Genomic DNA, 94,380 nt, shown 5'->3' with positions numbered 1-94,380 from the left:
CCCCCCCCCCCCCCCCCCCCCCCCCCCCCCCCCCCCCCCCCCCCCCCCCCCCCCCCCCCCCCCCCCCCCCCCCCCCCCCCCCCCCCCCCCCCCGCAACCACGTTCGCCAGGCCACCGGGTTCCCGGAAAGGCGTCATCGGGTGCAAGCCGAAATGATCAGTAGGCGCTGTGGACCCGAACCAGCAGTTCTCGTGTACGGGGTCCGTCGTACTCGGCCAACATGACCGCCTGCCACCGGCCCAGGTACAACTCGCCCGCGGTGATCGGGATGCTCAGCTCGGGATGGGTGGCGACTATGGCGCGGGCGTGGGAGTGGCCGTTGTCGCGTTCGCCGTGGAGAGCCCGCTCGGCGGGGGTGCGGTGCTTGTCATGGGCGTAGTAGTGATCGCTGCTGTGCGGGGCGATGCGTCGCAGCACGGCCTTCATGTCGGTGTCCAGGCCGCTGTCGTTCTCGTTGATGAGCAGGCCGCAGGTGGTGTGACCGCAGTACACGTGCAGGGTGCCCTCGACGACTTCCGATCCGGCGACGAGCCGCTCGAGTTCGCCGGACAGGTCGATGACGGCTTCGGGAGCGTCGATGATGACCGAGAGCCGGGCCGACACTGCGATCGAACTCCCCGGCGGCAGAACATCGTGCGAGACGACTGTGATCCGAGTGTCCGCGTTGGTCGCCATAGCGCCTCCATATCGGCGTGGCCCCGGTCCGGGAGGGCTCCCGGACCTGCCATGTACCGTGACAGCGGCCCCAAGGCGACGCAACGGCTGGACTCGGCCACCTGACGAGCCGGCCCGCCGATCTGGTTCCGATCGGGAATAATCAACCCGTTGAATATTCCCATCCGGTGCTAAATTGACGGCCATGGCTCTGCGCAATGCGGTGATGGCCGCGCTCCTGGAGGGTGAGGCGTCCGGGTACGACCTGGCGAAGGGGTTCGGGGCCTCGGTCGCCAACTTCTGGATGGCCACACCGCAGCAGATCTACCGGGAGTTGGAGCGGATGGAGAGCGAGGGCCTCGTGGCCGCCCGCTTCGTCCAGCAGGAGCGCAGGCCCAACAAGCGGCTCTACTCGCTCACCGAGGCCGGGTACGAAGCCGTACGCGCATACACCGCCGAACCACCCGCCAAGCCGACCGCGATCAGGGACGAACTGCTGGTCAAGGTCCAGTGTGTCGACGTCGGCGATCTCGAGGCGGTACGGAGGTCGATCGCCCAGCGCATGGAACTGGCCGCTGCCAAGGCGGTCCGGTTCGAGCGTGCGCGGGAACGTCTGCTGGCCGGCCGCACCGAGGACGAGTACTTCAGCACGGCCGAACGCATCGGCCCCTACCTCACCCTGCTGCGGGGCCTCGCGCTGGAGCAGGAGAACCTCCGGTGGGGCGAGGTCGCGCTGAAGAGGCTCGACCAGCGCGCCGCGGCACTCGCCGCTCGCACTGACGGATCCTGAGGCTCCGTCAGGGCACCGGCCGCGTCACACACCCGCCGCCACCGCCACTCCCAGTGCGAGCAGGACGACGCCGGCGACCACTCCCAGCCCCCGGTTGACCGCCGGAGGTCGTCGCCTCCTGGAGCGGTTCGCCCACGCTGCCCCCGCAGGTCTCCAGGCACCGGCTGCTGCGCGACCCCATGGTGGTCGTCCTCCCCGACGACCATCCACTGGCCGCCGGGTCGCCCGACACCCCGATGCGCCTGGAGCAGTTGCGCGACGAGTCCTGGGTCGCGATCGTGGCGGGCCACCCGGCGCGCGAACAGCTCGACCGGGCCGCCGGCGAAGCAGGTTTCACGCCCAGGGGCCGCTTCGAGACGGAGTCCTACGACGTCGCCCAGGCCTTCGTCGGCGCGGGCAGCGGCGTGGCCCTGGTCTCGCGCCTCGCACTCACCGGCACCCCGGGCACCACCCACCGCGAGCTGACCCGCCCCCGCCTCCACCGCGAGATCCACGCACTGACCCAGACCGATACGACCCTGACCCCGCTGGTGGAGGTCTTCCTGGGCTTGCTGCGCGACGTCGCCCGCGAACGGAGCGCCACGTGGCATGAGCCCAAGGCGAGGGGCGCCCGCCGGGAGCTGCCGGGGGCCGACGGCCGCTTCTAGCGCCGTGTTCGGAGAGCAGGAGAGGTGTCCGCGTGGTCCAGGTCGGCCAGCAGTGGTTCCACGTCGGTCTTGAGTGAGCCGTAGACGTGCCACGCACCCGGCTTGGTGAGGGCGCGAGAAGTGGAAGGATTGCGGGGCGCAGTAGAGGTGGTTCACCCAGGGCTTGTTGATCCCACGGACGAGGTCGACCGCGGGGGTGTTCTCCTCGCAGGAGTCGCTCGACGATGCCCGAGGGCGGGCTGCAACAGCTGCGACACCACGATGCTGTCCTGCTCGGCGCTGTCGGCCACCCTGGCGCGCCCGACCACGTCTCGCTGTGGAGCCTGCTCATCCCATACGCCGCGGCTTCCAGCAGTACGTCAACCTGCGCCCCATCCGCGTCTTCGATGGCGTACCCAGCCCGCTGCGGGACGCCCGCCCCGGCGAAGTCGACGTCGTGGCCGTCCGCGAGAACGTCGAGGGCGAGTACGGAGAGATCGGCGGCCGCCCTGGGCGTGGATTCCCAGAGGAGGTGGCCGGGCACAGCATGCCCTTCCGGGACGAACTCGTTGCCGAGCGCGCGCTTCGACGTCGTGGTCGTCTCAAACCTCCGCGGCGACATCCTCAGCGATCTCGCGGCGGCGGTCGTCGGCAGCATCGGGATCGCACCCGCGGCCGACCTGAACCCCGGAGCGGGAACATCCCTCCATGTGCGAGCCGGTCCACGGCTCGGCCCCCGACATCGCCGGACGCGGCATCGCCAGCCCGCTCGGGGCGATCTGGCCGGCGGCCATGTTGCTCGACCTTGTCGGCCGCTCCGAGGCTGCGACCCGGGTCACGGAGGCGATCGCGGCCGTCCTGGCCAGGACGGAAGTCCGCACTCCGGGTCAGCGGGTGCCGATCAGCAGTAGAGGTTGCCGCCGGCGGGCGTACCCAGGATCTGCACGAACCGCTGGTAGGCGTCCACACGGCTCTGCACCTGTGCGGGGTTCTTGCCGTCGCACTCCAGGGAGCCGTTGATGCTGCGGATGGTCTGGCCGAAGCCGGCGCTGTTGACCATCGCGTTGTGGGGCGTCATCGTGCCGGGTCCGGTCTGCGTGTTCCAGTACCAGAGCCCTGTCTTCCAGGCGACGGAGGCGTCGGTCTGGACGAGGTTGGGATTGTTGAGCAGATCGATGCCGAGCGCGTCGCCCGCCGCCTTGTAGTTGAAGTTCCAGCTGAGCTGGATGGGACCGCGTCCGTAGTAGGCGGCCTGGCCGGCCGGGCAGCCGTAGGGCTGGCTCCAGTCGCAGTAGTGCGGGTAGTTGGCGGTGTTCTGTTCCACCACGTAGACTAGCCCGCCGGTCTCGTGGCTGACGTTGGCGAGGAAGGCCGCGGCCTCCTGCTTCTTCACGGTGTCGCTGCCGGTGTTCGCGAAGCCGGGGTAGGCGCTGAGCGCCGCCGACAGCCCGCTGTACGTGTAGAAGGGATTCCGGTTCGGGAACATCTGGTTGAACTGCGCTTCGCTCACGACGAAGCTGCCCGAGGGGTTGGTGGAGCCGCTGTCGCAGCCGTAGGGCTCCCAGTACCACGTGCTGATGGTGGGGTCGTAGCCCGGGTTGTCGTGCTCTGCGATGTAGGCCTTGCCGTCGGTGTAGCGCACGATGTCGCCGGTGACGTAGGACTTGCCGGCCGTCCAAGTCGGGTAGCTCGAGCAGGCCGCGGCGGAAGCACCTGCGGCCGGCAGCAGCACGGGTGCAGCCGTTCCGATCACGGTCGCGGCCAAGAGTGCGGAGAGGCGGCGCTTTGACACGGAGTCAACTCCTTTGCGGAGCAGGCCTGCACCGGATGGGGTTGGCTACGGCATCCGGGGCGGCCGCGGTGGGGGGGGTGTGGAGCCACACTTAACCGACTTTGGTATGTACCAGTCAAGGGTTTAGACCAGTCGGATTGACAACGATGCCAAAGGAGGGCGGCCTTGCAGGGTTGATCCAGGTGTCGGTGACCATGAGTGCGCTCTCGGCGGCGGCGTCATCCTGCGCGAGGGCGGGGGCGTGCGGGGCCTCAACGCCGCGGCCACGCTGTGGTGTTCGGCCGCGGTCGGCGTGCTCGCCGCCTCCGGCCGGCTGGTGTTGTGCCTCCTCGGAACAGCCCCTCAGGGTGCGGCGCGACGACAGGGGCACCACCAGCCTGCGGGCTGCCGTCTCCCTCAACGGTGACCCCGCCCGCGCCCTGGAACAGCTCATCGCCCGCCTGTCCCTGGAACCGGGCGTGCGCGACCTGTACTGGCACCTGGACGACGCGCCCCCGTGTCGGCCATCACCCCTCCCGGCAGCAGGGTGGAGCTCGTTGCTGCGTGCCTGCTCCTCCTCTTCCGCCGGCCCCCGGTCCCCACAGTGATTTACTAGGACGTCCAACTATATAGTTGCAACCTACAATCGAGATCATGCGTGTCAGCGCGGCGCGCAGGCTGACGGAGGCGTTCGGATGACCGGCACGGAGGAACCCGTCCTGCTGCACACCGCTGGACGGGCTGCCTACATCACCCTCAACCGGCCGAAGGCTCTCAACGCTCTCAACCATGTGATGGTGCGGCGCATCGACGAGGCGCTCACCGTCTGGGAAAGGGACCCGGCCGTGGAGACCGTGGTCGTCTCCGGGGCGGGGGAGCGCGGCCTGTGTGCGGGCGGTGACATCCGTGCCGTTCACGACGACGCCCGCGACGGTGACGGCACCGCTTCGGCCGCATTCTGGCGGGACGAGTACCGCCTCAACGCCCGCATCGCCCGCTACCCCAAGCCGTACGTCGCCCTCATGGACGGCATCGTCATGGGCGGCGGTGTCGGCATCTCCGCACACGGCAGCGTCCGGGTCGTCACGGAGCGGTCGAGGATAGCCATGCCGGAGACCGGTATCGGCTTCGTCCCGGACGTCGGCGGCACCTATCTGCTCGGCATCGCCCCGGGCGAACTGGGCACCCATCTCGCCCTGACGGGTGCGCAGATCGGTGCCGCAGACGCCCTGCTCTGCGGCCTCGCCGACCACTACATGCCGTCCGCCTCGCTCCGGCACTTCGCCGACGACCTCGCCGGCCTGCCCGTGAGCGAGGCACTCGCCCGGTACGTGCAACCGGCGCCCCCAGGGGAGCCGGCCGACCGCCGGGAGTGGATCGACGCCTGCTACGCCGCCGACACGGTCGAGGAGATCCTCGACCGCCTCCTCGGCCACGGCGACCCGGCCGCCAAGGAAACGGCGGAGATCCTGGTCACCCGATCACCCACCGCGCTCAAGGTCACCCTGGCCGCCCTGCGCCGCGCCCGTCGGCTCGGTTCGCTGGAGCGGGTCCTGGAGCAGGAGTATCGCGTCTCGTGTGCCTTCTTGGCCGTCCCCGACTTCGTGGAGGGCGTCCGCGCCCAGATCATCGACAAGGACCGCACCCCACGCTGGTCCCCGGCCACCCTGGCCGAGGTCACCGGCGCCGACGTCGAACGCTGCTTCACCCCGCTCGGCGACCGCGAACTCGGGCTCGCCTGACCCGACTCCGGAGCGGCAGGGAGCCATTTCCCTGTTCCACGGAACGGACGTGCACGAGCGGGTGCACGGCGCCCGCCACCCGCTCGGCTTCCCCTGCCACTGAGCCGAGGGACGCCGCACCCGTCCGCTGCCGCACCCGAAGCCCCCGACCGCCGCGTCCGGACGGGCAGTTTCCGCCCCGGACCGAGCGGCGCCACCGGGGCGAGACCCCCTGAGCCGTCGTCGTGCCGACCGATGTCAGTCGATGGCGCCCGACCGGTCGAGGTCCTGTCCGATGCGCAGGTTCCAGCGCCCGGACCGGCCGGTGACGTCCGTTGCCGTGAGCGGGCGGACGTCGACGCGCCAGAACGCGGCCTCGGGCGCGCCCAGCACGTGCACGACGACGGCCCGCACCACCTCCGGCTCCACCACGGCGACCGTCCTGCCGTCCGCCGGACCACTCGCGTCCAGCCACCGCGCGACCCGCGCACACAACTCCCGTACCGACTCCCCGCCGTGCGGGGCGGCCCCCGGATCGGCCAGCCAGTGGGCCACCGCTTCCGGCTCGGCGGCGCCGACCTCGTCCAGTGTCCGCCCCCGCCAGCGGCCCACGTCCAGGCCCGCGAGTTCCGGGACCGCCGAGGCGGTGAGGCCGAGTGCGGAGGCCGTCTCCCGGCAGCGCACGCCGGGGGAGGTGAGGGCCCGGTCGGCGGCGCGCAGGGACCCGGCCGCCGACCGGGCCCGGGCCGCCGCGCCGTCCTCGATCGAGTCGCCGGCGTCGAAGCGGGCCCGCCGCAGCGCGGGGGTGGTCGCGGGTGCGATGAAGGTGACGCGGCTGGTCACGCGGTTGCTCCTCCTGCCTCCGCCACGGGGCGGGGGTGTCCTGGACGGGTGCGTACGACGGTACGGGCAGGCCGGAAGCGCTGCGCGCCCGCCCCGGTCATCACGGCCGGGGCGGGCGTGCACGGAGCGCCCGCTACAGCTCCGTGCGCACCGCCCGTGCCGCGGCGACCAGGTTCTCCAGGGAGGCCCTCACCTCGGGCCAGCCGCGCGTCTTGAGCCCGCAGTCGGGGTTGACCCACAGGCGTTCGGCGGGGATGGCCTTGAGGCCGAGGCGCAGGAGTTCGGCCGTCTCGTCGGCGCCGGGCACGCGCGGTGAGTGGATGTCGTACACACCCGGTCCCGCCTCGCGCGGGTAGCCGTAGGCGGCGAGTTCGCGGGCGACCTGCATGTGGGAGCGGGCCGCCTCCAGGCTGATGACGTCCGCGTCGAGGTCGTCGATGGCCTGGACGATGTCGCCGAACTCGGCGTAGCACATGTGGGTGTGGATCTGGGTGTCCGGGCGGACCCCGCTGGTGGTGAGCCGGAAGGCTGTCGTGGCCCACTCCAGGTAGGCGGGTCGGTCGGCGGCTCGCAGTGGCAGCGTCTCGCGCAGCGCGGGTTCGTCCACCTGGATCACCGAGGTGCCCGCCGCCTCCAGGTCGTCGACCTCGTCGCGCAGGGCGAGGGCCACCTGGCGCGCGGTGTCGGCGAGCGGCTGGTCGTCACGGACGAACGACCAGGCGAGCATGGTGACCGGGCCGGTGAGCATGCCCTTGACCGGGCGGTCGGTGCGGGACTGGGCGTACGTCGTCCAGCGCACCGTCATCGGTTCGGGGCGGGAGATGTCGCCGGCGAGGATCGGCGGGCGCACGTGACGGGTGCCGTAGGACTGGACCCAGCCGTGCTGGGTGGCGAGGTAGCCGGTGAGCTGTTCGGCGAAGTACTGGACCATGTCGTTGCGTTCGGCCTCGCCGTGCACCAGGACGTCCAGGCCGGCCTGCTCCTGGAAGGCGATCACCTCCTGGATCTCCGCCCTGACACGCTCCTCGTATCCGGCCGTGTCGATCCGCCCGGCCCTCAAGTCGGCGCGCGCGGTGCGCAGTTCGCCGGTCTGCGGGAAGGAGCCGATGGTCGTCGTGGGCAGCAGCGGCAGCCGCAGGTGGGCGCGCTGGGCCGCGGACCGCTCGGGGTACGGCTGGGAGCGGCGGGCGTCCGCGTCGGTGACGGCGGCGGTGCGGGCCCGGACGGCCGGGTCGCGCGTGATGGGGGAGGCTGCCCGGGAGGCGAGGTCGGCGCGGTTGGCGGACAGTTCGGCGGCGATGGAGTCCGGGCCGCGGGTGAGTCCGTGGGCCAGGGTGACGATCTCGCTCGTCTTCTGCCGGGCGAACGCGAGCCAGCGTCGGATCTGCGGCTCGATGTCCCGCTCCGCCGAGGCGTCGAGCGGGACGTGCAGCAGGGAGCAGGAGGCCGAGACGTCGACCCGGTCGGCCAGGCCGAGCAGGGTGCCGAGCATGGCGAGGGACTTTTGAAGGTCGTTGACCCAGATGTTGCGGCCGTTGACGACACCGGCGACCAGGCGCTTGCCGGGCAGCCCGCCGGCGGCCGCGAGTGCGTCCAGGTTGGCGGCGGCCGCCTCGGTGAAGTCCAGCGCGAGTCCGTCCACCGGCGCCTTGGCCAACACCGGCAGGGCCTGGCCGAGCCGGCCGAAGTAGGAGGCGACCAGCAGCCTGGGCCGGTCGGTGCCGGCGCCGAGATCGCGGTAGGCGCGGGCCGCGGCGTTCACCTCGGCCGGGGTGCGGTCCTGGACGAGGGCGGGTTCGTCCAGCTGGACCCACTCCGCGCCTGCCGCGTGCAGGTCGGCGAGGACCTCGGCGTACACCGGAAGCAGCCGGTCGAGGAGGGTGAGCGGGTCGAAGTCGGCGGCCACGCCCGGCGCGGGCTTGGCGAGCAGGAGGTAGGTGACCGGGCCCACGAGGACGGGTCGGGCCGTGACTCCCAGGGCCAGGGCTTCCCTGAGTTCTGCGACCTGCTTCGAGGCGTCGGCTGTGAACACCGTGTCCGGGCCCAGCTCCGGAACCAGGTAGTGGTAGTTGGTGTCGAACCACTTGGTCATCTCCAGCGGCGCCGCGTCCTGCGTGCCGCGGGCCATCGCGAAGTATCCGGCCAGTGGGTCGGCGGCGACGGCGTTCCGGTGGCGTGCGGGGATCGCGCCGATCATGACGGTGGTGTCGAGCACGTGGTCGTAGTACGAGAAGTCGCCGGTCGGCACTTCGTCGATGCCGGCGTCCGCCAGCTGCCGCCAGTGGGTGCGGCGCAGCTCGGCGGCGGTGACGCGCAGGGCGTCGGCGGTGACGCGGCCCTTCCAGTAGCCCTCGATCGCCTTCTTCAGTTCCCGGTGCTGTCCCTGACGGGGGTAGCCGTACACGGTGGCCCGTGCTGCCGCGGCTGCGGACTTGGTGGTCACGGAGATCTCCTTCGCGAGATGAATCCCTGAGATCCCGGGGACGGGACGAGAGCGCGAAGGGGTGACGGACCGGACGGCAACGGCCGGAGCCGTCCGTTCGGTGTGCACGCCGACCCGCCCTAGAGGTCACCGGGATGTCCGCGCACGAGTGCTTCGCACGCGGGCAGTTGGCAGGTCTTCGGACTCGCGGGCACGTCCTCTTTCGAGGAGGACACCTACTGGCCGTCGCTTCCCAGGCCCCGTACGTCGGGCCCAGTGCGTATGACGGCGGTCGTTCCTGCTCACCGCTGCGGGGCAGTCCCGGATTCCCACCGGGTTCCCTCTTGCGACGCATCCCGCCTGGCGGACGGGGCGAACCAGCTGCACCGGCAAGCCTAAAGGGTGTCGTGCGCAGCCGGGGCGTCACTCCACGATTCGGACGGGGCGAACAACCAGTGCACCCTCAAGGTGATCGACGCCGACACCTGCAAGCCGGTGAAGAACGCCGCCGTCGACGTCTGGCACGGCGCCCGCCGTGCCGAGGCCCTGCTTGCCCCCAGCCTGCCCCAACCCCGCAGCGAGCGGCGCGTCTGCGCGGAGCCGGTCGCTGCGCCCGACGGCACCGAGGTGTTCTCCTCTTCCACCGCACCGCGCTGGGCTTGCCCCGAGCCCGACGGACGAACCCGGCACCCGCGCCCAGCACGTGGCCTTCGCCGTGGACGACATCGTCGCGGCGGTGCGCAGCTGCCGAAGCGGCAGGCGCCAACCTGCTGCGGGTTCCGGCCAATTACTACGACGACCGGCGGGCGCGGTACGAACTCCGGGAGGACGAGGCGGAGACGTGTACCGCGCACTCGGCATCCTCTACGACCGGGACGAGCACGGCCGCGAGTTCCGGCACTGCCACACGGAGACGGTAGGCCACGTCTTCTTCGAACTCGCGCAGCGCACCGGCGGCTACCGCGGATACGGCGCCGCCAACGCTCCCATCCGACCGGCCGCCCAGCGGAGGTGATCCGCCGGACGGCCTGCCGCTCGTCAGCCCTCGGACGCGCCGGCAGCCAGGGGAACCGAGGCCGGGGCGGCGCTCCGGCCGGTCCGCCGGGCAAGCGGTACGAGGGCGATGGCGAGCGCGCCCACCAGGCCGGCCAGGGCGAAGGTGGTGAAGCCCCAGCTCTCGTTGCCGCTGTCGGCCAGCGCGCCGATCAGCCAGGGGCCCACGACGGCGCCGGTCCGGCCGACACCGGTGACCCAGCCCAGACCCGCCGCACGCTCGCCGTCGCGGTAGACGGTGCTGGTGGCGGCGTAGACCATGACCTGCGCGCTGAACAGCCACACACCGGTGACCGCGACGACGGCGTACGTGACGCCCAGCGGGAGGCGAGTCTCGAGCAGCAGCGCCCCGGCGGCGGTCAGCACGAACCAGATCGCCGACACCCGGACCGCTCCGAACCTGTCGGCGGCGCGGCCCGCGATCAGCAGGCCGACGATGCCGCCCGCGTTGATGACGAGCAGAAAGCTGACGGAGGAGTTCAGCCCGTAGCCGGAGGCGCGCATCATCTGCGGCAGCCAGGTGCTCACGCCGTACACGAGGAGCAGTCCGCAGAACGAGGCCAGCCACAACAGCGGGGTCGCCCACCGCGCCTCGGGGTGGAACAGCGCGCGTACGGCGGCCAGGCGGCCCCTGGCCCCGGCGGCCGGCGCGGCGACGGCGGTGGGCCGGGGCAGACCGTACCGGTCGGCGACGCCCTCTGCCTGCTCCCGGTCGCCGCGCGCGAGCAGCACGCCGGGCGACTCGGGCAGCAGGGCGAGCAGCAGCGGCACGGCGACCACGGCGGGCAGGACGCCCGCCCCGAACACCCAGCGCCAGCCCGCCGTCGGGGCCAGGGTCAGGCCCAGGCCGGTGGCGGCCATGCCGCCCACGTGGTACGAGGTCATCAGCAGCCCGGTGGTCAGGGCGGCCCGGCGTGGCGGTGCGAACTCCATGACCAGGGCCAGGCACAGCGGCATCAGCCCGCCGAGGCCGAGGCCGGCGACGAACCGGCCGGCCCCGAACAGGCCCACGCCCGGGGCCAGGGCGCAGATCGCCGAGCCGACGGAGAAGAGCGACACGCTGGCGACGAGCAACAGCCGGCGGCCGAGCCAGTCGGTGAGGTTTCCGGCGGTGAGGGCGCCGATCAGCATGCCGAACGTGGTCCAGCTGCCGATGGTGCCCGCGTCGGCCGGGGTCAGGCCGAGACCGGAGTCGTCGAGCATGTGCGGCATGACGGCGCCGTAAATGGTGACGTCCATGCCGTCGAAGAACACGGCCAGCCAGCACAGGGCGATGACCGGGACCACGGTGCGGAACGTGTGCGGGGGACGGGGTGCGGGGGACGTGAGGGAGGAGTTCATCTGCGTCCTCGGAGACGGGGTCGAATCGGAGACGGGGGGAGCGGGACAGGAGCGGCCTGTGGCTGTTCGCCAGGTGAAATATGGTTCACTTTGCTGGCCGTGAGTCTCGGATCGGGACAGTCGAGTGTCAATAGGCGTGCACCAGGCGCGGATCCCCTGAGGAGTCATCAATGAGCACGCGCACGAGCGGGTTTCCAGAGGTTGTGACGACGGGCGGTGCGGTTCGCGGTCGGCGGGAGGACGAAGTCTCGGTCTTCCGGGGCATCCCGTACGCGCAGGCTCCGCCGGACGCAAACTGCCCGAGGCGGGGACCGCGCTGAGCCCCCCGGATGCGCGAACACGCCCACCGCTGGGGCAAGGTCGCCCTCAGTCCGACGCCCTTCTCACCCGTCGTCGTCCGACTGGCTGTTCCGGATGCCGTCGGTGTATCTGGCCGAGGCCCGCACGGCCGGCGGCGGCCGGGCCCACCTGTACGAACTCACCTGGTCCGCACCCGCCGACGGCGACGCTCTCGGCGCCTGCCACGGGCTGGACGTGCCGCCGACCTTCGGCGCCTTCGCTCCGCTGGGGTTGACGGCGGGATGAGAGGTTCGTCCTCCGGCTACTGGACCGCGACGACGTAACCGCTTAGCCTTTCTGTCTAGAGTTGGAAAAGTAGTCGAGAATGGGTGGGCGGGGGCGGGAGGGCCAGGTCATGCGTACCGTTGAGGCCGAGGCGGACGAGCATCTCATCCGTGAGACGGAGAAGATCGCCGTTGCCCTGGGCCGGATGTTCCCGGGCCTGTGCGAGGTGGTGCTGCACGACCTGCGCGACCCGCAGCACGCGATCCGGGCGATCGAGAACAACCTCTCCGGCCGCCAAGTCGGGGATTCCGCAACGGAGTTGGGCCTGGCCCGCATCGCCGACCCGGAGTACCCCAGCGTCATCCAGAACTACCCCAACCAGTTCCCCGACGGCCGCCCGGCCAAGAGCACGTCGATCGGCATCAAGAACGGCGCCGGCGAGTACATCGCGGCCCTGTGCCTGAACCTCGACGTCTCCGTGCTGTCACCGGTCACGCTCGCCCTGTCCAACCTCGTCGCCACCGACACCGAGCACCGCGACCGGCCGCTGGAGGCACTGCGTGACCGCAACGCCCGCGAACTGCGTCAGGCGGTCGAGGCGCTCGCCGCGGAACGCGGGGGAACCCCGAGGTCACTGGGCCGGGAGGCCAAGAAGGCGCTCGTGCGGCAGCTGCACGGGGACGGCTACTTCGATTCACGTGACGCCGCACAGGCCATCGCGGACCTGCTCGGCGTGTCCCGCGCGACCGTCTACAACTACACCAAGTGAAGGGCCACTCATGAGCCGCCCGCTGCCGCACATCGCGACGCTGGCCGACCCCGGCACCCCGTTCGCCGTCGTGGACGTGCACAAGACCCGGCGCAACATCCAACGGCTCGCCCAGCGGGCGGACCGCCTCGGGGTCACGCTGCGCCCGCACGTCAAGACGGCCAAGAGCCTCGACGTCGCCGCCCTCCTGCACGGCGGCGCGCCCTGCCCGGTCACCGTCTCCACCCTCGCCGAAGCGGAGGCGTTCGCCGACGGCGGCTACACCGACATCACCTACGCCGTCGGTATCGACCCCCACAAGCTGCCCCGCGTGATCACCCTGCTGCGCTGCGGCGTCACCCTGCGCATTCTGCTCGACAGCACCGAACAGGCGACGGCCGTCGCCGACGCGGCACGCGCAGCGGGCATCGCCGTCCCCGCCCAGATCGAGATCGACTGCGACGGCCACCGCGGCGGCCTCAGGCCCGACGCGCCCGGGCTCGTCGGCATCGGCCGCATCCTGCACGAGGCAGGCTGCCTCGACGGCGTCCTGACCCACGCGGGCGAGTCCTACTTCGCCCACACCGCCGAGGAACAGCGCCTGGCGGCGAAGAACGAACGCGACACCGCCGTCACCGCGGCCGACCGGCTGCGGGCCGCCGGCCTGCCCGTGAACATCGTCAGCGTGGGCTCCACCCCCACCGCCCACGCGGCCGAGGACCTCACGGGCGTCACCGAACTGCGCGCCGGCAACTACGTCTTCTTCGACCTGGTCATGGCCGGCCTGGGCGTCTGCGACCTCGACGACCTGGCCCTGTCGGTGGTCGTCACCGTCATCGGTCACCGCCCCGAGTACGGGTGGATCATCACCGACGGCGGCTGGATGGCCATGTCCCGCGACCGCGGCACCTCCGCCCAGCCCCAGGACCAGGGCTACGGCCTGGTGACCGATCTGACCGGCCGGCTGATCCCCGGGCTCGTCATGAGCGCCGCGAGCCAGGAGCACGGCACCCTCACCGCACGTGACGGAGCCCTCCTGCCCGACCTGCCCGTCGGCACCCGCCTGCGCATCCTGCCCAACCACGCCTGCGCCACGGCGGCGCAACACCACGGTTACCACGTCATCGACGGTGCACAGCCCGATGGCCCCGCGCCCGCGATCCAAGGGGTCTGGAACCGCGTCAGCGGCTGGTGACCCGCCCAGCGAGGCTCCTGACCACCTCCCTCCTCCTACCGCAAGGACACGCCATGGCCGTCGCACCACCCGTGACGTTCGACGACGTCCGTGAGGCCGCCGCACGCCTCAAGGGCATCGCCCACCGCACCCCCGTCCTGACCTCCCGCACGCTCGACGCCCTAGTCGGCGCCGAGGTGTTCATCAAGTGCGAGAACTTCCAGCGGATCGGCGCCTTCAAGATCCGCGGCGCCTACAACGCGGCCGCCCAGCTCTCTCCCGAGCAGCTGGCCAAGGGCGTCGCCGCCTACTCCTCGGGCAACCACGCCCAGGCCACCGCCCTGGCCGCCCGCGAACTGGGCACCAGCGCGGTCATCCTGATGCCCGAGGACGCGCCCCGCTCCAAGATGGAGGCCACCGCAGGCTACGGCGCAGAGATCGTGACGTACGACCGCTACACCCAGGACCGCACCGCCCTCGGCGAGGCCCTGGCCGAAGAGCGAGGCCTTGCCCTCATCCCGCCCTACGACCACCCCCACGTCATCGCCGGCCAGGGCACCGCCGCCCTCGAACTCCTCGAGGACACCGGAGAACTCGACGCGCTCGTCGTGCCCGTCGGAGGCGGCGGCCTGATCGCCGGCAGCGCCACCACCGCCAAGGCGCTGTACCCCGGCATCCGCATGATCGGCGTGGAGCCCGAAGCAGGCGATGACACCAAGCGCTCCCTGGAGATCGGCGAGCGGGTCACCATTCCCGTGCCCCGCACCATCGCCGACGGCCAGGCGCTCTCCACCCCCGGCGAGATCACCTTCGCCCTCAACCAGCGCCTGGTCGACGCCGTCACCCTGGTCAGCGACGAAGAGATCATCCAGGCCATGAGGTTCGCCTTCGAGCGCCTGAAGATCGTCCTCGAACCCAGCGGCGCCACGGGCCTGGCAGCCCTCCTCGCCGGACGCGTCGAGAACCTCCCGCGGCGGATCGGCGTCATCGCCTCGGGCGGCAACATCAACACCGAGCGGTTCACCGAACTCATCGGAGGCTGACCGGCAGGTCAGCTGCTGTGACTTCGCCCACCTGCTCTTGCCCTGGCGGGAAAGGCTTACCTACGTTCGGTCGTATGTCCTCCTTTGACCCCATCCTCCCCGGCGAGCCGGACGAGCCTGTCGCAGCGGGCCAGTCCGAGCCGGTCGACTTCGTCGTCGACCTGACCGCCCACGAGATGCTCCGGCGCACGCATGCCCTCGCCGCCCTGGGGCCCGACTGGGACCCGGTCGAGGCGCTGCGCGGCGAGGAGGAGGCGTACGACCTGCTGTATTCCGGTCTAGACGCGGAGCAGCAGCGCATCTACGACGAGCTGGTCGCGGCCGGGGTGCTCCCGAAGCGCGGGGGCGGCGATGCTGCCGCTTGACCCGCAGGCCGACATCGGGCGCCGGGCCTGGGTGGACTGCCCGAACTGCGACGACCGCCGCCGGTGCGCCACCTGCGCGCAGGGGCGTGCGTGCCACGACCACTGGCGCTACCTGCTCTCCACCACCGGCAGCCTGCTCCACCTGCAGTGCCCGTCCTGCACCCACGTCTGGACCCACGAGACGTATTTCGGCGCCACCCGATCCCAGGGGTGAGACGGCTCAGGGCGCGGTGAACAGCGTCGGGAAGCGTGGGGCCAGCCAGGGCTTGGGACCCCAGGCGAGAACCCGGCCTCGGGCGATGGCACGCCAGGGGTTGAGCCGGCCCAGCGCGATGAGCAGGTAGGCGGTGGGCTCGATGAGGATGGTGCAGTCCGTGCCGTTCGGCGGCGGCCCCGGAGTCACCTGCAGGGCGCCGTCGGTCAGGGACACGCCGAACGCCTCGCCCCCGCGCAGCCGGATCGTGTAGCGGGCCGTGAGACCGGCGGTGGCCGCGGTGTTCGCCACGCGCGGCATGACCGAGAGCATGAACGGCATGCAGAGGCTCACCCGCGGCCGGTCGACCATGTGCGGGCGGTCCAGAGCGCGCGCGAGATCGTATCCGTGGCCCAGCATGTGCGTGAGCAGGTACGACGCGAGAACGGCCCCGTCCATGGGGCCGAGCGGTGTGGTCGGTGTACGGCCTTCGGCGGCGGGCCGCGCCATGGCGTCCAGGAACACCTCGGCCTGCTCCGTGATCATCGTCGCCAGCGGCTCCCCCCGGCGCTCCCCGAAGACGGCGAGGGACTCGGCGTTGGCCGCGGCCAGGCTCTCGAGTGTGCCGTCCCCGTAGGGGCGCTCCCGCCCGGACGCGAGATCGGCCATCAGCTCGCCTGCCAGGGCCAGATGAGCGGCCGCCTCGCCGACGGTCCACTCCGATCCCGGTACGGGGACCGCCGTGTCGGACACACCCCGCAACAGCGTGGCGATGTCCTCGGCGGTCCCTCGTATCGCCTGCCCGATGTCCTCGGTCAACGGCCCCTTGAAGTCCTGCTGTTCCGTCGCGTGCACGCCGCCCGGCCCTCCCGCCTGCCACGCCCCGTGCGCATGGGGCGCCGGTACCCAACCAGACTGGGGAGCACAGGGCAAGCCCGCGGGCGGCATGGGCTCAGCGGCTGCCCGTCCAGTTGTGGGCCACGTCGATCACCACACGGTCGGACAGCTGGATCACCCGGAACGGCAGCCGGGCGCGGACACCGAGACCGATCTGTGTCTCCCCCTCGAAACTGCCGGCGAACCGGGTGTCCCTGAAGGTGCGGTATCCGCTGAGGTTCACGCCCGGGAGGGTGTGGCCCACCCGTCCCGGGTATGTGGGTGCGCCGGTCTCCGGGTCGTAACTCGGCGCGCCGACATGGACGTCGAGCACGGCGCCGCCGCCGACCGGGATGTAGCGACCGCTGGCGATCTGGTGGAGCCGGTGGACGTACCTGACGTAGTAGCCGACGTGACGGCCACCGCCGGGCACCTCGATGACCATCCGGTCGAAGCAGGTGTGCCGTCCGGTCCTGATGTTCTCCAGCGGCACGGCTCCGGCGGTCGGACCGCCCTTGGCGCCGCTGCCCCAGCCGGTCGGACAGGCCGTAGTCTGTGCCGTGGCTGCCGGTGTGGCGCCCGCCGCGGTCGACGCCGCTCCCAGCCCGGCGCCCGCCAGGACGAGCGCAGCTATCACTGCCCCGGTTCTTCGCATGATGTCCCCCTTGGTCGAGTCATGCTGTTATGTGATGAGACACGCAGGTGTGGCGAATGGTTGCACGCCGAGGCGGCGAGAGTTTCGGGAACCCGTGGTGCGGTAACCCCCGGTAACTGTGCAACTTGACGATGTATCGGACGCTGCGTGATATACACATTCTCCACATCTTCTGCACCGCCTGTCGGCATGCTCCTGGGGGGAGTTCCGTGAGCAGTACTGGCGCGGGCGGGCCGGTTCAGCCTGCCCACCCCGGGGACCCCTCCCGTATCGGCCCGTACCGGATCATCGGCCGTCTCGGCTCCGGCGGCATGGGCACGGTACACGCCGGCCTCACCACCGACGGGCTCAGGGTCGCGGTCAAGGTGATCCACCCCGCGCAGGCCCAAGACCCGGAGTTCCGGGCCCGGTTCCGGCGCGAAGTCCAGCTGTCCGCCCGTGTCCAGGGCCCCTGCCTCGTACCCCTGCTTGCCGCCGACCCCGAGGCCGCCGCCCCCTGGCTGGCGACTGCCTACGCCCCCGGCCCCACCCTCAGCCGGCACCTGTCCCAGCACGGCCCCCTCGCCGGCGGCACCCTCTACGCCTTCGCGACCGGTACGGCCCAGGCGCTGGCGGCCATTCACGAGGCCGGTGTGGTCCACCGCGACGTCAAGCCGCAGAACGTCATCCTCACGCCCGCCGGGCCCCGCGTACTTGACTTCGGCATCGCCCACGCCGCCGACGGCACCAGCGTGACCCGGACCGGCGTCCTCACCGGCACCCCCGGCTGGATCAGCCCCGAATACTACCGCGAGGGCACGGCCGGACCCGAGGGCGACATGTTCGCGTGGGGCGCGCTGGTGGCCCACGCCGCGACCGGCCGTCTCCCGTTCGGCGCCGGAGCGCCGGACGCGGTCGCGTTCCGTGTCATGTCGGGCGAGCCCGATCTGGACGGAGTTCCCCCGGAGTTGCGGGAGATCGTGGAGACGGCCCTCGCGAAGGAGCCTGCTGACCGGATACCCGCCGCCGCAGCGGCGGAGAAGTGCGCACGGCTGCTCGCCGCACAGGCCACGCAGGTCGTCGGCGGCGAAGCGGGCCTCGGGCCCACGCGCGCCGGTGAGGCGGTCCTGGCCCAGTGGGACATGCCCACCCTGGACGACCCCCGCTGGCACGCCCCGGCACCACCGTCGTCCCGCAAGCGGACCATCACGACCGTCCTCGTCGCCGCAGCCGTGGCGGGCGGCCTCGCAGGCGCCGCCGTCGCCTTCTCTCGCGGCGACGACAGTGCCGCAGAGAACAAGGGCCCCACGGCCACCGCAGCGTCCCCGGCCGCACATGAGGACAGCACCGCACAGCGCACCGAGTCCGCCTCACCCGAGCGGACGACGGAGCCGGTGGTCGATCCGCGCAGGGAACCCGTCCCGACCGACCCGCTCGCCGGGGTGCCGGGCCCCGCCTACACCCGTGCCGGCGACGAGACCCAGCCCGGCGACGACGAGTGGAGAGCCGGCGCCGGCGCGAGCACCGCGGACGAGAAGGACGTGGCGACGGCGGTCCGGGACGCCATGAGGAGCATGCTCGCCACCAAGGACATGGCCTTCATGGAGCCCACGGTCACGTTCAACAAGACCGCACAGACGCTGATGGTGACCGGCGGCCCGATCTCCCAGCTTCCCGAGGAACAGCAGGAAGTGTTCCGCAGGAGCGGGGAGATGGCGGCCTGCACCACCCTCGCCCGTCGGCTCCAGGCCGACCCCACCGGCTGGCCCTACGGCCGCTACTCGGTCTTCTGGAAGGACTCCGACACCGATCCCGAGGCGAACATCCTCGGCTTCGGCGAGGCCACCGACGGGTGCTACACGCTGGTCGCCGGGCAGTGGCAGGGCGACGAGTCCGGCATGGCGACCGCGCAGATACCGAGCAGCGACCGCGCGGAGATCCGCGTCGCCGACGCCACCGACAAGGCCATCACGGCGGCCTGGAAGGTCAGGGTCGCCGAGGGGAACGGGGTGGATCCCACGGCCGCGGACAACGCGATCGACCTCGGCTTCGATCCCGTCGAGAAGGCCGCGTACGTCTGGATCTACGACTCCGACTCCACGCTGATCGGCCGCGCCCAGCGGGCCGACTTCCAGGACGTCGTCACCAGGACCGCCTGCCGGAAGCTGGTCTCCGAGTACAGCAGCAACAAGGCGTGGCAGTACACCCGTTGGTCCGTCGCCGTGTTCGAGGGCAACAGCGGCTACCCCGAGTTCACGGGCTCGGGCGACTGCGTGAAGTGAGGGCACGAGCCTCGATCACGGTCGGGCCCCGGCCGGACTGGACACCTGCACCCTGCCGTCCAGCGCGGCGAGTCGCGTTTCGATACGGCGCGGCTCGGCCTCGTGCGCGGCGATCGCATCGGCGCGCGTCGCGGCCGGCTACGGCGCAGATCGAGTCCCGCAACCAAGTCAGTGCGGGGTGACTCACCTCACATCAATTGCCTGCGTGGCGCAGTGAAAATGTGGGCTATTCTGCTTCGCGACGCAATTGTTGCGTGGCGCAGATAATCAATGACTGCGCATCCCGCATTCTCAAACTCCCCCTAAGGAGCCCCATGCTCACCATCGCCGTCACCGGCGCGACCGGCGCCCAGGGCGGTGCCACCGCCCGCGCCCTGCTGGCCGCAGGCCACCGGGTCCGGGCCCTCACCCGCACCCCCGCAGCGCCGCCGGCCCAGGCTCTGCGCCGGCTCGGCGCGGACGTCCGGTACGCCGACTTCGACGACCGCTCCTCCCTGGACACCGCGCTCGCGGGCGCCGACTCCCTCTTCGCGGTGACGACCCCGTTCGGCACCGACACCGCCACCGAGGTCCGCCAGGGCAAGGCCCTGCTGGATGCGGCGGCGGCCGCCCGGGTCGGCCACATCGTCCTCACCTCCGCGGCACACGCCGACCGCGACACCGGCATCCCGCACTACGACAGCAAGGCGGAGATCGAGCGACACCTCCGGGCGACGGGCGTCCCCTGGACGGTCATCGCCCCGGCGGCCTTCATGGACAACTTCGCCTCCGGCTGGACCCTCGAAGGCCTGCGCGAGAACACCTTCGCCTGGCCCATGCCGGCCGACCGCCCCCTGACACTCATCCCCGCCGACGACATCGGCGCGTTCGCGGCCCTGGCCCTGCAGCGCCGGGCCGCCTTCACCGGTCGCCGTATCGACATCGCCTCCGACGAACTCACCGCAGCCCAGATCGCCGCGGCTCTGTCGGCCGCCACCGGCCGCTCCGTCACCCACCGCGAGGTGCCCCTGTCCTACGTCCGCACCCACTCGGAGGACCTCGCGGCGATGTTCGCCTACTTCACGACCACCGGCTTGGACGTCGACGTCACCGGCCTGCGTCGCGCCCACCCCGAGGTGGGCTGGCACACCTTCGCCGACTGGGCCGCCGCCCAGGACTGGCCTGCCCTGCTCGCCCCGAACACAAAGGAACCCGCCCTGTCATGAAGCCCATCGGCTACTGGCTCAACCGCACCGGCCAGGCCCTGACCCGTCACCTGGACACCATGCCGGCCGGCTCGGGCCTCACCCGTCTGACCTGGCAGGTCCTCAACGTCGTCCGTTCCGCGCCCAGAACCGCCGACTCCGAGGTCCACACCGCCCGGGCCGCCGACGCCGACACCATCGCCCTGACGACAGCCGTCCGTACCGTCCTCACCGACGGCTGGGCGACGCGCCCCGCCCCGGGCCTGCTCGCCCTCAACCTCGAAGCGACGCCGGTCGCGACCACGGCCGGCTGACGGGCCGCTCACTGCTCGTGGGACGGCATCCAGTGGTGCTCGACGAACCAGCGGCCGAACAGTGCACCCCCGTACACGACGAACCCGACACCGATCAGCCACGACTCCACCACCAGCACGGTGCCGACCGCGCCGTAGCTCAGCGCGTTGGTGACGATGAGCGGGGTGAAGACGAGGTTCGAGAAGGCCCTGAGGCCGGCCAGGCCGGCGACCGTGGCGATCGCGCCCGGCAGGAGGGTGCGCCAGTGCACCTGGCCCCCGAGCAGGAAGTCCTGGCCCCACCAGAAGAACAGCACCGCGCTCGCCGCGGACAGGGCGGCTCGCTGCGTCCCGTGCAGCGCCGTGCGGGTCTGTACCTCCTGGTAGAGGTACGCGGTCAGCATCACCAGCCAGGTCGCCTGCCGCCAGACCCGGTGCCAGGGGCCGGAGGCCAGGCCCCAGACCCGCTCATAGCCGTTCTGTACGCTGCCCGCGAACGACACACCGAAGACGCAGAGCAGGATCAGGCTCAGTACACCGGTGGTGCCGATGACCTCGCGCGGCGGGCTGATGACGCGGGTGAGTGCATCGGCGGACGGTCCGGTGAGCCCCATCCCGTCGGCGAGCCACGAGGCGAAGCCGCCCCGTACCAGCGGATCGGCCGCGGCGACCACGATCAGCAGTGGAGCCAGTGTCACCAGGGCCAGCGTGGCGAACCCCATGGCCCGGTGCATCAGTTCCAGATCGCGGCCGCGTCGGAACAGGGCGCCCACACCGAGCCATTCCCAAGCGCGGTGGAGGCCGCGCCGCCACTGCCTCACGGGTTCCTCCCGCGCCTACCGCACCAGGGGTCGTCGCCGACGGTCGTGGGCCGCGGGCATCGCGCGGGCGACCCTCGATGAGTCTCTGCAGACATGATCGGACGAAAGGCCCCGGGGCGCCCGGTCGGACATGCCCGACGTGGGTCACCCGGGGTCCTGCGCATGACCGGACTCAGGGGCCCGGCTTGATGGTCTTCATGGTCAGGTGGGAGTCGATGCGCAGGACGCAGGGCAGACCGGCGAGCTTCCCGGTGAGGAAGGCCTCGTAGGCGGCGTGGTCGGCGACGGCGACACGGACGAAGTAGTCGGGGCGGCCGTACATGCGCCGGAACTCGATCACCTCGTCGTACGCCGCCACGGTGTCCTCGAACTCCAGGAAGGTCGTACGGTCGTTGGCGCTGACCTCGACGTCGATGAGGACCTCCAGCCCGCGGCCCAGGGCCTCGGGATCGATGACGGCCCGGTATCCGGCGATGACACCCGCCTCCTCCAGGCGCTTGACCCGGCGCAGGCAGGGCGGCGGGGTCAGCCCCACCCGCTGGGCCAGCTCCACGTTGGTCAGCCGCCCGTCCTGACGCAGGTGAAACAGAATGTCGCGATCGATGGCATCGAGTTTCACTTCATTGCGCATGCCGCCATTGTACGGACATTACTGACAACCATATGACCTGACACATTTTCTAACATGTCTCCATGCGAACATCCCCTGTCGTTGCCGACACCCTGGAGCGGCCCGAGCCCACCGCTCTGACCCGGACGCCCTCCGCGGCGCGAGCCGCCTTCAGGGACTCCGCCTCCGTGGGTCTCGGGTTCGTCTCCAGCTCTTCATGCACGGGTACTGGGCCGGCGGTGCCATCGCAGGAGCCCTGATCGGCTCCCTCGTCCCCGACGGCATCACCGGGCTGGACTTCGCGCTGACCGCTCTGTTCACGGTGCTGGCGCTGGACGCCGTCCGCGACCGGCGGGGGCGACCTGCCCACCCCCGTGCTCGCCCTGCTCAGTGCCCTCGTCGCCCGGCTGCTGGCCCCGAGCCGGCTGCTGCCGGTCGCCTTTGCCCTGTTCACCGCCGGACTCCTCGCCCGGCACCTCACCACCCGCAGGAAGCCGAGCCATGCCTGACCCGACCTACCTCGTCGCCGCGGTCCTCGTCTCCGCCGCCGTGACCTGGGCCCTGCGCGCCCTGCCCTTCGCCGCCCTCGCCCCGCTGCGTGCGAGCGGCACCGTCCAGTACCTCAGTACGCGCATGCCCGCCGGGATCATGGTGATCCTGGTCGTCTGTCCACGTCGCACTGGCGAGCACGTTGTTCGCCCACTGAGGACCGCGAGAACTGCGCCCGCACGGACGTCCCGGAGAAAGCAGGACGCCCGGTGAGACAGCCGGTCAGGAGAGGACCGACCGGCGTCATCACCGGGGCGTTGTCATCACCCGCTACCCGCGGGTCAGCGTCGGTCAGACGGTGCCGCTCGCGGCGATCGTGACCTTCGCGCTGGTCTTGCCACTCTGGCTGCCGAGCTTCTCGATCTGGTCGACGATGTCCTTGCCCTCGACGACCTCACCGAAGACGACGTGCTTGCCGTCGAGCCAGTTGGTGACGATCGTCGTGATGAAGAACTGCGAACCGTTGGTGTTCGGGCCCGCGTTCGCCATGCTCAGCAGGTACGGACGGTCGTGCTTGAGGTTGAAGTTCTCGTCGGCGAACTTCTCGCCGTAGATGCTCTTGCCGCCGGTGCCGTTGCCCGCGGTGAAGTCGCCGCCCTGCAGCATGAACTGGGGGATGACCCGGTGGAACGAGGAACCGGCGTAGCCGAAGCCGTGCTGGCCGGTGCACAGCTCGCGGAAGTTCTTGGCGGTCTTGGGAACCACGTCGTCGAAGAGCCTGAACACGATCCGGCCGGCCGGCTCGTCGTTGATGGTGATGTCGAAGTACACGTTGTCACTCATGGCGATCAACTTACCGCCGAGGAGTCCCGTGACGTGCAGAAGGGTCTCCTTTGGGCGCTCGGTGTCGTCCCGTACCCGCCGAGAATATCGCTCCCCGTGACCCTCTGAGGCGCAGAATCCTCCGGTGCACGACGACTGGGTGTGGACCTTCCACTGGATGGACCGCAACCTGGTTGCCGGCATCGTGCGCGGCATGCTGCGGCCCGGCGGGGCGCTGGTGCACGTCGCGGACCTGAAGGGCGAGCGGCTCGGCGTCGAGGGTCTGTCCTGTCCCGGTGTGCCGTACGGGGCCATCGGCGAGCTGGTCAAGGAGTACCTGGGGCCGGTCCGACGTGCCGGGCGCGGAGTGCTGCCCCACGGGACACGCGGCGGCGAACGGGAGATCATCGCCCGGGCCGCGTTCCTGGGGCCCGAGCGGCACGTCGTCCCCGGCGGGCAGGTGCTGGAACGCGGCGAGGACGACGTCGTCGCCTGGACCTTCTCCCGGTCGTCCTCGGCTGCTGGCCTGTTCGGCCCGCGCCGTGCCGCCGTGCGGCCTTCGAGGCTGACCTGCGGCGGCTGCTGTGCCGACATCAGGAACGCGAAGTGCACGCGGTTCGTACGCGATGTGTGCGCTTGGAGCTAGGGTTGCGACGCAGGAGGTGTTCCTTGTCCGAGTTGTTCGACGCCGTCGACGCGCTGGTCGCGTCCCGCTCCCCGCTTCCGCCGCCGGCCGAGCGCAAGCGGCTGCGGCAGGCCCACGGCTTGACCGTGGCCGAGGTGGCCGCAGCGCTGAAGGTCCGCCGGGCGACCGTGAGCGGCTGGGAGTCGGGCAAGACGGAACCGCGGCCGCCGGAGCGCGACGCGTATGCGCGCCTGCTCAAGCAACTCGCCGCGCTCTATCCGGCCGCCGAAAGCGTCGACACCTCAACGGTCGAGCCCGTGCCGGACACGGCCGCAGTGCCGGAGAGCCGCCCGGAGCCGGCGCCGTCGGCCGAGCGGACACGGGAGGCCGCTCGGAAGGCCGCGGCTCCGGCCCCGCGCGCCGAGAAGCCCACCGCTGCGGCTCCAGCCACCCGGACACATGAGGCCACCGCTACGGCTCCAGCCCCCCGGGCGCAGGAGGCCACCCCCACGGCCCCAGTCACTGAGGCTTCGCTCCCGAGCGCCCCGCAAAAGACCGCCCCCGCCTCGCGCCCGGCCGCCCCTCACCAGTCCCCGCCTTCCTCGTGGCGCCCGCCCGCCGCGCAGACGCGGCCGCGCGCCGCCCGGGGCAAGGCGGCTCCGGGGAAGGGCACCGCCACGGCCGCCGCCGACGACCGGTTCGCCAACGGTCCGCTCGCCGTCGTCGACGCGGGCCCGGATCGTACGGTCACGGCGTACTGCGTCGACGGTCTCGTCCTGGACGTGCCCGCCAAGTCCCTGCCCGCGCTGGTGGAATGGACGCTTGCAGAGGCTCGGCTCGGGGCTCCGCGGCTGCACGGTTCCGGCAGGGACGCCGACCCGCTGCTCGTGCTCACCGAGGCCGCCTGCGAACGCTACGGGCTTCCGGCGACGCTGTCGCAGGAGGAGCTGCTCGCCGGGCGCCTCCCCGAGGGGCACAAGGTCCTCAAGCAACTGGACCGTGCCGACTGGCAGTTGACCAAGCGGGGGTTCGGGCCGTGGGCCTGGATCTACCGGCCCGCCCAGGGCAGCCGACGGCACTGCGTGCAACTGTGCCTGCCGTCCTGGGGCGCGCTCGACGCCCGTTCCTGGGGCCACGCCGCTGCGCTCGAACCGGCGGAACTCGCCCGCGTGCTGGGCACCTACGCGCGCCGGGTGATGACACCGCGCGGCACCACCGCCGTGACCGGCCAGGAGCTGATGACCGCCCTCAACCCGCCCACCCGGGCGAGCGAGCCCGACGCGGACGGCAGGCGGCACAAGGAGCACCGGCCCGGCTCGCTCGGCGAGGCGCCCCTGGACTGCGCCCCGTGCGAGGCACCCGACGGGCACCCGCTGCTCGCCGGCCTGCCCCGCTTCCACCAGCGCGGCCCCGCCGAGATGCTGTTCGAGGAGGCGTACGACTGGGCCCGGGAGCTGACCGACGACGAGTGCATGCGACGCCACCTGGTCGGCATCGACGTCAACCTCGCCTTCGGCGCGGCCGCCAACGGCGCGGTCGTGGGACTCGCGACACCTCCCGTGCACGTCACCGACCCGGCGTTCGACCCAGCGCTGCCCGGCTCGTGGCTGGTCGACCTCTCCCATGTCGATCTCTCCCGCGTCCTCGTGGGCAAGCAGTGGCGGCAGCTCGACGGGGAGTCGCTGCCCAGCCCGTTCACGCCGACCGGCGAGCGCCCGACCGGGCCGGCCTGGTACGCCACGCCGACCGTGGCGTACGCGGTGGAGCTGGGCTACGAGGTGGCCCCGCTGGAAGCCTGGGTGCGCCAGGACAAGGGCAGGTTCCTGGACGGCTGGTACAAGCGGCTCCGCGACGCGTACGTCGACACGATGGCGGATCTGGGCGTCGGCGAGAAACTGACCCCGCAGCAGTTCCTGGCCGCGATGGACGGCTACAAGCGGCGGGACCCCGAGCTGGCCATCGTCCTGGACGCCGTCAAGTCGACCACGAAGGGCGGCATCGGCAAGCTGCGCGAGCGGGCGCGCGGCGCGGGCTGGCGGCCCGGGCAGGCGTGGCCGGCCCTGGCACGCCCGACGTGGCGGCCCGACATCCGCGCCGCCGTCATCTCCCGGGCCCGCGTCAACATGCACCGCAAGATGCTCGCCCTGGCCGCGGCGACCGGCCGGTACCCGGTGGCCGTCCTGTCGGACTGCGCCGTGTACGCCGCCGACGGACCCTCGCCCCTGGACGTCCTGCCCTACGATGCCGACGGCAGGACGGTCCCCGGCAGCTTCCGGATCGGGGTGTCGCCGGGAATGGTCAAGCACGAGGGCACCCAGACCACCCTGTGGGCCGAGGCAGTGCGCGAGAAGCACGGCCGGGTCCTCAACCTCGCCCGCTACATCAAGACGGGCGAGGTCACCGCCCAGGACACCGGAGAGTAGGGGACGGGGACCGATGGACACCGTCGGAGAAGGCCTCGACAAGGCGGTGCAGGGCGCGTTCACCCGCCCCGTCCCCAAGTCCGCGGGCGCGCAGATGCGCTACCTGGTCAGACAGCACAAGGGCAGCACCAGGAAGGTCGCCGAACTGCTCGGCATCACCCAGCGCACCGTCGAGCGGTATGTGAAGGACCAGATCAAAAGGCCCCGGCCAGAGCTGGCACAGCGCATGGAGCGCGAGGTCCGCAAGCGGTGGCAGCCGCAGATCCGGGCCCGGGCCAGGCAGACCGCGGCCACCACCGCAGGCATCGTCATCGACACGCGCGCCCGGTTCGGCTTCACCGCCGCCCCCGGCACCACCGACGACGCCCGCCTGCGCCACCTCACCCTGGCCCTGCCCCCGCAGCACGCCGCCCGCCTCTTCGAGGCACAGGAGGCCGGAGCCACCGAAGAGCAGCTGCGGCACATCACGGCGGAGGCGCTGGGCGAGGTCTACTTCCGCGACAGCGGCCGCCGGGCCCACGGCCTGGAGGTGGAGTTCACCGACCTCGAATATGTGGAGTTCGACCTCTAGAGCGCCTTGGTCGGGCAGGGCACGGCGCAGGGCTGCGGCGAGTTCGGCGAGCTGCCGCTGACACGTCCGCGGACTGCCGGGCCACTGGTGGGACCTGGCCCACCGGGACGGCGGCCGCGCCCGGCCGGCTTCCGCGACACAGGGATGTCGGGAGTAGCGAGCCGGTAGCCTTCGGCCATGGGTGATCACGTGATGCTGAACGCGGAGAGCCGCGGCCCAGCCAGGGGAACCGCCGGGTATGCAAAGTCGGCGGATGCGCTGGCCGTTCAGTACGAGGGAGTCACCTTTGAGGAAGTTCACAGCGCCGTACTGCAGTTGGTTCCTGCCGGGCCCGGCCGCATCCTTGATGTGGGCGCGGGAACCGGGCGCGATGCCGCCGCGCTGGCGGCCCGCGGGCATCACGTCGTCGCCGTTGAGCCGACTGCGCAGATGCGTGAGCACGGACAGCGGATTCATTCAGACAGCACCATCGACTGGGTCGACGACGCTCTTCCGGACCTGATGGTGAGCGAGGGCCGGTTCGACGCGGTCTTCGCCACGGCGGTGTGGATGCACCTGGACGCCGAGGAACGCCGACGAGCGATGGCCAGGATCGCCGCCCTCCTGGTGCCCGGTGGCCGCTTCTTCGTCAATCTCCGTCACGGCCCCGTGCCGGACGGACGCCACATGTTCGACGTCTCCGCTCCTGAAACAGTCGAGTTGGGCAGTGCCCACGGGCTGCAGACGGTCCACCTCAGCGAGCGCCCCGACCTTCACGGGCGTGACAGCGTCCGGTGGAGCTGTCTGGTGCTGCAGTCGAAGAGCGCCGAAAGCTCCCCCACGCAAAGGCCCGTACCACGGACGGCGATACTTTGACGGTCACAGTCCCCGCCTTCTTGGCCGCTACCTCCGAAGTTCCCGACGACGGCGACCTGGAGGCACACCTCGTCGTCACCGACGGAGCCCGGACGCGGGAGCCGGATGGCCTGGCGACACTGGCCACCGCATCCGCAGGCGATCAACAACGCACGCGACCAAGACAAGTGACCGCTCGAAGAACGCCGCTGCGCTGCGCAGCTCGTGATCACGTGGTCTTGCGAGCCACCCCTCCGTAGAAGCCGATCTCGTGGGACCTCGGCGGTGGCGTGGTGTCCGGGCGCCAGAACGGCACCTGGACCAGGCCGGGTTCCACCGGTTCGAAGCCGTCGAAGAACCGCTCGACGTCGGCGCGGGACCGCAGGTTCAGCGTGGCGGTGGCCTTGTTGTAGACAGCCTGGGCCGCGCTGCGCTCGGCGAAGTCGCCGGTGGCGTGCGAGAGCACCAGGAAGCTGCCGGCCGGGAGCGCGTCGCGCAGGACGGCGACCGCCTGCTCGGGCTTCTCGGCGTCGGTGAGGAAGTGGAGGACGGCGACGAGGAGCAGTGCGACCGGCTGCTCGAAGTCGATGGCCCGGCGGACATCCGGGTGGTTCAGGACGGCCTGTGGGTCGCGTACGTCGCCGAGGACGACGCTGGTCGAGCCGGAGCTGCTGAGCAGCGCGCTCGCGTGCGCGGCCACGATGGGGTCGTTGTCGACGTACGCCACCCGCACGTCCGGTGCCAGCGCGTGCGCGATTTCGTGCACATTCGGGGAGGTGGGCAGGCCGGTGCCGATGTCGAGGATCTGGCGGATGCCGTTGCCGACGACGTAGCGGACGGCGCGTTGCAGGAAGGCGCGATTGGCCTGCAGGCCGATGCGCACCTCGGGCGCGGCGGCGGCGAGTTCGTCGCCGGCCCGCTGGTCCACCTCGTAGTGGTCCTTGCCGCCCAGCAGGTAGTCGTAGATGCGCGCAGGATGCGGCCTGCTGGTGTCGATCTCCGCGACGCTGAAGCCGCCGTCCTGACTCACCCTGCGCTCCTCTCGACGACCGATACGGCCCCACCCGTGAACGGTTCACGACAGCTTCGCACATCAACTTTCCTGTCCGCGCAGGCGGTTGTGCGCTGTGCGCAGAAGGAGGACGGTGACGTCGTCGGTGCACTGCCCGGTGGGCCAGGCGTGGTGGACGAGGCGGTCGGCGACGCGCTCGAGGTGCTGGTCGTCGGTGGTGCCTTCGAGGTGTTTGAGCAGGTCGGAGGTGGCCTGTGTGGCGTCTTGTCCGGGCCTCTCCACCAGTCCGTCGGTGTAGAGGGCCAGGACGGCTCCGTCGAGCAGCGGGGTCGCGGTGACGGGGTAGTGCAGGTCCACGCCGATGCCCAGAAGCGGGCCGGGCTCGATGTCCAGAATCCGTCCGCTGTGGTCGGGCTCGCACAGGAGCGGGGGCACGTGTCCGGCGCTGGCGAGGGCCAGTCGGCCGTGGGCCAGGTCCACATGCGCGTAGAGGCAGGTGACGAGCAGGTCGGATGCCAGGTCCGCCAGCAGCTGATTGGTACGGGACAGGACCTGGTCAGGAGCCGCCCCGGCGGCCGCGTGGGCGTGAATGGCGGTCCGGACCTGTCCCATGAGCGTGGCCGCGGCGACGCTGTGGCCTTCCACGTCGCCGATGACCGCCGCGACCGTGGTGTCGTCCAGGCGCAGCAGGTCGTAGAAGTCTCCGCTGACGTCGAGCCCGCGCCCGGCCGGCAGATAGCGGGCGGCGACCTCCAGATCACCGCCAAGGCGGGACCTCGAAATCGGCGTCCGGGCCCCGTAGCCGCTGCTGGGGGCCAAGATCAGATCGCCTGGTGGCGTCCGGACGGTGAACAACGGGGCTAACAGGGGTGTGCGGCACAGCGGCATGGAGGGGGCGTGCGTACCCGGGACGGGTGGCAGGATGCCGCAATGGATTCGATCTTGCGTGCCGCCGGGGACCTGCTGGGCACCGACCTGTACGACCCCGTCGACCTGGGCGGCAGTCGGCGCAGTACCGTCGTGCGTTGCCGGACGGTGGACGGCGGCAGCGTGATCGTGAAGTCGTTCACCAGCGAGCCGGATGCGCTGCGCTCCTTCACCTCCGAGGCCGCCGGGCTCGCCCTCCAGGTGGCCGGTCCGGCCCTGCTGGGTGTGGACACCGATGTGCCGCTGCTGGTCCTGGAGGATCTGGGAACAGCACCCACATTGGCCGACGTGCTGCTGGGAGACGACCCGAAGGCCGCCTCCACGGGCCTGACGGCCTGGGCGACAGGGCTCGGCCGACTCGCTGCCGCCTCGGTCCACCGGCGAGCCGAGTTCACCGGGCTGTCGGCCCGCTACAACAAGGGATTCAGGGCCTGGGGCGACGAGCCGTGGATCGAGCGGAACGCCGCCGACCTGCTCCCCCTGCTCGCCGGCGCCGGAATCACCGTGCCACCGGGACTGGCCGACGAGTTGGCCCGGATCGGGACCGCCGGCGGCGCCGAGTACCCGGCGTTCACGCCGGGGGACACCTGTCCCGACAACAACCTGCTCACTCCGGACGGCCTGCGCCTGATCGACTTCGAGGCGGCCTGCTACCAGTCGGTCTTCATGACGGCCGCGTACTGCCGTATGCCCTTCTCCAGCTGCTGGTGCGTCTTCCGGCTTCCGGCGGAGTCGGCGGAGGAGGTCGAGCGGGCCTATCGCGCCGAGGCCGTGACCGCCTACCCCGCGCTTGCCGAGGACGCGGTGGGGCAGGCCGGGATGCGGCAGGCGATCGCGGTCTGGACGGTCGACGTGACCGTGCGTCTGCTGCCCCGCACCGCGGAGGAGGACCGGCCGCTGCACCGCACCCGGCGTCCCGTTCCGACGATGCGCCAGGTACTGCGCCACCGCTGGGAGATGGCGAGCGGGATCGAGGAGCTCCCGGCGTTCGCGGAGACGATGAAATTGCTGCTGCGGGACGTCGCCGGAGGGTGGCAGGTGGCGGCACCTCTGCCGGGGTACCCCGCCTTCGCGGGTACGGCCGCGGACTGAAGAGGGTGCCGGCACTTACGGTCGTGGCAGCTGCTACGGCTGTCCGGGCGCCGCGTACCGAGGGCCGCCGTCCCGCGGAGTTCGGCGTTGCGAACGCACACCGTGCCGTATGGCCAGTGCCTAAGGTGGACTGTGATCAGCAGTGAGACAGAGCCGAAGCGGAGGGATCGAGGGCAGCCGGGGTACAAGGCCGCAGCGGGTGTGTTCGCGGTCGGGATGATGGGCACGACCCTGCCCACGCCGTTGTACGGGTTGTACCGGCAGCAGATCGGGTTCTCCGAGCTGATCGTGACGGTCGTGTTCGCGGTCTACGCGGTCGGCGTCATCGTCGCCCTGCTGGTCGCCGGCGGCTTCTCCGACGTGCTGGGGCGGCGACCGCTCCTGCTGGCCGCCCTCGGCCTGGCCGCACTCAGCGCGGTCTGCTTCCTGACCGAGGTCGGGCTGCCCCTGCTCTGCACGGGCCGCGTGCTGTCGGGCTTCTCGGCCGGCCTGCTGAGCGGCACGGGCACCGCGGCCGTCCTCGAACTGGCCCCGCCCAGCCGACGAGCCCGAGCCGGACTGGCGGCGACCGCGGCCAACATGGGCGGCCTGGGGCTCGGCCCCCTCCTCTCCGGCCTCCTCGCCGAGTACGCGCCTTGGCCGCTCAAGCTCCCGTTCGCCGTCCATCTGGTGCTCCTGGCGGTTGCCGTTGTGGTCGTCTGCCTGCTGCCCGAGACCGTCCACCGCTCCGTTCCGCGACCGTCGCTGCGCCCCCAGGGCATGAAGGTTCCGCCGGAGGTCCGTGGGGTGTTCGCACCATGTGCCCTCGCCGCCTTCGCGGGCTTCTCGATGCTCGGGCTGTTCACGGCAGTGGCCCCCGCCTTCCTCACCCAGACGCTGGACGAGCACAACCTTGCGATCGCCGGCGCCGTCGTCTTCTGCGTGTTCTGCGCCTCGACCTGCGGACAGCTGCTCATGGGACGGATCGGCGCGCGCCGAGCCCTGCCCCGGGGCTGCACGGTGCTCGTCGCCGGACTCCTCCTCATCGGGGCCTCGCTGTTCCTGGAGTCCTTCCCGGTGCTGCTGGCCGGAGCGTTGACCGGTGGCCTCGGCCAGGGGATGGCCTTCCGGGCCGGACTGACCGAGGTGAGCACCGCAGCCCCCGAGGAGCACCGAGGCGCCACCATCTCGGCGTTCTTCGTGGTCGCGTACGTGGGGATCTCGTTGCCGGTCGTCGGGGTGGGCGCGCTGACCGTTGCGCTCGGACTGCGCGGTGCCGGACTGGTGTTCACGGCATGCGCGGTCGTGCTGGTGACGGCCGTGGGCATCCGCGTGAGACGGAACCTGCCCCCGGCCGCGGCCCCTTCCTGAGTCGTGAGCCGCACGCCGGCTCCGACAGACGTCCCGCCGGCTCCGACAGGGGCTTCGGTGGTGCTCCGTCGCATCGCTGTGGAGAGGGCAGGATTCGAACGTCCGGCTTCCGCTTTCTCGTCCCGTTCATATGCACAAGAGTGGCAGGAGGCGCTGACGAGGGACTGATGCGCCGCTGACACGACCGTCCCTGCAGGGTTCGAGTGGGGGATCTCCCCGATGCGCGGGCGGGAGTTGAGCCTGCACGATGGTCGGCATGACGAAGGCACAGCCGACCAAGCGCCCAGTGCAGCGGTATCACGGCCTGCGGGCCGTGGCCGTCTGCGCGGTTCTGGTCATCAGCTCCCTGATCGCGGTCTTTCCGGCTCAGGCCGCGCCGGAGAGAGTGCCGTCCGCGCATCCGGCCCGGCTGCGGCTGCCCGTGCCCACGGGCAGGTTCCCGGTCGGCGAAGTGACCCTGCATCTCGCCGACACCTCCCGCCACGACCCCTGGCAAGCGGGCAAGGACGCCCGCGAGCTGATGGTCAGCGTGTACTACCCCGCGACGCAGACAGCCGGCCGTCCGGCGGCGCCCTACATGCTGCCCAGGGCGGCAGCCCACTTCGACGCGGTGACCGCCGACGACTACCTGGGGATGGGCCTGCCGACTGGACAGGCCGACTGGACCGCCACGGTCACGCACGTCTCACAGACCGCTTCCGTCGCCGACGGCGGCAGAAAGCGGCCGGTGCTGATCTACTCTCCGGGCCTGGGCGAACCCCGGACCTGGGGCACCACCCTGGTGACGGACCTGGCCAGCCGAGGGTACGTCGTGCTGACGATCGACAACACCTTCGAGTCCCCGGAAGTGGAGTTCCCCGACGGCTCGTTGGCCACCATGGTGATCCCGTCCGATCCCGATGCCTTCATCAGAAAGGCCCTCACCGTCCGGAACGCCGACACCGGCTTCGTGCTGGACCAACTGGGCGTGCTGAACGCCGGGCGGAATCCCGACGTGGACGGCAGGCCCCTGCCCTGCGGTCTCGCCGGCGCCCTCGACCTGTCCAGGGTCGGCATGTTCGGCCACTCGCTGGGCGGCACCGCGACGGCCACGGCCATGGACGCAGACCCACGGATCACCGCCGGCATCGACATGGACGGCAACCTGACCACCTTCGACGGCAGGCCGATGCCCGTCGCCGAGCACGGGCTCGCCCGGCCGTTCCTGCTCATAGGCAAAGACGGCCCCACGGACACAGGCCCCGGCTGGTCGGCGTTCCGGGCCCACACACCCGGCTGGAACCGACAGCTCAGACTGCGCGGATCCCAGCACGCCTCCTTCACGGACGCGGAAGTCCTGCTCCCGCAGCTGGATCTGCCACCGGCCACACGGACGAACGACATCGGCACGATCGCTCCGACCACGGCCGTCCGGACCGACGAGGTCTATGTCGCGGCGTTCTTCGACCACTGGTTGCGCGGCAGGCCCGGCCACTTGCTGGACAGGCCCTCTCCCCAGTATCCGGCCATGGAGTTCGTGGACTGACCCACATCACCCACATCACCCACATGACCCACCGCGTGGCGTACGTGAAGCAGTCGAGGACGCGCCCTCACGGCGCATACCGCGGCAGGCCGTCCCGCTCGGCGCGTGTCTGTGCCGGCAGCGGCAGCGTCCATGTGTAGGCGTCCGGGGAGAAGGCATGCAGACGCTTGACGAGCCTGGCGGTTGACCAGGGCCAGCAGAAGGTGTTCACACCCGGGAGGCCGAAGTAGTAGCCGGTACCGCCGGTGGAGTTGTAGACGGTGGTGCGCAACGCCTCGTGCAGGGCCCGCTGGTGGGCTTCCTCGGCGTCGGGCTTGACGTCCAGCGCGACGGACCCGCTGGTGCGCAGGTGGGTGAGGGCGGCGGTGATGTAGCGGAGTTGGGCTTCGAGGACGGTCGGGACGGCGGTCGTGCCGCTGAGCAGGTTAGGACCGATGAGCAGAAAGAGGTTGGGGTATCCGTTGACGCTGGTGCCCAGGTAGGCACGGCGGTTGTCGGCCCAGGTCCTGGCCAGCGTGATGCCCTGGGTGCCGTGCAGGCGGTCGGCCAGGGGGATGTCGCCGATGTGGTAGCCGGTGGCGAGGACGATGACGTCGGCGTGGACCCGGGTGCCGTCGGCGCCGATGACCTCGGAACCCTCCACGGCCGTCGCACGGGTGGGATGCAGCCGCACATGGGGCCGGGCGAGGGCGGGGTAGTAGGTGCTGGAGGTGATCAGGCGGCGGCCGCCGAAGCGGTAGTCGGGAGTGAGCGCCTGGCGCAGGGCGCGGTCCGGGACGGAGGTGCGCAGATGGAGGCGGGCCAGGGCCTCCAGGGGGCGCAGCAGGCGGGGGTGGCGCAGGGGTAAGCCGATGGTTTCCTGGGTCCAGTGGTGCAGGCTGCGCAGAGCACGGCGTGCTGCCGGGTGGTGTCCGAGGAAGCGCCGGAGGCCCGGTGAGAGAGGGTAGTCCGGTTTCGGCAGTACCCACTGGGGTGTGCTCTGGAAGACGTCGACATGAGCCGCCTTCGGCTGGATCTCGGGCAGGAACTGCACGGTGGACGCGCCGGTGCCCACCACTGCGACACGTCGTCCGGTCAGGTCGGCGTCGTGGTCCCAGCGGGCGGAGTGGAAGGACGGGCCGGGGAAGGCGTCCAGGCCGGGGATGTCGGGGTAGCGGGGCCGATGCCAGGGACCCGTGGCTACGATCACGGCCCGGGCGGTGTACGTGCCCGAGGTGGTCTGCAGGTCCCAGCGGTGCGCGTCCGGATCCCAGCGGCTGCTCAGCACCTCGGTGTCGTAGCGGATCGCCTTGTCCGCGCCGTGTGTTGCCGCGGTGGTCTCGAGGTAGTCGAGGATCTCGGACCGGTCGGCGAAGCACCGGCTCCAGGCGTGCGGGGCGAAGGAGTACTCGTACAGCACCGACGGCACGTCGCAGCCGCATCCGGGATAGGTGTTGTCGCGCCAAGTCCCGCCGAGGCGACCGGACTTCTCCAGCACCACGACGTCCTCGATGCCGGCCCGACGCAGTGCGATCACGGCGGCCACGCCGGAGAGGCCGGCCCCGATGACGACCACCTCCACGTCCTGACGGCCGCTGTCGGTACCTTTCCCAGCCACGGGCGCCCCCAACTCTGTACTCAGAGCGACCGACCGTACCGTGATCCGTAACCGGTCACGGCGGTATGACCAGCGGATACCTCATATGAGTGATCTTGCTGGATGGATGATTTTCCGCTCCTTTTCCTGTGCTTGGCTGACAGGCATGACAATGAGGGACGAACTGGCCGGGTCTCGTGGTCCGCGCTCCGCAGTCGACGAGCCGACGCGACAACTGCCCTACCCCAGTGGCTGGTTCTTCCTCGCACGCTCCCGTGAACTCGCCACCGGCAGTGTCGTGACCCGCCGCTTCATGGACGAGGACGTCGTCCTCTACCGCACCCCCGACGGCCGGCCCCGCGCGGTGCGTCCGTACTGTCCCCACCTCGGCGCCCATCTCGGCGCGGGTGGCATGGTGCAGGGCGAGAACCTGGTGTGCCCCTTTCACCACTTCGCCTTCGCTCCCGACGGCACCTGCGTGGGCACGCCCGACGGCCCGCCACCGCGCGCCCATCTGGAGCACCACACCATCAGCGAGCGCAACGGCTTCGTCTTCGTCTGGCACGAGCCGGAGGGCGCCCCGCCCAGCTGGGAAATCCCCGGCACCGCACAGGAGGGAGTCGTCCCGACGGCCGCCTGGAGCACGGAGGTGCACACCCACGCCCAGGAGCTCATCGAGAACGCCCTCGACTACCGGCATCTGCCCGTCCTGCACCACGTGGCCGTGCAAGAGCTCGACCCACCCACGGCCCAGGGCCCCCTCCTGCGCATGCGGCTGCGCCTCGGACCGGACCGGCCGCCCGTCCTCAGGCAGAGGTTCCAGGCCGACCATGCCTTCCTCATGGCAGGACTGGGGTACCTCCGGGTCGAGCTCCCGCTGCCCTCCCTCGGTCTCGTCAGCTACCTGTGGGCCATCCACACACCGACCGGGCCCCGCCGTACCCGCCTGCTGCTCGCGACGGCCTGCGCGGACCTCCGCGCCCCGGACGCCGCCGGAGCCTCCTTCCCCCGGCGCGGCCTGCACCGGGCCCTGGCCCGCGCGGTGCTCAGGACCGCGGTCGGCAAGGTCCGCCAGGACCTGGCGATCTGGAACGCCAAGCGCTACGAGCCGCGGCCCCGCCTCGCCGTACGCGACGAGGCCATCGGCCTCTTCCGCCACTGGGCCCGCCAGTTCTATCCGGCAGACTGACGCAACGCCAGGGCGGCGTACGGTCAGGGCAAGGTCCGGCACAGCAGGGCATCGGGCCCCGGACGGCTGCCGAACCGGGTGGTGAAGGCGATCCCGGCGGCGTACTCGCTCTCCGCGCACTGTCCCTTGTAGTCGCCGTAGGCGAAGTCGCCGCCCGCCGCACCGGCGGGACGGTTGTCGGACCGGTCGAACCACACGGTGTGTCCCGTTCCCGACAGCGGGATGCGACCCGGCGCGCACAAGGCCGCCGACACACGTTCCCCCCGCAGGCTGTACCCGATCAGGAAACTGCCCGGCGGGCACTGCAGTTTGGTGTACCCCGACGCCCAGTCGCCGCCCGGGGGAACGTAGCGCTCGTCAACGACGACCGTCTGTCCCGCGTCGAGGGCCCGCAGCTCTCCCGCACCGCTGTCGGTGCACAGACCGCGACCGGCGGTGTGGCTCAGGCCGATCAGCCGCAACCCGTCCGGGCAGGCGGCCTTGTACGCCCCCGGATCCCAGTCTCCCGCGGCCCGCACCCGCAGGGACTCCACCGCGTCCCCGTGGTCGGTGCTGAGCATGCGCCAGACCGGGACGGCCACCACGGGACCGCCCGTGCTCGGCGCCGACATCAGGTGCTGCCAGGCCGCACTGCGCCAGTCGCCGGAGTCGAGGATGCCGGAGCGCTGCCCTGCGGTGTCGTAGCGCAGCAGCGCCCAGTCGTCGTGTCCCGCGAAGCCGACCAGCGGCCAGTACGCGAAGTCGGCGTCGTGGCCGACGAAGTAGTCGGTGACGTTGCGGAACCAGGTGCGGGCCGCCGTGTTCGTCTCGCCGCTGCCGATGCCGAACTCGCTGACCCAGACAGGTGCGGTGTAGTGCCGACCGGTCTCCTCGACGAAGAACGCCTCGTCATCGAGAGCCGCGTTCAGCTGCTCGCGGGTCAGGTCCTGGTACCGGGGATCGTGGGTCTCGCCCATGCCGGTGGCGCCGCTGTGATGGGGGCCGGTGTAGCCGTAGAAGTGGGCGGAGTAGACCAGCTTGTGTGCATCGACCAGGGTGTGCGAGAGGGTGCGGACTGGGGTGAGCACCGGCCGGCCGTGCGGGAGCCCGTCGACGGGTATGCCGGTCCAGTTGATGCCCTCGATGACGATGAGCAGACGGGGGTTGGCCTCGGTGAGAATCCGGTCGGCGGCGAGCTGGGCGGCGGCATACCAGTCATGGCCGTCGCCCAGGCCCCAGTTGGGGTCGTCCAGGACGTCACGTCGGACCTCGTTGTACAGGTCGGCGCCGACCACGCGGGGGACGGCGGCGTAACGGCGGGCCATGAACACCCAGTCGTCCGCCCACTGCTGTGTGGACTGCCCGCTGTTCCACCGCTCGTTGCCGTCGATCCCGCAGCACCACCGGGACGTGTTGGTGTGGTTGTTGAGGATGACGGCGAATCCGCTCCGGCTGAGCGCACTGACGACGGCGTCGTAGATCTGCAGGGCCGTCCTGCCCCGCAGCTGCGGGTTGGCACCGACAGCGGCGTCGGGGACCGGCGTCGTACCGTGGATCATCTCGTTGGAGAACGGCAGCCGGATGGTGTTGATCCCCAGCTCATGGAAGTCGGCGAGGAGACCGTCCAGCGGAACGCGGTCGAGGCCGAGCGGAATGCCGGAGGAGTTCTGGCCGGCGTGATGGTTGGCGGGGTCGGTGATGCTTCCGCTGCCCGTCCAGGACCCTTGTGCACCGTCCCAGTTGGCCGCCTTCAGCCGGAACCGGTTGCCCTGGCTGTCGACTATGTAGCGGCCTTGGGTCGACAGGGGTGCCGACCAGGTGGCGGACGCCGTCATCGCGGCGGCCGAGCGGGGCGCGGGGGCGGCGGACGCTGGTGCCGACTGCGCGGTGACGAGCAGGAGTCCCGCGGCTGATGCGGCCAGACGAGGGACAGCTGGTGCGATCGACATGTGGACGGCCCTCGGTCGTTGGGGGAGCAGTGTTAGGAGCAGTGTTATCCGACGCTGTACGGTGCCCGGTGGGACCGAAAAGGTCCAGACGGCCGGCAGAGGAACAGGGCCGACATCAGCTCGCTCGATCTTGGATATCCGCCTTCCTTTCGCCGGCGAAATAGCTGAGAGTCCCCGCAATCAATTCCCTCTTTGTCCGAGCGGCGCTCCTGGAGGATGATGGAAGGTGAGCGAGCAAAGGGGCCCATCATGAAAACCGGAGCCTCGGATTACGACGACTATCTGTACTCGCGTACTCCCTCCCAGGCCGAGGGCGAGCGCGACGAGCCGGCCGAGCGGGGTGTGGAGCAACACCCGGACGTCCCCAGGACCGAACCGTCCCAGGCGGAGGGCGAGCGGCCGCAGGACGCCCCAGGTGCATGACCGAGGCGTCTGCCGTTTGGCCCCCGCCGGGCGTTCGTCGTGGCGGTCTCGTGCGCGATCACTCCTGACAGGGACTCAGCAGGCGTGCGGTGGGGCTGTGAAGATCCGGTCCAGGTGGTGGTCCAGGACCTTCGTGGCCGCCTCCGGGCTGCGCTGGCCGACCAGGATGCTGGTGCCCAGCCCTGCGGACATGGCGAGCAGGCCGACGGCTTCCAGCTGTGCATCGAGGCCGGGCCGGACGAGGCCGCTCTCCTGGGCCTGCCGGAGGAGGGCGGTCAGCGCGCTCTGGGCGGCATCGGGGTTGTTGATGAAGGGCTGAGCGGCGAGCGCCTGGTCGGTGACGGAGAGAACGGCGTACGAGGTGTAGACGAGGTGGAAGGTACGGCTCTCCTCGTCGGTCGGAAGCGCCGCCATCAGCATGGCCTCGATCACCGCCCGCGGCCCCGGATCGTCGCCGGCGGCCCGCACGCGCGCCGTGACCCGCTCCCCGAATCCCTCGGCCAGTTGCTGCAGCCCGTAGAGCAGCAGCTTCTCCTTGGTCTCGAAGTAGTACTGCACCAGCCGCAGTGACACACCCGCCTCCGCGGCCACGTCACGCATGCCCACGGCGTGCAGCCCGCGCCGCGCCGCCACCCGAAGGAGTGCCTCGGCGATCTCGTTGCGCCGCTCTGTGTGGTCCACGCGCTTGGGCATCGACCGCTCCTCCGCTCGCTGTTTCCGCTGGTCGGGCCACCCCGACCCCCTGATGATACAGCTGTACCAACAATGTGATACGTTCGTACCACAAAGAGTCCACAGCAGGAGGTGACCGTGTCCCAGACCGTGACCCGCGCCCGGGCCGATGTCGGCCGTTACGTGAGCGATGCCTGGCGCGACCGCTACTTCGAGGCCTGTGACGTGCTCTATGCCCTGGGCGCGCCCACCGTCGCGGAAACGGACGTGGAGACGTCGTTCGGCACCACGCACGTCTACCGGTACGGCCCCGCGGACCCGGCCGCCCGGACACGCACCCCGGTGGTCCTGGTGCACGGAGCGGGCTCGTGCTCCGCCATGTGGTACCCCAACACCCCTGCACTCAGCGCCGACCGCCCGGTCTACGCGATCGACACCCCCGGGGATCCCGGACGCAGCGTCCAGCGCGAGCCCATCCACGAACCCGAACGCGCCGCACAGTGGCTGGACGAGACACTCGCCGGGCTCGGGCTCGACCGCGTGCACCTGGTCGGCTCCTCCTACGGCGGATGGCTCGCCGTGAACCAGGCGCACCGCAGGGCCGACCGCCTCGCCTCGGTCACCCTGCTCGACCCCGGCGGCCTGGAGAAGGTCGGCCTGCGCTTCTTCGTCTGGATCTTCGTCAGCCTCTTCGCGACCTTCGCACCCAAGGCACTGCGCCCACGCCTGGCCGCCTGGCTGGAACAGCCGGTCCTCGTCGTGCCGGAGCTGCGCACCATGGTCAGGACCGGTGTGCGTGCCTACCGCATCCGCCGCCCCGTCCCGCAGCCCCTGTCCGAGGACGAACTGTCCAGCATCCGCACCCCGCTCTACCTGGTGCTCGGCAAGCGAAGCCTGCTCGTGCACCCGCACCGGCAGGTCGAGCGCGTCCCGCGCCTGGTGCCGGGCGCCCGGGCGGACATCATCACCCACACCGGCCACGGCCCCCAGATCGACCACGCGGACGAGATCAACCGCAGGATGCTGAGCTTCATGGACTCCGTCGACTGACGGCTGCCCGGCCGCCCCGGACCTCGTCGTCGGTGCCGCACCGTACGTTCGAAGCGCATGTCCGCAGCCGCCCGACGGGGCGATCCGAGCGGTCGGTCACGCGCCGGTGGAGGGACGTATGTTCTGGTTGAGACGGAACAGATTCGTGGGATCGTACGCGTCCTTGACCCTCACCAGCCGTTGGTGAACCGCCTCGGGGTAGGAGGCGCGCACCTTGTCCTCGGCGGCGTCGCCGGTGAAGTTGACGTACATGGTCCCGCGGCCGTGACGGGCGATCTCCTCGCGGGCGTCGCGGGCCCAGGCGACGTGCGCGTCGAACGCCGTGGCGTCGGGGGAGCGCGCGATCACGTTGCACAGCACGCTCGGGTCCCGCTGGCTGAAGGCCGTTGCCTCGGCGGGCACGCGGGCGAAGGCGCCGCCCAGGTGGTGCAGATGCAGTTCGCTGAACGGCGTCGGTGTCGTCAGGTGGTGGCGCAGCACGGCGTCGAGTGCGGTGTCGGACGGCTCGATGAACGCCGACGTGAAGTAGTTGTGGGCGCCGGCCGTCCACAGCGGGTCGAGCAGGGACTGCATGGCCGTGTACGGCATGGGGCCCATGAGGTCGGCGATGGGTGTCCCCAGCGTGCGCAGCGGACCGACGGCCGCCTCGCCGGCCGCGGGATCGCCCGCGTACATGCCGACCAGCACCGCGATGCGGGTGCCGTGGACCTCCGGGGGCAGGAAGGGCAGGGGAGGTGCGGTGGTCAGGTTGACCAGCGTCGTCAGCTCGTCGGGCAGGTGGGCGGTCAGCTCACGCCAGCCCGTGACCACCTGCCGGGCCTCCTGCAGCGGATAGACGATCAGGCCCGCCAGGACCTGCGGTCCGACCGGGTGAAGCTGGTACTCGAGCGAGGTCACGACACCGAAGTTGCCGCCGCCGCCCCGCAGGGCCCAGAAGAGGTCGGGGTGTTCATGCGGGTCGGCGCGCAGCACGCGGCCGTCCGCGGTGACGACCTCGGCCGCCGTCAGGTTGTCGGAGGCCAGACCGTGCCGGCGCAGCAGCCAGCCCACTCCGCCGCCCAGCGTGAACCCGGCGATCCCGGTCGTGGAGACCAGACCGCCGGTCACGGCCAGGCCGAACGCCTGGGTCTCATGGTCGAGGTCGCCCCAGGTCAGGCCGGCCTGGGCGACCACCCGGCGCCGTACGGGATCCACCAGGGCGCCCTTCATGGGCGACAGGTCGATGACGATGCCGTCCTCGCAGGTCGAGAACCCGGCGATGCTGTGGCCGCCGCCGCGCACGGCGACGAGCAGGTCCTGGCTGCGTGCGAACTCGACGGCGCGCATCACGTCCGCGGTCCCGGCGCAGCGCACGATCAGCGCCGGATGCTTGTCGTGGGCCCCGTTCCAGACCGCGCGGGCCTGGTCGTACTCGGCGTCGCCAGGGCGGACGACGGTGCCGCGCAGGATTGCTTCCAGCTCGGCGACGGTGGCGTCCCCCAGGATGCCCTTTGCCGTGTCGATCGACATGGTCGGCTCCTCGGTGTGCGTGCTTGCGCTGATGTCAGGACCGTAGGCAGCCCCTCTTAGCACTCACTCAGCAGCGGCTTTGGAGGCGGTCGTCGGTGGCAGCGTGCGCCGCAGGACGGCAGGGCCTCGGGTGTCGCCGAGGCGGGTGAAGAGGGCACCGGCCCGAGCGGCCGTCGCCTCGGCGGCTCCGCTGTCGCCCGCCTGCCGCTGGAGCCGGGCCAGCATGAGGGCCACCCAGGCGACGGCGCAGGTCGACCCGGCGACATGCTCCAGGCGCTGCGCGCGCGTCAGCAGCGTGCGTGCTCGTGCCGTGTCTCCGGCGGCCCGTGCCACGAGCCCGAGGTGGAGCAGGGTGTTGGTGATGCCCGGGACGTCATCGGTCTCCTCGAAGCCCGCGAGGACGCCGGAGAGGACGGCCTGTGCGCTCTCCGCGTCGCCGTCGGCGAGATGGAGCAGTCCGAGGCAGCCGAGCGTGATGCCTTCCTCCCGGCGGTCGCCGAGCCGGCGCCTGATCGCAAGCGCCGCGTCGAGGTGGGTCCGTGCCGCGTCGCGGTCGCCCCGGCAGCGGTGGAGGTTGCCGAGCGTGTTGAGGGCCAGGGACTCGCCGTGCGGGTCGGCGAGCGCGCGGAAGCAGTCGACGCTGCCTTCGGCCGCCAGGGCGGCGGCGTCGGTGTTGCCGTCGAGCCGGCTCGCCCACGCCAGATTCGCCAGGGCGTAGCCGCGGGCGCGGGAAGGGCCGACCGCGCGGCCGACGAGCACCGTCTCCTCGTAGAACAGAGACACCTGCCCCGCCGCGTCGGCCTCGACCGCGTACCCCGGTGTCATGACCGGGAAGAACGGGGCGCTCTCGGCGTCGACGTCCTCCAGCATCCGGAGACTCTCCCGGTAGGCCGCGCGCGCCACCGAGCCCTCGCCACGGCAGACGGCCCAGACTCCGGCGAGGTGCGCGGCGGCGGCGAGGACCGAGGGGGCGCCCGCGTCGCGCGCGAGGGCGCGGGCCAGGTCCAGAGCGGTGCGGGCGCGGTCCCAGGCGCCGCCCATCCAGAGCAGGACCGCCTGCTGACAGTGCGCGGACGCCAGCGCCGCCGGGTCCGGCCGCCGCTGGTGGATCCCGACGATCTGCTCGGCGATGTCCTCCAGCGAGGCGCTGTCACCGAGGCGGATCGCCAGCACGGCCCGTCCCATCAGCGCTCTGGCCCGCTGCGGGGTGGGCTCCGGTGCGGCGGCCAGCGCGTCCTCCAGCCAGCGCCGGCCCTCGGCGAGGCGCCCCCGTTCCGGCCAGAACGACCGCAGGGCCACGGCCAGCCGCAGCGCGCTCTCCGGTTCGTGGCGCAGGAACGAGCGCAGGGCGGCCCGGAGATTGCCGTAGTCGGCCTCCAACTCCAGCGACGGCGCCCCCGAAACGCCGGTGGGCGCCTCGCGGTCCCGCGCCTCGGCGAGTGCCAGATAGAAACACCGGTGCCTGGACTCGGTGGCGGCCAGTTCCCCGGCGGCCCGCAGCCGGTCCATGGCGTACTGGCGGATCGTCTCCAGCAGCCGGTAGCGGACCTCGTCCTGCCGGGGCTCCGCCAGCACCAGGGACTTGTCGGCCAGCCGCCCCAGCAGGTCCAGCACCGAGCTGTCGGACATGCCGTCGGCGCACACCTCCTCCGCCGCGGCCAGGGAGAACCCGCCCGCGAAGACGGCGAGCCGGCGGAACAGGCGCCGTTCCTCCTCGTCGAGCAGCCGATGGCTCCACTCCAAGGTGGCCAGCAGGGTCTCCTGGCGGGTCACACCGCGCCGGCTGCCCCGCCCGAGCAGAGCCAGGGCGTCGTCGAGCCGTTCGGCGATCTGGCGCGGGGCCAGCACGGGCACCCGGGCCGCCGCCAGCTCCAGGGCCAGGGGCATCCCGTCGAGCCGGAAACAGATCTGCGCTACGGCCTCCGCGTTCCCGGGGGCCAGCCGGAAATCGGGGGCCGCGTCGGCAGCCCGCTCCACGAACAGCCGTACGGAGGCGAAGCGGCCCAGTTCCGCCACGGGCGGCAGCCGATGCGGATCCGGCAGCTCGAGGGAGGGCACCCTGAACGTGCGTTCCCCGTAGCTGCGCAACGGCTCCCGGCTGGTCGCGAGGATGTGCACGCCCGGGCAGCCGGACAGGACCTTCGAGGCCAGGGCGGCGCACGCGTCGATCAGGTGCTCGCAGTTGTCCAGCACCAGCAGCATCTCCCGGCCGCCGAGCTGGGCGACGAGCGCTTCCCGGCCCGTTCCGGACGGCGGGAGCTGCAGTTCCAGGGCGGCGGCGACCGCCTCGGGCACGAGGTGCGGTTCCGCCAGCCCGGCGAGGTCCACGAACCAGGCCCCGTCCCGGAAGCGGTCGTCCCGGCGGGCCGCCACGGCGAGCGCGAGCCGGGTCTTCCCGCAGCCGCCGGCGCCGGTGAGGGTCAGCAGCCTGCTCCGCCCGAGCAACGCCTCCACCTCGGCCATCTCGCGCTCCCGGCCGACGAGAGCCGTCGCCGGCACCGGCAGATGGCGCCTCGGGGACTCCGGCTGCTCTGCCGGCGCCTCGACCGAGTCGGCGAGCAGCGCACGGTAGAGGCGGCGCGTCTGCGGGTCGGGGTCCGCGCCGGTGTCACGGCGCAGTGCGTCCCGCAGCCGCTCGTAGGCGGACAGCGCCTCCCGGCGTCGCCCGGCGTCGGCCAGGACCCGCATCAGCGCCCGGTGGGCGGGCTCGTGCAGCGGGTCGTCGGCGATGAGTGACCGCAGGACGTCGATGGCCTCGGCAGAGTGGTGATCGTGCTCGAGTGCTTCGGCCAGCCCGAGCCGGAGGGCCGTCTGCCGGGTCTCCAGCGCCTCGTTCGCCTCGGTCGCCCAGGGCTCGTACCGGTCCTCGGGCAGCAGCCCGGGGCCGACCAGGGCGAGCGCGGCACGGTAGTCCGCGGCGCGGCCCCCGTTCGAGGCCCGCCGCGCCGCCTCGTCGAACTCGTCGAGGTCGATCCGCACCCGGCCGTCGGGGCCGAGCAGCACCATGTCGTCGCGGAGCACGACGACGTCGCCCGGCGCTCCCGTGGAGGACAGCGCATGGCGCACAGCGTGCAGCACCTGGTGCAGGTTGTTCGACGCGGCCGTCCGGTCGAGGTCCGGCCACAGAAGGTCGTAGAGCTGATCCCGGTGCATCCGGTGGCCGGGCGACAGGCACAGCAGCTTCAGCACGCTTCGGGCCTTGCGCAGCCGCCACGCCCCGGCGGCGACGGGGCGGTCCGCGACCGCCACGGCGAAACCGCCGAGGAGCCGGATCCGCACCTCATCGGCCATGGCTGCCCTCACGAGCAGGCTACCGCCTTGCCCCATCGGGGGTCGGGTCCGCGCCCAGATGCATGATCATGGTCGTAGCGGAAGGATCGGCAGTGGTGGTCCATGCTCTGCGAGGAAGCGCGGGGCTCACCGCCCGCCGGTGTCTCGGCGTCCGCCCGAGCTGGGGATGACGCCCGTTCCGGCGTTCCTACCGGAGCATTGACATGGATACGAAACGCATCAGGCGCCGTCCTTCAGGTCCTTCGGGATCACACGCGCGGGTCACCGGCGGACCGGCGTCGTCCGCCGCCGACTGGGGCCTTCTGCTCCTCCGGCTCAGCTTCGGACTGGTGATGGCCGCGCACGGCGCTCAGAAACTGTTCGGGATCTTCGGGGGAGGCGGCCTGACGGCGACCGGCCAGGCGTTCGCGACCCTCGGGTACCGCCCGGGCAAGCTCTTCGCGCTGATCGGCGGCCTGTCCGAATTCCTGGGTGGCCTGGGCCTGGCCCTCGGACTGCTCACTCCACTGGCGGCCGCCGCCCTGATCGGCGTGATGATCAACGCCATGGCGACCGTCACCGCAGCCCATGGGCTGTGGGACGCGGACGGCGGCGTGGAGTACAACGTCGCCATCGCCGTGGTCGCCCTGGCCGTCGCGGCCATCGGCCCCGGAAGCCTCGCCGTCGACCGGTTCTTCCGCTGGGGTACGGGCGGCTGGGGCGAAGCCGCGTTCGCCTTGGGCCTGGGCGGTGTGGCCGCCGCGCTGTCGCTGACTCTTTGACCCCGGGAGAGGAAGACGGACCGACGGCGTCCGGGCGCCACGGAATCGGCAGCCCTCGCCGGCGTGGGGCGCAGGCCCATCAGGCGGGCGCCGCGCGGGCGATCGAGGCGAGCGCGTGGTCGAGGACGGCATCGCCCGACGGACCGTCGTGCCAGCGGGCGCCGATGTGGCCGTCGGGCCGGACGAGCAGTGCCCCGCGCGGGCGGAGGCCACAGAGGTCGCCGTACTCGTCGGGAAGGGGCTCGATGCGCAACGGCCATGATGCGCCGGTCTGTTGCTCCCAGTGGGAGGGGTCCGGGGTGAGCAAAGTGAACCACTCGCCGAACGCGTCGAGCGTGGAGCGGTCGTCCGTGAGCCAGAGGTGCGGCATGCGATGGCCCGGCTCCGCGGTGGGGACGTAGTCCGTGCCCCTGTCGGACGGCTCGGGCGGGGTGCCGTCGCCGAGGACCGCGGCAGAGTCGTAGGCGACACCCAGCACCAGACCGAGTTGGGCGAAGTACCGTTCGGACCAGGGTAGTTCGACCTGGGGCGACGCTGTATCGCCGGCCTGGAGCTGTGCGCGGCGCCGGTTCAGCGCCTGGACCATGAGGTGGGTGTTGGCCACCGTCTGGCGCAGCGTCTCCTGGGCGACGGGGTGCCGTTCGGCCTCGTAGGTTTCCAGCAGGCCGGGTTCGGCCCACCCGTGGAGCACACCCGCCAGTTTCCAGCAGAGGTTGTGCACATCGGCGATGCCGGTGTTCATGCCGAGGCCGCCGATGATGGGGAGCGCGTGCGCGGCGTCGCCGGCCAGCAGGACCCGGCCCCGGCCGAGGCGTTCGGCGACGAACGCGTTCATCACCCAGTGCTGAACCCGCAGGACACGGGCCTGTACGTCGGCGTCGGGGCCGAGGGCTCGCGAGACGACCTGCGCCCAGTCTGCGCGCGCAGCGTCGTCCGGCGTGGGCCCGAACCAGGCCCAGCCTCCTTCGGGGTAGAGCGGGGCGAACGATCCGTGCGAGGTGAAGTAGACCCCGGCGGGCTGGCCGGCGCACCAGCGGGTGAGGTCGGCGTCGAACACGACGGTGGTGAAGTCGCCCAGCGCTCCGGGGCCGGCGGTGTCGATTCCCAGCAGCTGCCGGACGGTGGAGTTCGCGCCGTCCGCGGCGAGGACACAGCGGGCACGCAGGCGTGTCTCCTCACCGCTCTGGCGGTCGACGAGCAGGGCGACGACGCCGTCGGCTTCCTCGGTCAGGCCGATCAGCTCGACCCCGAACCGCACCGGTGCCTCGGCGGCGGCCAGCAGCAGGGGCTCCAGGCGATCCTGCGAGGTGACCGCGCCGATCACGGGGCTCTGCGGAACCGGCGCGTTGACCCCGACCATCGCCGCTGTGGCGAACTCGTGGCCGTGCAGCGTGTCCCGGAAGCGGACGCGGCCGTACTCCGGTGCGAACGCGGCGTCCTTGATCCGGACCGCTAGTCCCAGCTGGCGGTAGATCTCCATCGAGCGCACGTTGACGAGCCGGGACCGGGGAAAAGGTGACAGCTCACGGCGTTTCTCGACCAGGAGTGTCCGTACGCCCCAGCGTTCCAGCAGTGCTCGGGCGGTGAGTCCGACCGGCCCGCCACCGACGATCAGTACCGGTACCTCGGCGTCTGCTACGGGCATGTCGAAGATCTCCTGTTCGCCTCGGTGCCCCCAGTGGAGGAGAGGCCACCATGGGTACACCGATCCCGTCGGCCGATGTGACGGCTGCCTCGACGATGGCCTGAAACACCACGAGATCCATATTCCGCTGCACGCGGCCGGTCGCAATTCCGTGCCCCCGTGACCGGAGCCGTCGGCCTGGGTGCGGCGGTCGCCCGAGTACAGCGCGCGAGCACGGGGCAGGGCCCCTGCAGGCAGGGGCCCTGGGCGGGTGGGTCAGCGCAGGAAGACGACCGAGCGGAGCTTCAGACGGTCCGTGGCCGGGTTGCCGTGGGGGCGCAGGGTCCAGGAGTCGCCCGTGCAGTCGGGTCCGGTGAAGACGATGGCGAACTCGGCGGTGTCGTTGTGCGGGGCGAAGGCGGGTTCGGAGGCGCCGGGGTCCGCGACCTCGGGGAGGGTGATGCACTCGCCGCTCGCCGGGTCGTGGAGGGTGGCCGCCTGGGGCTCGCCGTTCCGGCCGATGAACTGGTAGCCGAAGTCGCCGGTGGCAGCCTGGGCGGGCGTGGCCAGGACGGCAGTGAGGGCGAGGGCACCGCAAGCGGCGGCGACGGTGTTCCGGAGACGCAAAGGCTTCTCGTTTCGTGAGGATGACCAAGGCCATGTGCAGCCCTGCTCCCCCCGCGCATCTCGTATGCGGAGAAGCGGAGCAAAAGCGTTCCTGTGTCACCCGTTCGGACGCGCCGCCGGTCGGCCCAGCGGTTGTCAGTGGCCCGTGGTACCCCTGAGGTGAACCGGGAGGTAGCCCGATGCTGCTCGACATGACCACGCCGCCGGCCCCCGCTGCCGTCGAGGCGATCCGCACCGGCGACGTGGCGGCACTGCAGGACCTGCTCGCCGCCCACCCCGGCCTGGCCACAGCCAGACTGGGCACCACGGACAACTCCCGCACCCTCTTGCACGTCGTCACCGACTGGCCCGGCCACTTCCCCGCCGGACCGGACGCCGTGACCGCTCTGGTCGCGGCGGGAGCGGACGTCGACGCACCGTTCACCGGCCCGCACCGCGAGACCCCGCTGCACTGGGCGGCCAGTACGGACGACGTCCCCGTGCTGGACACCCTGCTCGACCTCGGCGCGGACATCGAAGCCGACGGCGGGGTCATCGGCGGCGGCACAGCGATCGCCGACGCGGTCGCCTTCGGCCAGTGGAACGCCGCCCGGCGGCTGCTGGACCGCGGTGCCCGCACCACTCTGTGGCAGGCCGCCGCCCTGGGCGAAGCCGACAGGGTCGCCGCGTACTTCCCGCCCCACACCGAGCCGCCGAGCCCCGCGGACATCGCCGACGCGCTGTGGTGCGCCTGCCACGGTGGACAGCAGCAGAGCGCCGCCTACCTGCTGGAGCACGGCGGTGACGTCAACTGGATCGGTCACGACGAGCTGACCGCGCTGGACGCCGCCGGCCGTTCCGGCCACCCCGCCCTCGTCGCGTGGCTGCGGAGACAGGGAGCGAAGTCCGCCGAGGAGCTCGCCTGACACGTCCACGAGCCTCCGAGGTGCGCAGTGCGGCGGTCACCGGCCGGGTGCCCCGGTACGCACGCCGTCCGTGAGGAGTTCGCCTGAGACGTCCACGAGCCGCCGAGGTCCGCGGCGCGGCCGTCACCGGCCGGGCGCCCCCGTGCGCAGCCCGTCCATGACGAGGTCGAGGAGCCGGGCGGCGCGTGGCTGCCAGTCCTCGTGCGGGTCCAGCTGCCAGAGGCCCGCGATGGCGAGGAAGAAGTCGTCCGTGGTGATTCCGGGGCGGATCGTTCCGGCCTCCTCGTTGGCCCGGAGCAGGAGGTCCGCCGCGGAGGTCACCGGCGTGTGGGCCGGCTTGGCCGGGCCGCCCGGTGCGCCGGTGACCTGCCGTATCGCTTCGGCCAGGCCTGCCTTGGCCATGGCGAAGTCGGCGAGCCGGTCCATCCAGGCACGCAGAGCCTGCTCGGGCTCCCGGGACTCGAGCAGCTGGGCGGCGCAGTCGGCGACCTGCTGCATCTCGTGGCGGTAGATCTCCAGGACGAGTGCCTCGCGGTTGGGGAAGTTGCGGTAGAACGTGCCCTGCCCGACGCCCGCCTTCTTGGCGATCGCGCTCAGCGGGGCATCCGCACATCGGGTCAGCTCGGCGAGTGCCACGTCCAGGATGCGCTCACGGTTGCGCTGCGCGTCCGAGCGCAGGGGTGCGTCCTTCTTCTGCTGCACTCGTCCTCCTTCTGGGTTCGTGGCCGAACCTGACCCTTGCTAACCGGACAGCTGTCCGGTACGTTTCACAGGTAGCGGACAGTTGTCCGGTTGTGTCCACGATAGCCGTGGGCGCGGCCCGACGGCAGTCGGCATCTGCCACTTTCCGCCCCGCATCGCGCGCACTCGGCTCGCCCTCGCGGCATCAGCCCCGCACCGCACACCCCCACGGCATCCGGCCAGCGGCTGCCGGACCACCCCGTCGGTCCTGGAAACGCGAAAGAAGCTTCTCATGGCCCTATCGACGTCCAGTGTCATCACCTTGAAGATCAACGGCGAGAAGTACACACTGCCCGTCGACCACCGCACCACCCTGCTCGACGCACTGCGCGAGCGCCTCGATCTGACCGGCTCGAAGAAGGGCTGTGACCAGGGGCAATGCGGTGCCTGCACCGTCCTGCTGGACGGCCGTCGGACCGTCTCCTGCCTGCAACTGGCCGTGGCGGCCGAGGGTCGTGAGATCACCACCGTCGAAGGCCTGGCCGACGGCGAGCAGTTGCACCCGGTACAGCAGGCCTTCCTCGAACTGGACGGCTTCCAGTGCGGTTACTGCACGCCCGGACAGATCTGTTCCGCGATCGGGGTGATCCAGGAGCACGCGGCGGGCTGGCCGAGCGCCGTCACCGACGACATCCGGCCCGACGCGGCACCGCCACCCCTGACGGCCGAGGAGATCCGCGAGCGGATGAGCGGCAACCTGTGCCGCTGTGGCGCGTACGTCTCGATCGTCGAGGCGGTGGCCCGGGCGGCCGAGGCCGGGACGGACCCGAACACCGCTTCCGCAGCGCGGACCAGCCCTGGAGAGGGGACGAGGATCAACCCCGAAGCCGGAGTGGACATCAACTCCGAAGCCGGAGCGGACATCAGCCCCGAAGCTGCGGCGGACATCACCCCCGAAGCGGGGACGAAGGAGGCCGTGGCATGAGGGAGTTCGACTATCAGCGGGCGTCCGATGTCGCCGGCGCCGTCGCGGTACTCAGTGCCGATCCGGACGCGCGCTTCCTCGGCGGCGGCACCAACCTCGTCGATCTGATGAAAGCCGGCGTGGAGCGACCCGCCCGGCTCATCGACATCCGCGAACTCCCGCTCGACGAGATCGAGCCGACGCGGGAGGGCGGCTTGCGCATCGGCGCAACCGTCACCAACTCCGATCTGGCCGCCCACCCCGAAGTCCGGCGGCGCTACCCGGCGCTGGCGCAGGCCGTGCTGGCCGGTGCGTCCGGACAGCTGCGCAACATGGCCACGGTCGGCGGGAACCTGCTCCAGCGCACCCGCTGCGCCTACTTCACCGACGTCACCAAGCCCTGCAACAAGCGTGTCCCGGGCAGCGGCTGCCCCGCCGTCGAGGGCGAACACCACAACCACGCGATCCTGGGCGCGTCCGACCACTGCGTGGCCGTACACCCCTCGGACATGGCCGTCGCCCTCACCGCCTTCGACGCCGTCGTCCACTACGAAACCGCGGACGGGCCGGGCGAGTTGCCCATCGCGGAGTTCTATCCGCCCGTCGGCGACACCCCGCACCGCGAGACCGCCCTGCCGCCGGGCGCGCTGATCACCGGCGTCACCCTGCCGCCCAGCCCGACCGCCGCCAACTCCCGCTACCGCAAGGTGCGCGAACGCGCCTCGTACGCGTTCGCCATCGGCTCGCTCGCCGCCGCGCTCGACGTCCGTGACGGCGTCGTCCGGGACGTACGCCTCGCCTTCGGCGCGGTCGCCTCCCGGCCGTGGCGGGCCCTCGCGGCCGAACGCGTCCTGACCGGTGCCCCGGCCACCGCCGAGACCTACGCCGCCGCTGCCGCCGCCGAACTGACGGCGGCCCGTCCGCTGCCCCACAACGGATACAAGGTGACCCTGATGCAGAACCTCGTGGTGGCCGTGCTGACCGAACTCGCCGAGGAGGCCACCCGATGACCACCGTCACCACCGGGACACTCACGCCGACACCCTCCGTCGGCACCGCACACACCCGTGTGGAGGGCAGGGACAAGGTCACCGGAGCGGCCCGCTACGCGGGAGAGATCCCCTTCACCGACCTCGCGCACGGCTGGCTGGTGCTGTCCACCATCGCCCGTGGCCGCATCAGCGTCATCGACAGCGCTCCCGTCCTCGCCATGCCGGGCGTCCTCGCCGTACTGGACCACCGCAACGCCCCGCGCGTCGAGACCGACTACGTCGGCCTGATGGGATCGAAGCCCGACCCGACCTGCGCCGTCTTCCAGCACGACCGGGTGCCCCACGTGGGCTGGCCGGTGGCGCTGGTCGTCGCCGAGACCTCCGAGCAGGCCAGGGAGGCCGCCGAGGCGCTCGTGGTGCACTACGAACAGGAGCCCCACGACATCGACTTCACCGGCGACCACCCGGACGCCTACCCGCTGGACAGCTTTGCGCCGGCGGTGACGGAGAAGGGCGACCTCGACACCGAGCTGGCCGCATCGGCCGTCGTCCTGGACGCCGAGTACACCACACCCGAAGAGCACCACAACCCGATGGAACCGCACGCGGCGACCGCCCGTTGGGAGGACGGCCGGCTCGAGGTGGTCGACTCCAACCAGGGCGCCACCTGGATCGTCGGGGAACTCGCCGGCCTGTTCTCGCTCGACCCGGCCTCGGTGCGCGTACGCTCCGAACACGTCGGGGGCGGCTTCGGCAGCAAGGGCGTCCGCGCCCACCAGGTGGCCGCCGTGATGGCCGCGACCGTCCTGCAACGCCCCGTACGAGTGATCCTGACCCGCCGTCAGATGTTCTCGCTGGCCGGCTACCGCAGCCCCACCACCCAGCGCGTCCGGCTCGGCGCCGACGCCGACGGACGGCTGCGCGCACTGGACCACCGCTCCCTCAGCCTCACCTCCACCGTGCACGAGTTCATCGAACCGAGCGCCGCGGTGGCCCGCGTGATGTACGACGCCGACGCGCACCACACCGCCAACCGGGTCGTACGGCTCGACGTGCCGACCCCGACGTGGATGCGCGCCCCGGGTGAGGCGCCGGGCTCGTTCGCGCTGGAGTCGGCGCTCGACGAACTCGCCGAGCAGTGCGGGATCGACCCCATCGAGCTGCGCCTGCGCAACGAACCCGACAAGGGCCCGGTCTCCGGCCTGCCCTTCGCCGGCCGCAATCTGCCCGCCTGCTACCGGGAGGGAGCCCGCAGGTTCGGCTGGGCGGACCGGGACCCGCGTCCCGGCCTGCGCCGGGACGGGCGCTGGCTGCTCGGCACCGGCATGGCGGCAGCCTCCTTCCACGCGGGCGCCGGGCCGTCCACGGCCGCCGTGACCGCCCACACCGACGGCACCTTCACCGTCCGGATCGCCGCGGCCGACATCGGCACCGGGGCCCGTACGGCCATCACCCTGGTCGCCGCGGACGCACTCCGCGTGCCACCGGAGCGCGTCCATGTGCGCATCGGCGACAGTGACTTCGGACCTGCGATGATCGCCGGTGGCTCCATGGGCACCCGCTCGTGGGCCTGGGCGGTCACCATCGCGGCCGACGAACTGCGTGACAGGCTGGCCCTCAGCAGCGACATCCCCCCGGAAGGCATCACCGTACGGTCGGACACCACCGCGGCCATCGGCGCCCTGACCCCGGCCGAACGGCACTCCTACGGGGCGCAGTTCGCCGAGGTGGCCGTGGACGTCGCCACCGGCGAGGTGCGCGTGCGCCGCATGCTCGGTATGTTCGCGGCCGGCCGGATCGTCAACCCGCTCACCGCGCGCGGGCAGTTCCTGGGCGGCATGATCTGGGGCATCTCCATGGCCCTGCACGAGGAGGCCGTACGGGACCGGACCTCGGGCGGACACGTCGGAGCGGACCTCGCGGGCTACCACGTGGCCACGCACGCCGACGTCCCCCGCATCGAGGCCGACTGGATCGACGACCCGGACCCGAAGGACCCGGTCGGGATCAAGGGGATCGGCGAGGTCGGCATCGTGGGCGCAGCGGCCGCCATCGCCAACGCGGTCTGGCACGCTACCGGCGTCCGCCACCGCAACCTGCCGATCAGGCCGGACCGCGTCATCCGCGCGGGGGCGCCACATGCTTGACGTCGCCGAGGAGTTGCTCCGCTGGGTCGAGGAGGGCCGGGACTTCGCCGTAGCCACCGTGCTGGCGGTGGGCGGCAGCGCGCCACGCGGCCCCGGCGCCGCCCTCGCCGTCGACGGCGAGGGCACCGTCATCGGCTCGGTCTCCGGCGGGTGCGTGGAAGGCGCGGTGTACGAGCTGTGCCGGCAGGCTCTCCGGACGGGCGAGAGTGTCACGGACCTGTTCGGCTACAGCGGCGAGGACGCCTTCGCCGCAGGACTGACCTGCGGCGGGACGATCGAGGTGCTGATCACGCCGGTGAGCGGGCTGGCGCCCGCGCGCACGGTCCTGGCATCCGCCCTGGCTGCCGCTGTCCGGGGCGAACCGGCGGCCCTCGCCCGGGTCGCCCGCGGCCCGGCGGAACTGCTGGGCCGGGCGCTGCTCGTGCGACACGACGGCACGTACGAGGGCGCACTCGGCGGCCATCCGGACCTGGACCGGACGGCGACCGCCGAGGCCCTCGCCCTGCTGGAGGCAGGGCGCACCGGCACGGTGGACATCGCCGAGGACGGCTCGCACTGTCCCGGCGGCGTCACCCTGCTGGTCGAGTCGAACGTGCCGCCCCCGCGCATGATCGTCTTCGGCGCGGTCGACTTCGCATCCGCGCTCGCGCGGGCCGGCAAGTTCCTCGGCTACCACGTGACCGTCTGCGACGCCCGCTCCGTCTTCGCCACGCAGGCCCGCTTCCCCGAAGCCGACGAGATCGTCGTCGACTGGCCCCACCGCTATCTTCGGCGGACCGTCACCGACGCCCGTACGGTCCTGTGCGTGCTCACCCACGATGCGAAGTTCGACGTACCCCTGCTGAAGGCGGCCCTCGCGATGCCGGTGGCCTTCGTGGGCGCGATGGGCTCGCGCCGCACCCACGAGGACCGCAATCGGCGGCTGCGCGAAGAAGGCGTCGGCGAGCGGGAGTTGGCCCGGCTGCGCTCCCCGATCGGCCTCGACCTCGGCGCCCGTACACCGGAGGAGACCGCCCTGTCGATCGTGGCGGAGATCGTCGCCGCCCGGCGGGGCGGCACGGGCGCGCCCCTGACCGGCACGAGGACGCCGATTCACCGTGACGGTGGAGCGCCGCCCCGGAAGGCCGAAGCGACGGCAGCCTGAGGAACCCTGACCGCTCAGGTCCGGGGGCAGAGGACGAAGTCGGCGTGGGCGCTCCGGGAGCGGTCGTCGCCGAGTCGGGCGAGCGCGTCCCGGATCCGGTGGAGGTGAGCCGGGGTCAGCTCGAGCGGGGGCTCGTCGGGCTGGTAGGTGGTGCGGACCGGGTAGTCCACGCCCGGTTCGGTGGTCATCTCGATGTGGCAGCCGAGCACATGGGTGACGGGCCGGCGGTCGGCGAACTCGATCAGGCGCTCGATGCTGTGGGTGAAGGCAGGGACGTCCTGGATGTAGAGCCGGCCGGGGTAGACGCTGTCACCGGTGAGCAGGAGGCCGGTGGGCGGGTCGTAGTAGGTGACGGCCGCCTCGTGGTGGCCCGGGGTGGCCAGGCACTCCAGGACCCGGCCGCCCAGGTCGACGCGGGCGACGGCTTCCGGGTCCGCGTCGAAGCCGAAGTACCGCCAGGCGGTGGCTCGGTCGGCACCCACCACCGTGGTGTCGGGGCGGTCGGCGAACTGGCCGTCGCCCGCCACGTGGTCACCGTGCCCGTGGGTGTGCAGCACGAGCAGCTGGTAGCCGTCCCGGGGATGCTGGTCGAGCCAGTCCGCGAGGAGCCCGTCGACCACCCGGCGCAGGGGGAAGAACTCGGGGGACTCGGTGGCACCGGTGTCGATCAGCACCGCCCGCTCGGTACCGCACAGCAGGAACAGGAACGGCGCCTCGTAGTGGACCGCCATGTTCTGCCGCAGGATGAAGGTGTGCTCGTCGTAGGCGTAGACCTGGATGTCCGGGTCCGTGTTGTGTTTGGCCGACGGCGAACCGTGGATCCACCGCACGTCCAGCGGGCGCGCCGGGGGAGGGGCGTCGGCGAAGTCGATGAGATGCGTGCCGCCGTTCACGATGCCTCCGTGCGTGCGTCGTCTTGGCGGGCCGGGTACGGCGCACATCTCGTCCGGGGCAGGCACGTTCGAGCCTCCGGCGGGACGCTATCACGCAGTCCGTGAACCTCAGAGGCTCTGGTGCGGTGCGGTCGGCCCGTCGGCGATCAGGCAGACGGTGAGGGCCGCGGTGTCGTCCTGCAGGCGGTTGTTGCTGTAGGCCAGCAGGTCGTTGTGGAGCCGTTCCAGCAGCTCCGAGGGGGGCAGGGGGCCCCAGGAACGGAGGCGCTCGAGCAGGGGGTAGAAGGCGCCCGAGGCGTCGCGGGTCTCCGTGATGCCGTCCGTGTACAGCAGGATCTGCTCGGCGGGGCGGAAGTCGTAGACGTCGACGTGGTACGGGTCTTCGACGAGCATGCCGAGGTTCAACGGCGGGCCCGAGTTCCCTCTGTCCAGCTCGCACACCTCGTCGGGCCGGATGAGGAGTGGGGGCGGGTGGCCGCAGTTGACGACGCGGACGAGATGGCCGTCGGCGGGGATCTCGGCGAAGACGGCGGTGACGAACCGCTCGCCCAGCTCCGTTCCGCCGAGCTGGTCCGCCCTGCGGTCCATGCTCGTCTCCACGCGCTCCGCCAGGGCGGGAAGATCCGGCTCGTCATGAGCCGCCTCGCGGAACGCGCCGAGCAGGGTGGCGGCGGTCTCGACCGCCAGCAGCCCCTTGCCGCGGACGTCGCCGATGAGCAGCCGTACCCCGTACGGGGTGGGGACCGCCTCGTAGAGGTCGCCGCCGATGCGTGCCTCCGCGGCGGCGGACAGGTAGAGGCTTTCCAGACGAAGGTTGCCGATCCGGTGCGGCACCGGTCTGAGCAGCACGCGCTGCGCGATCTCGGCCACGAACCGCACGTCGGCGAGCGTGCGCTCACGGCGGGTCCGGTGGGCGGCCAGGATCGTGCCGAGCGCGCCCACCAGGGCGGTGCAGATGTACGACGCCACGTAGTGGCGCTCCCACAGATAGCCGACGGCGCGGCCCGCACAGCACGGGGTACCGGCCAGCACCCCTTCGAAGACGACGGAGAAGACCGTGGCACCGGCGACCACGAAGGGCCCGTGGGCGAAGGCGGTCACGAGAGGCACGGCGATCAGCGCGAAGCTCACCGGCCAGTCCACGGGTGTCAGGGGTTCGAGCAGCAGAAGGGCCACGATGTACAGGACCGGGAGCCAGCGCATCCACGCCGGGGGCTCGGGCAGCTGTGTCCGTACGGCCATGGCGGCCTCCGGCTCCCTGCGGGTGTGCCGGTACCTCACCCGTCGCTCCTGTGCACGCACGCCGTCGGAGCCGCCGGAACGGGAGGTGCCGCAGCGGCCCGGCGGGCATGGCGTACGGGCGGGCGGCATGCCTGACGGTTCGGCCTACGCAGCCTTCGCACACGCGACTCCTGTCACACGACCCCGACAAGACGTCCAGCCTGCTGTGCCCGGTCGCGGCACGCCGGTGATTGCTCCGCTTGGCGGCATGTTCGGTCGGCCGGTACGGGAGTCGAGGTCCGGACGCGCGGGGGAGTATAGTATTCATCGACCGATGAATTACTGCTCTCGTGAAGGGCAGGACTGCCATGGAACACACCACGTGCTGTGTGGTGGGGGGCGGCCCCGCGGGCATGGTGCTCGCCCTGCTGCTGGCCCGGGCCGGCGTCCAGGTGACGGTGCTGGAGAAGCACGGCGACTTCCTGCGGGACTTCCGCGGCGACACCGTCCACCCCTCGACCCTCGCGCTGCTGGACGACCTGGGACTGGCCGAGCGCTTCGCCCGGCTGCCCCAACGTCGCGTGAACACCGTCCAGCTGCCGGTCGGAACCGGCCGCTCGACGGTCACCGTCGCGGACCTCTCCGTGCTGCCCGGCCCCTACAACTACGTGGCGATGGTGCCCCAGTGGGACCTGCTGGACCTGCTGGCCGACGAGGCCCGCCGCGAACCGTCCTTCGACCTGCGGATGAACACCGAAGCGACCTCCTTCCTGGTCGAGTCCGGACGGGTGACCGGGGTCCGTTACCGCACCTCCGACGGCCGCACCGGCGAGCTGCGCGCCGCCCTCACCGTCGCCTGCGACGGCCGGGGATCACTGGCCCGGACCCGGCCGGAACTCCGCCTCCGCCGCTTCACCTGCCCGATGGACGCCTGGTGGTTCCGCCTGCCACGGCGGGAGGGAGACCCGCGCGGACTCGTCGGCGCCTCCGGCGACCGGTTCCTGACCGCGATGATCGACCGCGGCGACTACTGGCAGATCGCCGCGCTCATCCCCAAGGGCACCGACACACAGCGCCGCGCCGCCGGCCTGGACCGCTTCCTGGCCGAGTTCACCGAGGCCGTCCCCTGGATGGCCGACCGTGCGCACGCCCTGCGCTCGTGGGACGAGGTCAAGCTCCTCGACGTCCGCCTGGACCGGCTGCGCCGCTGGCACCGCCCCGGCCTCTTGTGCATCGGCGACGCCGCGCACGCCATGTCCCCGGTATTCGGCATCGGGATCAACCTCGCGGTCCAGGACGCCGTGGCCGCCGCCCGCCACCTGGTCGGGCCCCTGAGCCGGGGGACCGTGGGCCTGCGCGACGTACGCGGAGTGCAGCGCCGACGCCGTCCCACCACGGTCACCACCCAGGCGCTCCAGCGCATGGCCCACGCGGCCGTCATCGGGCCCGTCCTGCACGGCCGCCCGCCGCTCGGCAGCGTGGAGAGGGCGCAGCACGGGGCCCGCCTCCTCAGCGGATCCCCCTGGCTGCGCCGGCTCCCCGCCTACTTCGTCGGATACGGCGCACTGCGGGAACGCCCACCGAAGGCGGCGGTCCGGTAGCGGCCGGCCGAGGTGCAAGGGCCCTACCAGTCGGTCAGATCTACGAGGAGATCGCAGTGCGGGTCGTCCGGTGCCGGTTGTCGGTGCTGCTCCTCCCTGATGAGGCTCGGGACCGAGCCGAGCAGCGCAGTGCGTTGAGAAGCTGTGTCAGATCCGGTGATCTATGGCACTCCGTGCCTGACGGGCAGGAGTGAGGAGTGGGATGAGCCCCTCGTCGCACAGCCGATACCGCACAGATGCAGACGTTGTACCGATCCCGCACGGTCGATCGATGATGCCGAGAGACCGATTCGTGCACTCTCCGCCGGGACTTCTGCTCCGGGACCAGGTGTGCCGCGAGATGATCCCCCTGGAACCAAACGGCAGGCGGGACCGGACGACAACGGAGTGACCATGACGAACACCGGCCCCGCGCCTTGGGGCGCCGACCCCGATGCCCCCTGGGGTCGTGACGACGACGGGAGCCCGCTGGTCCCGGCTTGCGAACACTGGACCGGCCCCGACGACGGCGCCCCCTGGGGCTGCGGCAAGGACGGCCGGCCGTTGCTTTCGATGGGCGGGCACTGGACCGACGTCCCAGAACTGGTCGACTGGCAGATCGCCGATATCCGGGCCCGCGTGGACCAGGCCCAGTCGGGCCACTGGTTCGTCGACCGGCACCCCGGCGCACCGGACGATCTGGTGTGCACCCGGTACGGCGGCGACACCCACATCGTCGGCCGCATCACGACCTATCAACCAGCCGACCTAGACCTGATCCTCCAGGCCCGAGAAGACTTCAACTGGTGCCTGGACATGATCGCTGAACTCCGCACCCAGTTGGCCGCCGAGAAAGGCGGTGCTGGTTGATGGCAATTCTTGAAAGCGACCGGGGCTACTCCTCGCCTCACTTGATCAAGCCCTCAAGGGAGTGGGGAAGTTCGGCGAGCGCCGCCCGGGGTGAGCCGGGGCCGCCGTTCGCCCAGTGTCCGGGCCGAACCGGCCCGTCAAGGGCGCCTTCGGTGTGGCTCAGTGACCGGGAGCAGGCTAGGCCCACGGGCCGGGGGCGCCGTATCGGGGACTGGAGTACCTCTACGGGCTGGCACTGGCCACGCCGCTTTCGTTGACGGTGAACCGCCCGTTCGTGGCGCCGTTGAAGGTCCCGTTCTTGATCCACTCGGTCAGTGCCGCCTTGAGCGTGGCATGGGGGCCGGCCCAGGGTTCGCCGGGGCGCGCGCCATAGGGCGTCCCGGCTTCCGGGGTGCAGCGCGGGCCGGAGCAGCCTTCGTACAGTAGGGCGTGGCTTGCGCACTGGACCCGCAGCAGCACCTTGTTCGTCATCGATGCCGGGAGGGCGTCGAAGGTGGCGGACGCGTTCGCCGCCGCGGCCGGCACGATGGTGTCGTCAAGGCCCTGGATGACCAGTGTGGGCGGGGTTAGCTGCCCCGCGACGGTGGGGTTCCAGCCGTAGCTGGAGAACGTTGGCGAGCGGTTGAGGCCAGTCGGATTGTTGGGGTCATCTCCTCCCCATTCGCGCCCTACGGTCTCCTGCTCCCTGAGTTGCGCCGAAAGCTGCTCCGGGCTGCCTGGGACGACGTGGCCGGTGCAGGCCGCCTCGCGCTCTGGCGGCATTCGCCAGGTTCCGGCTGTTGCAAAGGTGGACACATGCAGCGGGAAGGTGACGAAGCCTCCTGGCGGCGTCGTCTCCTCGGTCGGTCCACCGAAGGCCGCCGAGATGTACACGGCACGGTTGATCTTCGCGATGACGGCTGCGCTTCCGGGAAGGACCGGGTTGGCGGCGTACAGGGTCCGCCGACACTCCACCCGCCGAGCGAATAGGCGATCAGGGTGACCTTGCCGTCCGTCGGCTGTGCCTGTGCAATGGCGTCGTCGATGACCTGGCGGATGTCGCGTATCAGACGTCCATGCGTCCGAAGCGGACGTTGCTCAAGTGTGCGCGCCGCTCCCCGTCGAGTGGATTGGTCAAGAGCAGCTCCCCTGCCGATCGAGTGGGAACGCTGCCGGGAGGTGCGTGCGGTCGCATCCCCGGGCCAGGAACAGCTGCCGTCCGCGTTGTAGGGTCTGAGGCTCGCGTTGCCGGGATCGTCCAGGCCGTTCTCGAAGCGCGTCGAGCGGCCGTAGCCGAGCAGGCTCGGGGCGAAGGTGTCGACCCCCGCCCGCGCGAGTCCCTCCTGCGTGCTGAGCCGGCCGCCTTCCGGGGCGGGGTGGCGCAGATCGAACACCGCAGGGCCGGGTGCGGTGGCGCCGTGGATCAGCACCGCGGCCCTGTTAGTCACCCCTGGGCATTTGCCGGGGCGGCACCCTGAACCTCAGGAAGTGATTGCTGGCGGCGACACCGGTCGGCACCTCGTCGCATTGCTGGGCCGACAGCGTGGTGGCAGCGGCAATCGAAGTTGTGCCCGAGCCGAAGGCACTCATGATCAGGCAGACGCACAGCAGGAGCCACCTCGTCCGGGCTCCGAACCTCTGGCGTCCCCAGGCCCACTCCCGCCGCCCGCGCCCTGGCCGCTTCGGTTTTTGGTGCGCATGCCCGCCCGGCGCGCGCTCGTGGCTCTCTGGGGTGTGGTGCATGGCATCTCCCGACGGGGCGGCTGTGTATCAGTCCGGCACGGCCGCCGTTGGGCTGTGCACGCCTGTCGACTGGGCAGCCGTTCGGCTGCGACCTCGCCGAGGCCCTGACCCCCTCCGATTGGGGCGACCGCCGTATGGAGCAGCTGGCGGCGATGACCTCCTGATCACCTGCGTCCAGCCTCGCGGTGCGGACGGCACTGTCGTTCAGCCGTTTGCTGCGGTCGCGGTGCAGCCTGATCGGACGGATGCCTAATGTCGCGCATGTGCGGTTGGTCTGTCACTGAGAGGTATGCGGCGCGCGGCGGTGGCCGCGTGCGAGGAAGGAACACGTGTGAAGATCTTGTCGACGTATGAGGGCGGCGCCGGTGGAGCCGCGGTGCCTCCGCGCCGCCGGACGCGCTGGCTGCTCGTCGCGGTCCTGACGCCGCTGCTCGCCCTGACCTCCACGTTCGCGCACGCCCAGAGCGACTGGGCGGCAGTGCCCCATCTACCCACCGCCCGCTACGGCCTCGGTGGAACGAGCGCACCGTGTCCCAGGGGCGTGGAAGGGCTCAGAGGCACCTGCGTCTACGCCATCGGTGGCCAGAACGACAACTCGCCCGCACTGCGCACCGTGGAGGCCTACAGTCCGGCCACCAACAGCTGGCGGACCCTGCCCGGCCTGCCCACCGCGCGCTACGCGGTGACGGCGACGACCGCGCCGTGCCCCCCGGCCGTGCCCGGGCTCGTGGGTACCTGCGTCTACGCCATCGGCGGCTTCACGAACAGCGCGGTGGCCACCGTGGAGGCGTACAGCCCGGTCACCAACAGCTGGCGGACGCTGCCCAGCCTGCCCACCGCCCGCAGCTTCGCGGCGGCCACGACCGCACCGTGCCCCCAGGCCGTGGCAGGGCTGCGCGGCACGTGCGTATACGCCCTCGGCGGCTCCTTCAGCAACACGGTCCAGGCGTACAGCCCGGTCACCAACGCCTGGCGTTCGCTGCCCTCGCTGCGCACTCCCCGCGACGCTCCCGGCGCGGCGACCGCGCCCTGCCCCCGGGCCGAGGCGGGTTTGCGCGGCACCTGCGTCTACGCCGTGGGCGGCTTCAACCCCGCCGACGGCATCCTCGACAGCGTCGAGGCGTACAGCCCGACGACGAACACCTGGCGCACAGTGGCCTCCCTGGACGCCCCGCGCGTCGCCCTGGGCGCAACCTCCGCCCCGTGCCCCAGGGGTAGCGGCGCGGTGGGACAGGCCTGTGTGCACGCCATCGCCGGCTTCACCACCTTCACGGACTTCGCCACCAACTCGGCAGAGGTCTACACCCCCGTCGCGAACGACTGGAGCCCCCTGCCCGCCTTGACCACGGCCCGCTTCGAGCTCGGCGCGGCGACCGCACCGTGCCCCCAGAACATCCAGCAGAGCCGCACCTGCGTGTACGCCCTCGGCGGCATTGGCGATGCCCCGTCGTTCACGACGCTGAGTTCTGTGGAAGCCCTGCCTGTCGGTGAATGACTGGCCGATTTGCGGGCCTTGTCGGGGTCGAAGCAGGTACGAAGCAAGAACGGCAAATTGGTCCCACGGCAGACGATCACCTGCTGCCAATCGCGCACCCGACCAGCACAAGCATCTCGAATCCCACCCAACACCAGCCCCGTGACCAGCAACTTCAAGATAAAGCGGGTTCAGGGCGCTGCGCGCACAGGGGGACTGGCCACCACGGCCCTGGTGCTGGCTGGCTAACGACCCCTCCTTTCTGGCGCCGTACGCAGGTCAGCTCGGGCGACGACGTCTAGGTCACTCACCATGATGGGGCTATTTGGATTTCCCCACCCCCTGATCGGGATGGCCTCAGAGTCCGTTCGTAGTCGCGGACGTTCCTGCGGGCTCTCATGATCCACGATATCGCCCGCTCAACTCGCCATCGCTTGGCGAGGACGGCGAAGCCGTCCTGGTCTTTGCGGCGGGGCACCGTGTTGAGGGTGATCCCGAGGAAGGTGGGGGACCAGTCCACGAGGGTCCCGCCATAGGCGGAGTCCGTCCAGGCGACGGCCAGTTCGGGATGGGTCAGGCGCAGGCGGAAGAGCTGGTCGCGGGAGGGATGCTGTCGTGCGGCGAGGCCTTGGTGACCATCACGGCCAGGGCCATGCCACGCATGTCGACCGCCAGGTGCCGCTTCCTGCCGTTGATCAGCTTCCCGCCGTCGAAGCCGCGGCTGTCCTGGCCCACGGTCTCGGCGCCCTTGATGGACGGGAGTCCAGGATCACCGCGACGGTGCGGGGATTGAGGCCGTCGTGGAGGCGGACCATCTGGTGCAGTTCGGCATGGATGCGGGCCAGCGTTCCTTTCGCGCGCCATCTTTGGAAGAACCCGTAGATCGTGCGCCATGGGATGCCGAAGTCGACGGGAACGGCACGCCATGTGCACCCGTTGTCGTTGACGTAGCGGATGGCGTCGATCACGTTGCGGCGCGGATGTTTCTCCGGGCGCCCGCCCGTGGGCAGTTCGCAGGCGGGGACGGGCAGCAGCGGTTCGAGGACGGCCCATTCGGCGTCGGTGGTGTCGCTGGGGCAATGCCGCTCGCGCACGGCCGGCGGGCGGATCTCGTTCATGCAGGTCATCAGCGTTCCATGCGGGTGAGGACTTCCAAAGTGGCCTTGACGCCGCCGAGCTGGTCCAGGACCAGGCGGATCCATTCGTCGTCGGGGGCCTTCTTGGCGTGCGGGGCGATGATCCCGGTGATGAAGTTGGTGTTGACCGCGACCTTCCGCAGAAACCGCAGGCCCGCCCAGACCTGCGGCGGGGTGCGCTTGGTCGCCCGGCACAACTGCGCGAGTGTCAGCCCCGCCGGCCGCGCTTCCCGAAGAGCTTTGCGTACCGCCTGGCCTGGCGATCGGCGAGGCGCGGGCGGCGTACGACAGGAGTCGGCCGAGGTGACCCAGGCCGCTTCGTCACGCCTGCGCGGAGAGCTGCTGCTCGGTCCAGATGACCTTGCCTCCGGCCGTGTAGCGGGTGCCCCAGCGGTCGGCGAACTGGGCCACGAGGAAGAGGCCGCGGCCGCCCTCGTCCATGGTGGTGGCTCGGCGCAGGTGCGGTGAGACGCTGCTGCCGTCGGACACCTCGCAGATGAGGCTGCGGTCGCGGATCACGCGCACGGTGATGGGGCCGGTCGCGTGCCGGATGGCGTTGGTGACCAGCTCACTGAGGATCAGTTCCAGGGTGAACGTCTCCTCGTCCAGACCCCAGTCGTGCAGCAGCCTGCCGGCGCAGGCCCGCATGCCGGCGACGGCCGAGGGGTCGGAAGGCACGTCCCAGACCGCAGTACGCCCGCCGTCGAGCAGCCGGGTGCGGGCGACCAGCAAAGCCACGTCGTCGCTCGACGCCGTGGGCAGCAGCGCTTCCATCACGGCCTGGCACATCTGCTCCGGCGTCCGTCCGGCACGGGCGACGGCACGGCGCAGCCGCTCGATCCCCTCGTCGATGTCACGCTGCCGGTCCTCGATCAGGCCGTCGGTGTACAGCACGATGCTGCTGCCCTCGGGCAGCGGTGTCTCCGCCTTCTCGTACGGCAGCCCGCCCAGCCCCAGAGGAGGACCGGCCGGCACCCCGGCCAGGTCCGCGCGGCCGTCCGGGTACACGAGGAGGGGCTCCAGATGGCCGGCCCTGGCCATGGTGCACCGACCGGACACCGGGTCGTAGATCGCGTACAGGCACGTGGCACCGGCGATCGTCGGGGCCTCGCTCTGCTCGGCGTCCCGGTCCTGGTCGATGCGGGTGACGAGTTCGTCCAGGTGCCAGAGCAGCTCGTCGGGCGGGAGGTCGAGCGTCGAGAAGTTGTGGACGGCCGTGCGCAGCTGCCCCATGGTGGCGGCAGCGTGCAGCCCGTGCCCGACGACGTCGCCCACCACCATCGCGACACGGGCTCCGGGCAGGGGTATGACGTCGAACCAGTCGCCGCCGACACCGCCGAGCCCCGCCTCGGCCGGCAGATAGCGGTGCGCCACGTCGAGCGCGCTCTGCTCGGGCAGCGCGTGGGGCAGCAGGCTGCGTTGGAGCGCGACGGCCATGGCGTGTTCCCGGGTGAAGCGACGGGCGTTGTCGATGCTCACCGCGGCGCGGGCGACGAGTTCCTCCGCCAGTGACACGTCCTCCTGCGTGAACGGCGTGGGCTCCTTGGAACGCCAGAAGGTGGCCACGCCGAGAATCACGCCACGTGCCCGCAGCGGAGCCACGATCATGGAATGGATGCCGAACGCCACCAGCTGGCGAGCGCGGTCGGGGGCCTGTGCCTGCCAGCCGGAGAACGCCGTCATGTCGGCCTCCAGCACCATCCGCCCGGAGCCGAACCCGGAGGCCTGCGGCGTGGCGGGGCTGAAACGGATGAGCTCTCCGGGTACGTACAGCGGTGAGTCGTTCCGGATGCCGTGCAGGGCGACACGACGCAGCTCCGTCATGTTCACCAGGCTCGGTTCCTCACCGCGCAGTACGGCATCGGCCAGGTCGACGGTGGTGTAGTCGGCGAACCTGGGCACGGCCAGTTCGGCCAGTTCCTCCGCCGTCCGGGTCACGTTGAGGGTGGTGCCGACGCGCAGTCCCGCGTCGTACAGCAGGCTGAGCCGTTCCTGGACGACCTCCACGCGACCCACCAGCGTGCTGAGCTCCGTCGTGTCCCGCAGGGTCGCGACCGAGCCTCCCGGACCGGGCTGCTGCGCCATGGGGCGCTGGCTGATCGCCAGCAGCCGGTCGCCGACCCTGATCACCTGGTCCGTGGCCGCCGCGCCGGTCAGCAGAAGCTGTTCGGCAGTCGGCTCGAGTCCCAGGTCTGCCAGGGGCCGGCCTTCCGCGTCGGCCGCCAGCCCCAGCAGGCGTCGTGCTTCGTCGTTGACCAGAAGCAGACGGCCTTGCCGATCGATGATCAGCACACCTTCCCGCACCGTGTGCAGAACGGCATCGTGGTGCTCGTACATGCGCGTCATCTGCGCCGGGCCGAGACCGTGCGTCTGCCGGCGCAACCGCCTGCTGATCAGCGCGGTCCCTCCGGTGGCCGCCCCGAGCACCAGCCCGGTCGCCGCCAGGACGAGCGGCACCTGCCGGTCGGCCGCCACGTTCACCCGCTCGACCGTGATGCCCACGGAGACCAGCCCGACGACCTTCCCCTCGGGCGAGGTGACGGGAACGACGGTCCGCACCGAGCGGCCCAGCGTCCCCGTCGTCGTCTCGGTGACGATGCCACCGTGCTGTGCCGCGGCGATGCTGCCGATGTAGTGCTCGCCGATCCGCGCCGGATTCGGATGGGTGTATCGGATGCCCTCGGGGCTCATCACCACGACGAAGTCCACAGCGGAGCGCTTGCGGGTCTCCTCCGCCTGCTGCTGGAGCGCGGCCGAGGGGTTCGGTCCGACCACGGCCTGTTGCACCGAGGAGGCTGTGGCGACGGCCGAAGCCACCGCCAGTGTGCGGTTGCGAGCCTCGCGCTCGGCGTCGGTGCGGGACTGCAGCAGCAGGGCGGCGACCGCCGCCGCCACGAGGATCACGATGATGAAGACCTGCAGGATGAAGACCTGGCCGGCGACGGTACGCAGCCCCTGCCCGGACCGCAGACGCCTGAGCTGCCGCTCCATAAACCCCATCTAACCTCGGCCCGAACGCGCCATCACCCGGAGCAGCCTGCCGCTCCCGGCCCTGCACATCGTGTCGCCGTCCGTGTACACGGTGCGGTCGTCGGACTCCGGCTCGGGGTGGAGTCCCAGGCAGAAACGATCTCTCGGGGGCCGTGGCGGGTGCGGCGGAAGGCGCCGGCGCGGTGCCGGTGTGGCGGGTGAAGAACTTGCCGAAGTTGGTGGGCTCGGAGAAGCCGAGTCGACGGGCGATCGTGGCGACGGGCTCGTCGGTGCGGGCGAGAAGGCGCTGAGCGGGCGACACGGGCATCGTTGATCTGCTTCGCGGGCCGACCGGTGGCGGCCAGGCAGGCGCGGGTGAGGGTCTTGACCCACGGGCCCAGACGGTGGGCGAAGTTCTCGGCCCGGCGTGTGGTGGCGTATCCGCGTTCCAACTCGGTGCGGAATCGGGCGTAGATCTCCGCCGCCCGACCAGGAAGTCATCGTCGTCGGGGGTCCCGAAACCCACGCTGAGACAGTCGGCGAAGGCGTCGAGATTCCTGCCGAAGTAGCCGTCGGGGGCGTTGACCGCCTCACCGATGACGCGCCAGAAGTCTTCAAGTGTCCTGATCCGGTGGCCGTCCAGCACGTAGATCGCGGTCACAGCCCACAGGTTACGGGCGTCTGCCTACAGTCGCTCAGGCGGAGTTCACGGAGTGGGGATGCCCGCCGGAGTGCGGGGCGGGCGACCGAACCGGACCGGAACCCCTGGCGAGTAGAGCACGCTGACAGGTGCCCCGACCGGCGCGGGCAGGCCCGCGGCGGCCACGAGGTTCTCGTCGCAGCGGAGCAGTTCGGCGCGGTGGAGCGGCCAACGGGGGTGGGTGTTCGGCAGATACAGGGCGCGGCCGAAGAAGGCGCTGTGCATGCCCCAGCGGGCGGTCAGGAAGTGTTCGAGTTCGGTCGGCGCCTCGACCCGCTCGCCGATCTGTACCGCGAGGCTGCTGCGGGCCCCGCGCGGCCCGGGCCAGCGACGGCTGCTGGTGTAGGTGACCGTACTGCCCTCGTGCCGGATCCCCATCCGCGACCACACGTACGGAAGGCGGAACGCGGCGCGCCCGACGGCTACGGGGATCAGGCGGGACGCGTCGAGGGAGCGGAAGACCACGCCGCGCCGGCCCTGCCCGTCCACGGAGTACAGCCGGACGTTGGTCTCCGGGAAGGTGCCGAGGTACGGGATGCCTGGGAGACGGAACCATCCGACGCGGTGCATCCGGAAGGCGACCAGACCGACGTACGTGACACCGTGCAGCGTGTCCGGCCGGGTCCCGGTCGGCAGCAGCGGGGCGACATCGGCCGGGTCGGCGGCCCAGTGGAGGAAGGCCAGGTCGAGCCAGGACTGCGTGAGAAGGGGCGGGTCCGCGGAATGAGGCGGGTCGGCGGTTATGGGCTCGGGCTGGACGGCAAGCGGCGGCTGCGGCATCGCACCAGTATCCCGAAGCACTTGGAGCCGCCGGAACGCAGGTGACCAGCCCCGGACTTCAGCCCTACCACCACCTGGAACGCCGTCCGAGGCAGGACGGATCCGGTCGGTCAGGCGTGCGTCGTCAGGATCATGTAGGGCGCGGTACGGGTCTCCGCCGGGGCGTCCTCGGCGGAGGCGCCGGCGGCGAGCGTCGGCAGGTCCACGGTGGGGGAGGGGAAGCCGGCCTCGGTCAGGAAGGAACGGTACCGGTCGAGGGAGCGGTAGTGGGTGGCACTGGTCATCGTGGTGCCGTCGAGCAGGCGTAGCAGGGTCGGTACGGTGTCGCCGTCGGTGTACACGGCTCCCGGTTCGCCGTGCCGCAGGGTGGAGAAGGCCACGCCGGTCGCTGCCGGGTTGAGGTCGGCGAGGAGGTACGGGGCGCCGGGACGCAGGACGCGGCGGATCTCGGCCGTGAGGGCGGCCAGCCGGTCGTCGTCGGGGTCGGTGCAGTACACCAGGCAGCACACGGCGCCGTCGACACTGTCGTCGGCGAGCCAGGACAGGGCGCGGCCGTCGAACAGCCGGTAGAAGATACGAGGGTGGGGGCGGTCGGCGCGAGCGATGTCCAGCATGTCCACGGAGGGGTCGAGCGCCTGGACCGTCCACTCTCCGCTGTCCGCGAGCCGCGCCGCGACCGCACCGGTGCCGCATCCGATGTCCAGCACCAGCCGGTCGGGTCCGGGGCTGCGGCCGAGTCGTTGCAGCACAGCAGGGAAGATCAGACGCTCGGCCAGCCGCATGTCGCGGCCCCGGTAGGCATCGGCTGCGGCCGAGGTGTCCCAGCCGAGAGGATCCTGGTCGGCGATCACGGGTCGCTGCCTCCTGCACTGGGATCGGCCCGGGGGTTCGGCGGCAGCCTGACACACAACACGACCCGCCTGTCCTCCGTGCAAGGAGATTCCCTCGACAGCGCATCCGGGGTGCGAACGGTTGACGTCGGAGTGATGCCCAGCGGCTGTCTCCCGGGGCGGCGGGCTCGGGCTGCTGGGTGGTGCGTACGGTGACCGGGACCGGCTGGCCCGTGAGCTGCCGATCGCGGCCGGGTGCGGGCGGCCCTGGGGAGTCGGGTTCCTGAGCTGGTCGGTCGGTGTCGACGCGGTCGAACAGGCGCTGGAGTACGGCCCCGTGGCGGTGATGCTGTCCTTCGGGGATCCGAGTCCGTTCGTCGAGCGCATCCATGCGGCCGGTGCGGCGGTGATCGTTCAGGTCACCGATCTGGAGGAAGCCCGCAGGGCGGTGGACGCGGATGCCGACGTCATCGTGGCGCAGGGCACCGAGAGCGGCGGGCACGGGGCCGTGCGCGCAAGGTCCACGCTGCCGTTCGTGCCGGTCGTGGTGGACCTGGCGGCACCGGTACCCGTGCTGGCGGCCGGCGGGATCGCCGACGGCCGCGGGGTGGCAGCCGCCCTCGCGCTCGGGGCCGCCGGGGCACTCATCGGCACCCGCTTCCACGCCACGGCGGAGCCCCTGGCCGACCCCTCGACCGCCGAGGCGATCCTGCGCGGGCGCGGGCAGGACACGGAACGCAACAGAGTCCTCGACATCGCCCGGCGGGCCCAATGGCCGACGAACTACACGGCTCGTACCCTCGGCCATTCCTACCTCGACCGCCGGCGGGGCCGGGAGGCAGAACTCGCCGCGGACTCCCGGGCCCAGGAGGACTACCAGACCGCTGTGGCACAAGGCGACGTTCCACCGCTACCGGTGTGGGCCGGCGAGGGCGTGGACCTCGTCAACGACCGGCCACCCGCAGCCGATCCGGTCGCGGCACTGGCCGCCCAGGCTGAGGAGGGCCTGGCCCGAGCGGGAAGGCATTGACCCTTTCCCCTGTCCTGCCGCTCTCGACCTGCCCCACGCCCTGGTCGAACGGGACACGACACCGGCTTCTGCTGCGGGGGACGGCCTCAGCCGCGGGGACCGCCGACGGCTTGCTGGTAGCGGAACAGGCCGGCCGGGTCGTACCGTCGCTTGACGGCGACCAGGCGGTCGTAGTTGGGGCCGTAGTACGCGCGCTGCCAGTCCTGCAGGTCCGGGTCGGGGAAGTTGACATAGGCCGCGCGGGTGGCCAGGCGGCGGCTGAGCATGTGGTGAGCGGTGCGGGTCTGTTCCAGGAGGGCGCGCACCTCGGCGGGCGGGGCACCGGGCTTCCAATGGGTGCCGATGTCGATCACGAAGGTGGCGCCGCGGTGCGGGTAGGCCGTCTCGTCCGCGCGCGGCGCTGCACTGTCGCCGCCCATGGCGAACAGGGTCACGTAGCCGGTGGCCCGGCCGGGCCCCGGCCGCCAGCCGCGTACCCAGTCGGCAACAGCGGCCACCGTGTCGGGACCGGGCCACCGGTCGGGGACGAGGGACTTGGAGGCGTAGGCGTCCTTCGCTCCCGGGGTCTCCATGAGGTAGTCCTGCGCGGACCAGAATCCGCGTTCCTCGATGAAGGTCTTCGTCGGCCGCAGGTGTAGAAGGGGTGTGATCAGGCGTCGAAGGGCGCCCTCGTGGCCGAGCCGCTGCCCCAGGAGCCACAGCGAGGTGGTGCCGTCGCCGGCGTGCTTGAAGCCGATCCGTACGTCGAAGTCGTTGTCGCGATCCCCGTCGAGGATTTGCCTCAGTTCTTCCATCACCTGGGTGCCCGTGCCCAGGTCGAACGTCAAGTCGAAGACGGTGGCGCACAGTCGGCCGACGGACACGGCCTCGAAAACGAAGCCGGTGTTGATGCCGAAATTGCCGCCCGCCCCGCCCCGGCAGGCCCAGAACAGGTCGGCGTTCTCGTACGCGGCCGCGCGTACGAGCGTCCCGTCGGCGAGGACGACCCGGGTCTCGGTGAGCCGATCGCAGGTCAGGCCCCACTTACGGTCGTTGAAACCGAGTCCGCCGCCGAGGGTCAGCCCGGCGACACCCACTCCCGGGCAACGCCCACCGGGGAAGTACAGGTTGGCCTCACGAGCCGCATACACGTCCGAGTTCGTGGCGCCGCCGCCCAGGCGCAGCCGCTGCCCCTGCGGGACCACCTCCTTCAGCGCGCGCAGACTGATCACAAGACCGGGGGTCGTGGAGTAGCCCGCATAGTTGTGCCCGCCGGAGCGGGGCGCGAAGGGCACCCCGTGCTTGGCGCACCATCGGATCGCGGCGGCCACGTCGCCCTCGGTCGCGCAGGCGAGGACGCCGGCCGGGTGGACGGACGCGTAGCGCTGGTTGTCGGGCGCCGCCTGAGCCACGTACTGCGCGCCCCCTGGGCGGTAAAGGGCAGCGGCCGGGCTGAGGCTCCTCGTCAGTTCGCGCCACGCGGCCGGCTCGACGCTCTCACCTGCGAAGGGTGGACGGGCGGTGGCGCCCGCACCCGCGCCACCCAGTCCGATGAGGCTTCCGGCAGCCGCGACGGCCACTCCGGTTCGCAGCACTTCTCGCCGGCCAGTCTCCACAGGTGAACCCCTTCGTGGCGAGCTCGGCACCGGGCAGCAGACCCGGGCACAAGCACCAGTGACCCCGGTTGCCGGGCCGGACCCACGATGAGGGCGCACCGAGGCAGTCACCGACTGTGACACCCAGGCGTGATCACAATTCACGCGAACGGAACTGATCGGGTGATGGCATCGGTATCCGCAACGCAGGAGACTCCCGTGCCGTGCGAAGCGGGAAGCGATAGGAGGAGGGTGGGCATCATGTCCCGAAACAAGAAGACCGTAGAGACCTATCTGGACGGCTTCCGCAAGAACGATCACGCGCAGATCCTGAGCTGTCTCACCGACGACATCGAGTGGACTGTCTTCGGCGGCTTCCACCTGACCGGCAAGGAGGCGTACGACGCCGCGATCGAGGGGCCGGGCTTCATTCCACCGCCGCAGCTGGAGGTCGTACGCATGGTGGAGGAGGACGACGTGGTGATGGCAGAGCTCACCGGGTCGGTAAAACGCGACACCGGGGAGGTGATGCGCATGTCGATGGCCGAGGTCTTCCGCATGCGCGACGGAAAGATCTGCGAGCGCCGCGCGTGGGTGATCGAACTGACGGAGAACGAATACCGCTGATACGAGCGACAACAAGCTCCGCTTACGGGTGTGAGTGGTCGAGGTACAGGAAATCCCGGTGAGATTGATCTTGGTCGGCTGGGCAGTGTCCTGGCGATCACGAGCGGAGCCAGATGACGAGTGCGGCTGCGGTGACGGTGCCGAGGGAGACGTAGCCGCGCTTGTCCAACCTGGTCGCAACCGCGCGGCCGATCGCCGGCGCTGCCGCACCGGACCCGATTGTCGGCCTGGTCGGCTTTCTCCGGGATGACGTGCCGAATTCCTCGTCTGTGCAGGTAGCGGCGGGCTCGGCGGTTGCTGTAGCCCTTGTCGGCGCTGACGCTGTCCGGCTTCGTACCAGGCCTGCCGGTGGCCAGCCTTGGCACGCGCATCTTGTCCATGACCGGTTCGAACTGGGTGCAGTCGGCGCACTGCCCGGGCGTGATGACCGGCGAGAGCATACGGCAGTGGCCGTCCGCACTCAGGTGGATCTTGGGGGTGAACCCGCCGCGCGAGCGGCCGAGCGCTTCACCTCCCGCACCACCTCCGCCAGCCGGTCGATCACTTCCGCCCGGATTCGAGCGGCTTGGACCGCCCAGGCGAATCCCCTTTTGACGGCGGGCGGCGGAGCCTGCCGGGCACCGGCGGCATGGTGGTGCGCGCGCACGGATGTCGAGTCGACCGAGATGTCCCAGTCGATCTCGTCGGCCGCGTCCGCCTCAGCCTGGACCCGCTGGAGGAGCATCTGCCACGTTCCGTCCGCCGACCGGCGGCGATGCCGCTCGTGCACCGTCTTCCACGGTCCGTACCGCTCCGGCAGATCACGCCACTGCACGCCCGTGCGGATCCGGTAGAGCACCCCGTTCACGACCTGGCGGTGGTCCCGCCACCTACCGCAAAGCCCGTTGCTCACAGGTAGAAGCGGCTCCAGCCGCTCCCACTGAGCATCCGTCAAGTCACCTCTGTCTCCCACAGCCCTATCAACGACTGGACTGAGCGTCGGGACGTCTTCCAACCCCCGGCGATGCTCGGTGCCGACCGCTGAATACGGTGGAGGGGCCCGGTTGAATGAGAGGACGAAGACGTGGATGTGTATGAGGCCGTGGACAGTCGCCGGGCCGTGCGGGCGTTCAGCGATGAGCCGGTGCCCAAGGAGGTACTCGAACGAGTACTGACCGCAGCGACGCGGGCTCCGTCCAGTGGGAACCTCCAGCCGTGGCATGTGTATGTGGTAACTGGCGAACCCTTGAGTGAACTGAAGAGGCGCGCGACGGCGAGGGCACTGGCGGGAGACCCGGGTGATGAGCGGGAGTATCCGATGTACCCGGACGAGATGACCTCGCCGTATCTGGACCGCTTCTCCGCTGCGGCGGCTCAGCGGTACGAAGCGCTGGGGATTGAGCCTGACGACCCCGACCGGCCCCAGAAGATCGCTACCTTGAACTCGGAGGCGTTCGGGGCACCGGTCGTCTTGTTCTGCTACCTCGATCGGAGGATGGGGCCCGGACAGTGGGGTGACGCGGGGATGTACTTGCAGACGGTCATGCTGTTGCTGAGGGCGGAAGGGTTGCACAGCTGCCCCCAGGTGATGTGGACCATGTACCGCAAGACCGTCAGCCGAACAGTCGGAGCCGATGACGAGCTCGTGCTGTTCTGCGGCATCTCAGTGGGATTTGAGAAGGAAGGCGTGCCAAGGCTGCGTACCGGGCGGGCGGACATGACGGAAACGGTGAGCTTCATCGGAGTGTGACCGCTGACGGCCGAGATCGACAGGACAGGCCCTAGCTGTATTACGTTGTTGACGCTGGCCGGGCTTGATCATGGCGAAGGCCTCCGTGTGTGGTGGAGGTGTCGAATCTTCACCGCAGGACACCGCACCGGACCGCAGCCGCCACCGAGGCGCATGTCTGCCGGCTGCGGCAGGACCGCAAGCTGGGCCCGGCACGTATCGGACCGATCCTGGGCCTGCCCGCCTCCACCGTGCACCGCATCCTGACCCGGCACGGCCTGAACCGTCCGGCCCACCTGGACCGGCCGACCGGCCAGATCATCCGCCGCTACGAACGTGACCGGCCCGGCGAACTGGTCCACGTCGACGTCAAGCCGGTGCGGCGGTACGGCGGTACGCGGTGGCGGTCCGGGCGCCGCCGGTGAGGGGCTGGAGCACCTGCTCGGTGCCGTCGGTGGCGGTCCGCGTGGTCCAGGGCGGGTTGGCGGTGTAGCGGAGAGGGCGAGCGTGCCCGCGGTGGTGGTGATGTTGCCGGTGGGTCCTGGCCGCCGCGCCGTAACCCGTCCCAGGCACCGTCGGTGGTCATGGTCTCGCGGAGTCTCCAGGGCCGTCCGGCGGCCCCGGCCACCGGACGGCCACTGCCGGACCCCTCCTCCTGAGCGCACGGTCCGGCGTGAGCCGTCCCGGGCAGTGCCGCTGCTGCCGCTCCACTCGGCGCGGTGCCGAGTGCGGCTCTGCAGAGGGCGGTCGATGGGCGGTGACGCGCTCCCTTTCCGCGTCACCGGCTCTGGCTCACGCCTTCACTCCTCCGACAGCCGTGCCGTCGTTGATGTGCAGGACCGCGTCAACCATGTCGAGTGTCGGCTGGTCGAGCGGGAAGTACCCCTGCTCCGGAGTGGTGTCGGTCCGTGTGCGGGCACCGGTGACCGCGCTGCCCGCTGTCAGGCCCCAGGTGGCGATACGGCTCTGGAGGCAGCCCTCGTAGGTGTCGGGCTCGGGATCCCCGAGCCCGAGAGCTTCACTGCGGCCCAAACTGCCGGCGATGAAGGTGTACGGCTCGCCGAGCAGGGGCTCCACGATGGAGCCGGCGCCGGACCAGGTGACCGCCTTGTCCGCGAGGTACCAGGTGCTCGGATTCCGCTGCAGGTGGAGGTTGTGGGCGAAGACCAGCGTCGGCCCCCGTTGCGCCTCGACGCGTCGGACATCGAGGAGGTTCTGGGCCATGAGCGCGTCCCGGGTGGCCGACAGGCGGTATATCCGTTCACTCAGTTCCAGGGGCTGTGCTGCCTGCTTGTGATACCGCAGCAGGCCGAGACCGGCGGTGAGGTGTGTCCGGGCCCTGAGCCACTCGGCGCGTGAGGTTGCGGCGATCAGTTCCGGCGCGCGTGCGTAGAGCGAGGTGAGCATGTCGTCGGCGGTCGCGCGCAGCTTCTCCGCCTCAGGCGTGTCACCGACCGACATGGCCGGGTCCATGACCGCCTCCGTGCGACTCCAGCGTTCGTCCTCGCCGAGGAGGCCCGTGAGGTCGAGGTCGAGGGCGAGGGCGAGATTCAGATGCAGATCCAGATCCAGTCGCAGATAGTCGCGAGCATATTCGAGATAGCGCCGCGGGCTCGGCGCGCTGGTCGTCTCCATCGAGGCGTCGAATCCGTGGAACGCCAGTCGCTCCTCTGACGGACGGCTTGCGTTGTAGTCGCGCATCCAGGCGACCAGTTGCCGGTTGGCCTCCAGGTTCCCGAAGCCGTGGGAGAAGCCTTCGCTCATCACCGCGTCCAGGCTTCCGACTCCCTCCTGGACGAAGTCGTTCACGGCGAGCGCGGCCACGCGATCGGTCTCGAGGGCGATCGACCGGAACCCGCGGTCGACCAGCTGGGCGAACAGCTCGTTGCGGGCCCGGGCGAAAGCCGGCTCCTGGTGCGTGGGTTCACCGAGCGCCAACAGGGCACATGAGGCGGGTGTGAAGTCCCGAATTTCCTGGCTCATGTGCCTCAATCGTACCTTTGATAGGACGGTTGAGACTTTGAAGGAGATGGCCATACAGTCATGCGGTAAAGTTTCAAACCGGTGATCACCTTGCGACCAACCGATCTCGCGCGCGAGCACGGCATCTCGACCCAAGCAGTCCGCAACTACGAGCGGGACGGCTGCATCCCGCCCGCCGCCCGAACCCCCAGCGGCTACCGGATCTACACCGAGGTGCATGCGGCAGCACTCCGTGCCTACCTCGCGCTCATCCCGGCGTACGGGCACGCAACCGCCGGCCGGATCATGAACGCGCTCCACGACGGCGCACTCGACGACGCCTTGACGACCATCGACCGAGGGCACAGCCAGCTGCTCCGCGACCGGGACACCCTCGATGCGGTGCGCAGAGCGGTGGACCACCTGACGGCGGAGTCCGGCGCCGCTCCGGGCCCGGCCGTCGCCCCCGGTACCCGGACCATCGGCGAACTCGCGCACCAGCTCCAGGTCACCCCGGCAACGCTGCGGAACTGGGAGAGTGCCGGCATCCTCGTTCCCGCACGGGACCCGGCCACCGGGTACCGCGTCTTCCGGGCGAGCGACATCCGCGACGCCGAACTCGCCCACCTCCTCCGCCGCGGGGGCTATCCGCTGGACCACATCTCCACCGTGGTCCAGCAGATCCGCACGGTCGGAGGCACGGAGGCGCTGGCCGCCGCCCTGGACGACTGGCAGCGCAAACTCACCGCACAGGGCCTGGCCATGCTGAACGCAGCCACTCGTCTCAGCCACTACCTCTCGGCAACTCCCTGAGCCTCTCCGGCCGTGGCCGGGTCGATGAGCACACCCGGGTTCAGGATCCCGGCCGGGTCGAGCGCCCGCTTCACGGCCCGAAGCGCCACGGCGAAGGGTTCCGGACGCTGCCGGTCGTACCCCGGCCGGTGGTCGCGGCCGACCGCGTGATGATGAGTGACGGTCGCACCGTGATCGTGCAGGATGTCCATGGCCGCGGACTTGATCTCGTCCCACATCGCCACTTCCGAGCCGCGCCGGCCGGGGGCGATGACGGTGAAGTACGGTGCGGGTCCGTCCGGATAGACATGGGTGAAGCGGCAGTTGATCGTGCCGGCCGCGCCCGTCACCTCCTTGACGACGTCGGCCAGTTGCGCGCGGACGGCCTCGTACAGCTCCGGCGTACGGCCCCACGTACTGGCCGTCTCGAACGTCTCGGTGACCACGCTCATGCGGGCGAGCGCGTCACGGAGGTAGGGCATGCTCAGGAACGCCGAACGCCAGGTGTCGGCGGCGGTGTCCGCGGTGCCGGGCTCCGTCGGTGTGGGGGAGCCGCCGTGGTCACGGGCCAGGGTGAGGAGTTCGGTCAGCCGTCCGCCGACCGGGGAGTGCGCCGACTCCACGCCGAGGACGAGCACGCTCTCGCCGCCGTGCGCGACTCCTGCGAGGCCGGCCTCCCCGGGGTCCAGGAGCCGGCAGTTGGCGGGGTGCAGACCCGACTGCGCCACAGCGCGCACGGCGTCCATCGCGGCATGGACGTCGCCGAACAGCACTGTGGCGGAAGCCTTGTGACGCGGACGTTCCTGGAGCCGCATCCAGGCCTCGGTGATGACACCGAGCGTCCCCTCGGAGCCCAGGAACAGCCGGTCGGGGGAGGGGCCCGCGCCCGAACCGGGCAGCCGCAACGACTCGTTGACCCCGACGGGCGTCACCACGCGCAACGACTCCACGAGGTCGTCGATGTGGGTGTACAGCGTGGCGTAGTGACCGCCCGCCCGGGTGGCGAGCCAGCCGCCGAGAGTGGAGAACTCGAAGCTCTGCGGGAAATGACGCAGCGTCAGACCGTGCGGCCGCAGTCGGCCTTCGAGGGCCGGGCCGAGAACGCCGGCCTGGATCCGCGCGGCCCGGCTGACCCGGTCGATCTCCAGCACCTGATCCAGGGCGGAGAGATCCAGCGACACCACACCGCGGTGCGCGTCCGCGCGGTATTCGACCCCGCCGACGACCGAACTGCCCGCGCCGTACGGTACGACGGCCACATCGGCGTCCGCCGCCCAGTCGAGCACGTCGACCACGTGCTGCTCGGTGCGGGGGCGGGCCACCTGGTCGGGCGCTGCCGCGAGGTCTCCGCTCAGGGCCCGGACCACGTCCCGGTACGCCTTGCCGTAGGTGTGCGAGGCCCGCTCCCGGGGTGCGGCCGACATCAGCGGCGCGAGTGCGGCGGGCGGTTCGACGCGGACCTTCGGCAGCGTGAGCGCGGAGACGTCGGGTACGGGCCGCGGAGTGCCCGCCGCCCCGGGGACCAACTGCCCGAGCGCAGCGCACTCGGCGTCGGACAGCGCCTTGTCCACGGCACCCCAGCCCCACCAGGAGCGGCCCGTGGGAGCGCTGGAGGGCGAGGGATTCGGCACGGTGTACTCGGCCACGGATTTGACCTCTCGGTAATTTACCGCTTGGTAAGTTACCGCAACGTATAGTCCCACCATGACGACCGCAAGAGCTTCGACCGCACCGGATCCAGCCGACGGCGATCCGCGAGCAGACCGCAGCGGAAACCGCCTCGCCGGCACCAAGGGCGTCCCTCGCGCCCGCCGGGAGCAGCAGATCATCGCCGTAGCTCTGGAGGAGTTCGGCAGGCACGGCCACGCCTCGGCGTCGATGGCCGAGATCGCCCGGCGCGTGGGCGTCACGAAGCCGATGCTCTACACCTACTTCGGCTCCAAGGACGGCCTCTACGCGGCCTGCGTCGACCGCATCGGCCCCCGTCTGCTCGCGGCGATCGACCAGGCCATGACGTCGAACCCGCCGGAGGACCGGCTTCCGCACACGGTCCTCACCGCCCTCTTCCAAGCCCTTGAGGACGAGCGGCACGCCTGGTTCGTGCTGTACGACCGGACCCTGCAGCCCGGCTCCGAGCCCTGGCACGCCGCCCAACCCCACCGGGAGGCGATCGACGCCCTGGCGGCCTCCGGCACCGCCGCGCTGCTGGAGGGCCGGGGCAACCACGACCCCCTCGACGCCGTCGCCCTCAAGCACCTGTGGACCGGCACGGTCAGCGCCCTGGTCGGCTGGTGGATCTCCCATCCCGAGCTGTCCGCACAGGACATGAGCGCCCGGTGCGCCCGCCTCCTCTCCGTCGTCCGGAAGGGCACGTAGGTGCCGGTTCAGGCCTCCAGACGGGGCAGGCGGCGGTCCAGCCACGCGGGGATCCACCAGTTGGCGCGCCCGAGGAGGAACATGCTGGACGGGACGAGGACGAGACGGACGAGGGTGGCGTCGAGGACCACGCTGACGGCAAGCCCGAGAGCGAGCATCTTCACCACGACGGTGGGCGAGGCGGTGAAGGACAGGAAGACCGCGGTCATGATGAGGGCGGCGGTGGAGATGACGCGACCGGTGGCGGCCAGTCCGCTGCCGACCGAGCGCGTGTTGTCGGCCGTGGCGTGCCAGACGTCCGCGATGCGGGAGAGCAGGAAGATCTCGTAGTCCATGGAGAGCCCGAAGACGATGGCGAACATCATCATCGGGACGTACGACTCGATGGGCACCGGTTCGTGCAGGCCGAGCAGGCTGCTGCCCCAGCCCCATTGGAAGACGGCGGTCAGGACGCCGTAGGAGGCGGCGGTGGTGGCCAGGTTGAGCAGCACCGCCTTGAGCGGGATGACCAGGCTGCGGAAGACGGTCGTCAGCAGCAGGAAGGCCGCGGCGAGCACGGTGGCGATGATGACGGGCAGGCGTCGCTGAACGGTGTCGCGGAAGTCGACCTGGGCGGCGGTGGTGCCGGTGACGTATCCGCGTGCGCTCGTGCCGTGGAGGGCGTCGGGGAGGGTGTGGTCGACCAAGGTGGTCACCAGCGTGCTGGTGCTCGCGTCCTGAGGGGAGCGGGCAGGGGTCACGGTGGCCGTCAGGAGCCTTCCGTCCGGGCTGGGCCGGGGCGTGCTCACCTCGGCGACGTCCGCCGTGCTGCTCAGGGCGTGCTGGACGGTGGAGGCCAGACTCGACGCCCGGTTCCGGTCGGCGCCGAGATCGATGACGACGGTCAGCGGAGCGTTGGCGCCGGGCCCGTATCCCGTTCCGTGCGCGTGGGTGATCAGGTCGTAGGCGGTACGGCTGGTGGTGCCTGCGGGGTCGGCGCCGGCGTCGACGTGGCCCAGCCGCATGGACAGGGCCGGCAGGGCGAGAAGGGCCAGGACCGCGCTGCCGGCGCCGAGGTGGCGCCAGGGGTGCCGGGCCGTACGGGCCGCATAGCGGTGCCATCCGTCGCGGTCGCCGGAGGTCTCGGCGACGGGCCGGCGCAGGGCGAACCGGTCGATGCGGCGGCCGGTCAGGCTGAGAGCGGCCGGAACGAGGGTGACGGCGGCGGTCGCCGTGATCGCGACGGCGAGGGAGGCGGCGAGACCGAGCTTGCCTATGAAGGAGAGACCGCAGGCGTAGAGGCTGAGCATGGCCACGACGACGGTGATGCCCGCGACCAGGACGGCGCGCCCGCTGCGTGCGGTGGTGCGCGCGGCGGCGGTGACCGGGTCGTGGCCGTCGATCAGGTCCTGCCGATATCGGGTGGTCAGGAACAGGGCGTAGTCGATGCCGACACCGAGACCGATCATGGTGGCCAGCGTGGGGGCGGCGGTGGCGAAGGACACGGTCCCGGCGACGATGCCGACGACACCGAGGCCGGTGCCCACCGCGATCAGCGCGGAGACCAGGGGCAGCAGAGCGGCCAGGATGCTGCCGAAGGCGAGGACCAGCACGAGCAGGGCGGCCGCCATGCCGACCAGTTCGGCGGCCCGGTCGTTGGCGGGCTGCCGGGTGACCTGGTCGAGGTCACCGCCGTAGGCGACCTGCAGGTGTGCGTCCCGGGCCGGTTGGGTCGCCCGGTCGAGCTGATCGGTGTAGTCGTGGCCCAACGTCTTGGCCTGTACGTCGAACCGCACGGTGGTGTACCCGGTCCGTCCGTCCTCGCTGACCACCGGCGTCGAGGTGGATGTCACGTGGGGCAGCCGCGCGAGGGCGGCGACCGAACGGCTCACCGACGGGCTGGAGGTGACGGTCCCGCTGCCGGTGTGGAAGACGACGCGGCCGATCGAGCCGCCGGCGCCCGGTGAGTGGGCGGCGAGGAGGTCCGCACCGGTGCTGGACTGAGTGCCCGACAGCGTCACCTGGTCGCTGAAGACAGGCGCTGCGGCGTGCCGGCCGACCAGTGCGGCCACCAGAGCCACCAGCCACAGGGCGATCACCATCACGGGGTGGCGGGCGCACCACAGGCCCAACCGGGCCAGCCCGCCGGTGAGTTGAGGGGAAGCGGGCGCTGTCGGTGTCTCGAGTTCGGATCGTGCGGGCACGGCAGGCTCCAGCGTCGAAGGGCGGGGTGGTGGAGGCGACAGTAGAGCAAAAGTGTCACGACTGCCATTTGTCATGAGTGACAAGTTATACTGGAGTCGTGCCCCCTCAAGACCCCTCGCCCGCACCCGGGCTGCGCGAGCGCAAGAAGGACCAGACCCGGCAGAACCTGCGTGCCTGCGCCGCCCGGCTCTTCGCCGAGCAGGGCTTCGCCGACACCACCGTCGCCGACATCGCCGCCTGCGCGAACGTGTCCACGCGTACGTTCTTCCGGTACTTCGACAGCAAGGAGGACCTGCTGCTGCCGGACGGCATCGAACTCTTCGCCGCCGTCGAACAGGCCCTGGCACGACGCCCGTCGGACGAAGCGCCCCTCGACGCCGTCTACAACGCACTGCTGAGCGCGGCCGCCGATTTCCGCAGCACCAGCCTCACCGCCCTCACCCATCCGCTCGACGGAACGGAGGAGCTGATCGCTGCGCGGTTGATCCACGCCTTCGCCGAGTTCGAGGAGCGGCTCACCCGACTGGTCCAGGACCGGCTGCCCCCCGAGACACCGGACGCGGATCTGTACGCCGCCGTGGTCGCCGGCGCCGCGCTGGGCACCGTCCGCGCCATCCTGCGTACCCAGCGCTCCCGCCGCGCCGCCGGCACGCACAAGCCGGCCGTCCTGCTCCCTCGGGCCTTCCAGTTCCTGCGACAGATCGGACGCAGCACTCCATGAGCCGCCGACGCCTCCTGCTCGCCGCCACGGCAGCCCTGACGGTCATAGCTCCCCTCACCGCCGGCGCCCTGGTCACGCACCAAGCCGAACAGCGCATCAGCCGCGTCGTCGCGTGCCGGCTCGCCCCCGTGGGCAAGGTCAGCGTCACCCTGGACAGCTCACTGGCACCGATGAAGATGCTCGGCGGAAGCGTCGGCGACGTCGACATCCACGCGGCCGAACTCGAGCGCCAGGGCACGTCCATGGAGCTCGACGCCCACCTGCGTCAGGTCACGACCAGTGGGGCCGTCCAGGGCGGAGACGCGACGGTGATCGTGCCGTACGCCCAGCTCGCCGAACGACTCCCCGACACCGGCAGCGGCAGCGCGTGGACCCCCGGCACCGACGGCACCGGTCTGACCTTCTCCGGCACCACCGGAACCCTGGGTGTGCCGGTCACCGTCCACACCGACCTCGAGGTCGCCGCGAACAGCCTCGTCATCACGCCCACGGAGGTCACCGTCCTCGGCCGCACCCTTCCCGTCGACGGGCTCCCCGGCGAAGCCGCGGCCCAGACCCTGAAGCCACGCACCGTCCCTCTCACCGGCCTCCCGTCCGGCGTGCGGGCCACCAGCGCCGAGGCCACCGAAGAGGGCCTGGCCCTCCACCTCGACCTGACCGCCGCCGCCACCCGCAACCAGGTCAACACCAAGAGCGCCTGCGCGACGGCGTGACGCCACGCCCGGAAACCGCGCCCTAGACGGCCAGCCGCGAGTCGGGCATGGGCAGTGGCGGGAGCCGTGTCCCGTCCACCCATGCCGCGAACAGCCTGTCCAACGGTTCGTCCGTGTACCGGGCCACATGCGCGGTGAACGTCGCGGTCGTCACGGCCGCACCCCGGTGCAGTCCCGCCCAGCCGCGCAGCATGCGGAAGAACGCCTCGTCGCCCAGGGCACACCGCACCGCGTGCACGGCGAGCCCGCCACGCTGGTAGAGCCGGTCGTCGAACATCAGCTTGCGGCCCGGGTCGGACAGCCGCAGGTCCTGAGGCAGTTTGCTCAGCAACCGGTGAGCGATGGTGGCCAGCTGCTGGGCACTGCGGCCGCCCGAGCGCTCCGACCACAGCCACTCCGCGTACTTGGCGAGGCCCTCGTTCAGCCAGATGTGCCGCCAGTCGGCGATGGACACGCTGTTGCCGAACCACTGGTGCGCCAGCTCGTGCGCGACCAGCCGCTCCGAACCCCTGGCCCCGTCCACGTGGTTGGCACCGAACAGCGACAACCCCTGCGCCTCGACCGGGACATCGAGTTCCTCGTCCGTCACGACCACGGCGTACTCGTCGAACGGGTACGGCCCGAACAGCTCCTGGAACAGCTCCATCATCGCGGGCTGCCGGGCGAAGTCCCGGGAGAACTGCGGGAGCAGCTGGGCCGGGATGTGCCCGTGCTGCGGCACACCGCCCGGCCCCGGGTCGCCCAGCAGCACGGTCTGGTACTTGCCGATCGCCAGCCCGACCAGATAGCTGGAGGTGGGCGCCGCCTGCTCGTACACCCAGGTGGTCGTCGAAGCCTTCGTCGTCCGGGTCAGCAGACGCCCGCCCGCCACCACCGAGTACGCCGACGGCGTGGTGACCGAGATCAGGTACGACGCCTTGTCGGCCGGCCGGTCGTTGCACGGGTACCAGGACGGTGCCCCGATCGGCTGGCTGGCCACCAGCGCCCCGTCGTCCAGCTCCTCCCAGCCGAGCCCGCCCCAGGGGCTGGCCACCGGCCGGGGGTTTCCCGACCAGTGCACCTCGACCGTGAAGGCGGCCCCGGCGCGCAGCGGCTTCGCGGGCCGGATGCGCAGCCGGCCGCCCCGGTGCGTGTAGTGCGGCTGCCGGCCGTCCACCCGGATCCGCCCGATCTTGAAGTCGGCCAGGTTCAGCTGGAATTCGGTCAGCGGCGCTCGGCCCGCGATCGCGTTGATCCGAGCGGTGCCGGACAGCCGGTTCGGGCCGGGCCGGTAGTCCAGCGTGAGCTCGTAGCGGTGCACCCGATACCGGGGATCGCCGTTGCCCGGGAAGTACGGGTCCGCACCCGTGGACTGCTGAACTGCCACTGCCGCGTCTGCTCCCTGCGCTGTACTGGTCCTCCGTGCCGGCGCACCCCTCGTGCCGCCGTCCGCCTCCGGGAGGCCCGCGCTCAGGATCGCCATGCCTCGATCGGGTTGCCGAGCCAACGGGTGTCGTCCGGGACGGACTCCGCGGCCATGACGAGCGACGCGGGACCCAGAGTCGTACGGGCCCCGATGGTGCTGCCGGGCAGCACGATCCCGCCAGGACCCAGCGTGGCGCCCTCACGGAGAACCACAGTATCCGTCCGCAAGATCCGGTCGTGGAAGAGGTGTGTCTGGAGCACGCAGCCGCGGTTCACGGTCGTGGCGTCCTGAAGGGTCACCAGGTCCGTCTCCGGCAGCCAGTAGCTCTCCACCCAGACGCCCTTGCCGATGCGCGCGCCCAGCCCCCGCAGCCACGCCGTCAGCACCGGCGTGCCCGGCACGGACCCGGCCAGCCACGGCACCGCCAGCACCTCGACGAAGGTGTCCGCCAGCTCGTTGCGCCACACGAAGGAACTCCACAGCGGATGTTCCCCGGTCCGGTGCCGCCCGACCAGCGCCCACTTCGCGACGATCGACACGAGGGCCGCCGCCGCACCCGCGGCCAGCAGCACCAGCCCCGACAGCAGCGGCGCCCACACCCCCAGCGCGCACAGCGCGGCCACCGTCAGCCCGGCCAGCGTCGCCGAGCACAGCACCGGCACGATCCGGCACAGCTCCACCAGACCGCGCGCCCACAGCAGCCGGGCGGGCGGGTCGTAGGTCCGGCTCTGGTCGCCGTCGCTCGCGCTGCGCGGCAGCTTCACCGGCGGCAGGCCCAGGTAGGAGGTGCCCTTCTTCGCCTTCTTCGGGGTCGCGGACAGCACCCCGACCAGACCGCCGTCCGGCACGCTGCGGCCCGGCGCGGTCATCCCGGAGTTGCCGAGGAAGGCCCGCCGCCCGATCTCCGCGCGCCCGATCCGCACCCAGCCGCCGCCCAGCTCGTACGGTGCGGTCAGTGTGTCGTCCGCCAGGAAGGCGCCGTCGCCGACAGTGGTCAGGCTCGGCAGGGCGAGCACGGTCGACACCTCGGCGCCCCGCCCGATCCGCATGCCGAGCAGCCGCAGCCACACCGGCGTGACCAGCCCGGCGTACAGCGGGAACAGCGTCTCCCGCGCGCGGTCCATCAGCTGGCTGACCGTCCACGCCTGCCAGCCGATCCGGCTGTGCGTCGGGTGGGTGCCCTCCCGCAGGCCCAGGCTCAGTACCCGGACGGCTAGCAGGATCAGCAGCGCGTACGTCAGCCCGAAGGCGAGCGTGGCCGGGACCAGCGCCAGCGCCGCTCCCTGCAGTGCCTCGCCGAGTCCGCCGCCGGGCACCACGAACAGCCTGGTCACCAGCAGCGCGGCCGCACCCGCCAGCAGCGGCAGGGCGCTCAGCGCGATGCCCGTGACGCCGTACATGACCCGCCAGTACGTGCCCCGCTGGGGGCGCTCCTTGGGCCAGTTGCGCTTGGCCTTGCCGAGCTTGGCCGCGGGGGCGCCGGCCCAGCGCTGCCCGGTCGGGATCTGACCGGTGACCGCGGACCCGGGCGCCACCTCGGCCCGCTTGCCCACGCGGGCGCCCGGGAAGAGCATGCTGCGCGTGCCCACGACGGCGTGGGCGCCGACCTTCACCGGCCCGATCTCCAGCCGGTCGCCGTCCAGCCAGTACCCGGACAGGTCCACCTCGGACTCCACGGCGGCGCCGCGCCCCAGCTTGAGCATGCCGGTGACCGGCGGCAGCGAGTGCAGGTCCACGTCGGTGGCGACCTTGCCGCCCAGCGCACGTGCGTACCGTTCGAGCCACGATCCGGTCAGTGAGGTCGCCCCGCTGAACTCGGCGAGCCGCTCCGCGGTCCACAGCCGCAGATGGACACTCCCGCCGCGCGGATACCGCCCGGGCCGTACGCCCCGCAGCAGCAGCCGGGCCCCGCCCGCCGCGAGGGCGATCCGCCCGGGCGGGCTGAACAGCAGCACGGCGCCGGCGGCGATCAACCACCAGGAGGCCGTCGGCAGCCACGCGTAACCGGGCAGCAGACGGCCGAGCGCGGCCAGGGCCAGCGCCCAGCGCAGTCCGAGCACGGTGAACAGCGGCACCAGCAGAAGGGTCTGGACGAGCTGGGCGCGCACCGGGACCGGCGCGATGGTGCGTGCCTTGCCGTCGTCCTGAGCCGACGCCTCCAGACGCCGGGCCAGCTTGCGCAGCACCGGCTGCTGGTAGACGTCGAGGACGGCCGCGCTCGGGTAGCGGGTGCGCAGCCGGGTGGTGAGCTGGGCGGCGGCGAGGCTGCTGCCGCCGATCGCGAAGAAGTCGTCGGAGGCGCTGCTCACCGGGATGCCGAGGACCTCCGCCCACTGCTCGGCGAGCCAGGCCTCGGTGCCGTAGAGCTGCTCGGCCTTCCCGCCCGTCTCCAGGCCCTCCAGAGGCCACGGCAGGGCGCCTCGGTCCACCTTGCCGGAGGTACGGGTGGGCAGCTCGGCGACGGGAGCGAGCAGCGGCACGAGAGCGGCGGGCAGCTCGGCGCGCAGCTTCTCGACCGCGGCCGCCTGATCCCAGCCGTCCTGCGTGACGACGTACCCGACGAGCAGCTGGTTGCCGCTGCGCGCGGTCCGCACCGCGGCGGCCGCGCCCGCGACGCCGGGCAGCGCCTGCAGCGCGGCATCGACCTCGCCCAGCTCGATCCGCCGCCCGCCGAGCTTGATCTGCTCGTCCGCCCGCCCCAGGAAGACCAGCCCCTCGGGCTCGGCCTTGACCAGGTCACCGCTGCGGTACGCCCGCTCCCAGCCCAGGGACGCGAGCGGGGCGTACTTCTCCGCGTCCTTCTCGGCGTCGAGATACCGGGCGAGCCCGACCCCGCCGATCACGAGCTGCCCGCTGCCGCCCATGGGCACGGGCTCCCCGGCCTCGTCCACGACGGCCAGCTCCCAGCCGTTCAGCGGCAGCCCGATCCGCACCGGCCCGTCGCCGGTCATCAGCGAGGCGCAGGCCACGACGGTCGCTTCGGTGGGCCCGTAGGTGTTCCACACCTCGCGGCCCTCCGTGACCAGCCGCTGCGCCAGCTCGGGCGGGCAGGCCTCACCGCCGAAGATCAGCAGGCGTACGTCGGTCAGGGTCTCGGGCTCCCACAGCGCGGCCAGCGTCGGCACCGTGGACACGACGGTGATCTCCTGCTCGACCAGCCACGGCCCGAGATCGGCACCGCTCCTGACCTGCGACCGGGGCACGGGCACCAGACACGCGCCGTACCGCCAGGCCAGCCACATCTCCTCGCAGGAGGCGTCGAAGGCGACGGACAGGCCCGCCATGACCCGGTCCCCGGGTCCGATCGGCTCCTCGGTCAGGAACAGCGCGGCCTCGGCGTCCACGAACGCGGCGGCACTGCGGTGCGTGACGGCGACGCCCTTGGGCTTGCCGGTGGAACCGGAGGTGAAGATGATCCAGGCGTCCTGCCCGACACCGGGCCGCCCGGCGGGCGCGTCGCACTCGCCGGGCATGGTGGACGAACCGGTGACGTCGATCCGATGGCCGGTGCCGATGACGGCCCGCACCTCCGCCTCCCCGAACAACAGCTCGGCCCGCTCGTCCGGGTCCTCGGCGTCGACGGGAACGTAGGCGGCACCGGCCGCGAGCACGGCCAGAATGGCGATGTACAGGTCATTGGTGCCCGAGGGGACCCGCACGCCGACCCGGTCCCCGAGTCCGACGCCCGCCGCGGCGAGCCGTCGGTGCAGCCGCTCCACCTCGACCGCGAGCGCGCGGTAGGTGAGGCGCGTGCTGCCGTCGTCCAGGGCGAGCTCGTCCGGGTACGAGCGCACGGACGCGTCGAAGACGTCGACGAGGGTGCGCGGCGAGGCGGCGGGCGCCGCGGAGAAACGTGCCGTATCGGGGAACTGCTCACGGATCTCGTCGTCGAGCAGGCCGAGAGCGCTGCCCTCGTGAGTGGCTGCCATCCGGTCCTCGCGTCTCGTTCCCGGAAGCCTCCGGGGCGCTGGCGGGCCCGCAGGTCTGCCTGGGGTTGTCCGGCTCCAGCTCCGTAACAAGCCGGATATATTAGTACGACGCTAGCCTTGGCCGCTTCCCCGGGCCACTCGGAACGCCCGTCCAGGGGAGCCCGCGAGACTGCCCGCACCCCGCTGACCTGCTGATACGTCAGCGGGACGAGAGGTGGCCCACACCTGGTACCAAGGGCGGGACAATCGCGGGCAGTTCGTACACGCCGTCAGATGCGGTCAGGCGCGGACCGGCGTTCCGTCAAGGCACCGTTGCTCGTTCGGTCAGTCCCGCGTCGCGCGCGTGGTCCCCGCTGAGGTCAGGACCTTCAGCGCCACCGCAGGATGGAACAGCACGGCCGGGGAGGCCACCATGTTCACCACCCGTACGAACGTCGCCCACACGGCCGCGTCCTTCACCGCCACGTTGAACAGACGCGTGTTGTACCAGTGGGCGAAGCGCGCGGCGAGGGGCTGGCCCTCCGGGTTCCACATCAGGTCCGAGTTGGTGGACAGCGTCCACGGGCCCAGCACCAGCCGGCCCACCTTCTTCTGGAACTCACCGGCGAGGCCGTCCAGTTGTCCGGCCGTGCGTCGCCGGGCCAGCATGCCCTGCAGCAGTTCCGCCTCCATCGCAGCCACCGTCAGGCCCTGGCCGTAGACGGGGTTGAAGACGCAGACGGCGTCGCCGACGGCGATGAGCCGGTCCGGCCACTGCTTGACGGCGTGGTAGGGCCGCCACTGGTTGTCGACGTTGGTGTAGCGGTAGGTCGGCTCCTGCTCGGTCCGCCGGCCGATCTGCTCGGCCAGGCGCGGGTTGTCCAGGCTCTCGGCGAACGCCAGGTAGCCCTTGTCGTCGGTCGGCGGCTGGTCCTGGAAGCCGAACAGCGAGCACGTCCACCGGCTCCGTTCGACGGCCAGCAGGACCCCGGCCCGGGGCACGCGGGGAGCGAACAGCATCTGGTAGGCGACGTAGTAGTCCGGGTGGCCCGGGTGATCCTCCTCGAGCCGGTCGAAATTCATCGAGGTGTACGTGACCTTCGCCTTCACGGTCCGCTTCGGCGGTACGGCGACCCCGAGCGCGCTCAGCCAGTCGCCGAGCGCGCTGGACCGGCCGGAGGCGTCGATCACCAGATCGGCGGTCAGCTCGAACGGCTCCTCGCCCTGCTGCCGGCACGTCACCCCCTCGACCCGCCCCGAGGAACCCCGGACCAGGCCCGTGCACTGGGTGGACGCCATCAGCGTGACCTCGGGCCGCGCGAGCACCTTGCGCCGCAGCCGGCGTTCCAGCTCGTCGCGGGTGAAGGTCTGGATCCGGACGCCGGTGCGCTGGCGGGGCGCGAGTCCGACGGGCAGCAGGAAGTCGATCCGCTCCCCGTAGTCGAAGACCGGCGCCCCCGCGTCCCTCAGCTCCTCGCGCAGTCCCGGGAACAGCCGCTCCAGGATCTCGCCGCCCTTGGCCAGCATCGCGTGCGCGTGGTAGCCCTGCGGGGCGCCCGGATGCACCCCGGTGTCCGCGTCGACGGCGTCCCGCTCCACGAGGACGACCTCTCCGAAGTGGTCGGCCAGCACCCGGGCGGTCACCAGCCCCGCGTAGCTGCCACCGATGACCACGGCCTTGCCCCAAGGGCGATCTGCTGTCATGTCGTCTCCCACACGTGACCGGACGAGAAAGTTCATGCAGGTCAACGAGCCTGCCGAGCGGCCGGACACGGGGCTCGGGAAGCACTTGGGGAGCGCGTTCACCCTCAGTGAGCGTTCAGATGAGCATCTGCGGAACTCGTCGTCGGCCTGCGCGAACACGACGGCCGGACGCTGCGCGAGCTGTGCGCACGCCTGGACATGGCCCGCCAGTGGGCGACACGGCATCCCGAGCGCGGGAACCGGGCTGACATCACGCCGAGACCGGTGCCCGGTCGAGGGGAACGAGGCGGGCGGCCGGCGATGGTGGATCATGGCGCAGGGCCGCGGACGCGGTTGACGGTGTGTCCCGAGAACGAAAGGGCGGACGCGACATGGAGAACACCCGGGCGGCGGTGCATCCGCTGCCGTACCCGACCTACCTGCAGGCGATCGAGCGGGAGACGGCGCGCCTGGCCGACGTGGTCGAGGGCGTGGATCCGGCAACCCCGGTGCCCTCGTGTCCCGACTGGACGGTGGCCGACCTCACCCGGCACGTGGGCAGCCTGCAGCGGTGGTTCTCCACTCTGCTCAGCCGGCTGGTGCAGGAGCCGCCGCGGAGCCGTGACGTGGAGTTGGGGCTGCCGGACAGTGCACACGAGTACGCCCGATGGGTGGCAGCAGGCGTCCCTCAGGTGGCCTCCGTGCTCCAGGCCACGGATCCGCAAGCGCCCATGTGGGCCTGGGGCGAGGACCAGCACGCCCGGTTCTGGGCCCGCAGGATGCTGTTCGAGACGCTGGTGCACCGGGTCGACGCGGAGCGTTCCGTCGGCCTCGAATCACCCATCGACCCCGTGCTGGCAGCGGACGGCGTCGACGAGTTCCTCGTCAACCTGCCCCAAGCCCACCTCTTCGCCCCGGCCGTGGCCCGGCTGAGCGGGAACGGCGAGACCATCGTGTTCCAGTGCGCCGGCGAGTCCGACACGCGCACCGGCGAAGAGTGGCGGGTGCGGTTGGAGGCGGACGGTTTCCGGCTGTTGCCCCCAGCGGAGGGTGGTGCCGACACCGGATCCTCCGGCGCGCGGACGACGACGGTGCGAGCACAGGCTGCCGACCTTCTGCTCCTGCTCTACGGACGCCGGTCGTACGGCGAGACCGCCTTCGACGTGACAGGGCACACCGCGACGCTGGACCACTGGTTCGCCCACACGGCCTTCTGATACGACCCCGACGCCGGCATGGCCGTGCCGCACGGGGCGGGCGGTTGCCGCTCAGCGCGTGCGCAGACCCGTCGTCGTCGTGCCCGTGCGATCGCGGAGCAGCGTGCGCAGTGTGGCGGCGTGTTCGTAGCCGACCTTGCGGGCGATGGTCTCCAGGGACAGATCTGTGGTGCGGAGCAGATGCGTGGCCTGTTCGACGCGCAGGTCCTGGACGAACCGTACCGGCGTGGTGTTCAGGACACGGCGGACCGTGCGCTGGAGCGTGCGCTCACTGACACCGAGGGCACGGGCCGCCTCGGCCAGGCTGTTCGGCGTGTCCAGGTGCAGGCGCGCCCACCGCTCGAACGCGGCGATCAGCGGGTCGCTCTGGGCGAGGGCGCTCGGGATCGTGTAGGCGGACTGCGAGGGGCGTTCGTCCACGACCAGATAGCGGGCGACGAGGTCGGCCAGGGCCGGACTGGCCATCCGTACGACGGCCAGGGCGAGATCGACGTGCCCGAAGGCGGCCCCTGCCGTGGTCACCCCCTGTGACGTGATCACCATGCTGGTCTCGTCGAGTGCGACGCTCGGGTATCGGCGGCGGAAGACGGGCGCCAGCCACCAGGTGGTCGTCGCCCGGTGGCCGTCGAGGATGCCCGACTCGGCGAGCAGGAAGGTGCCCGTGCAAGCCGAGGCGACGGGCGCACCCCGGTCGCGGCGCTCGGCGACCAGCTTGCGCACCCTGTCCAGGTCGGGCCCCGCGACCCGCTCCAGGAGGGCATCGGGCCGACGCTCGGCGAGCGCGGGAACGAGCAGCAGATCCGCCGTGTCCGCGGCGGCCGCGGGCTCGGCCGTGACGATGTGTCCGGCGCCGGTGCGCACCTGCCGGCTGAAGCCGATCGTCGTGACGTTCCAGGCCGGTGGCGGCTGGGGGAGTTCGCCGCGCATCGCGTTGGCCGCCTCCAGGACGTCCAGCGCCGCACAGAGCCCCGAGTCGAACACGCCGTCGTATGCCAGCACGGAGATTTCCATGTCGGGAACGGTATCGGAGCTGTCGTTTCCGACACTGGGGCGGGGCGCTCAACCGGCCTAGCGTGAGTCGTGTCCCCAGGTGAGGGGACATGCGATCGCGTCGGCGCCCGTAGCCGTCGACCCCGTCCGAAGGAGCCCACCGTCATGAACAACATCGGTCTGCTGGCCCGTATCGAGGCCAAGCCGGAGTACGCCGACGACGTCGCCCGGATGCTGACCGAAGCCGTGCAGCTCGCCGAGGAGGAGAAGCGGACCGTCACCTGGTTCGCCTTCCGTGAGGACGCCACCACCTTCGGCGTCTTCGACACCTTCGAGAACGAGGAGGACCGCGCCGAGCACCTGCGCGGACGGATCGCCGCCGCGCTCATGGGGGCCGCCGAGACCATGCTCGCCTCGGCACCCGACATCCGGCCGATCGACCTGCTCGCGGTCAAGCTGCCCTGAGCCGTCCGGTGCGCCGCTCCCGCACTCATGCCTGAGTGTCTTTCAGGAGGCCGGGGCGATGGCTGATTCCCATCGCCCCGGCCTCCTCTCGCCGCTCCGCGTGAACGGCCGGTGAAGAGATCGGCACGGATAATTCTTGGTCGATCCTTGGTGATTCAACCAGCGCAAAGGGCTGCACGTTTGCATTCGGGTTGCTTCGTATGTGCGCGAATCCTGTGAAGATCGCACATTGGCGGGGCGTCAGGGCTACAGCCAGGGAATTGACCTGACCGCGACAAGTCGGCACGCTCGCTCTACGCGCGCAGCACTCTGCCGCTTGAACGCAAATCCCCCCACACAACGAGGAGACCCCTCTTGACGGCGCATCACAAACGCATAGGCAAGGCCAAGACCGTCACCGCGATCGCGGCCGCCGCAACCGTCGTCGGTACCGCCCTGTACGTGTCGCCGGTCGCCCAGGCCGGACAGCCCGCGGAGGGCACGGTCTACGGTCTGAACGCCGAAGGAGCCGTGGCCGGCAGCTACATCGTCCTCCTGGACCAGAAGGCTTCCTCTGCCGAGAAGCAGGAGTTGGCGAAGGAGTACGGCGGCAAGCTCAGCCGGACCTTCGCCTCGGCGGTCAACGGCTTCTCCGCCGACAGCCTCACCGAGTCGGAGGCCAAGCACCTCGCCGCCGACCCCGCCGTGGCCACGGTGGTCCAGAACAAGAAGTTCCACATCGACGCCACCCAGGACAACCCGCCGTCCTGGGGCCTGGACCGCATCGACCAGACGGACACGGCCGGCGACGGCAAGTACACCTACCCGGACAAGGCCGGTGAAGGGGTGACCGCGTACGTCATCGACACCGGCGTACGCATCAGCCACAAGGACTTCGAAGGCCGCGCCAGCTTCGGGTTCGACGCCGTCGACAACGACGACTCCGCCGACGACGGCAACGGCCACGGCACCCACGTGGCGGGAACCATCGCCGGTGCCGCTCACGGTGTGGCCAAGAAGGCCAAGATCGTAGCGGTCCGTGTGCTCGACAACAACGGCTCCGGAACCACCGAGCAGGTCGTCGCCGGCATCGACTGGGTGACCAAGAACCACAAGGGTCCCTCGGTGGCCAACATGAGCCTCGGCGGGGGCGCCGACCCCGCTCTCGACGAGGCGGTCAAGAAGGCCATCGCCTCGGGTGTCACGTTCGCGGTCGCCGCCGGCAACGAGTCGGCCGACGCGGGACAGGGCTCACCGGCCCGGGTCCCCGAGGCCATCACGGTCGCCTCCAGCACCAAGGACGACGCCCAGTCGGACTTCTCCAACTTCGGCAAGATAGTGGACCTGTACGCGCCGGGCTCGGACATCACCTCCGACTGGAACGACAGCGACCAGGGCACCAAGACGATCTCCGGCACCTCCATGGCCACCCCCCACGTCACCGGAGCCGCCGCCGTCTACCTGGCCGGACACCCCGACGCCACGCCCGCTCAGGTCGCCTCCGCGCTGACCGGCGCGGCAACCAGCGACAAGATCACCAACCCCAGCAGCGGAACGCCCAACAAGCTGCTGAAGGTGACCGAGTAACTCACGAGGAGACTGCAGCCCGGGGGGGGGGGGGGGGGGGGGGGGGGGGGGGGGGGGGGCGGGTGGGGGGGGGGGGGGGGGGGATGCGTGTGCGGGGGGGGTACCCACTGGACCACTGGTCT

General features: G+C 71.3%; 80 protein-coding genes, 8 pseudogenes and 2 riboswitches. Of the genes and pseudogenes, 47 read left to right on the top strand and 41 right to left on the bottom strand.

Annotated features, from left to right (window positions below; all coding sequences use genetic code 11):
* Window positions 1-156: 156 nt before the first annotated feature.
* Complete coding sequence (locus tag ACZ5DS_RS35180) at window positions 157-675, bottom strand: secondary thiamine-phosphate synthase enzyme YjbQ (RefSeq protein ID WP_468246712.1); 519 nt, start codon at window positions 673-675, stop codon at window positions 157-159.
* Window positions 676-859: 184 nt separating this feature from the next.
* Between ACZ5DS_RS35180 and ACZ5DS_RS35175 the strand changes: the two genes are divergently transcribed.
* The 3 genes and pseudogenes from ACZ5DS_RS35175 to ACZ5DS_RS35165 all read left to right on the top strand — a co-directional run.
* Window positions 860-1,444, top strand: a complete 585-nt coding sequence (locus tag ACZ5DS_RS35175) for a PadR family transcriptional regulator (RefSeq protein ID WP_468246709.1) — start codon at window positions 860-862, stop codon at window positions 1,442-1,444.
* Window positions 1,445-1,581: 137 nt separating this feature from the next.
* Window positions 1,582-2,091: a LysR substrate-binding domain-containing protein gene (locus ACZ5DS_RS35170; protein WP_468246732.1), complete on the top strand. Its 510-nt coding sequence runs from the start codon at window positions 1,582-1,584 to the stop codon at window positions 2,089-2,091.
* A gap of 209 nt (window positions 2,092-2,300) precedes the next feature.
* Window positions 2,301-2,952, top strand: a pseudogene (locus tag ACZ5DS_RS35165) (isocitrate/isopropylmalate family dehydrogenase); the annotation flags it as partial.
* 19 nt (window positions 2,953-2,971) lie between these two features.
* On the opposite strand, the gene ACZ5DS_RS35160 reads toward ACZ5DS_RS35165, so the two are convergent.
* Window positions 2,972-3,862 carry a glycoside hydrolase family 19 protein gene (locus ACZ5DS_RS35160; protein WP_468246708.1) on the bottom strand — a complete coding sequence of 297 codons (891 nt, stop codon included), beginning with the start codon at window positions 3,860-3,862 and terminating at the stop codon, window positions 2,972-2,974.
* A 241-nt stretch (window positions 3,863-4,103) separates the two neighbouring features.
* Between ACZ5DS_RS35160 and ACZ5DS_RS35155 the strand changes: the two genes are divergently transcribed.
* Both ACZ5DS_RS35155 and ACZ5DS_RS35150 read left to right on the top strand, forming a co-directional pair.
* Window positions 4,104-4,268: a hypothetical protein gene (locus ACZ5DS_RS35155; RefSeq protein WP_468246705.1), complete on the top strand. Its 165-nt coding sequence runs from the start codon at window positions 4,104-4,106 to the stop codon at window positions 4,266-4,268.
* A gap of 268 nt (window positions 4,269-4,536) precedes the next feature.
* A complete protein-coding gene (locus ACZ5DS_RS35150) occupies window positions 4,537-5,583 on the top strand; it encodes an enoyl-CoA hydratase/isomerase family protein (protein WP_468246704.1) in 1,047 nt (348 codons plus the stop codon).
* A gap of 237 nt (window positions 5,584-5,820) precedes the next feature.
* Here ACZ5DS_RS35150 and ACZ5DS_RS35145 read toward each other — a convergent pair whose 3' ends face one another.
* Window positions 5,821-6,405 (bottom strand): histidine phosphatase family protein, encoded by a 585-nt coding sequence (locus ACZ5DS_RS35145; RefSeq protein WP_468246703.1) that lies wholly within the window; start codon window positions 6,403-6,405, stop codon window positions 5,821-5,823.
* Window positions 6,406-6,538: 133 nt separating this feature from the next.
* A complete protein-coding gene (gene metE, locus ACZ5DS_RS35140) occupies window positions 6,539-8,848 on the bottom strand; it encodes a 5-methyltetrahydropteroyltriglutamate--homocysteine S-methyltransferase (RefSeq protein WP_468246701.1) in 2,310 nt (769 codons plus the stop codon).
* Between the two features lie 152 nt (window positions 8,849-9,000).
* Window positions 9,001-9,224: riboswitch (cobalamin riboswitch) on the bottom strand.
* Between the two features lie 444 nt (window positions 9,225-9,668).
* Here metE and ACZ5DS_RS35135 point away from each other — a divergent pair.
* Complete coding sequence (locus ACZ5DS_RS35135) at window positions 9,669-9,842, top strand: hypothetical protein (protein ID WP_468246700.1); 174 nt, start codon at window positions 9,669-9,671, stop codon at window positions 9,840-9,842.
* Window positions 9,843-9,865: 23 nt separating this feature from the next.
* On the opposite strand, the gene ACZ5DS_RS35130 is transcribed toward ACZ5DS_RS35135, so the two are convergent.
* The gene (locus ACZ5DS_RS35130) at window positions 9,866-11,221 is read right to left on the bottom strand and encodes an MFS transporter (RefSeq protein WP_468246698.1); all 1,356 of its coding nucleotides are present in this window, start codon (window positions 11,219-11,221) and stop codon (window positions 9,866-9,868) included.
* 396 nt (window positions 11,222-11,617) lie between these two features.
* Here ACZ5DS_RS35130 and ACZ5DS_RS35125 point away from each other — a divergent pair.
* The 6 genes and pseudogenes from ACZ5DS_RS35125 to ACZ5DS_RS35100 form a co-directional block, all read left to right on the top strand.
* Window positions 11,618-11,791: pseudogene (locus ACZ5DS_RS35125) on the top strand (carboxylesterase/lipase family protein); the annotation flags it as partial.
* Between the two features lie 124 nt (window positions 11,792-11,915).
* Window positions 11,916-12,554 carry a helix-turn-helix transcriptional regulator gene (locus ACZ5DS_RS35120; protein WP_468246697.1) on the top strand — a complete coding sequence of 213 codons (639 nt, stop codon included), beginning with the start codon at window positions 11,916-11,918 and terminating at the stop codon, window positions 12,552-12,554.
* Window positions 12,555-12,564: 10 nt separating this feature from the next.
* On the top strand, window positions 12,565-13,728 hold the full coding sequence (locus ACZ5DS_RS35115) for a DSD1 family PLP-dependent enzyme (RefSeq protein ID WP_468246695.1): 1,164 nt from the start codon (window positions 12,565-12,567) through the stop codon (window positions 13,726-13,728).
* Between the two features lie 53 nt (window positions 13,729-13,781).
* Window positions 13,782-14,750: a threo-3-hydroxy-L-aspartate ammonia-lyase gene (locus ACZ5DS_RS35110; RefSeq protein WP_468246694.1), complete on the top strand. Its 969-nt coding sequence runs from the start codon at window positions 13,782-13,784 to the stop codon at window positions 14,748-14,750.
* A gap of 74 nt (window positions 14,751-14,824) precedes the next feature.
* Window positions 14,825-15,115, top strand: a complete 291-nt coding sequence (locus tag ACZ5DS_RS35105) for a DUF6400 family protein (RefSeq protein WP_468246691.1) — start codon at window positions 14,825-14,827, stop codon at window positions 15,113-15,115.
* Window positions 15,102-15,329: a hypothetical protein gene (locus tag ACZ5DS_RS35100; RefSeq protein WP_468246689.1), complete on the top strand. Its 228-nt coding sequence runs from the start codon at window positions 15,102-15,104 to the stop codon at window positions 15,327-15,329. The genes ACZ5DS_RS35105 and ACZ5DS_RS35100 overlap by 14 nt, the downstream gene beginning before the upstream one ends.
* 6 nt (window positions 15,330-15,335) lie before the next feature.
* Here ACZ5DS_RS35100 and ACZ5DS_RS35095 read toward each other — a convergent pair whose 3' ends face one another.
* Together ACZ5DS_RS35095 and ACZ5DS_RS35090 are read right to left on the bottom strand one after the other, a co-directional pair.
* Entirely contained in the window at window positions 15,336-16,163 is an 828-nt protein-coding gene (locus tag ACZ5DS_RS35095; protein ID WP_468246687.1) for a maleylpyruvate isomerase family mycothiol-dependent enzyme, read from the bottom strand.
* Window positions 16,164-16,260: 97 nt separating this feature from the next.
* A complete protein-coding gene (locus tag ACZ5DS_RS35090) occupies window positions 16,261-16,839 on the bottom strand; it encodes an AMIN-like domain-containing (lipo)protein (protein WP_468246685.1) in 579 nt (192 codons plus the stop codon).
* 209 nt (window positions 16,840-17,048) lie between these two features.
* Here ACZ5DS_RS35090 and ACZ5DS_RS35085 point away from each other — a divergent pair, with 209 nt between their 5' ends.
* From ACZ5DS_RS35085 to ACZ5DS_RS35075, 3 genes are all read left to right on the top strand, one after another.
* Window positions 17,049-19,100 carry a serine/threonine-protein kinase gene (locus ACZ5DS_RS35085; protein ID WP_468246683.1) on the top strand — a complete coding sequence of 684 codons (2,052 nt, stop codon included), beginning with the start codon at window positions 17,049-17,051 and terminating at the stop codon, window positions 19,098-19,100.
* 314 nt (window positions 19,101-19,414) lie between these two features.
* Window positions 19,415-20,305, top strand: a complete 891-nt coding sequence (locus tag ACZ5DS_RS35080) for an NmrA/HSCARG family protein (RefSeq protein ID WP_468246680.1) — start codon at window positions 19,415-19,417, stop codon at window positions 20,303-20,305.
* Window positions 20,302-20,598: a hypothetical protein gene (locus ACZ5DS_RS35075; RefSeq protein WP_468246677.1), complete on the top strand. Its 297-nt coding sequence runs from the start codon at window positions 20,302-20,304 to the stop codon at window positions 20,596-20,598. The genes ACZ5DS_RS35080 and ACZ5DS_RS35075 overlap by 4 nt, the downstream gene beginning before the upstream one ends.
* Window positions 20,599-20,606: 8 nt before the next feature.
* Here the strand turns inward: ACZ5DS_RS35075 and ACZ5DS_RS35070 are convergent, their stop codons facing one another.
* The gene (locus tag ACZ5DS_RS35070) at window positions 20,607-21,398 is read right to left on the bottom strand and encodes a ribonuclease BN (RefSeq protein ID WP_468246675.1); all 792 of its coding nucleotides are present in this window, start codon (window positions 21,396-21,398) and stop codon (window positions 20,607-20,609) included.
* A gap of 172 nt (window positions 21,399-21,570) precedes the next feature.
* Window positions 21,571-22,029, bottom strand: a complete 459-nt coding sequence (locus ACZ5DS_RS35065; protein WP_468246672.1) for an Lrp/AsnC family transcriptional regulator — start codon at window positions 22,027-22,029, stop codon at window positions 21,571-21,573.
* 353 nt (window positions 22,030-22,382) lie between these two features.
* Between ACZ5DS_RS35065 and ACZ5DS_RS35060 the strand changes: the two genes are divergently transcribed.
* Window positions 22,383-22,517 carry a hypothetical protein gene (locus tag ACZ5DS_RS35060; RefSeq protein WP_468246670.1) on the top strand — a complete coding sequence of 45 codons (135 nt, stop codon included), beginning with the start codon at window positions 22,383-22,385 and terminating at the stop codon, window positions 22,515-22,517.
* The gene (locus tag ACZ5DS_RS35055) at window positions 22,510-22,770 is read left to right on the top strand and encodes an AzlD domain-containing protein (RefSeq protein WP_468246667.1); all 261 of its coding nucleotides are present in this window, start codon (window positions 22,510-22,512) and stop codon (window positions 22,768-22,770) included. The genes ACZ5DS_RS35060 and ACZ5DS_RS35055 overlap by 8 nt, the downstream gene beginning before the upstream one ends.
* A 78-nt stretch (window positions 22,771-22,848) precedes the next feature.
* Here ACZ5DS_RS35055 and ACZ5DS_RS35050 read toward each other — a convergent pair whose 3' ends face one another.
* Window positions 22,849-23,340 carry a peptidylprolyl isomerase gene (locus ACZ5DS_RS35050; protein WP_468246665.1) on the bottom strand — a complete coding sequence of 164 codons (492 nt, stop codon included), beginning with the start codon at window positions 23,338-23,340 and terminating at the stop codon, window positions 22,849-22,851.
* 145 nt (window positions 23,341-23,485) lie between these two features.
* On the opposite strand from ACZ5DS_RS35050, the pseudogene ACZ5DS_RS35045 reads away from it, so the two are divergent.
* The 4 genes and pseudogenes from ACZ5DS_RS35045 to ACZ5DS_RS35030 form a co-directional block, all read left to right on the top strand.
* Window positions 23,486-23,904 (top strand): annotated as a pseudogene (locus ACZ5DS_RS35045) (SAM-dependent methyltransferase); the annotation flags it as partial.
* Window positions 23,905-23,988: 84 nt separating this feature from the next.
* The gene (gene tap / locus ACZ5DS_RS35040; RefSeq protein WP_468246730.1) at window positions 23,989-26,367 is read left to right on the top strand and encodes a telomere-associated protein Tap; all 2,379 of its coding nucleotides are present in this window, start codon (window positions 23,989-23,991) and stop codon (window positions 26,365-26,367) included.
* A gap of 13 nt (window positions 26,368-26,380) precedes the next feature.
* The gene (gene tpg / locus ACZ5DS_RS35035; RefSeq protein ID WP_468246662.1) at window positions 26,381-26,938 is read left to right on the top strand and encodes a telomere-protecting terminal protein Tpg; all 558 of its coding nucleotides are present in this window, start codon (window positions 26,381-26,383) and stop codon (window positions 26,936-26,938) included.
* Between the two features lie 177 nt (window positions 26,939-27,115).
* A complete protein-coding gene (locus ACZ5DS_RS35030; RefSeq protein WP_468246659.1) occupies window positions 27,116-27,793 on the top strand; it encodes a class I SAM-dependent methyltransferase in 678 nt (225 codons plus the stop codon).
* Window positions 27,794-28,001: 208 nt separating this feature from the next.
* Here ACZ5DS_RS35030 and ACZ5DS_RS35025 read toward each other — a convergent pair whose 3' ends face one another.
* Both ACZ5DS_RS35025 and ACZ5DS_RS35020 read right to left on the bottom strand, forming a co-directional pair.
* A complete protein-coding gene (locus ACZ5DS_RS35025; RefSeq protein ID WP_468246657.1) occupies window positions 28,002-28,802 on the bottom strand; it encodes an SAM-dependent methyltransferase in 801 nt (266 codons plus the stop codon).
* A gap of 63 nt (window positions 28,803-28,865) precedes the next feature.
* Complete coding sequence (locus ACZ5DS_RS35020) at window positions 28,866-29,603, bottom strand: PP2C family protein-serine/threonine phosphatase (RefSeq protein ID WP_468246655.1); 738 nt, start codon at window positions 29,601-29,603, stop codon at window positions 28,866-28,868.
* A 111-nt stretch (window positions 29,604-29,714) separates the two neighbouring features.
* Between ACZ5DS_RS35020 and ACZ5DS_RS35015 the strand changes: the two genes are divergently transcribed.
* The 3 genes from ACZ5DS_RS35015 (at window position 29,715) to ACZ5DS_RS35005 (ending at window position 33,678) form a co-directional block, all read left to right on the top strand.
* Entirely contained in the window at window positions 29,715-30,803 is a 1,089-nt protein-coding gene (locus ACZ5DS_RS35015) for a hypothetical protein (RefSeq protein WP_468246653.1), read from the top strand.
* 135 nt (window positions 30,804-30,938) lie between these two features.
* Complete coding sequence (locus ACZ5DS_RS35010; protein WP_468246728.1) at window positions 30,939-32,153, top strand: MFS transporter; 1,215 nt, start codon at window positions 30,939-30,941, stop codon at window positions 32,151-32,153.
* A 256-nt stretch (window positions 32,154-32,409) separates the two neighbouring features.
* Window positions 32,410-33,678: an alpha/beta hydrolase family protein gene (locus ACZ5DS_RS35005; protein WP_468246651.1), complete on the top strand. Its 1,269-nt coding sequence runs from the start codon at window positions 32,410-32,412 to the stop codon at window positions 33,676-33,678.
* 67 nt (window positions 33,679-33,745) lie between these two features.
* Here the strand turns inward: ACZ5DS_RS35005 and ACZ5DS_RS35000 are convergent, their stop codons facing one another.
* Window positions 33,746-35,275: a flavin-containing monooxygenase gene (locus tag ACZ5DS_RS35000; protein WP_468246650.1), complete on the bottom strand. Its 1,530-nt coding sequence runs from the start codon at window positions 35,273-35,275 to the stop codon at window positions 33,746-33,748.
* 145 nt (window positions 35,276-35,420) lie between these two features.
* On the opposite strand from ACZ5DS_RS35000, the gene ACZ5DS_RS34995 reads away from it, so the two are divergent.
* Window positions 35,421-36,443 (top strand): Rieske 2Fe-2S domain-containing protein, encoded by a 1,023-nt coding sequence (locus ACZ5DS_RS34995; protein ID WP_468246648.1) that lies wholly within the window; start codon window positions 35,421-35,423, stop codon window positions 36,441-36,443.
* 23 nt (window positions 36,444-36,466) lie between these two features.
* Here ACZ5DS_RS34995 and ACZ5DS_RS34990 read toward each other — a convergent pair whose 3' ends face one another.
* Window positions 36,467-38,371, bottom strand: coding sequence for a glycoside hydrolase family 5 protein (locus tag ACZ5DS_RS34990; RefSeq protein ID WP_468246646.1), 1,905 nt, complete (start codon window positions 38,369-38,371; stop codon window positions 36,467-36,469).
* Between the two features lie 249 nt (window positions 38,372-38,620).
* Here ACZ5DS_RS34990 and ACZ5DS_RS34985 point away from each other — a divergent pair, with 249 nt between their 5' ends.
* A complete protein-coding gene (locus tag ACZ5DS_RS34985) occupies window positions 38,621-38,794 on the top strand; it encodes a hypothetical protein (protein WP_468246644.1) in 174 nt (57 codons plus the stop codon).
* A 75-nt stretch (window positions 38,795-38,869) separates the two neighbouring features.
* Here ACZ5DS_RS34985 and ACZ5DS_RS34980 read toward each other — a convergent pair whose 3' ends face one another.
* Window positions 38,870-39,487 carry a TetR/AcrR family transcriptional regulator gene (locus ACZ5DS_RS34980; protein WP_468246642.1) on the bottom strand — a complete coding sequence of 206 codons (618 nt, stop codon included), beginning with the start codon at window positions 39,485-39,487 and terminating at the stop codon, window positions 38,870-38,872.
* Between the two features lie 111 nt (window positions 39,488-39,598).
* On the opposite strand from ACZ5DS_RS34980, the gene ACZ5DS_RS34975 reads away from it, so the two are divergent.
* Complete coding sequence (locus ACZ5DS_RS34975; RefSeq protein ID WP_468246639.1) at window positions 39,599-40,516, top strand: alpha/beta fold hydrolase; 918 nt, start codon at window positions 39,599-39,601, stop codon at window positions 40,514-40,516.
* Between the two features lie 96 nt (window positions 40,517-40,612).
* Here ACZ5DS_RS34975 and ACZ5DS_RS34970 read toward each other — a convergent pair whose 3' ends face one another.
* Together ACZ5DS_RS34970 and ACZ5DS_RS34965 are read right to left on the bottom strand one after the other, a co-directional pair.
* The gene (locus ACZ5DS_RS34970) at window positions 40,613-42,025 is read right to left on the bottom strand and encodes an FAD-binding oxidoreductase (RefSeq protein WP_468246637.1); all 1,413 of its coding nucleotides are present in this window, start codon (window positions 42,023-42,025) and stop codon (window positions 40,613-40,615) included.
* Window positions 42,026-42,088: 63 nt separating this feature from the next.
* Window positions 42,089-45,316, bottom strand: coding sequence for a BTAD domain-containing putative transcriptional regulator (locus ACZ5DS_RS34965; RefSeq protein ID WP_468246634.1), 3,228 nt, complete (start codon window positions 45,314-45,316; stop codon window positions 42,089-42,091).
* A 203-nt stretch (window positions 45,317-45,519) separates the two neighbouring features.
* Between ACZ5DS_RS34965 and ACZ5DS_RS34960 the strand changes: the two genes are divergently transcribed.
* Entirely contained in the window at window positions 45,520-46,077 is a 558-nt protein-coding gene (locus ACZ5DS_RS34960) for a DoxX family membrane protein (RefSeq protein ID WP_468246631.1), read from the top strand.
* A 79-nt stretch (window positions 46,078-46,156) separates the two neighbouring features.
* On the opposite strand, the gene ACZ5DS_RS34955 is transcribed toward ACZ5DS_RS34960, so the two are convergent.
* Both ACZ5DS_RS34955 and ACZ5DS_RS34950 read right to left on the bottom strand, forming a co-directional pair.
* Window positions 46,157-47,722, bottom strand: coding sequence for an FAD-dependent monooxygenase (locus ACZ5DS_RS34955; RefSeq protein WP_468246629.1), 1,566 nt, complete (start codon window positions 47,720-47,722; stop codon window positions 46,157-46,159).
* A 255-nt stretch (window positions 47,723-47,977) separates the two neighbouring features.
* The gene (locus ACZ5DS_RS34950) at window positions 47,978-48,328 is read right to left on the bottom strand and encodes a hypothetical protein (RefSeq protein ID WP_468246626.1); all 351 of its coding nucleotides are present in this window, start codon (window positions 48,326-48,328) and stop codon (window positions 47,978-47,980) included.
* Window positions 48,329-48,519: 191 nt separating this feature from the next.
* On the opposite strand from ACZ5DS_RS34950, the gene ACZ5DS_RS34945 reads away from it, so the two are divergent.
* Window positions 48,520-49,233: an ankyrin repeat domain-containing protein gene (locus ACZ5DS_RS34945; RefSeq protein WP_468246623.1), complete on the top strand. Its 714-nt coding sequence runs from the start codon at window positions 48,520-48,522 to the stop codon at window positions 49,231-49,233.
* Window positions 49,234-49,356: 123 nt separating this feature from the next.
* On the opposite strand, the gene ACZ5DS_RS34940 is transcribed toward ACZ5DS_RS34945, so the two are convergent.
* On the bottom strand, window positions 49,357-49,935 hold the full coding sequence (locus tag ACZ5DS_RS34940; protein ID WP_468246621.1) for a TetR/AcrR family transcriptional regulator: 579 nt from the start codon (window positions 49,933-49,935) through the stop codon (window positions 49,357-49,359).
* A gap of 271 nt (window positions 49,936-50,206) precedes the next feature.
* Here ACZ5DS_RS34940 and ACZ5DS_RS34935 point away from each other — a divergent pair.
* From ACZ5DS_RS34935 to ACZ5DS_RS34920, 4 genes and pseudogenes are all read left to right on the top strand, one after another.
* A pseudogene (locus ACZ5DS_RS34935) lies at window positions 50,207-50,731 on the top strand ((2Fe-2S)-binding protein); the annotation flags it as partial.
* Window positions 50,732-50,895: 164 nt separating this feature from the next.
* Entirely contained in the window at window positions 50,896-51,888 is a 993-nt protein-coding gene (locus ACZ5DS_RS34930) for an FAD binding domain-containing protein (protein WP_468246618.1), read from the top strand.
* On the top strand, window positions 51,885-54,017 hold the full coding sequence (locus ACZ5DS_RS34925; protein WP_468246616.1) for a xanthine dehydrogenase family protein molybdopterin-binding subunit: 2,133 nt from the start codon (window positions 51,885-51,887) through the stop codon (window positions 54,015-54,017). Before ACZ5DS_RS34930 ends, ACZ5DS_RS34925 begins: the two co-directional genes overlap by 4 nt.
* On the top strand, window positions 54,010-55,161 hold the full coding sequence (locus tag ACZ5DS_RS34920; RefSeq protein WP_468246613.1) for an XdhC family protein: 1,152 nt from the start codon (window positions 54,010-54,012) through the stop codon (window positions 55,159-55,161). Before ACZ5DS_RS34925 ends, ACZ5DS_RS34920 begins: the two co-directional genes overlap by 8 nt.
* Before the next feature lie 14 nt (window positions 55,162-55,175).
* On the opposite strand, the gene ACZ5DS_RS34915 is transcribed toward ACZ5DS_RS34920, so the two are convergent.
* The gene (locus ACZ5DS_RS34915) at window positions 55,176-56,054 is read right to left on the bottom strand and encodes an MBL fold metallo-hydrolase (protein WP_468246610.1); all 879 of its coding nucleotides are present in this window, start codon (window positions 56,052-56,054) and stop codon (window positions 55,176-55,178) included.
* A gap of 12 nt (window positions 56,055-56,066) precedes the next feature.
* Window positions 56,067-56,134: riboswitch (guanidine-III (ykkC-III) riboswitch) on the bottom strand.
* Window positions 56,135-56,162: 28 nt separating this feature from the next.
* Window positions 56,163-57,335 (bottom strand): PP2C family protein-serine/threonine phosphatase, encoded by a 1,173-nt coding sequence (locus ACZ5DS_RS34910; protein WP_468246608.1) that lies wholly within the window; start codon window positions 57,333-57,335, stop codon window positions 56,163-56,165.
* 308 nt (window positions 57,336-57,643) lie between these two features.
* Between ACZ5DS_RS34910 and ACZ5DS_RS34905 the strand changes: the two genes are divergently transcribed.
* Entirely contained in the window at window positions 57,644-58,876 is a 1,233-nt protein-coding gene (locus ACZ5DS_RS34905) for an FAD-dependent oxidoreductase (RefSeq protein WP_468246605.1), read from the top strand.
* 393 nt (window positions 58,877-59,269) lie between these two features.
* Entirely contained in the window at window positions 59,270-59,725 is a 456-nt protein-coding gene (locus ACZ5DS_RS34900; RefSeq protein WP_468246603.1) for a hypothetical protein, read from the top strand.
* Between the two features lie 222 nt (window positions 59,726-59,947).
* Here the strand turns inward: ACZ5DS_RS34900 and ACZ5DS_RS34895 are convergent, their stop codons facing one another.
* Window positions 59,948-60,598, bottom strand: a complete 651-nt coding sequence (locus ACZ5DS_RS34895) for an alpha/beta hydrolase family protein (protein ID WP_468246601.1) — start codon at window positions 60,596-60,598, stop codon at window positions 59,948-59,950.
* Window positions 60,599-61,778: 1,180 nt separating this feature from the next.
* Here ACZ5DS_RS34895 and ACZ5DS_RS34890 point away from each other — a divergent pair.
* Window positions 61,779-62,942: a Kelch repeat-containing protein gene (locus ACZ5DS_RS34890; protein ID WP_468246599.1), complete on the top strand. Its 1,164-nt coding sequence runs from the start codon at window positions 61,779-61,781 to the stop codon at window positions 62,940-62,942.
* A gap of 552 nt (window positions 62,943-63,494) precedes the next feature.
* Here the strand turns inward: ACZ5DS_RS34890 and ACZ5DS_RS34885 are convergent.
* The 8 genes and pseudogenes from ACZ5DS_RS34885 to ACZ5DS_RS34850 all read right to left on the bottom strand — a co-directional run bounded on the left by ACZ5DS_RS34885 (window position 63,495) and on the right by ACZ5DS_RS34850 (window position 69,358).
* The gene (locus tag ACZ5DS_RS34885; RefSeq protein ID WP_468246596.1) at window positions 63,495-63,656 is read right to left on the bottom strand and encodes a transposase; all 162 of its coding nucleotides are present in this window, start codon (window positions 63,654-63,656) and stop codon (window positions 63,495-63,497) included.
* Window positions 63,617-64,048, bottom strand: coding sequence for a transposase (locus tag ACZ5DS_RS34880; protein ID WP_468246593.1), 432 nt, complete (start codon window positions 64,046-64,048; stop codon window positions 63,617-63,619). The genes ACZ5DS_RS34885 and ACZ5DS_RS34880 overlap by 40 nt, the downstream gene beginning before the upstream one ends.
* Entirely contained in the window at window positions 64,048-64,254 is a 207-nt protein-coding gene (locus ACZ5DS_RS34875) for a hypothetical protein (RefSeq protein WP_468246590.1), read from the bottom strand. Before ACZ5DS_RS34875 ends, ACZ5DS_RS34880 begins: the two co-directional genes overlap by 1 nt.
* A 124-nt stretch (window positions 64,255-64,378) precedes the next feature.
* On the bottom strand, window positions 64,379-67,048 hold the full coding sequence (locus ACZ5DS_RS34870) for a SpoIIE family protein phosphatase (RefSeq protein ID WP_468246587.1): 2,670 nt from the start codon (window positions 67,046-67,048) through the stop codon (window positions 64,379-64,381).
* Window positions 67,049-67,223: 175 nt separating this feature from the next.
* Window positions 67,224-67,506: pseudogene (locus tag ACZ5DS_RS34865) on the bottom strand (helix-turn-helix domain-containing protein); the annotation flags it as partial.
* Window positions 67,507-67,517: 11 nt separating this feature from the next.
* Window positions 67,518-67,688, bottom strand: a pseudogene (locus ACZ5DS_RS34860) (barstar family protein); the annotation flags it as partial.
* Window positions 67,689-67,733: 45 nt separating this feature from the next.
* The gene (locus ACZ5DS_RS34855) at window positions 67,734-68,507 is read right to left on the bottom strand and encodes a YqjF family protein (RefSeq protein ID WP_468246586.1); all 774 of its coding nucleotides are present in this window, start codon (window positions 68,505-68,507) and stop codon (window positions 67,734-67,736) included.
* Window positions 68,508-68,617: 110 nt separating this feature from the next.
* The gene (locus ACZ5DS_RS34850; RefSeq protein ID WP_468246583.1) at window positions 68,618-69,358 is read right to left on the bottom strand and encodes a class I SAM-dependent methyltransferase; all 741 of its coding nucleotides are present in this window, start codon (window positions 69,356-69,358) and stop codon (window positions 68,618-68,620) included.
* 172 nt (window positions 69,359-69,530) lie between these two features.
* On the opposite strand from ACZ5DS_RS34850, the gene ACZ5DS_RS34845 reads away from it, so the two are divergent.
* Window positions 69,531-70,367 carry a nitronate monooxygenase gene (locus ACZ5DS_RS34845; protein WP_468246726.1) on the top strand — a complete coding sequence of 279 codons (837 nt, stop codon included), beginning with the start codon at window positions 69,531-69,533 and terminating at the stop codon, window positions 70,365-70,367.
* A gap of 86 nt (window positions 70,368-70,453) precedes the next feature.
* On the opposite strand, the gene ACZ5DS_RS34840 is transcribed toward ACZ5DS_RS34845, so the two are convergent.
* Complete coding sequence (locus ACZ5DS_RS34840) at window positions 70,454-71,758, bottom strand: FAD-binding oxidoreductase (protein WP_468246580.1); 1,305 nt, start codon at window positions 71,756-71,758, stop codon at window positions 70,454-70,456.
* A 444-nt stretch (window positions 71,759-72,202) separates the two neighbouring features.
* Between ACZ5DS_RS34840 and ACZ5DS_RS34835 the strand changes: the two genes are divergently transcribed.
* Window positions 72,203-72,568, top strand: a complete 366-nt coding sequence (locus tag ACZ5DS_RS34835; RefSeq protein ID WP_468246578.1) for a nuclear transport factor 2 family protein — start codon at window positions 72,203-72,205, stop codon at window positions 72,566-72,568.
* Between the two features lie 152 nt (window positions 72,569-72,720).
* Here ACZ5DS_RS34835 and ACZ5DS_RS34830 read toward each other — a convergent pair.
* Together ACZ5DS_RS34830 and ACZ5DS_RS34825 are read right to left on the bottom strand one after the other, a co-directional pair.
* A pseudogene (locus ACZ5DS_RS34830) lies at window positions 72,721-73,008 on the bottom strand (transposase); the annotation flags it as partial.
* 20 nt (window positions 73,009-73,028) lie between these two features.
* The gene (locus ACZ5DS_RS34825) at window positions 73,029-73,460 is read right to left on the bottom strand and encodes a transposase (protein ID WP_468246576.1); all 432 of its coding nucleotides are present in this window, start codon (window positions 73,458-73,460) and stop codon (window positions 73,029-73,031) included.
* A 171-nt stretch (window positions 73,461-73,631) separates the two neighbouring features.
* Between ACZ5DS_RS34825 and ACZ5DS_RS34820 the strand changes: the two genes are divergently transcribed.
* Window positions 73,632-74,297, top strand: coding sequence for a nitroreductase (locus tag ACZ5DS_RS34820; protein ID WP_468246573.1), 666 nt, complete (start codon window positions 73,632-73,634; stop codon window positions 74,295-74,297).
* A 116-nt stretch (window positions 74,298-74,413) separates the two neighbouring features.
* A pseudogene (locus ACZ5DS_RS34815) lies at window positions 74,414-74,650 on the top strand (IS481 family transposase); the annotation flags it as partial.
* A 418-nt stretch (window positions 74,651-75,068) separates the two neighbouring features.
* Here the strand turns inward: ACZ5DS_RS34815 and ACZ5DS_RS34810 are convergent.
* On the bottom strand, window positions 75,069-76,259 hold the full coding sequence (locus ACZ5DS_RS34810; RefSeq protein ID WP_468246571.1) for an erythromycin esterase family protein: 1,191 nt from the start codon (window positions 76,257-76,259) through the stop codon (window positions 75,069-75,071).
* A 90-nt stretch (window positions 76,260-76,349) separates the two neighbouring features.
* Here ACZ5DS_RS34810 and ACZ5DS_RS34805 point away from each other — a divergent pair, with 90 nt between their 5' ends.
* Entirely contained in the window at window positions 76,350-77,051 is a 702-nt protein-coding gene (locus ACZ5DS_RS34805; RefSeq protein WP_468246569.1) for a TioE family transcriptional regulator, read from the top strand.
* Here the strand turns inward: ACZ5DS_RS34805 and ACZ5DS_RS34800 are convergent.
* Window positions 77,030-78,676, bottom strand: coding sequence for an FAD-binding oxidoreductase (locus ACZ5DS_RS34800; protein WP_468246567.1), 1,647 nt, complete (start codon window positions 78,674-78,676; stop codon window positions 77,030-77,032). The two genes, ACZ5DS_RS34805 and ACZ5DS_RS34800, sit on opposite strands and share 22 nt — an antisense overlap.
* A gap of 58 nt (window positions 78,677-78,734) precedes the next feature.
* On the opposite strand from ACZ5DS_RS34800, the gene ACZ5DS_RS34795 reads away from it, so the two are divergent.
* Window positions 78,735-79,406, top strand: a complete 672-nt coding sequence (locus ACZ5DS_RS34795) for a TetR/AcrR family transcriptional regulator (protein WP_468246564.1) — start codon at window positions 78,735-78,737, stop codon at window positions 79,404-79,406.
* Between the two features lie 8 nt (window positions 79,407-79,414).
* Here the strand turns inward: ACZ5DS_RS34795 and ACZ5DS_RS34790 are convergent, their stop codons facing one another.
* The gene (locus ACZ5DS_RS34790; RefSeq protein ID WP_468246562.1) at window positions 79,415-81,589 is read right to left on the bottom strand and encodes an MMPL family transporter; all 2,175 of its coding nucleotides are present in this window, start codon (window positions 81,587-81,589) and stop codon (window positions 79,415-79,417) included.
* A 98-nt stretch (window positions 81,590-81,687) separates the two neighbouring features.
* Between ACZ5DS_RS34790 and ACZ5DS_RS34785 the strand changes: the two genes are divergently transcribed.
* Both ACZ5DS_RS34785 and ACZ5DS_RS34780 read left to right on the top strand, forming a co-directional pair.
* Window positions 81,688-82,311 carry a TetR/AcrR family transcriptional regulator gene (locus ACZ5DS_RS34785; protein WP_468246560.1) on the top strand — a complete coding sequence of 208 codons (624 nt, stop codon included), beginning with the start codon at window positions 81,688-81,690 and terminating at the stop codon, window positions 82,309-82,311.
* Window positions 82,308-83,024 (top strand): LmeA family phospholipid-binding protein, encoded by a 717-nt coding sequence (locus tag ACZ5DS_RS34780; RefSeq protein ID WP_468246557.1) that lies wholly within the window; start codon window positions 82,308-82,310, stop codon window positions 83,022-83,024. The genes ACZ5DS_RS34785 and ACZ5DS_RS34780 overlap by 4 nt, the downstream gene beginning before the upstream one ends.
* A 22-nt stretch (window positions 83,025-83,046) precedes the next feature.
* On the opposite strand, the gene ACZ5DS_RS34775 is transcribed toward ACZ5DS_RS34780, so the two are convergent.
* The 3 genes from ACZ5DS_RS34775 to ACZ5DS_RS34765 form a co-directional block, all read right to left on the bottom strand.
* Window positions 83,047-84,390, bottom strand: coding sequence for a M1 family metallopeptidase (locus tag ACZ5DS_RS34775; RefSeq protein WP_468246556.1), 1,344 nt, complete (start codon window positions 84,388-84,390; stop codon window positions 83,047-83,049).
* An 83-nt stretch (window positions 84,391-84,473) separates the two neighbouring features.
* Entirely contained in the window at window positions 84,474-88,358 is a 3,885-nt protein-coding gene (locus ACZ5DS_RS34770) for a Pls/PosA family non-ribosomal peptide synthetase (RefSeq protein WP_468246553.1), read from the bottom strand.
* Window positions 88,359-88,682: 324 nt separating this feature from the next.
* The gene (locus ACZ5DS_RS34765; protein WP_468246551.1) at window positions 88,683-90,041 is read right to left on the bottom strand and encodes an FAD-dependent oxidoreductase; all 1,359 of its coding nucleotides are present in this window, start codon (window positions 90,039-90,041) and stop codon (window positions 88,683-88,685) included.
* Between the two features lie 371 nt (window positions 90,042-90,412).
* Between ACZ5DS_RS34765 and ACZ5DS_RS34760 the strand changes: the two genes are divergently transcribed.
* On the top strand, window positions 90,413-91,237 hold the full coding sequence (locus tag ACZ5DS_RS34760; RefSeq protein ID WP_468246549.1) for a maleylpyruvate isomerase family mycothiol-dependent enzyme: 825 nt from the start codon (window positions 90,413-90,415) through the stop codon (window positions 91,235-91,237).
* Window positions 91,238-91,288: 51 nt separating this feature from the next.
* On the opposite strand, the gene ACZ5DS_RS34755 is transcribed toward ACZ5DS_RS34760, so the two are convergent.
* The gene (locus tag ACZ5DS_RS34755; protein ID WP_468246547.1) at window positions 91,289-92,248 is read right to left on the bottom strand and encodes a GlxA family transcriptional regulator; all 960 of its coding nucleotides are present in this window, start codon (window positions 92,246-92,248) and stop codon (window positions 91,289-91,291) included.
* A 144-nt stretch (window positions 92,249-92,392) separates the two neighbouring features.
* On the opposite strand from ACZ5DS_RS34755, the gene ACZ5DS_RS34750 reads away from it, so the two are divergent.
* Window positions 92,393-92,692: a putative quinol monooxygenase gene (locus ACZ5DS_RS34750; protein WP_468246545.1), complete on the top strand. Its 300-nt coding sequence runs from the start codon at window positions 92,393-92,395 to the stop codon at window positions 92,690-92,692.
* 354 nt (window positions 92,693-93,046) lie between these two features.
* The gene (locus ACZ5DS_RS34745) at window positions 93,047-94,258 is read left to right on the top strand and encodes a S8 family peptidase (RefSeq protein WP_468246544.1); all 1,212 of its coding nucleotides are present in this window, start codon (window positions 93,047-93,049) and stop codon (window positions 94,256-94,258) included.
* Window positions 94,259-94,380: the final 122 nt, after the last annotated feature.

It is taken from the genome of Streptomyces sp. NPDC031100 (genome assembly GCF_055570785.1).
Note: the sequence above shows the minus strand (reverse complement) of the source record. Positions and strands in the feature narration are given on the sequence as shown.

Coding starts and splice junctions, on each gene's coding strand:
- ACZ5DS_RS35055 (WP_468246667.1), top strand. CDS start 22,510: ATGCCTGACCCGACCTACCTCGTCGCCGCGGTCCTCGTCTCCGCCGCC.
- ACZ5DS_RS35065 (WP_468246672.1), bottom strand. CDS start 22,029: ATGCGCAATGAAGTGAAACTCGATGCCATCGATCGCGACATTCTGTTT.
- ACZ5DS_RS35150 (WP_468246704.1), top strand. CDS start 4,537: ATGACCGGCACGGAGGAACCCGTCCTGCTGCACACCGCTGGACGGGCT.
- ACZ5DS_RS34925 (WP_468246616.1), top strand. CDS start 51,885: ATGACCACCGTCACCACCGGGACACTCACGCCGACACCCTCCGTCGGC.
- ACZ5DS_RS35015 (WP_468246653.1), top strand. CDS start 29,715: ATGGATTCGATCTTGCGTGCCGCCGGGGACCTGCTGGGCACCGACCTG.
- ACZ5DS_RS35115 (WP_468246695.1), top strand. CDS start 12,565: ATGAGCCGCCCGCTGCCGCACATCGCGACGCTGGCCGACCCCGGCACC.
- ACZ5DS_RS34900 (WP_468246603.1), top strand. CDS start 59,270: ATGACGAACACCGGCCCCGCGCCTTGGGGCGCCGACCCCGATGCCCCC.
- ACZ5DS_RS34905 (WP_468246605.1), top strand. CDS start 57,644: ATGGAACACACCACGTGCTGTGTGGTGGGGGGCGGCCCCGCGGGCATG.
- ACZ5DS_RS34795 (WP_468246564.1), top strand. CDS start 78,735: ATGACGACCGCAAGAGCTTCGACCGCACCGGATCCAGCCGACGGCGAT.
- ACZ5DS_RS35175 (WP_468246709.1), top strand. CDS start 860: ATGGCTCTGCGCAATGCGGTGATGGCCGCGCTCCTGGAGGGTGAGGCG.
- ACZ5DS_RS35030 (WP_468246659.1), top strand. CDS start 27,116: ATGGGTGATCACGTGATGCTGAACGCGGAGAGCCGCGGCCCAGCCAGG.
- ACZ5DS_RS35180 (WP_468246712.1), bottom strand. CDS start 675: ATGGCGACCAACGCGGACACTCGGATCACAGTCGTCTCGCACGATGTT.
- ACZ5DS_RS34770 (WP_468246553.1), bottom strand. CDS start 88,358: ATGGCAGCCACTCACGAGGGCAGCGCTCTCGGCCTGCTCGACGACGAG.
- ACZ5DS_RS35005 (WP_468246651.1), top strand. CDS start 32,410: ATGACGAAGGCACAGCCGACCAAGCGCCCAGTGCAGCGGTATCACGGC.
- ACZ5DS_RS35075 (WP_468246677.1), top strand. CDS start 20,302: ATGAAGCCCATCGGCTACTGGCTCAACCGCACCGGCCAGGCCCTGACC.
- ACZ5DS_RS34965 (WP_468246634.1), bottom strand. CDS start 45,316: ATGGCCGATGAGGTGCGGATCCGGCTCCTCGGCGGTTTCGCCGTGGCG.
- ACZ5DS_RS35105 (WP_468246691.1), top strand. CDS start 14,825: ATGTCCTCCTTTGACCCCATCCTCCCCGGCGAGCCGGACGAGCCTGTC.
- ACZ5DS_RS35080 (WP_468246680.1), top strand. CDS start 19,415: ATGCTCACCATCGCCGTCACCGGCGCGACCGGCGCCCAGGGCGGTGCC.
- ACZ5DS_RS34920 (WP_468246613.1), top strand. CDS start 54,010: ATGCTTGACGTCGCCGAGGAGTTGCTCCGCTGGGTCGAGGAGGGCCGG.
- ACZ5DS_RS35120 (WP_468246697.1), top strand. CDS start 11,916: ATGCGTACCGTTGAGGCCGAGGCGGACGAGCATCTCATCCGTGAGACG.
- tpg (WP_468246662.1), top strand. CDS start 26,381: ATGGACACCGTCGGAGAAGGCCTCGACAAGGCGGTGCAGGGCGCGTTC.
- ACZ5DS_RS35050 (WP_468246665.1), bottom strand. CDS start 23,340: ATGAGTGACAACGTGTACTTCGACATCACCATCAACGACGAGCCGGCC.
- ACZ5DS_RS34970 (WP_468246637.1), bottom strand. CDS start 42,025: ATGTCGATCGACACGGCAAAGGGCATCCTGGGGGACGCCACCGTCGCC.
- ACZ5DS_RS34765 (WP_468246551.1), bottom strand. CDS start 90,041: ATGACAGCAGATCGCCCTTGGGGCAAGGCCGTGGTCATCGGTGGCAGC.
- ACZ5DS_RS34835 (WP_468246578.1), top strand. CDS start 72,203: ATGTCCCGAAACAAGAAGACCGTAGAGACCTATCTGGACGGCTTCCGC.
- ACZ5DS_RS34995 (WP_468246648.1), top strand. CDS start 35,421: ATGACAATGAGGGACGAACTGGCCGGGTCTCGTGGTCCGCGCTCCGCA.
- ACZ5DS_RS34870 (WP_468246587.1), bottom strand. CDS start 67,048: ATGGAGCGGCAGCTCAGGCGTCTGCGGTCCGGGCAGGGGCTGCGTACC.
- ACZ5DS_RS35090 (WP_468246685.1), bottom strand. CDS start 16,839: ATGCGAAGAACCGGGGCAGTGATAGCTGCGCTCGTCCTGGCGGGCGCC.
- ACZ5DS_RS34985 (WP_468246644.1), top strand. CDS start 38,621: ATGAAAACCGGAGCCTCGGATTACGACGACTATCTGTACTCGCGTACT.
- ACZ5DS_RS34810 (WP_468246571.1), bottom strand. CDS start 76,259: ATGAGCCAGGAAATTCGGGACTTCACACCCGCCTCATGTGCCCTGTTG.
- ACZ5DS_RS35100 (WP_468246689.1), top strand. CDS start 15,102: ATGCTGCCGCTTGACCCGCAGGCCGACATCGGGCGCCGGGCCTGGGTG.
- ACZ5DS_RS34750 (WP_468246545.1), top strand. CDS start 92,393: ATGAACAACATCGGTCTGCTGGCCCGTATCGAGGCCAAGCCGGAGTAC.
- ACZ5DS_RS34755 (WP_468246547.1), bottom strand. CDS start 92,248: ATGGAAATCTCCGTGCTGGCATACGACGGCGTGTTCGACTCGGGGCTC.
- ACZ5DS_RS34880 (WP_468246593.1), bottom strand. CDS start 64,048: ATGACCTGCATGAACGAGATCCGCCCGCCGGCCGTGCGCGAGCGGCAT.
- ACZ5DS_RS34945 (WP_468246623.1), top strand. CDS start 48,520: ATGACCACGCCGCCGGCCCCCGCTGCCGTCGAGGCGATCCGCACCGGC.
- ACZ5DS_RS35110 (WP_468246694.1), top strand. CDS start 13,782: ATGGCCGTCGCACCACCCGTGACGTTCGACGACGTCCGTGAGGCCGCC.
- ACZ5DS_RS35130 (WP_468246698.1), bottom strand. CDS start 11,221: ATGAACTCCTCCCTCACGTCCCCCGCACCCCGTCCCCCGCACACGTTC.
- ACZ5DS_RS34955 (WP_468246629.1), bottom strand. CDS start 47,722: ATGCCCGTAGCAGACGCCGAGGTACCGGTACTGATCGTCGGTGGCGGG.
- ACZ5DS_RS34760 (WP_468246549.1), top strand. CDS start 90,413: ATGGAGAACACCCGGGCGGCGGTGCATCCGCTGCCGTACCCGACCTAC.
- ACZ5DS_RS34930 (WP_468246618.1), top strand. CDS start 50,896: ATGAGGGAGTTCGACTATCAGCGGGCGTCCGATGTCGCCGGCGCCGTC.
- ACZ5DS_RS34990 (WP_468246646.1), bottom strand. CDS start 38,371: ATGTCGATCGCACCAGCTGTCCCTCGTCTGGCCGCATCAGCCGCGGGA.
- ACZ5DS_RS34855 (WP_468246586.1), bottom strand. CDS start 68,507: ATGCCGCAGCCGCCGCTTGCCGTCCAGCCCGAGCCCATAACCGCCGAC.
- ACZ5DS_RS34980 (WP_468246642.1), bottom strand. CDS start 39,487: ATGCCCAAGCGCGTGGACCACACAGAGCGGCGCAACGAGATCGCCGAG.
- ACZ5DS_RS34960 (WP_468246631.1), top strand. CDS start 45,520: ATGGATACGAAACGCATCAGGCGCCGTCCTTCAGGTCCTTCGGGATCA.
- ACZ5DS_RS34780 (WP_468246557.1), top strand. CDS start 82,308: ATGAGCCGCCGACGCCTCCTGCTCGCCGCCACGGCAGCCCTGACGGTC.